This is a genomic window from Brachybacterium massiliense (genome assembly GCF_900184245.1).
Lineage (GTDB): Bacteria > Actinomycetota > Actinomycetes > Actinomycetales > Dermabacteraceae > Brachybacterium > Brachybacterium massiliense.
In genome coordinates, this window is sequence record NZ_FXXB01000008.1 from 230686 (window position 1) to 342836 (window position 112151).

At 71.2% G+C, this 112151-nt stretch carries 106 protein-coding genes, 2 tRNA genes, 2 pseudogenes and 1 riboswitch (2 of these 111 only partly in view); of the genes and pseudogenes, 34 read left to right on the forward strand and 76 right to left on the reverse strand.

Annotated elements, in window-relative coordinates:
• Positions 1 to 1331 carry the 5' portion of a multicopper oxidase family protein gene (locus BN4251_RS11005; RefSeq protein ID WP_087485155.1) on the reverse strand. It extends 184 nt beyond the left edge of the window, so only the first 1331 of its 1515 coding nucleotides appear in the window; the start codon lies at positions 1329 to 1331; its stop codon lies beyond the left edge, outside the window.
• Between the two features lie 31 nt (positions 1332 to 1362).
• Entirely contained in the window at positions 1363 to 1599 is a 237-nt protein-coding gene (locus BN4251_RS11010; RefSeq protein WP_087485156.1) for an SHOCT domain-containing protein, read from the reverse strand.
• 165 nt (positions 1600 to 1764) lie between these two features.
• Between BN4251_RS11010 and BN4251_RS11015 the strand changes: the two genes are divergently transcribed.
• The gene (locus BN4251_RS11015; protein WP_245810303.1) at positions 1765 to 2478 is read left to right on the forward strand and encodes a response regulator transcription factor; all 714 of its coding nucleotides are present in this window, start codon (positions 1765 to 1767) and stop codon (positions 2476 to 2478) included.
• Positions 2479 to 2544: 66 nt separating this feature from the next.
• Entirely contained in the window at positions 2545 to 3615 is a 1071-nt protein-coding gene (locus BN4251_RS11020) for a sensor histidine kinase (protein ID WP_087485158.1), read from the forward strand.
• A 34-nt stretch (positions 3616 to 3649) separates the two neighbouring features.
• Here the strand turns inward: BN4251_RS11020 and BN4251_RS11025 are convergent, their stop codons facing one another.
• From BN4251_RS11025 to BN4251_RS11040, 4 genes are all read right to left on the reverse strand, one after another.
• Complete coding sequence (locus tag BN4251_RS11025) at positions 3650 to 4417, reverse strand: cytochrome c biogenesis CcdA family protein (RefSeq protein WP_087485159.1); 768 nt, start codon at positions 4415 to 4417, stop codon at positions 3650 to 3652.
• Positions 4417 to 5013 (reverse strand): TlpA family protein disulfide reductase, encoded by a 597-nt coding sequence (locus BN4251_RS11030; RefSeq protein WP_245810304.1) that lies wholly within the window; start codon positions 5011 to 5013, stop codon positions 4417 to 4419. Before BN4251_RS11030 ends, BN4251_RS11025 begins: the two co-directional genes overlap by 1 nt.
• 59 nt (positions 5014 to 5072) lie before the next feature.
• A complete protein-coding gene (locus BN4251_RS11035; RefSeq protein WP_245810305.1) occupies positions 5073 to 5549 on the reverse strand; it encodes a CueP family metal-binding protein in 477 nt (158 codons plus the stop codon).
• A 176-nt stretch (positions 5550 to 5725) separates the two neighbouring features.
• Entirely contained in the window at positions 5726 to 6310 is a 585-nt protein-coding gene (locus BN4251_RS11040; RefSeq protein WP_087485162.1) for a YdhK family protein, read from the reverse strand.
• A gap of 220 nt (positions 6311 to 6530) precedes the next feature.
• On the opposite strand from BN4251_RS11040, the gene BN4251_RS11045 reads away from it, so the two are divergent.
• Positions 6531 to 6941: a four-helix bundle copper-binding protein gene (locus BN4251_RS11045; protein WP_087485163.1), complete on the forward strand. Its 411-nt coding sequence runs from the start codon at positions 6531 to 6533 to the stop codon at positions 6939 to 6941.
• 76 nt (positions 6942 to 7017) lie between these two features.
• Here the strand turns inward: BN4251_RS11045 and BN4251_RS11050 are convergent, their stop codons facing one another.
• From BN4251_RS11050 to BN4251_RS11065, 4 genes are all read right to left on the reverse strand, one after another.
• On the reverse strand, positions 7018 to 7848 hold the full coding sequence (locus BN4251_RS11050) for a C40 family peptidase (RefSeq protein WP_087485164.1): 831 nt from the start codon (positions 7846 to 7848) through the stop codon (positions 7018 to 7020).
• Positions 7849 to 8240: 392 nt separating this feature from the next.
• Positions 8241 to 8495, reverse strand: a complete 255-nt coding sequence (locus BN4251_RS11055; protein WP_245810306.1) for a histone-like nucleoid-structuring protein Lsr2 — start codon at positions 8493 to 8495, stop codon at positions 8241 to 8243.
• 203 nt (positions 8496 to 8698) lie between these two features.
• On the reverse strand, positions 8699 to 9106 hold the full coding sequence (locus tag BN4251_RS11060) for a hypothetical protein (protein ID WP_087485165.1): 408 nt from the start codon (positions 9104 to 9106) through the stop codon (positions 8699 to 8701).
• Between the two features lie 790 nt (positions 9107 to 9896).
• Positions 9897 to 9970 (reverse strand) — tRNA-Pro (locus BN4251_RS11065).
• Positions 9971 to 10167: 197 nt separating this feature from the next.
• Here BN4251_RS11065 and BN4251_RS11070 point away from each other — a divergent pair.
• The 6 genes from BN4251_RS11070 to BN4251_RS11095 all read left to right on the forward strand — a co-directional run bounded on the left by BN4251_RS11070 (position 10168) and on the right by BN4251_RS11095 (position 14171).
• On the forward strand, positions 10168 to 11112 hold the full coding sequence (locus BN4251_RS11070; RefSeq protein ID WP_087485166.1) for a DUF881 domain-containing protein: 945 nt from the start codon (positions 10168 to 10170) through the stop codon (positions 11110 to 11112).
• Positions 11109 to 11441 (forward strand): small basic family protein, encoded by a 333-nt coding sequence (locus BN4251_RS11075; protein WP_087485167.1) that lies wholly within the window; start codon positions 11109 to 11111, stop codon positions 11439 to 11441. Before BN4251_RS11070 ends, BN4251_RS11075 begins: the two co-directional genes overlap by 4 nt.
• Entirely contained in the window at positions 11438 to 12190 is a 753-nt protein-coding gene (locus tag BN4251_RS11080) for a DUF881 domain-containing protein (RefSeq protein ID WP_087485168.1), read from the forward strand. Before BN4251_RS11075 ends, BN4251_RS11080 begins: the two co-directional genes overlap by 4 nt.
• A gap of 126 nt (positions 12191 to 12316) precedes the next feature.
• Positions 12317 to 12760 carry an FHA domain-containing protein gene (locus tag BN4251_RS11085; RefSeq protein ID WP_087485169.1) on the forward strand — a complete coding sequence of 148 codons (444 nt, stop codon included), beginning with the start codon at positions 12317 to 12319 and terminating at the stop codon, positions 12758 to 12760.
• 4 nt (positions 12761 to 12764) lie between these two features.
• A complete protein-coding gene (gene ftsR, locus BN4251_RS11090) occupies positions 12765 to 13457 on the forward strand; it encodes a transcriptional regulator FtsR (RefSeq protein ID WP_087485170.1) in 693 nt (230 codons plus the stop codon).
• A gap of 129 nt (positions 13458 to 13586) precedes the next feature.
• A complete protein-coding gene (locus tag BN4251_RS11095) occupies positions 13587 to 14171 on the forward strand; it encodes a MerR family transcriptional regulator (RefSeq protein ID WP_087485171.1) in 585 nt (194 codons plus the stop codon).
• A gap of 106 nt (positions 14172 to 14277) precedes the next feature.
• Here BN4251_RS11095 and BN4251_RS11100 read toward each other — a convergent pair whose 3' ends face one another.
• On the reverse strand, positions 14278 to 15069 hold the full coding sequence (locus BN4251_RS11100; RefSeq protein ID WP_087485172.1) for a ParA family protein: 792 nt from the start codon (positions 15067 to 15069) through the stop codon (positions 14278 to 14280).
• Between the two features lie 91 nt (positions 15070 to 15160).
• Between BN4251_RS11100 and BN4251_RS11105 the strand changes: the two genes are divergently transcribed.
• A complete protein-coding gene (locus tag BN4251_RS11105; RefSeq protein ID WP_245810308.1) occupies positions 15161 to 16183 on the forward strand; it encodes a methyltransferase in 1023 nt (340 codons plus the stop codon).
• Positions 16184 to 16214: 31 nt separating this feature from the next.
• Here the strand turns inward: BN4251_RS11105 and BN4251_RS11110 are convergent, their stop codons facing one another.
• Genes BN4251_RS11110 through BN4251_RS11120 form a run of 3 tightly spaced genes read right to left on the reverse strand, consistent with a single transcriptional unit; the run spans position 16215 to position 19019 of the window.
• Entirely contained in the window at positions 16215 to 16853 is a 639-nt protein-coding gene (locus tag BN4251_RS11110) for a TIGR03085 family metal-binding protein (RefSeq protein WP_087485174.1), read from the reverse strand.
• Between the two features lies 1 nt (position 16854).
• Positions 16855 to 17856 carry a sugar phosphate isomerase/epimerase family protein gene (locus BN4251_RS11115; protein ID WP_087485175.1) on the reverse strand — a complete coding sequence of 334 codons (1002 nt, stop codon included), beginning with the start codon at positions 17854 to 17856 and terminating at the stop codon, positions 16855 to 16857.
• A 17-nt stretch (positions 17857 to 17873) separates the two neighbouring features.
• The gene (locus BN4251_RS11120) at positions 17874 to 19019 is read right to left on the reverse strand and encodes a Gfo/Idh/MocA family protein (protein ID WP_087485176.1); all 1146 of its coding nucleotides are present in this window, start codon (positions 19017 to 19019) and stop codon (positions 17874 to 17876) included.
• A 138-nt stretch (positions 19020 to 19157) separates the two neighbouring features.
• On the opposite strand from BN4251_RS11120, the gene BN4251_RS11125 reads away from it, so the two are divergent.
• Positions 19158 to 19955 carry a transglutaminase-like domain-containing protein gene (locus BN4251_RS11125; protein ID WP_245810309.1) on the forward strand — a complete coding sequence of 266 codons (798 nt, stop codon included), beginning with the start codon at positions 19158 to 19160 and terminating at the stop codon, positions 19953 to 19955.
• A 9-nt stretch (positions 19956 to 19964) separates the two neighbouring features.
• Here the strand turns inward: BN4251_RS11125 and BN4251_RS11130 are convergent, their stop codons facing one another.
• Both BN4251_RS11130 and BN4251_RS11135 read right to left on the reverse strand, forming a co-directional pair.
• Positions 19965 to 20936 (reverse strand): PAC2 family protein, encoded by a 972-nt coding sequence (locus tag BN4251_RS11130; RefSeq protein WP_087485177.1) that lies wholly within the window; start codon positions 20934 to 20936, stop codon positions 19965 to 19967.
• Positions 20937 to 21032: 96 nt separating this feature from the next.
• The gene (locus BN4251_RS11135; protein ID WP_087485178.1) at positions 21033 to 21836 is read right to left on the reverse strand and encodes a TSUP family transporter; all 804 of its coding nucleotides are present in this window, start codon (positions 21834 to 21836) and stop codon (positions 21033 to 21035) included.
• 66 nt (positions 21837 to 21902) lie between these two features.
• On the opposite strand from BN4251_RS11135, the gene BN4251_RS11140 reads away from it, so the two are divergent.
• The 4 genes and pseudogenes from BN4251_RS11140 (at position 21903) to BN4251_RS11155 (ending at position 25050) form a co-directional block, all read left to right on the forward strand.
• Positions 21903 to 22532: an HAD-IA family hydrolase gene (locus tag BN4251_RS11140; protein ID WP_087486344.1), complete on the forward strand. Its 630-nt coding sequence runs from the start codon at positions 21903 to 21905 to the stop codon at positions 22530 to 22532.
• A gap of 37 nt (positions 22533 to 22569) precedes the next feature.
• A complete protein-coding gene (locus tag BN4251_RS11145; protein ID WP_087485179.1) occupies positions 22570 to 23139 on the forward strand; it encodes a maltokinase N-terminal cap-like domain-containing protein in 570 nt (189 codons plus the stop codon).
• 97 nt (positions 23140 to 23236) lie between these two features.
• Positions 23237 to 24001, forward strand: coding sequence for a MerR family transcriptional regulator (locus BN4251_RS11150; RefSeq protein WP_170931942.1), 765 nt, complete (start codon positions 23237 to 23239; stop codon positions 23999 to 24001).
• Positions 24002 to 24064: 63 nt separating this feature from the next.
• Positions 24065 to 25050: pseudogene (locus BN4251_RS11155) on the forward strand (IS481 family transposase).
• A 39-nt stretch (positions 25051 to 25089) separates the two neighbouring features.
• Here the strand turns inward: BN4251_RS11155 and BN4251_RS11160 are convergent.
• The 6 genes from BN4251_RS11160 to BN4251_RS11185 all read right to left on the reverse strand — a co-directional run bounded on the left by BN4251_RS11160 (position 25090) and on the right by BN4251_RS11185 (position 32233).
• A complete protein-coding gene (locus BN4251_RS11160) occupies positions 25090 to 26313 on the reverse strand; it encodes an IS110 family RNA-guided transposase (protein ID WP_087485181.1) in 1224 nt (407 codons plus the stop codon).
• 871 nt (positions 26314 to 27184) lie between these two features.
• The gene (locus BN4251_RS11165; protein ID WP_245810310.1) at positions 27185 to 28582 is read right to left on the reverse strand and encodes a multidrug effflux MFS transporter; all 1398 of its coding nucleotides are present in this window, start codon (positions 28580 to 28582) and stop codon (positions 27185 to 27187) included.
• 174 nt (positions 28583 to 28756) lie between these two features.
• Complete coding sequence (locus BN4251_RS11170) at positions 28757 to 29674, reverse strand: CPBP family intramembrane glutamic endopeptidase (protein WP_245810311.1); 918 nt, start codon at positions 29672 to 29674, stop codon at positions 28757 to 28759.
• A gap of 94 nt (positions 29675 to 29768) precedes the next feature.
• Positions 29769 to 30536: a queuosine precursor transporter gene (locus tag BN4251_RS11175; protein ID WP_087486347.1), complete on the reverse strand. Its 768-nt coding sequence runs from the start codon at positions 30534 to 30536 to the stop codon at positions 29769 to 29771.
• 82 nt (positions 30537 to 30618) lie between these two features.
• On the reverse strand, positions 30619 to 31419 hold the full coding sequence (locus tag BN4251_RS11180) for a GH25 family lysozyme (RefSeq protein WP_087485182.1): 801 nt from the start codon (positions 31417 to 31419) through the stop codon (positions 30619 to 30621).
• A gap of 142 nt (positions 31420 to 31561) precedes the next feature.
• Positions 31562 to 32233 (reverse strand): TetR/AcrR family transcriptional regulator, encoded by a 672-nt coding sequence (locus tag BN4251_RS11185; RefSeq protein ID WP_087485183.1) that lies wholly within the window; start codon positions 32231 to 32233, stop codon positions 31562 to 31564.
• Positions 32234 to 32444: 211 nt separating this feature from the next.
• Here BN4251_RS11185 and BN4251_RS11190 point away from each other — a divergent pair, with 211 nt between their 5' ends.
• Entirely contained in the window at positions 32445 to 35177 is a 2733-nt protein-coding gene (locus BN4251_RS11190) for an MMPL family transporter (protein WP_245810312.1), read from the forward strand.
• The gene (locus BN4251_RS11195; protein ID WP_087485185.1) at positions 35174 to 37840 is read left to right on the forward strand and encodes a YhgE/Pip domain-containing protein; all 2667 of its coding nucleotides are present in this window, start codon (positions 35174 to 35176) and stop codon (positions 37838 to 37840) included. Before BN4251_RS11190 ends, BN4251_RS11195 begins: the two co-directional genes overlap by 4 nt.
• A gap of 1 nt (position 37841) precedes the next feature.
• On the opposite strand, the gene BN4251_RS11200 is transcribed toward BN4251_RS11195, so the two are convergent.
• From BN4251_RS11200 to BN4251_RS11215, 4 genes are all read right to left on the reverse strand, one after another.
• Positions 37842 to 41267 (reverse strand): error-prone DNA polymerase, encoded by a 3426-nt coding sequence (locus tag BN4251_RS11200; RefSeq protein WP_087485186.1) that lies wholly within the window; start codon positions 41265 to 41267, stop codon positions 37842 to 37844.
• 24 nt (positions 41268 to 41291) lie between these two features.
• Positions 41292 to 43046: a DNA polymerase Y family protein gene (locus BN4251_RS11205; protein WP_087485187.1), complete on the reverse strand. Its 1755-nt coding sequence runs from the start codon at positions 43044 to 43046 to the stop codon at positions 41292 to 41294.
• Positions 43046 to 43846, reverse strand: a complete 801-nt coding sequence (locus BN4251_RS11210; protein WP_087485188.1) for a hypothetical protein — start codon at positions 43844 to 43846, stop codon at positions 43046 to 43048. Before BN4251_RS11210 ends, BN4251_RS11205 begins: the two co-directional genes overlap by 1 nt.
• 172 nt (positions 43847 to 44018) lie before the next feature.
• Positions 44019 to 45464 (reverse strand): HNH endonuclease signature motif containing protein, encoded by a 1446-nt coding sequence (locus BN4251_RS11215; protein ID WP_087485189.1) that lies wholly within the window; start codon positions 45462 to 45464, stop codon positions 44019 to 44021.
• Between the two features lie 469 nt (positions 45465 to 45933).
• Between BN4251_RS11215 and BN4251_RS11220 the strand changes: the two genes are divergently transcribed.
• The 3 genes from BN4251_RS11220 (at position 45934) to BN4251_RS11225 (ending at position 48473) form a co-directional block, all read left to right on the forward strand.
• The gene (locus BN4251_RS11220) at positions 45934 to 46965 is read left to right on the forward strand and encodes an NAD(P)-dependent alcohol dehydrogenase (RefSeq protein ID WP_087485190.1); all 1032 of its coding nucleotides are present in this window, start codon (positions 45934 to 45936) and stop codon (positions 46963 to 46965) included.
• Positions 46966 to 47054: 89 nt separating this feature from the next.
• Positions 47055 to 47192, forward strand: a complete 138-nt coding sequence (locus BN4251_RS18325) for a hypothetical protein (RefSeq protein ID WP_170931943.1) — start codon at positions 47055 to 47057, stop codon at positions 47190 to 47192.
• Positions 47193 to 47276: 84 nt separating this feature from the next.
• Positions 47277 to 48473, forward strand: coding sequence for an MFS transporter (locus BN4251_RS11225; RefSeq protein WP_087485191.1), 1197 nt, complete (start codon positions 47277 to 47279; stop codon positions 48471 to 48473).
• A gap of 22 nt (positions 48474 to 48495) precedes the next feature.
• Here BN4251_RS11225 and BN4251_RS11230 read toward each other — a convergent pair whose 3' ends face one another.
• From BN4251_RS11230 to BN4251_RS11245, 4 genes are all read right to left on the reverse strand, one after another.
• Complete coding sequence (locus tag BN4251_RS11230; protein WP_087486348.1) at positions 48496 to 49380, reverse strand: helix-turn-helix domain-containing protein; 885 nt, start codon at positions 49378 to 49380, stop codon at positions 48496 to 48498.
• A 32-nt stretch (positions 49381 to 49412) separates the two neighbouring features.
• Entirely contained in the window at positions 49413 to 50315 is a 903-nt protein-coding gene (locus BN4251_RS11235; RefSeq protein WP_087485192.1) for an aldo/keto reductase, read from the reverse strand.
• Positions 50316 to 50453: 138 nt separating this feature from the next.
• Positions 50454 to 51224 (reverse strand): TrmH family RNA methyltransferase, encoded by a 771-nt coding sequence (locus BN4251_RS11240; protein ID WP_087486349.1) that lies wholly within the window; start codon positions 51222 to 51224, stop codon positions 50454 to 50456.
• Between the two features lie 90 nt (positions 51225 to 51314).
• Positions 51315 to 52109, reverse strand: coding sequence for an ABC transporter ATP-binding protein (locus BN4251_RS11245; protein WP_087485193.1), 795 nt, complete (start codon positions 52107 to 52109; stop codon positions 51315 to 51317).
• A 101-nt stretch (positions 52110 to 52210) separates the two neighbouring features.
• Between BN4251_RS11245 and BN4251_RS11250 the strand changes: the two genes are divergently transcribed.
• Together BN4251_RS11250 and BN4251_RS11255 are read left to right on the forward strand one after the other, a co-directional pair.
• The gene (locus BN4251_RS11250; RefSeq protein WP_087485194.1) at positions 52211 to 53710 is read left to right on the forward strand and encodes an RNB domain-containing ribonuclease; all 1500 of its coding nucleotides are present in this window, start codon (positions 52211 to 52213) and stop codon (positions 53708 to 53710) included.
• Positions 53707 to 54492, forward strand: coding sequence for a hypothetical protein (locus tag BN4251_RS11255; RefSeq protein WP_087485195.1), 786 nt, complete (start codon positions 53707 to 53709; stop codon positions 54490 to 54492). The genes BN4251_RS11250 and BN4251_RS11255 overlap by 4 nt, the downstream gene beginning before the upstream one ends.
• Before the next feature lie 27 nt (positions 54493 to 54519).
• Here BN4251_RS11255 and glgA read toward each other — a convergent pair whose 3' ends face one another.
• Positions 54520 to 55713 carry a glycogen synthase gene (glgA, locus tag BN4251_RS11260; protein WP_087485196.1) on the reverse strand — a complete coding sequence of 398 codons (1194 nt, stop codon included), beginning with the start codon at positions 55711 to 55713 and terminating at the stop codon, positions 54520 to 54522.
• A 109-nt stretch (positions 55714 to 55822) separates the two neighbouring features.
• On the opposite strand from glgA, the gene glgC reads away from it, so the two are divergent.
• Together glgC and serB are read left to right on the forward strand one after the other, a co-directional pair.
• Complete coding sequence (glgC, locus tag BN4251_RS11265) at positions 55823 to 57064, forward strand: glucose-1-phosphate adenylyltransferase (RefSeq protein WP_087485197.1); 1242 nt, start codon at positions 55823 to 55825, stop codon at positions 57062 to 57064.
• The gene (serB, locus tag BN4251_RS11270) at positions 57061 to 57717 is read left to right on the forward strand and encodes a phosphoserine phosphatase SerB (protein ID WP_087485198.1); all 657 of its coding nucleotides are present in this window, start codon (positions 57061 to 57063) and stop codon (positions 57715 to 57717) included. The genes glgC and serB overlap by 4 nt, the downstream gene beginning before the upstream one ends.
• Before the next feature lie 20 nt (positions 57718 to 57737).
• On the opposite strand, the gene BN4251_RS11275 is transcribed toward serB, so the two are convergent.
• Positions 57738 to 58265, reverse strand: coding sequence for a SixA phosphatase family protein (locus BN4251_RS11275; protein WP_087485199.1), 528 nt, complete (start codon positions 58263 to 58265; stop codon positions 57738 to 57740).
• Positions 58266 to 58309: 44 nt separating this feature from the next.
• Positions 58310 to 59035, reverse strand: a complete 726-nt coding sequence (locus tag BN4251_RS11280; RefSeq protein ID WP_087485200.1) for a beta-ketoacyl-ACP reductase — start codon at positions 59033 to 59035, stop codon at positions 58310 to 58312.
• A 172-nt stretch (positions 59036 to 59207) separates the two neighbouring features.
• Here BN4251_RS11280 and BN4251_RS18330 point away from each other — a divergent pair, with 172 nt between their 5' ends.
• The 5 genes from BN4251_RS18330 to BN4251_RS11305 all read left to right on the forward strand — a co-directional run bounded on the left by BN4251_RS18330 (position 59208) and on the right by BN4251_RS11305 (position 63811).
• A complete protein-coding gene (locus tag BN4251_RS18330; RefSeq protein ID WP_087485201.1) occupies positions 59208 to 61016 on the forward strand; it encodes a hypothetical protein in 1809 nt (602 codons plus the stop codon).
• A complete protein-coding gene (locus BN4251_RS11290) occupies positions 61013 to 61531 on the forward strand; it encodes a hypothetical protein (protein ID WP_087485202.1) in 519 nt (172 codons plus the stop codon). The genes BN4251_RS18330 and BN4251_RS11290 overlap by 4 nt, the downstream gene beginning before the upstream one ends.
• Positions 61528 to 62286: an SURF1 family protein gene (locus BN4251_RS11295; protein ID WP_245810313.1), complete on the forward strand. Its 759-nt coding sequence runs from the start codon at positions 61528 to 61530 to the stop codon at positions 62284 to 62286. Before BN4251_RS11290 ends, BN4251_RS11295 begins: the two co-directional genes overlap by 4 nt.
• 204 nt (positions 62287 to 62490) lie before the next feature.
• Positions 62491 to 63318: a glycerophosphodiester phosphodiesterase family protein gene (locus tag BN4251_RS11300; RefSeq protein WP_245810314.1), complete on the forward strand. Its 828-nt coding sequence runs from the start codon at positions 62491 to 62493 to the stop codon at positions 63316 to 63318.
• Positions 63319 to 63460: 142 nt separating this feature from the next.
• Complete coding sequence (locus BN4251_RS11305) at positions 63461 to 63811, forward strand: RNA polymerase-binding protein RbpA (protein WP_087485203.1); 351 nt, start codon at positions 63461 to 63463, stop codon at positions 63809 to 63811.
• Positions 63812 to 63925: 114 nt separating this feature from the next.
• On the opposite strand, the gene BN4251_RS11310 is transcribed toward BN4251_RS11305, so the two are convergent.
• The 9 genes from BN4251_RS11310 to BN4251_RS11350 all read right to left on the reverse strand — a co-directional run bounded on the left by BN4251_RS11310 (position 63926) and on the right by BN4251_RS11350 (position 75100).
• Complete coding sequence (locus tag BN4251_RS11310) at positions 63926 to 64504, reverse strand: FxsA family protein (RefSeq protein WP_087485204.1); 579 nt, start codon at positions 64502 to 64504, stop codon at positions 63926 to 63928.
• Between the two features lie 37 nt (positions 64505 to 64541).
• Positions 64542 to 65297 (reverse strand): polyprenol monophosphomannose synthase, encoded by a 756-nt coding sequence (locus BN4251_RS11315; protein ID WP_087485205.1) that lies wholly within the window; start codon positions 65295 to 65297, stop codon positions 64542 to 64544.
• A 2-nt stretch (positions 65298 to 65299) separates the two neighbouring features.
• Positions 65300 to 66940 carry an apolipoprotein N-acyltransferase gene (gene lnt / locus BN4251_RS11320; RefSeq protein WP_087485206.1) on the reverse strand — a complete coding sequence of 547 codons (1641 nt, stop codon included), beginning with the start codon at positions 66938 to 66940 and terminating at the stop codon, positions 65300 to 65302.
• Positions 66937 to 67707 carry a hypothetical protein gene (locus BN4251_RS11325; RefSeq protein WP_087485207.1) on the reverse strand — a complete coding sequence of 257 codons (771 nt, stop codon included), beginning with the start codon at positions 67705 to 67707 and terminating at the stop codon, positions 66937 to 66939. The genes lnt and BN4251_RS11325 overlap by 4 nt, the downstream gene beginning before the upstream one ends.
• Positions 67708 to 67747: 40 nt before the next feature.
• Entirely contained in the window at positions 67748 to 70681 is a 2934-nt protein-coding gene (locus BN4251_RS11330; protein ID WP_087485208.1) for a DEAD/DEAH box helicase, read from the reverse strand.
• Complete coding sequence (locus BN4251_RS11335) at positions 70678 to 71643, reverse strand: diacylglycerol/lipid kinase family protein (protein WP_087485209.1); 966 nt, start codon at positions 71641 to 71643, stop codon at positions 70678 to 70680. Before BN4251_RS11335 ends, BN4251_RS11330 begins: the two co-directional genes overlap by 4 nt.
• Positions 71640 to 72548, reverse strand: a complete 909-nt coding sequence (tatC, locus tag BN4251_RS11340) for a twin-arginine translocase subunit TatC (RefSeq protein ID WP_245810315.1) — start codon at positions 72546 to 72548, stop codon at positions 71640 to 71642. The genes BN4251_RS11335 and tatC overlap by 4 nt, the downstream gene beginning before the upstream one ends.
• Before the next feature lie 83 nt (positions 72549 to 72631).
• A complete protein-coding gene (tatA, locus tag BN4251_RS11345; RefSeq protein WP_087485210.1) occupies positions 72632 to 72964 on the reverse strand; it encodes a Sec-independent protein translocase subunit TatA in 333 nt (110 codons plus the stop codon).
• 132 nt (positions 72965 to 73096) lie between these two features.
• Positions 73097 to 75100, reverse strand: a complete 2004-nt coding sequence (locus tag BN4251_RS11350) for a WYL domain-containing transcriptional regulator (protein WP_245810316.1) — start codon at positions 75098 to 75100, stop codon at positions 73097 to 73099.
• Positions 75101 to 75167: 67 nt separating this feature from the next.
• On the opposite strand from BN4251_RS11350, the gene BN4251_RS11355 reads away from it, so the two are divergent.
• The gene (locus BN4251_RS11355) at positions 75168 to 76283 is read left to right on the forward strand and encodes a DUF3866 family protein (RefSeq protein ID WP_087485212.1); all 1116 of its coding nucleotides are present in this window, start codon (positions 75168 to 75170) and stop codon (positions 76281 to 76283) included.
• A gap of 102 nt (positions 76284 to 76385) precedes the next feature.
• Here the strand turns inward: BN4251_RS11355 and BN4251_RS11360 are convergent, their stop codons facing one another.
• The 8 genes from BN4251_RS11360 to BN4251_RS11395 form a co-directional block, all read right to left on the reverse strand.
• A complete protein-coding gene (locus BN4251_RS11360; RefSeq protein WP_087485213.1) occupies positions 76386 to 76853 on the reverse strand; it encodes a PH domain-containing protein in 468 nt (155 codons plus the stop codon).
• An 8-nt stretch (positions 76854 to 76861) separates the two neighbouring features.
• A complete protein-coding gene (gene hisG / locus BN4251_RS11365) occupies positions 76862 to 77719 on the reverse strand; it encodes an ATP phosphoribosyltransferase (protein WP_087485214.1) in 858 nt (285 codons plus the stop codon).
• Positions 77720 to 77809: 90 nt separating this feature from the next.
• The gene (locus tag BN4251_RS11370) at positions 77810 to 78073 is read right to left on the reverse strand and encodes a phosphoribosyl-ATP diphosphatase (RefSeq protein ID WP_087485215.1); all 264 of its coding nucleotides are present in this window, start codon (positions 78071 to 78073) and stop codon (positions 77810 to 77812) included.
• Between the two features lie 61 nt (positions 78074 to 78134).
• Complete coding sequence (gene pnuC, locus BN4251_RS11375) at positions 78135 to 78842, reverse strand: nicotinamide riboside transporter PnuC (protein ID WP_087485216.1); 708 nt, start codon at positions 78840 to 78842, stop codon at positions 78135 to 78137.
• A gap of 92 nt (positions 78843 to 78934) precedes the next feature.
• Positions 78935 to 79052, reverse strand: a riboswitch (FMN riboswitch).
• A gap of 108 nt (positions 79053 to 79160) precedes the next feature.
• Positions 79161 to 79847: a ribulose-phosphate 3-epimerase gene (rpe, locus tag BN4251_RS11380; RefSeq protein WP_087485217.1), complete on the reverse strand. Its 687-nt coding sequence runs from the start codon at positions 79845 to 79847 to the stop codon at positions 79161 to 79163.
• Positions 79844 to 81499, reverse strand: coding sequence for an RsmB/NOP family class I SAM-dependent RNA methyltransferase (locus BN4251_RS11385; protein WP_087485218.1), 1656 nt, complete (start codon positions 81497 to 81499; stop codon positions 79844 to 79846). Before BN4251_RS11385 ends, rpe begins: the two co-directional genes overlap by 4 nt.
• Positions 81496 to 82431 (reverse strand): methionyl-tRNA formyltransferase, encoded by a 936-nt coding sequence (fmt, locus tag BN4251_RS11390; RefSeq protein ID WP_087485219.1) that lies wholly within the window; start codon positions 82429 to 82431, stop codon positions 81496 to 81498. Before fmt ends, BN4251_RS11385 begins: the two co-directional genes overlap by 4 nt.
• Positions 82432 to 82470: 39 nt before the next feature.
• Positions 82471 to 84603 (reverse strand): primosomal protein N' family DNA-binding protein, encoded by a 2133-nt coding sequence (locus BN4251_RS11395; protein ID WP_245810317.1) that lies wholly within the window; start codon positions 84601 to 84603, stop codon positions 82471 to 82473.
• Between BN4251_RS11395 and BN4251_RS11400 the strand changes: the two are divergent.
• Positions 84583 to 84861: pseudogene (locus BN4251_RS11400) on the forward strand (FKBP-type peptidyl-prolyl cis-trans isomerase); the annotation flags it as partial. The gene BN4251_RS11395 and the pseudogene BN4251_RS11400 sit on opposite strands and share 21 nt — an antisense overlap.
• A gap of 109 nt (positions 84862 to 84970) precedes the next feature.
• On the opposite strand, the gene BN4251_RS11405 reads toward BN4251_RS11400, so the two are convergent.
• The 8 genes from BN4251_RS11405 to BN4251_RS11440 form a co-directional block, all read right to left on the reverse strand.
• Positions 84971 to 85354 carry an FKBP-type peptidyl-prolyl cis-trans isomerase gene (locus tag BN4251_RS11405; RefSeq protein ID WP_087485221.1) on the reverse strand — a complete coding sequence of 128 codons (384 nt, stop codon included), beginning with the start codon at positions 85352 to 85354 and terminating at the stop codon, positions 84971 to 84973.
• Between the two features lie 42 nt (positions 85355 to 85396).
• Positions 85397 to 86332: an FKBP-type peptidyl-prolyl cis-trans isomerase gene (locus BN4251_RS11410; RefSeq protein ID WP_170931945.1), complete on the reverse strand. Its 936-nt coding sequence runs from the start codon at positions 86330 to 86332 to the stop codon at positions 85397 to 85399.
• 88 nt (positions 86333 to 86420) lie between these two features.
• A complete protein-coding gene (gene pafA / locus BN4251_RS11415) occupies positions 86421 to 87833 on the reverse strand; it encodes a Pup--protein ligase (protein ID WP_087485222.1) in 1413 nt (470 codons plus the stop codon).
• 4 nt (positions 87834 to 87837) lie between these two features.
• Complete coding sequence (locus BN4251_RS11420) at positions 87838 to 88029, reverse strand: ubiquitin-like protein Pup (protein WP_087485223.1); 192 nt, start codon at positions 88027 to 88029, stop codon at positions 87838 to 87840.
• Between the two features lie 12 nt (positions 88030 to 88041).
• Positions 88042 to 89742 carry a depupylase/deamidase Dop gene (dop, locus tag BN4251_RS11425; RefSeq protein WP_087485224.1) on the reverse strand — a complete coding sequence of 567 codons (1701 nt, stop codon included), beginning with the start codon at positions 89740 to 89742 and terminating at the stop codon, positions 88042 to 88044.
• Positions 89739 to 91346 carry a proteasome ATPase gene (gene arc / locus BN4251_RS11430; RefSeq protein WP_087485225.1) on the reverse strand — a complete coding sequence of 536 codons (1608 nt, stop codon included), beginning with the start codon at positions 91344 to 91346 and terminating at the stop codon, positions 89739 to 89741. The genes dop and arc overlap by 4 nt, the downstream gene beginning before the upstream one ends.
• Positions 91347 to 91373: 27 nt before the next feature.
• Positions 91374 to 92441: a tRNA (adenine-N1)-methyltransferase gene (locus tag BN4251_RS11435; protein ID WP_245810318.1), complete on the reverse strand. Its 1068-nt coding sequence runs from the start codon at positions 92439 to 92441 to the stop codon at positions 91374 to 91376.
• Between the two features lie 95 nt (positions 92442 to 92536).
• Positions 92537 to 93652 (reverse strand): M50 family metallopeptidase, encoded by a 1116-nt coding sequence (locus BN4251_RS11440; RefSeq protein WP_245810319.1) that lies wholly within the window; start codon positions 93650 to 93652, stop codon positions 92537 to 92539.
• 129 nt (positions 93653 to 93781) lie between these two features.
• On the opposite strand from BN4251_RS11440, the gene BN4251_RS11445 reads away from it, so the two are divergent.
• Positions 93782 to 94588 carry a PAC2 family protein gene (locus BN4251_RS11445; protein WP_087485228.1) on the forward strand — a complete coding sequence of 269 codons (807 nt, stop codon included), beginning with the start codon at positions 93782 to 93784 and terminating at the stop codon, positions 94586 to 94588.
• A 34-nt stretch (positions 94589 to 94622) separates the two neighbouring features.
• Here the strand turns inward: BN4251_RS11445 and mshC are convergent, their stop codons facing one another.
• The 3 genes from mshC to BN4251_RS11460 all read right to left on the reverse strand — a co-directional run bounded on the left by mshC (position 94623) and on the right by BN4251_RS11460 (position 97262).
• Entirely contained in the window at positions 94623 to 95867 is a 1245-nt protein-coding gene (mshC, locus tag BN4251_RS11450) for a cysteine--1-D-myo-inosityl 2-amino-2-deoxy-alpha-D-glucopyranoside ligase (RefSeq protein WP_087485229.1), read from the reverse strand.
• A 34-nt stretch (positions 95868 to 95901) separates the two neighbouring features.
• Positions 95902 to 96774 carry an undecaprenyl-diphosphate phosphatase gene (locus BN4251_RS11455; protein WP_087485230.1) on the reverse strand — a complete coding sequence of 291 codons (873 nt, stop codon included), beginning with the start codon at positions 96772 to 96774 and terminating at the stop codon, positions 95902 to 95904.
• A gap of 164 nt (positions 96775 to 96938) precedes the next feature.
• Complete coding sequence (locus BN4251_RS11460; protein ID WP_087485231.1) at positions 96939 to 97262, reverse strand: DNA primase; 324 nt, start codon at positions 97260 to 97262, stop codon at positions 96939 to 96941.
• Between the two features lie 132 nt (positions 97263 to 97394).
• Between BN4251_RS11460 and BN4251_RS11465 the strand changes: the two genes are divergently transcribed.
• On the forward strand, positions 97395 to 97673 hold the full coding sequence (locus BN4251_RS11465; RefSeq protein WP_087485232.1) for a DUF5703 family protein: 279 nt from the start codon (positions 97395 to 97397) through the stop codon (positions 97671 to 97673).
• Between the two features lie 82 nt (positions 97674 to 97755).
• Positions 97756 to 98259, forward strand: coding sequence for a hypothetical protein (locus BN4251_RS11470; protein WP_087485233.1), 504 nt, complete (start codon positions 97756 to 97758; stop codon positions 98257 to 98259).
• 28 nt (positions 98260 to 98287) lie between these two features.
• Here BN4251_RS11470 and BN4251_RS11475 read toward each other — a convergent pair whose 3' ends face one another.
• The 15 genes from BN4251_RS11475 to BN4251_RS11540 all read right to left on the reverse strand — a co-directional run.
• On the reverse strand, positions 98288 to 99166 hold the full coding sequence (locus tag BN4251_RS11475; protein ID WP_087485234.1) for an RNA methyltransferase: 879 nt from the start codon (positions 99164 to 99166) through the stop codon (positions 98288 to 98290).
• On the reverse strand, positions 99163 to 99630 hold the full coding sequence (locus tag BN4251_RS11480) for a tRNA (cytidine(34)-2'-O)-methyltransferase (protein WP_087485235.1): 468 nt from the start codon (positions 99628 to 99630) through the stop codon (positions 99163 to 99165). The genes BN4251_RS11475 and BN4251_RS11480 overlap by 4 nt, the downstream gene beginning before the upstream one ends.
• Positions 99631 to 99655: 25 nt before the next feature.
• Positions 99656 to 100453, reverse strand: a complete 798-nt coding sequence (locus BN4251_RS11485) for a CehA/McbA family metallohydrolase (protein WP_212647635.1) — start codon at positions 100451 to 100453, stop codon at positions 99656 to 99658.
• Positions 100386 to 100820 (reverse strand): hypothetical protein, encoded by a 435-nt coding sequence (locus BN4251_RS18485; protein WP_212647613.1) that lies wholly within the window; start codon positions 100818 to 100820, stop codon positions 100386 to 100388. The genes BN4251_RS11485 and BN4251_RS18485 overlap by 68 nt, the downstream gene beginning before the upstream one ends.
• Complete coding sequence (locus BN4251_RS11490) at positions 100817 to 101635, reverse strand: ChbG/HpnK family deacetylase (protein ID WP_087485236.1); 819 nt, start codon at positions 101633 to 101635, stop codon at positions 100817 to 100819. The genes BN4251_RS18485 and BN4251_RS11490 overlap by 4 nt, the downstream gene beginning before the upstream one ends.
• Complete coding sequence (locus BN4251_RS11495) at positions 101632 to 103005, reverse strand: MFS transporter (protein ID WP_245810320.1); 1374 nt, start codon at positions 103003 to 103005, stop codon at positions 101632 to 101634. The genes BN4251_RS11490 and BN4251_RS11495 overlap by 4 nt, the downstream gene beginning before the upstream one ends.
• Positions 103006 to 103123: 118 nt before the next feature.
• Positions 103124 to 103209: transfer RNA gene (locus tag BN4251_RS11500), tRNA-Leu, on the reverse strand.
• A 93-nt stretch (positions 103210 to 103302) separates the two neighbouring features.
• Positions 103303 to 103728 (reverse strand): hypothetical protein, encoded by a 426-nt coding sequence (locus tag BN4251_RS11505; protein WP_087485238.1) that lies wholly within the window; start codon positions 103726 to 103728, stop codon positions 103303 to 103305.
• Positions 103729 to 103831: 103 nt separating this feature from the next.
• A complete protein-coding gene (locus tag BN4251_RS11510; RefSeq protein ID WP_087485239.1) occupies positions 103832 to 104683 on the reverse strand; it encodes a shikimate dehydrogenase in 852 nt (283 codons plus the stop codon).
• Positions 104680 to 105855, reverse strand: coding sequence for an endolytic transglycosylase MltG (gene mltG, locus BN4251_RS11515; protein WP_087485240.1), 1176 nt, complete (start codon positions 105853 to 105855; stop codon positions 104680 to 104682). Before mltG ends, BN4251_RS11510 begins: the two co-directional genes overlap by 4 nt.
• The gene (gene ruvX / locus BN4251_RS11520) at positions 105855 to 106388 is read right to left on the reverse strand and encodes a Holliday junction resolvase RuvX (protein WP_087485241.1); all 534 of its coding nucleotides are present in this window, start codon (positions 106386 to 106388) and stop codon (positions 105855 to 105857) included. Before ruvX ends, mltG begins: the two co-directional genes overlap by 1 nt.
• Positions 106385 to 109093: an alanine--tRNA ligase gene (gene alaS, locus BN4251_RS11525; protein ID WP_087485242.1), complete on the reverse strand. Its 2709-nt coding sequence runs from the start codon at positions 109091 to 109093 to the stop codon at positions 106385 to 106387. The genes ruvX and alaS overlap by 4 nt, the downstream gene beginning before the upstream one ends.
• Before the next feature lie 134 nt (positions 109094 to 109227).
• On the reverse strand, positions 109228 to 109854 hold the full coding sequence (gene rpsD, locus BN4251_RS11530; protein WP_087485243.1) for a 30S ribosomal protein S4: 627 nt from the start codon (positions 109852 to 109854) through the stop codon (positions 109228 to 109230).
• Between the two features lie 132 nt (positions 109855 to 109986).
• Positions 109987 to 111357, reverse strand: a complete 1371-nt coding sequence (locus BN4251_RS11535; RefSeq protein WP_087485244.1) for a replication-associated recombination protein A — start codon at positions 111355 to 111357, stop codon at positions 109987 to 109989.
• Positions 111358 to 111400: 43 nt separating this feature from the next.
• On the reverse strand, positions 111401 to 112151 hold the 3' portion of the coding sequence (locus tag BN4251_RS11540; RefSeq protein WP_087485245.1) for a quinone-dependent dihydroorotate dehydrogenase. Its footprint extends 356 nt past the window's final position; only the last 751 of its 1107 coding nucleotides appear in the window; the start codon falls outside the window, past its right edge; it ends in the stop codon at positions 111401 to 111403.

Genomic DNA, 112151 nt, shown 5'->3' on the forward strand with positions numbered 1-112151 from the left:
AGGGGGTGACTCATCATCGTCTGGTTGGTCGCGATGATGCGCACCCGCTGCCCCTCATGGATGCTCAGTGGAGTGTTCTGCCCGTAGGGGGCGCCGTTGATGGCCCACTGGTACGGCTGCATCGAGCCTTGGAACGAGAGCCCGAGCTCGGTGTCAACTGCGCGGTCCTCGAGTCGCGCCGCCTCGGCCGGCTCCAGAGTAGATCCGATGAGGGCCTCCCCGTCGAGTTCTCGGACCCGGACGTCCGCAGCGGGCACTTCCCCGGCACCGGTCCTCAACACGGCGAGCCCCTGGCCGCCGCTGGTCTTCCCGACAGGACGCGCCACCAGAGGGAACATGCCGTCCTTCACGGTGACCACCACGTCGTACCGCTCGCCCATGCCGAGATAGAGCGCCTTGGCGGTGACCGGCTCGACGGCGAATCCGTCAGAGTGGGTGACAGAGAGATCGTGATCTCCGAGCGCGAGAGCGAAGATGGTGTCGGCGGAGGCGTTGATCAGGCGCAGGCGCACGCGCTGGCCGGGCTTCGCCTCGAAGATCTCCGGCGCTTCGGGGATCCGGCCGTTGAGGAGGAAGTGGGGGTAGGTCACGTCGCCGGCATCGCCCCAGGGCTCCTCGCCCATGGGCATGTCGCCGTGGTCCATGCCTCCGGACCTACCGCCGGCGGCGTCGTCGCCCATTGGCATGTTGCCGTGGTCCATGCCGCCGGAATCCGAGGGGCTGGCACCGGTCAGCGCGGCCAGGACCTCATCGGGGGTCTGCCCGGTCCCATCGATCCAGTCATCGAGGGTCACGATCCATTCCGCATCGTAGTCACCGGGTTCGTCGGGATCGTCGATGATCAGCGGCGCGTAGAGCCCGCGGTCCAGCTGCAGGCCGACGTGGGAGTGGAGGAAGTAAGTGCCGGGATCGGGGGCGACGAACTCGTAGATGAAAGAGGTGTCCGGCTTGACCGGGTCCTGCGTCATCCCCGGAACCCCGTCGGCCGCATTGTGCAGTCGGATGCCGTGCCAGTGGATCGTGGAGGCCTCGGGCAGGCGGTTCTCGAGCGTGATGCGCAGCAGATCCCCGGCCGTGGCGCGGATCAGCGGCCCGGGGAGGGACTCGCCGTATGCCCAGGTCGAGACCGTCTTCCCTCCGAGGTCCACCGTCGTCGGCGCCGCGGCGAGGGTCTGGGTGACGACGTTCTGACCGGCTTTCGGCGTCAGGGCAGGAGGCGGTGCGAAGCCTCCAACTTCGGTCGGAGCGGCTCGGTCGCCACATGCCGCGAGCGTCAGTGCTGCCGCGCCGAGGCCTCCGGAGAACACGGTGCGGCGGGAAAACGTCTTCACAGGTGCAGTCCTTCTAGAGCGAGGGGTGGTGTCATGGCCGAAAGGCGTCCAAGACCAGCCGTCGTCGTTGCTCGAACTCATCGGCCGTGATCTCTCCTCGAGCCAGGCGCAGCGAGAGTTCCCCGATCGCCTCGTTCTCGTCCCGCGCGCGTCGGGGGCGCCCGGGCGGCACGGTGCATGCCAGCAGCAGTGCCGAGGCCCAGAGGAGAGCGAGCAGACCGGCGACTATCACCCACATCAGCCACGACATCGCATCGGTAGGCATCATCGAGCAGCTCCCTTAGTGGGTCGAGTTCGTACGCGGCACGGTCCACATCAGCTTCCCCCGGGGCGGGCGAAGTTCTCGTCGAGAGTTCCTCAAGATCTGGTCCAGATAGTCCGTCTGCGCCTCCGTAGACACGCGATCTCCAGGGACGGGGACCAGACTGGAGCCATGAGGAGTGAAACGGATCGAGCAGCGGCGATGGTTCTCGTCGTCGAGGACGAAGCCGCGCTGTCGGATGTGGTCCAGGCGTATCTCGTGAAGGCCGGCTACGCGACTGCTAGCGCGCGGAGCGGTCCGGAGGCGGTGGAGGCAGCCCGCACTCTGTCACCGGACGTGATCGTCCTCGATCTCGGCCTGCCCGGGCTCGACGGTCTGGAGGTGATGCGCAGGATCCGCGCCTTCTCCGACTGCTACGTGCTGATCACGACGGCACGGTCAGAGGAGGTGGATCGCCTGGTGGGGCTGTCGGTGGGGGCGGATGACTACCTCACCAAGCCGTTCAGCGTGCGTGAGCTCGTCGCTCGGGTCCAGGCCGTATTGCGCAGGCCCCGCGCCGATTCCGGGACGGCGTCTTCGGACACAGTGCGCACTTTTGGAGAGCTCGAGATCGACACAGCTGCCCAGGAGGTGCGGCTCGCCAGCCGGCCACTTCCGCTGACCCCCACCGAGAGGGGACTCTTGATGACCCTGGCGCTCAGTCCTGGCCAGGCCTTCAGTCGCAGACAGCTGATGGAGGCCGTCTGGGGAGACAGCTGGATCGGAGATGACCATCTCGTCGATGTGCACATCGCCAACCTCCGACGAAAACTCGACGAGACGGCTGAGTCTGCACGGTTCGTCACCACGGTGCGCGGTATCGGGTACCGGATGGGGAAGGGGTGAGCTGTGGCCGCACCGAATACATCTGTGCGAACGGTTCGCCCTAGCACCAGCTTGGCCTCGCGCCTGATGATCGGCCAGCTCATCGTGCTGCTCGCCGGCGCGCTCACCATCACGGTGCTGACGGTGATCATCGGGCCCGCCGTCTTCCACTACCACCTGCTCCAGACCGATCTCCCGGTGGGCAGCGACGAGCTCGTCCACATCGAACGCGCCTACCGTGACGCGCTCGCACTTGCCCTCGGGGTCGGACTGGTGGTCTCCCTCCTGGCCGCCGGCCTGGTCACCTGGAACCTGGCACGACGACTCCGCCAGACGCTTCACGGCCTCACCTCGGCTGTCGATGAACTGTCCCGCGGCCACTACTCCACGCGCGTGCCCTCCGTCGGAGCCGGGACCGAACTCGACTCTCTGGCCGCCACGCTCAACGACATGGCAGCGCGCCTGGACGCCGTCGAGGAGACCCGACGCCAACTGCTCTCCGACCTCGCCCATGAGCTGCGCACCCCCATCGCCACCCTCTCGGCACATCACGAGGCGATGGCCGATGGCGTCATCGAGCCGGAGGCAGCCATGCCCATCCTCGCCGGCCAGACCGTGCGACTGTCGCGGCTGGCTGACGACATCAGTGAGGTGTCCCGGGCCGAGGAGGGCCAGCTCCCGGTACAGCTGCACCCCCTCGCCGTCGATGACTTGCTGGCATCAGCACTCCAGGAATGGGAGGAACGGTTTGAGACAGCGGGTGTGGCATTACGACGAGAAATGGCCCTGCCCCACGCCGTGACGATCCACGCGGACCCGGACCGCCTCGCCCAAGTACTTGGGAACTTGCTGAGCAATGCTCTGCGGCACACTTCCCCCGGAGGCACCGTCACGGTCTCGGCAGCCACCCACGGCAGCACGGTGGAGATCGCGGTAGCGGATGACGGCGAAGGGTTCACCGCTGAGGACCGGTCTCGCCTGTTCGAACGGTTCTTCCGCGCCGACAGCTCCCGCACCCGTGAGAACTCCGGCTCAGGCATCGGCCTGACGATCAGTCGAGCCCTGGTCGATGCGCACGGCGGGACCATGGCCGCGGCCAGTGAGGGCTCAGGGCGGGGAGCCACCTTCACCATCCGGTTGCCCCGAGCAATCGTCTGACCGCTGAGCCGGCCGCGTACGGCGGGCTCAGCGATCAGACGATCGTGGTGAAGTTGCCGATCCGCACTTGCAGGAGAGCCATCCACTGCTCCCACACGCCGGTGACCAGCAGGAGTCCGATGGCGATGAGCACGGAGCCACCGACGATCTGGAGCGTGCGGCGATGCCGGGACAGCATTTTGGAGATGCCGAGGGCGCGCCGGAACACGAGGGCGAAGAGGATGAACGGGATCCCGAGCCCGATCGCGTAGCCGAACGCGAGGAGTGCGCCGCGGCTCGCGGAGGCCTCCCCGAGGCTGAGCGCGGCGACCGCGGCGAACGTTGGGCCGATGCACGGAGTCCAGGAGAAGCCGAACGTGATCCCGAGCAGGGGTGCGCCGGCGAGTCCGGCATCGGGGCGCTTCCGGATCCGTTTCTCACCGGAGAGACGGGGGAAGATTCCCACGAACACCAGTCCCATGAGGATCACCAGCACCCCGGAGATCCGATTGATCGCGCTGGTGTACTGGACCATCAATGACCCGAGTGCACCGACGAAACCGCCGATGACCAGGAACACCGCCGTGAAGCCCGCGACGAACAGCACAGCTCCGGTGACCAGGCGCCATGGCCGTTCCCCGGGATCGCCGGTGCGGGGCGGCCCGACGCTTCCTCCGGTGAGCCCGGTGATGTATCCGAGGTAGCCGGGGACCACCGGAAGCACGCACGGCGAGAGGAACGCGACCAGACCGGCCACCATCGACAGCAGCAGGGCTGCGGCCAGGGGTCCGCTCAGCACGGTGGTGGCGAACAGTTCACCCATCAGGCGGCCTCCGCCAGCACGGTATCCAGGAGGCTCTCGAGGGTGCTCTGGTTGGCCGCGCCCGTGATCCGGGCGGCTACTCGTCCTTCAGCATCCAGGATCAAAGTCGTGGGGACGGCGTTGGGCGAGACGCTGCCGTCCATGGAAGAGATGACGACTCCGTCGGGATCGGGGATCGAGGGATAGGTGATGCCGAAGGTCTCCTCGAACGCGGCGGCCGGCCCGGCCTTGTCGCGCGTGTTCACGCCCACGAACTCCACTCCCAGGGCGCTGTACTCGGAGTGCACAGCCTTCAGCGCCGGTGCTTCGACCCGGCACGGCGGACACGACGCATACCAGACGTTGATCAGCAAGGGTGCACCGCGCAGCGCCGTGGAGTCGAAGTCGTCTCCGCTGTACGTCGTTCCCCGGATCTCCAAAGGCTCGGCGCGACCCTCCGGGGGGATCTCGACGACAACCCCATCACCGGAGACGTACCCGGCGTTCGCCTCACTCGCCGCATCCGAAGAACCGCTGCACGCCGCAAGAAGGGGCGCTAGTACGAGCAGGCTCCCGCCCAGCCGCAGCGTGGTCCGCCGACTCAGGCGTGGTGTCACGCTCCGCCCAGTTGGGCCGACCACCGAATGCCAGAAGGCGGACCGGGTGCTTCGCCTGCTCACGTCAGCTGGAGACTGGTCAGACAGGTCAGATCATCCTCCGCCTGGGTCGAGATGGACGCGGTCCCCGTGTAGTCCTCGAGGGTGCACGTGAGCTCCGCGGTGATCCCGCGCGGCAGCCAGAAACCGATGAACCCGTTGTCATGCGTGGTGCGAGGGCCCTCCTCAAGGACCTCGCCCGAGCTGCTGTCGACCACGCTCACGGTGAGCTCGCGGCTGCGCAGTTCTCCGCGGCACGTGGTCAGGCTGTGGAACGCGCACTCGTGGGTGGTCTCGACGAACGGGGCCACCGACAAGTAGAACTGGTCCTCGGGAAGGGGCAGCTCGGCCTCGCGCCCTGCATCGTCTCGGAGCTGCAGAGACGTCGCGGTGACGCTGGCGATCAGATCCTGCGGTCGCTCAGCCACCGGGAGCGCCTCGAGACGGTCGATGATCTCGTGCGCGTCCGCGTCGGCGAAGCCATGTTCCTGAAGCAACTCCTGATCACCCGTGATGGATGCGGGCTCGGACCCACCGGCCCCGCAGCCGGCGACCACGAGCGGGAACAGGACGGCACCGATCACGAGCGATCGCCGGGGCAGCCGCACGGTACGACGACGGGGCCCACCCCCGGAGGAGGCGCGCGGGCCTCGAAGGTACGACGGGGAGGTCATCACGCAGGCTCGATCTCGCTCTCGACGACCCACTTGTGGTTCGTCATCATCATCCCGTCGGCCTCGTAATCGACCATGTACACGGTCTCCTCGGTGGCACTGTCGATGGTGGCCTCAGCACCCTCCATCCCGGTCATGTGATCGGCGGTGATGACCACCTCGGTGCCCTCTGCCAGCGGTGCCTCGCCCGGGTTCTCGAGCTCCTCGTGAACGACCCACTTGTGGTCAGTGACCGGCTCACCGCCATCGGTCGGCGTGAAGCTGACCGAGTAGGTCGTGGTGTCGAAGGCGCCCGAGATCGTCGCCGTCGCCCCCTCCATGCCCTCCATGTGGTCCGCCGTGAGCGTCACCTCCGTGCCGACCGGGAACTCGGGATCCTCCGCGGGCACCATCCCCTCAGGCGCTGGGCCGCCATCCATCGGGTGCTCCATGCCCCCGTTGCCACCACCATCGGACGCCTCCGACGCTTCTGACTCGCCCGGCGTCTGACCCTCCTCAGACCCGCTGTCGGTGCAGCCGGCAAACACAATCGCACCGGTGAAGACGACGGCCGCGAGACGGCCGAGAGAGCGACGAGAACGCATGATTTCTCCTAGTCAGAGGATACTTTGCACCAGCGTATGTCCTCTAGATCAAGGTCTCCTCAAGGTCAGATCTTGACTTCTTGAGCACCGCGCTGACCAGTCGGCCCGCACTGCCTCCGAACGTACGGTCTATCCGCTTCCGTCCTTCGGGGGCGATGGCTAGCGTCGTCAGGACGGGCCGGCATCCGCCGGTCCGTCCGGAACGAGAAGGAGCAGGATCATGACCCATCACGTCGCATCAATGCTTCAGACCTACCCGAAGGACCTCGGCACCATCGACCAGCAGAAGCTCGCCGCATGCATCGAGGCCTGCTTCGAGTGCGCCCAGACCTGCACAGCCTGCGCGGACGCCTGCCTGGCCGAAGACATGGTGGCGGAGCTGACCCAATGCATTCGCCTGAACCAGGACTGCGCCGACGTCTGCGAAGCCACCGGCCGGGTCCTATCCCGCCAGACCGGGAAGAACGTCGCCCTCAACCGTGCCCTGCTCGAGGCGTGTCAGGCGGCGTGCCGATCCTGCGCCGAGGAGTGCGAGAAGCACGCTGAAATGCATAAGCACTGCAAGGTCTGCGCGGACGCCTGTCGCCGCTGCGAGCAGGCCTGTGCAGAGCTGTTGGCCTCGATCAGCTGATACCGCTGCCTCTGCACGCAAAGGGAGCCCCGACCGTTGGTCGGGGCTCCCTCTGCGCGGGCGTTGCGACCTGCGGTCAGCGGAAGGTGACGAAGGTCGGCGAACCCCAGATGGTCCGCTCCGTGACGGCACCCGGGGTGCGCCCCGCGTCGATGACCGTGTCGCCACCGGCGTAGATCCCGAGGTGGCCGGGCCACACCACGAGGTCACCGGGCTGGGCCTCGGACTTCGAGATCGTGGTTCCAGCCGCAACCTGCTGCGACGAGGTACGGGGCAGGTCGATACCGGCCTGCTTGTACGCGTACGAGCTCAGACCCGAGCAGTCGAAGCTGACGCCCGGCTTGGAGGTCCCCCACGAGTAGGAGGCACCGATCTGGCTGCGCGCGGCATCGACGATCGCCTGCTGCGAGTTCGTCGCGGAGTTCGAGGGGGCGGGAGCAGAGGTTCCACCGCCCGAGGTCGATGCGCCGCCGTTCAGTGCGCCGCGCGTCTCGGGGCCCACGATGCCGTCGATCTTCAGGCCATGCGAGCGCTGGAAGTCCTTCACGGCCCCATGGGTGAGCTTGCCGAACTTTCCGTCGACGGACAGCGAATCACCATGGTCGTTCAGAGCTGACTGCAGCTGCTCCACGGCAGAGCCCTGCGAACCCCACCGCAGCTTCTCCGCCGTGGAGACGGACGTCGCGTGTGCCGGGGCCGGCGCCGCCGGCGCAGCAGCCTGTGCAGAAATGGCAGGTGCGGCGGGCGACGCGGCGGGGGCGGCTTGAGCCGGGCCCGCGGCGAAAGCGGATCCGAGGAGGACCGTGCCGAGGACAGCGGCACCGCCGGTGCCCCGCAACGCGCGTCCAGCGGTCCCGACAGGCGTGACTGCTCGGCCGAAGGCGCGGTGGGTGTTGTTATGGGCCATGTTTCTACTCCGTAGGTTTCCCTCCTCGAGACGGGAGGGAGTCGATGACTTCGTCAGTGCCGCAGCGACGGCAGAGCGACCAGTGAAGCGCCAGCTCATTTCGTGGGCAGTGAAACCAACGTACGGGCTGGTTCGGCGGTTCTACGGAGGCATGGGGTGCCCTGCTTGAAGATTTAACCGCGGCTTTGCGCACGCTCTCCTGATACCCCCGGAGGGTAGGCCGGGCCTTTACCTGTACGGTCGAAAGGATGACGCGAGAGATCGAACGCATTCTCAAGATTGTCTTAAGGCAGCGCTGCACTCATCAGCGGACCCGTGCTGCGAGACGTGCGCGGACGCACCACGGCCCGGCACCATCCAGGTGTGCTGGGCCGAGTGAGGACAGTGCGGAGTCAGTTCGCCTTGGCGTAGGCCTCACGGACATCGGCGCGAATGCGACCCCGCTCCGAGACCTCGTAACCGTTCGCGACCGCCCACTGGCGGATCTTCGCGGCGTCGCCGCCGGTGCTGGCACCGGTGCCGCGCTGCGCACGACCACCAGTGCGCCGCGCCATAACGGTCCACTTCTCCATCTCGGAGCGCAGCTGACGAGTGTTGTTCTCGTTCAGGTCGATCTCGTACGAGACGCCGTCCAGCCCAAACGTCACCGTGTTGTGACGACAGTCGGTCTCGGCATGGCTGCAGGCCCTGAGCGTTAGGACTGTAGGGGAAGCGCCGCGCCACCGGTGCCGACACGAGCCCGGCGGCCCAGCCACCGGGCATCCTCGATCGGCTTAGAGGGGCGGGAGCTGAGGTTGTTCAGACGGTGGTCGATGCTGACCGAGATGCTTCGTCCAGTGATCTCGCGACCTCATCGATCGGTGCGCAGCGGGATCGGATTGCCGAGGCTTTCGAGGTGCCCGGTGGCGATGACGAACGACCGCACGCACAACAGCACGGCGCGACCTGCCGAGGATTCGGGGAGTCGGTGGGGACCCTCCATGCTGCCGAATAGCTCGTCGTTGCTCATGTCTACGATCCGCTGCACGGCGGGGTCAACATCCATGCGGATCACGAGATGGCCGGGGGAGTCGGTGGTCTTGGCGGCCACCTCGCCACTGGCGGCTAGCGCCCGGACGGCGTCGAGGTCGAGACGGGGTATCAGGCCGTGATCGATCAGATGCGCGAGGGCGGAGCGATCGATACCGACGATGCGCGCGGCGAGGGCCGCGGGGATCAGCTCGTCGGGATTCGGCTTGGTGCTGCGGACGGTCGGCATCAACAAAGCATTCCATACCCGAATCGTCATTTCGAGTGGCACGCAGATTGTGCACGGCGGACGGAAAGTGAGCGCGACTCGGAATGTGGCCGCGGTAGCATTGATGGTGGATGCTAGGAACTGTGAACTGCACAGCTGCTGGTACCCCGGAAAGGCTCAATGTCCAGGAAGAGCCGTTATCGGACATTGAGTTGACGTGTCACACGAAATTCATCAACAGAGGGCCGGACACCCCTTCAGTAATCAGCTGGAGGAGCCTGACGCAGAGAACTTGAGCACTCCGCAGATGGTGCCCGCACGGCCAAGTATGCGTTGCGGTGCAGCGGGATCGCTTCCCACCGCGACGTGGGTCCAGCTCGCCCTGACGGGTAGCCGCGGTGCAGGGGCACTTTGAGGTGTACGTGGGAGGTGGCCCAGTGGATGACCCGTGAGGGCGAAGCGCTATCGATGCCCCGGCAGCCGAGAGTGACCGTGCCGACACTGCCGCAGTTCTTCCCCACGTGGGAGCTCCGACGGGAAGGGCAGCCTTGCGACGGGCGAGACGGCCTGCCTGGTCTTGAGTCGCGGCGACGAGAGAACATGGGGGAGACTCTGGCCCTGGCCACCAGCCGGCCCCGTTCTGTGCTCGCCCCGCGTGCCCCTGGTCCAGGAGCGGCACTCGAAGGTTGACCGCCGTCGTGATGGTGACCTCGAGGCTCGTGCGGTCTCCAGCCGGCGCGACTCTAGCGGTCAGATCGCCGCTAAGAAAGACAACGCCCTGGCGAGAAACTTGTTCTCACCAGGGCATTCGTCGGGCTGACAGGATTTGAACCTGCGACCCCTTGACCCCCAGTCAAGTGCGCTACCAAGCTGCGCCACAGCCCGAAACCCTCCGTCACCGGAGGACCGAGGAACACAGTACCCCGCCGACGCCCTCGAGGCGAATCCACGGCGGCGTGACCTGCGGCACCTGCGTCGCCGTCACGATCCGCGACGCTGATGAGCTAGGGGCCCGCCAGTCCGTCTCCGGGCCTCGGGCGGGTCTGACGCCCCATCCCCATCGCCGCTCCTAGACTGCGAGCATGCGCGAGGCGGATCATTCGACACCTCACGGCGAGACCCCCTACTCGCCGACGTCGCTGCTGCGCGCCCTCACCGCGGACCCCTACAGCGTGGACACCCTGCGCGAGGATGCGCATCCCGCCGCAGAGGCCGCACCTCCCGATGTCGGCGTGACCCGCGTGATCACCCTGCTGCTCGCGCTGCTGCTCGGCTTCGCCGCCGCGGTCTCGGTGCTCGAGCTGCGACGCGGCGCCGCCGCCGAGGACAGCCCTCGCGCCCTGCTCGAGCAGGAGGTGCGCGACACGCGCGCCGAGGCCGATCTGCTCGAGCAGCGACAGGAGGAGCTCGAGCGCCAGATCGCCGAGGCGCAGGGCGTCGTGCTCGACGGCGCCGAGACCGGCTCCTCCGAGGAGCTGACCACCTACGAGCAGGCCAGCGGCAGCCTCCCCCTGACCGGTCCGGGCGTGGTGCTGGTGCTCGAGGATTCCTCCCCGCTGCCCTCGAGCCCCGGAGCCGGCGCCGGGACCGTGAACCGCGTGATGGACTCCGACGTGCAGATCGCGGTGAACGGGCTCTGGAGCGCCGGGGCGGAGGCGATCTCCGTGAACGGCCAGCGCATCACCAGCACCACCGCGATCCGCACCGCGGGCTCCGCGATCCTGGTCGACTTCCGTCCCCTGTCCCCGCCCTACCGGATCACCGCGCTCGGTGACCCTGCGCAGCTGCGCTCGGCCGTCACCGAGAGCGAGGCGGGGGAGTACCTCGCGGAGATCTCGAGCCGCTACGGCATCGGCAGCTCCTGGGAGAGCGAGGACGAGCTCGAGGTGCCCGCACGCTCCGTCGGCACCCTCCGCGAGGCCGCGCCGCTGGACGACGGCAGCGGGAACCTGCCCGAGGAGCCGCGCCCCATCCACCCCACCGAACCGTCGACCGCCGGACGCGGCGCCGAGGAGGAGACCCCATGATCGCCATCATCGGACTGGTGCTGGGCATCGTGCTCGGCGTCCTCGTTCAGCCCGACGTCCCCGCGGTGCTGCAGCCCTATCTGCCGATCGCCGTGGTGGCCTCCCTCGACACCCTGGCCGGCGGCCTGCGGGCGAGCCTGAACGGCGCCTTCGACTCGCACGTGTTCATCACCTCGTTCATGTTCAACGTGCTGATCGCCTCCTTCCTGGTGTTCCTGGGCGACCAGCTCGGCGTCGGCTCCCAGCTGTCCACCGCGGTGATCGTGGTGCTCGGGATCCGCATCTTCTCCAACGCCGCCGCGATCCGACGCCTGCTGTTCAGGTCATGAGCGACGGCACCCGCACCCCCGACTCCCCGGAGCAGCAGAAGCTGGTCTGGCGGCGCTTCCGCGACACACTGCGCCCGCAGGCGAACCTCTCGCAGGTGATCGTGGGTCTGCTGTGCCTGCTGCTGGGCCTGTCGATCGTCGCCCAGGTGCAGCAGGGGGACGACTCGCTCGAGGGCGCCACCCAGCAGGAGCTGGTGCGCCTGCTGGACGAGTCCGGCCGCCACTCCGCCGATCTCGAGGTGGAGAACGCCGAGCTCGACCGCACCCTGGAGACCCTGCGCTCGGGGCGGGAGGGGGACGTCGCCGCCCAGAATGCCGCGCAGGAGCGGCTCGAGGACCTAGAGATCCTCGCCGGCACGGCGCCCGCGCAGGGGCGCGGCGTGCTGCTGTCGATCGACGATCCGCAGGGCACCCTCCGCGCGCCGACGCTGCTCGGTGTGATCCAGGAGCTGCGCAACGCCGGCGCCGAGGTGATCCAGATCGGGGAGGTGCGCGTGGTCGCGTCGACCTCGATCACCACCGATGCCGCCGGGGGTCTGCTGGTGGACGGCACACCGCTCAGCGCGCCCTACGTCGTGCGCGCCATCGGCGACCCCTCCGTGATGGAGCCCGCGCTGAGGATCCCCGGCGGTGCCGCGGACTCCGTCGCGGGGGACGGCGGATCGCTCGTGGCGACCGCCGACGACACGATCCGCATCGAGGCCACGGTCGAGCTCACCGCCCCGGAGCACACCCGAGTGGTCAAGTGATCGTCAATTCTTGACTCAGCATGCCTTCTCGGGCCCCGCGGAGGCCTGATCGCATGCGAAGATGGGCGGGCCGAATCCTGTGCGGTCATCGCCCAGGGTCCGTCGCAGGCCAGGAAGGGGTGCGCGGTGTCCGGGAACACCGAGTGGAACGACGAGAATCTCGACCACACGTCGAAGCTGAGCGCGATCTCGCCCAGCGATCCCCTGGAGGAGGCCGAGTCCGGTCTCTCCTCCCAGGATCGGCGGGCGATCGAGAACCTGCCGCCGAGCAGTGCGCTGCTCATCGTCCGGAAGGGACCGAACCTCGGGGCGCGCTTCCTGCTCGACTCCGAGACCACGGTCGCGGGCCGTCATCCCAAGAGCGAGATCTTCCTCGACGACGTGACCGTCTCCCGCAAGCACGCCGCCTTCGTGCGTGACGGCGATGGGTTCCTGGTGCGTGATCTCGGCTCCCTCAACGGCACCTACGTGGGCAAGGACCGTGTGGACGAGGCCCGCCTCCAGGCCGGCCAGGACGTGCAGATCGGGAAGTACCGACTGACCTACCACCCCTTCCACGGGCAGGCCTGAGCCGATGCCGGCCTCCGCCGCGCGCAGGCCGAGCTCCTCCGGTGCCAGCAGGCTGAGCATCGGGCAGGTGCTCGAGGTGCTGCGTGACGAGTTCCCCGATCTGGCGCACTCGAAGCTGCACTACCTCGAGTCCGAGGGGCTGATCGCTCCCGAGCGCAGCCCGGCGGGGTACCGCAAGTACAGCCGCGAGGACGTGGAGCGACTGCGGTTCGTGCTGCGTGCGCAGCGGGACCGCTTCTGGCCGCTCAAGGTCATCAAGGAGCACCTGCTCGAGCACGGCGTCGATTCCGAGGTCACCTCGATCGCCTCCCGTCCGGGGCCCAGCTCGACCCTGCAGGCCGTGCGCCTGGACCGGCGCGGTCTGTGCCGCGAGGCATCGGTCGAGGAGGAGTTCCTGCTCGAGCTCGAGCAGTACGGGCTGCTGGCGGAGGGTGCGCTCTTCTACGGCACCGCCGAGCTGGAGCTGGTGCGCGCCGCCCGCGATCTCGCCGAGGAGGGCCTGCACCCCCGCCACCTGGTGATGCTCCGCACCGCAGCCGAGCGCCAGGCGCACATGATCCGCTCGGTCGCGCGCCCGCGCGCCCGCTCAGGGGATGCCGCCGCCCGTGGAGAGGCCGAGGACTTCGCGCGCGACCTGGGCGAATCGATGATCACGCTGCACGGTGCGGTGCTCCGCAGCGCACTCCGGGAGCGCTGAGGGGACCGGCTCCGTCATCTCACCGTGACCTTCGGGCGGCGCGTTGCTGTCGACCGGGGGTCCGTTCAGGCTACTCTGGGCGTGTGCTCTCACCCTTCCCCCTCGGAGAGCCGGAACCCGGAGGTAGTTGTGAACGCCATGAGCGGCGATGATCGCACCGAGCAGTCCACCGTCCCCGCAGAGCCTGCCCAGGGCGTGCTCTTCGACGACGTGGTGGACACGCCCGGCGAGCTCGGATACCGCGGCCCCGCCGCGTGCAAGGCCGCCGGCATCACCTACCGCCAGCTCGACTACTGGGCCCGCACTGGGCTGGTCGAGCCCAGCGTGCGCGCCGCCCACGGCTCCGGCAGCCAGCGCCTCTACGGCTTCCGCGACATCCTCGTGCTCAAGGTCGTCAAGCGACTGCTCGACACCGGCGTCTCGCTCCAGCAGATCCGCGTCGCCGTCGGCGCGCTGCGCGAGCGCGGGATCGACGATCTCGCCGGCATCACCCTCATGAGCGACGGCGCCTCGGTCTACGAGTGCACCTCCGCCGAGGACATGTTCGATCTGGTCCAGGGCGGCCAGGGCGTGTTCGGCATCGCGGTGGGCCGGGTCTGGCGCGAGGTCGAGAACGACCTGTCGGTGCTGCCGGGCGTGAACCCCGCAGACGATGCCGCCCTCGCCCTGCAGGACGAGCTGGCCGCACGCCGCCGCTCTCGCCAGGCCGGCTGAGAGCCCCACAGACACAGCAGAACGGCGAGCCCTGGGAAGGGGCTCGCCGTTCTCGTATCTCGTGCGCGGTGCGGGAGGGGCCAGGAAGGCCCAGAGCAGTGGCCGCTCAGGAGTTCTGGCGCGAATCCATCACGGTCTTCAGCAGCGCGTCGAAGTCCTCGGTGAGGCGCTTGCCGGAGGCGCCCTCGTACCGGTGCAGCGGCACCGCGCCGCCCTGCGCCTGCTGCAGGCCCACACGCTCCTCGATCACGGGGTCGAGCACGGAGTCTCCGAACAGCTCGCGCAGCTCGGCCAGACGGTACTGGTGCTCGACCGAGCGGGGTCGGTAGCGGTTGACCACGAGCCCCAGCGGCTGGAGGCGCGGCGCGATGCCGTCCTCGTGCATCTCCGTGGCGAGCTTGAGCGCACGATCCGCGGCGGTGACCGCGAAGAAGCCGGGCTCGGAGACCACCAGGGCGCGATCGGACGCCGCGAGCGCCATCTGGGTGAGCCCGTTCAGCGACGGCGGGCAGTCGATGATCACGATGTCGTACTGATGGGTGCGCTTGTCCAGCGCCTGCAGCAGCCGCCGCACCTCCTTGGGGGCGGGCGCGGGGGAGTCCAGCACCGCTGAGCGGCTCGAGCCGGGGATGATGTCCAGATGCGAGGCGGCATCGACCGCCCACGGCGTCTCGATGATGGCCCGGTCGATCGTCTCGGTGCGCGGGGAGGAGAGCACCTCGGCGATGTCCAGGGTGCTCGCGGGCTCCCCGAGCAGGCCCAGGGTCGAATCACCCTGCGGGTCCAGATCGACCACCAAGGTGTTCACCCCCTGATGGAGGGCGGCAGAAGCCAGGCCCAGGGTCACGGACGTCTTGCCGACGCCGCCCTTCAGGGAACACACACTCACGATGAACACACAGGCAGTCTACCGACCCGACCCTGCACTCCGAGTGCACGACGGGCGGTAACCTGCGTGAGTCGTACAGCGCACAGAACACAGGGGGACCATGATGGGCCAGGTCACGCACGAGCTCGTGCTCGAGGTGCTCGACGGCTGCGGCGGCAGCGCGCTTGAGGAGGCGCGCACGCTCGGCCTCGCACGGCCCGTCGGCCCCACAGAGCTGTCCCTGACCACCTCGGACCTGGACGCCGTGCGCTCCCTGCGCCGGGCCGTGGCCGCCTCGACCAGCCTCACCGTCCCGGCACGGCGGCCGCGCGAGCTGCTGGAGACTTCGGTGCAACAGCGACTGGGCGAACTGCTCGACCAGATCCGTCGGCAGCGGCCGCGCCCCCGCTTCCACGGCCTGCGCCTCGAGGCCGCGGGCGCCCACACCCCGGAGATGCGCCGGCTCGCCGCCGCCCTCGCAGAGCTCGCCGGCCTCCCCGTCGATGACGAGGGCGATCTGGTGGTCAGGGTGCGACGGGGCGCACCGCCCGGCACCTGGCAGGTGCTGCTGCGCACCACGCCCCGCCCGCTGTCCACGCGGGCCTGGCGCACCGTGGACTATCCCGGCGCGGTCAACGCCACCATCGCCGCGACGGCGCTGGATCTGCTCGAGGTGCGGGCCGAGGACTCCATGCTGGACATGACCTGCGGCTCGGGCACCTTCCTGATCGAGCAGCTGCACGTGGCCGCCCCGGCACGCGCGGTGGGCGTGGACCTGGACCCCTCAGCGATCGACGCCGCCGCAGCGCATCAGCGCGCCGCCCGCCGCAAGGGCCGCGTGGACTGGATCGTCGGCGACGTGCTCACCGAGCAGCTCGAGCCCGGCTTCACACGCTTCCTCACCAATCCGCCGTGGGGCACCCTCCACGGCGAGCATGAGGCGAACCAGCAGCTGCTGGCGGATCTGCTGCGCCGCGCCGCAGAGCTCGCCGCCCCGTCGGCGCGCCTGGGCGTGCTCACCCACGAGATCACCCGGATGCACCGGGTGCTCGAGGAGGACGCCTCAGGCTGGCGCCCCGTCCTCGAGCATCGCTTCTTCCAGAAGGGCCACCATCCGCGGCTCTTCCTGCTCGAGCGGGACTGAGCACAGGACAGCACCCTCGGCCCGCGCCGGCTCAGAGCCCCCGTCGGCCGTCCTGGAGGGCGCGCAGCGCGGCGGGCTCACCATGGACCTGGACCCGGGAGGCCTCGTCCCGGCCGGTCACCCACAGCAGCAGCTCGAGCGGGTCGCCGTGCACGCGCAGGCTCCCGGCGGCGCCGCGGCTGCGCAGCCGTCGCCCGCCCAGCGGGGACACGAGCGTGACGTCGGCCTGCACCGACATCGCCAGCGGCGCCATCAGGCCGACGGCCCGCCAGGCATCGGCGGCGGTGGCGGGGGAGAGCCGGCGCGGCTCCCAGCCCTCCTGCGCGCGGCGCAGATCCTCGTGGTGGATCAGCAGCTCCGCCTGGCCGCTGAGCGCATCGAGCCGTCCCACGGGGGAGAGGGGCCCGGGACCTGCGCGGAAGAGCGCGACGCGCTCCGTCCAGGAGCGCTCCCGGTAGCTCGACAGCGCGGCCTGGGCACGGCGCCGCAGCGGTCCCGGCAGGCGGGAGGCGAGCATCAGATGCGGAGCCCGCTCGCGCAGATGCAGGTGCTCGAGCAGATCCGAGGCGGCCCAGCCGGGCAGGATCGTGGGTGCCTGCTCGCCGAGCGCGAGGAAGGTCGCGGCGAACTCCTCGCGCTCGGTGCGGTGCGTGCTGTCCTCTTCGCTCATCTCAGCCCTGCTGGGAGAAGGCGGCGTCGAAGGAGACCTCGGAGATCGGGTAGTCGAGGGTCTTGAGGTGGGCGAGCGCCTCCTTCGCCCCGTGGAGGCGGTCCATCCCGGCGTCCTCCCACTCGATGGAGATGGGGCCCTCGTAGCCGATCGAGCGCAGCGCCCGGAAGGCCGCATCCCATGGCACGTCCCCGCGGCCGAAGGAGACGAAGTCCCAGCCGCGCCGGGGATCGCCCCACGGCAGGTGGGAGCCCAGACGGGTGTTGCGCCCGGTCACCCGCACGCGGATGTCCTTGCAGTCCACGTGGTAGATGCGGTCGGCGAAGTCGGTGATGAAGGAGACCGGATCGATCTCCTGCCACATGAAGTGCGAGGGATCCCAGTTCAGGCCGAAGGCCTCCCGGTGGTCGATCGCCTCCAGGGTGCGGCGGGTGGTCCAGTAGTCGTAGGCGATCTCGGAGGGATGGACCTCGTGGGCGAAGCGCACGCCGCACTCGTCGAAGACGTCGAGGATCGGGTTCCAGCGGTCGGCGAAGTCCTGGTAGCCCTCGTCGATCACGGATTCGGGGACCGGCGGGAACATCGCCACGTACTTCCAGATCTTCGAGCCGGTGAAGCCGATGACCGTCTTCACGCCGAGCTTCTGGGCCAGGCGCGCGGTGTTCTTCATGTCCTCCGCGGCGCGCTGGCGCACGCCCTCGGGGTCGCCGTCGCCCCAGACCGCGGAGCCGACGATCGCCTCGTGGCGGAAGTCGATCGGGTCATCGCAGATCGCCTGGCCCTTGAGGTGGTTGGAGATGGCCCAGCACTTCAGGCCGTGCTTCTCGAGGATGCCCAGGCGCTCGGCGATGTAGTCGTCATCGTCCCAGCGGGAGGCGTCCAGGTGCTCGCCGGAGACGGCGATCTCGAGGCCGTCGTAGCCCCATCCGGCGGCCAGCTCGGCGACCTCGTCGAGGGTGAGGTCGGCCCACTGGCCGGTGAACAGGGTGTGCGGGTGAGACATATCGGTGCTGCTCCTTCTCAGAGGGTGATGGTCGTGCCGTCGGCGGCGTCGGAGTCGATGATCGCGTCGAGGACGCGCTGCAGCGCGAGGCCCTCGTCGAAGTCGGGGGAGAAGCGATGGGTCTCGCCGTCGCTGATCGCGAGCAGGAGGTCCCGGGCCTGGTTCGTGAAGGCGTTCTCCCAGCCGAGCACGTGGCCCTGCGGCCACCAGGCCTCGAGGTAGGGGTGCTCGGGCTCGGTGACCAGCACGCGGGTGTAGCCCTGCTCGGCCACGGGGGCGGTGGCGTCGAGGAACCAGAGCTCGTTGGGGCTCTCGAGATCGAAGCGCAGCGCCCCGTCGGTGCCGAACAGCTCGATCCGCAGGCTGTTCTTGGCGCCGGTGGCCATGCGGGAGACCTCCACGGAGGCGGTGGCTCCGCCGTCCAGCTCGAGGGTCGCCCAGGCCGCGTCGTCCACGGTGACCTGCTCGGGGCCGTCCTCGCCCGGGCGCTCGGGCACCATCGTGGCGAGCCGTCCGCGCACCGCTGTGACGCGCTGCCCGCTGAGGTGCTGGATCTGGTCGATCGCGTGGGAGCCGATGTCGCCGAGCGCCCCGGAGCCCGCCGTCTCCTTCCGCAGCCGCCAGCTCATCGGTGCCTCGGCGTCCACCAGCCAGTCCTGGAGATAGGCGGCCTTCGCCTGGCGCAGGGTGCCCAGGCGGCCCGCCTGCACGAACTGCTTCGCCAGGGCCAGCGCGGGAACGCGGCGGTAGGTGAAGCCGAGTGCCGCGACCTGTCCGCGGGCGGTCGCGGCACGGGCGGCCTCGACCATCGCCTCGGCCTCTGCGGTGTCGTTGGCCAGCGGCTTCTCGCACAGCACGTGCTTGCCGGCCTCGAGGGCGGCGATCGCGATCTCGGCGTGCAGGAACCCGGGCGTGCAGATGTCGACGATGTCGACGTCCTCGCGAGAGATCACCTCGCGCCAGTCCGTGGCGTGCTCCTCCCAGTCGAGGCGCTGCGCGGCCTCGGCGACGGCCTGCTCATCGCGGCCCACGATCACCTTCCGGGCGATCGCGGGCACGTCGAAGGCGGCCTCGACGGTGCGCCAGGCCTGCGAGTGGGCGCGGCCCATGAAGGCGTAGCCGATCAGGGCGACGCCGAGAGGGCGAGGGGAGGGGTCCGGCACGAGAGCTCCTTCGAGGACGAGCGGCGGCGGTCGGCGGCCGACGCATGCGTGATGTCAGCTGGCTCACAAGCCTATGTCCGTGCTCCCGTCGCGGCAAAGGGACGGGCTGGAGGGATGCGCATGGCGCACACTGGCGGTATGGAACGACATGTGCATGCCTGGATGAGGGCTGAGGTGGCCGAGGCGACGGACATCGCCCTGCTGGTCGCGGTCTCCGACGCACCGGCGGCCGCGGAGCGTCTGCGCGTGCTCGCTGGGGGCGCCCGGCACCCGGTCTCCGAGACCAGGGACCGCTTCGGCAGCCGGATGCACCTGCTGCACGGACTGCCGGAGGGGACGGTCGAGATCACGTACGAGGCCGCCGGGGTGCGACCTGCCCCGCCGCCGAGCAGCCAGGACTCCGATGCGGTGATGCACCTGTGGCCCTCGCGCTACTGCGAGGTCGACGAGTTCGAGAGGATCGCCGCGGAGATCGTCGGTGATCTCGAGGGTGACCAGGCGGTCCGCGCCGTGGTCGGCTGGGTGCATGAGCACCTGGACTACGTGCCCGGCTCCTCCACGATCACCGATTCCGCCCGCTCCACCTATGTGGCGCGGCGGGGGGTATGCCGTGATTACGCGCATCTGACCGCGACGCTGCTGCGTGCGAGCGGGATACCGGCGCGCTGCGCGTCGGTCTATGCCCCCGGCCTCAGCCCGATGGACTTCCACCTGGTGGTCGAGGCGCTGCTCGGCGGCACCTGGCAGGTGGTCGATGCGACGCATCTGGCGCCGCGCGCCTCGATGGTGAGGATCGCGACGGGTCAGGATGCGGCCGACACGGCGTTCATGACCACCCTGGCCGGGAACGTCACCCTCACCGGCATCCAGGTCACCGCCGTGGTCGATCCGCAGCTGCCCGACGAGCGGGTCGGCGAGGCGGTGGTGCTGCGCTGAGAGTCCCGCTCAGAGGGTCGGTGAGGCCGGGCCCTCGGGCTCCTCGGGCGACTCCGGCCCGTCGGTCCCGTCGGCGTCGCTGATCCCCTCGGAACCGCCGGTCTCGCCCTCGAAGCTCGCGAGGTACTCCTCGACCTCGGCGGCGATCGCCTCGGCTGTGGGGACCTCGGCGCCCGCGCCGGAGGTGATCATCCGGTCGAAGCGGTTCTCGAGCCCGCCCACCATCTCCTGCAGCTGGGGCTGGGCGGAGATCTGCGCCGCCACCGCTTCGCGCACGGGCCCGGCCTGCGCCTCGAGCGCGGCAAGCGGCAGCTGCGGGCCCTCCTCCTCGGTGATCGCGCCGAGCAGGGCGAGCGCCGCATCGGGGTAGGACATCTCGTGCAGGTACTGGGGGACGTGCACGGTCAGCCCCACGACCTCGTGCCCGCCCTCAGCCAGACGCATCGTCAGCAGAGCGGTGAAGGGGGCGCGCAGCCGGAATGTGCCCGGCATCGTACGGCGCACTGCGATCGACTCCGGATCCCCCGCGAATCGGGTCACCGGCAGCTCCCGGGTGTGGGGGACCGGTGCGGGGAATCCCTGCAGCAGCAGGGTGCGCTCGATTCCCAGCTGCTCGACCACGATCCGCAGGGCGCTGGCGACACGCTCCCACTGGAAGGACGGCTCGGGGCCGGTGAGCAGGAAGAAGGTCTCGCCGTCGAGCGCGGTGACCTCGTGCAGCAGGATCTCGGGCTTCTCGTACTCGGTGAAGTGATCCAGCTGGAGGGTCACCTCCGGCCGACGGCCCGCGTAGTCGAACACCTGATCCATGTCCAGGCGCCCCACCACGCGGCTCTCGAGGGTGTTGAGCAGGTGATCGTCCACCAGGCGCTGGGCCTCGCCGGCATCGCTGTAGGCACCGAGGGTGACGAGCAACGTGCGGCCGCGCAGCGCGCGCGAGTCGACGTGACGCTCGTAGCTGAACAGGGTCGTCGGATCCATGGTGACCTCCGGGGCTGCGGGCCGCTGGTGAGCGGCGAGGGTGACGTCATCGACAACGAGATGACCTCCGCGCCTATTCCTGGCCGGGGGCCGATCTCATGTGAGCAGCGCCACCGTGTCCACTGCGAGTCGCAGGGCCAGCAGACCGGTCACCGCCAGGAACACGATGCGCACGAAGCCGGAGCCGTGCTTCATCGCCAGACGGGCGCCGAGGTAGCCGCCGAGCACGTTCGCGAACGCCATCACCGCGCCGAGCAGCCACCACACCTCGCCCTGCATCCCGAACACCAGCAGCGCGCCGACATTGGTGGTGAGATTCGCGAGCTTGGCGTGCACGCTCGCCTCGAGGAAGCCGTAGCCCAGCACCGCCACCAGCGCGATGAGGAAGAAGCTCCCGGTGCCGGGGCCGAGGATCCCGTCATAGACGCCGATCGCCGCACCGATCCCTCCTGCGCGCAGGACGTGCCCTCGCCCGTGATGCCGGGGCGCGTGCTCGAGCCCCATCGTGGGCCGAAGCAGCGTGTATGCGCCGACGGCCAGCAGCGCGAGCAGCACGACGGGCGAGAGCCATGGCTTGGGGATCAGCGAGGCGAGCGCCGCCCCGGCCGCGCTCCCGCCCAGCGCGCACACCACCAGTGGCACCACGGTCGCGGCCACCGGCATGATGCGGCGCACGTAGGTCCAGGAGGACACCGCCGTCCCGGCCGCGGAGGCCACCTTGTTGGTGCCGAGCACCGCGCCGGTGGACGTCTCCGCCGGCAGCGCGGTGAGCAGCGCAGGAAGCTGGATCAGCCCGCCGCCGCCCACCACCGCATCCACCCAGCCGGCCACGAAGGCGGCGGCGAACAGCAGCACGAGCGTGAACACGGAGAGCTCGAGGAGCTGGTCGATCAGCGGCACACCGCTCAGTGAACACCCCTTCGCCGGGGACCACGAATCCGCGGTGCGGCTGTCAGAATGGCGGACATGCGCGCACTGATCTGGGACCTCGGCGGCACCCTCGCGGACACCTATCCCGATGTGGACCGGGCACTGGCCATGGTGCTCGACCCTCGGCCCGGCCGCGAGCTGCTCCACGAGGTGGCGCTGCTGACCCGCCGCTCGAGCTCGCACGCGATCAGCACCCTCGCCGCCCGTCACGAGCTGCCCGAGCAGGAGCTGCGCCGCGCCTACGAGCAGACCAAACGGGACTGGCAGCAGGCCCCTCCGCCGGTGATGCCCGGCGCCCGCGAGCTGCTCGCCGCGGTCAGGGCGCAGGGCGGGCTGAACCTGGTCGCCACCCATCGCGACCGTGACAGCGCCACGGACCTGGTCGAGAGGCTCGGGCTCGGGATCGACGACATGGTCTGCGCCCCGGACGGCTTCGCCCGCAAGCCCGATCCCGCGATGATCCGTGCCCTGCTCGAGCGGCACTCACTCGCCCCGCAGGACTGCCTCGCGGTGGGGGACCGCCCGGCCGACGTCGAGGCCGCCGCGGCCGCCGGAGTGCGCGGCGTGCTGCTGGAGACGGCAGGCATACCGCTCGAGGCCGGGGACGCCGAGCGCGTGACCTCCCTGCGCGCGATGCAGAGCCTGCTGGAGCTCGACGGCGAGTGAGCGCCTCCGACAGGGGAGAGGCGCACTACGGTGGGGCATGGCGATCATCTACGACGCACACCTCAGCCCGTCCAAGACAGAGATCCTCCGCAGCTTCCTGGCCGGGCGCTCCTGGGGCGACAGCGGCGAGCTCGAGCTGCTGGGCGCCTACCGCTTCGATGATCCGGAGGGCGAGGTGGGCGTGGAGTGCCACCTGGTGAACATGGGCGAGACCACCTATCACCTGCCGCTCGCCTACCGGCCCGCTCGCGTCGAGGGCGCCGAGGAGCACCTGCTGGCCACGATGCAGCACTCGGTGCTGGGGGAGCGGTTCGTCTACGACGGCCTCGCGGACGAGACCGCCCTGGACTGCTTCCGCCGCGCGCTCTGCGGCGAGCAGCAGCAGGCCGAGCTCGAGATCCACGAGGAGGACGGCACGCTGCGCGAGGTCCAGCCCCAGAGCATCACGCTGAGCCTCGAGGTGGACGAGGGCGAGCAGCCGCCCACCGGCGAGGAGCTGCTGGAGGGTGCGCCGTTCACCATCGCGCGCACGCTCGGCGGCCTCGACGGCACCGTGCGGCTGCACGCCGCCTGGGCCGACGGGCAGGGCGTCGTCGCGGCGTACTGAGACCCGCCTAGTTGTACTGACCGGAGACGTTAGTAGAGTGACTTTCTCTGGGAGCCTTGACCTTGACACTGTGTGATGCGGTCTGGTGGGAGTCGACATGTTGAGCATCGGAGAGATCGCGCATAGCACCGGTGTTTCGCGGCGCATGCTACGGCACTGGGAAGACGAGGGGTTGCTGACCCCAGCTGTAACCGACCCCGTGACCGGCTATCGGCGCTACCAAGACAGCCAGCTAGGGCGCGTGCGAGCCATCACGGAGCTGCGCGCGCTCGGGTTCGGTTTGGCCGAGATAGGGCAGCTGCTCGATCCGCAGATCGGGCAGTCCACGCTGGAATCGCTTCTGATTCACCAGGCAGATGCCTTGCAGCGGGAGATCACCGAGGCTTCAACACGTCTGGTCCACGTTCAGCACCGGCTGGGCATCATCCAGAACAAGTCCATGGAGATCATCATGAATCTCTCCCTCACCGCACTGCCCAGCCTCAATTTCTGGGGGCTGAGCACCGCCGTCCTTGATGAGACCGAGATCGGTCACGCCGTGAGCGAGTTGTACCGGCGTCTCCCGCAATCCGATGAAGAGATCGTGCTTCTGTACGACGGCACGCGCAACGACCAGATCACCGTCTCGGCCGGGACTATGACGCAATCCGAATCTGAGGCGGTCAGCAGGATCGTCGTACCGGACGTCCCGGAAGGCGTATCGGTCACGTTCGATGTGCCCCCAGAGAGCATCGCGGATGCCTGGATCCTCATCGAGACCGAGCTGGAGAAGCGACACCTGACCAGCTTTGGAGTCTATCGGCAGGTCAACAGCGCGACGGGGCACGTCACCCTGCAGGCCCCTGTTCGCGAGCGGCACTGATTTGTCGGCCACGGCAAACGGGGCGAGCGGCGTTGTCGAGCCGTCGACTGGATGTGAGCCTCAATGAGCCATGCAAATGCGGCCCTTACCCGCGCCACAGGCTGAAAGTTGCCCACCTGGTCGTCGACCAGGGGTGGCGGATCAGTGAAGTAGCGGCCCGCTTCCAAGTGCCCTGGCCGACGGTCAAGCGCCGGGTCGACCGCTACCTCGCCGGCGAACCGATGCAGGACCGCTCCTCGCGGCCGCGGAGATCTCCGGGCAAGACACCCAAGACTGTGACGAAGAGGTGCGTCAGCCTGCGGATGCGTCTGCGGGAAGGGCCGGTCCAGCTCGCTGCGAGACTCAACATCGCGCCGTCGACGGTCCATCGAATCCTGCGATCGGCCCGATTGAACCGACTCGCCTAGGTCGACCGCGAAACCGGTGAGCCCATCCGCCGGTATGAGCATGACCATCCGGGATCGATGGTGCATGTGGACGTGAAGAAGCTCGGCAACATCCCCGACGGTGGCGGCTGGCGTTACGTCGGCCGCCGCCAAGGCGAGAAGAACCGCGCCGCGACACAGGACAAGTCGCGCAACGCCTACGGCAACCCAAAGCTCGGATACGCATTCGTACATACCGTCATCGACGACCACTCCCGCGTCGCCTACACCGAGGTTCACGACGACGAAACAGCCGTCACTGCCGTCGGTGTCCTACGTCGGGCCGCCAGCTGGTTCACCGACCGTGGCGTCACGATTGAGCGAGTGTTGTCAGACAACGGCGGTGCGTACCGCTCGTACCTTTGGCGCGACACGTGCGAGGTCCTGTCGATCATCCCGAAGCGCACCCGCCCGTACCGTCCACAGACAAACGGAAAGGTCGAGCGTTTCCACCGCACCATGGCTGACGGGTGGGCCTATGCCCGTTGCTACCGCAGCGAGCATGAGCGCCGCGACGCGCTCAATGGCTGGCTGCACCACTACAACCAGCACCGCCCCCACACGGCCTGCGGTAACCAGCCGCCCTTCTCGCGATTAATCAACGTCCCCGATCAGTACACCTAGTGAGGGTCGTCGCCGGGGGGGGTGTCCCTATGTTCCGAGTCAAGCCGCGAGAGCGGCCGGCCCGGGGGAAGGGGCGGTGGTCGGGGGCTGGTAGCAAGTGCCGTCGCGGAGCATCGCGAAGATGACGTTGCAGTGGCGGCGGGCCAGGCAGATCACGGCGGCGTTGTGGCGCTTGCCCTCGGCTCGTTTGCGATCGTAATAGGCCCTCGAGACGGGGTCGTGATTCGAGGCGACCCAGGCGGAGTAGAACAGCGCGTTCTTGAGCCGCTTGTTGCCTGAACGTGCGGGGAACTCTCCGCGGATCGAGGTGCCGGATCTTCGTGTGACCGGCGCGATTCCGGCATAGGCCGCGAGGTGGCCTGGGGTCTCGAACGCGGAACCATCGCCGATGGCCAGGAGGATCTGAGCGGCGGTCTTGATGCCGATCCCCGGCATGCTCATCAAGACCGAGGCGAGAGGGAAGTCCTCCAGCATGGCCTCGACCTCCCGCGCCACGGTCGCCCGCTGCTCCTTCAGCTCCTTCACTTGACCAGCAACTCTGGGGATCACGAGCTCCACTGCCGCAGTCGCTGGCACGAGGACGGTCTGCTCGCCCAGCGCGGTGAAGATCTGATCGATCAGCGCCTCGGGGTCACGGCGGGAGTGGGAGCGAGCGAACCGTAGAACCCTGGCCCGGCCTGCCGTCTTGAGCCCGGTGGGGCCACCGAACCTCTCCAGCAGGTCCAGCACGAGCCCGGTGGCCAGGCTCCCGCCGACGAAGACGCGCTCGAGCGCGGGATGAATCTGCGTCAACAGCGATCGGATCCGGTTCAACGCCCGGGTGGTCTCGTGGGCGAGGTCCTCGTCAAAGCCGGCGAGGACCTTGAGCGCGGAAAGGACTTCGCTGTCACGGTCGACCTGGCGAAGCGTGTGGGGCATCGTCCGGGCCGTGTCGGCGATGATGAACGCGTCCCGCGCATCGGTCTTTGACCTGCCCGGATACAGATCCGCAGCCTTCCGCATCGCTAGACCTGGCAGGTAGGCGACGGAACAGCCGGAATCTCTGGCGACCGCGATCGGCAACGCTCCGATCGTGTTGGGCTGATCGACCACCATCAGCACTTCGCCGTGGTTCTGCAGCTGAGTGAACAGCTCGCGGAGCTTGGTCTCGTCCTGCGGGAGGGGCTTGTCGAACAGCTTGTTCCCGTCCGGGTCGAGCGCGCACGCGTGGTGGGCGGTCTTCCCGACGTCCAAACCGATGACGACCGCGAATCCTGTGTTCATGATGCTGTCCTTCCCTGGAGCATCATTGCTGGTCGCAGTCTCGACACCCGATGCCGGCACCCACGTTACAAAGAGACCTCAGAGAAGCTGGGCCGTGTCCCTATCAGCGGTCAACGCGTGTCTCTCGACCGGGCGGCAACACCCCCCCGGACCATTGATGGCAGGGCAACAAAGCCATACCCGGCCGAGCGACCAGACCCCGTCCATCGGGGTGCTCACAAGGTAACGGGGCGTCGCCCTGTGCGAGCAGAGCGAGATCGCGCCGGATGTACCGCAGATGCGCCCATTCCTCCTCGAGGATCCCGCCACGCAGCCACGCGTCGGTGGCCAGGACCAGATGCCGCCATCATCGTGTCCTCACGCTGTCAGCGGCATCCATGGCACTGCGCGGTCAAGGATCCTCGTGGCGAGGGAGAGGGTCAAGATGCGCGGGGAGCGCTCCTCTCACGCTGACTTTACATAACGGATATTATCGGCGTTGCGTCGGAAGTGCTCTCCAGGCGGCGGCGAGGTCGCCTGTGCGGCACGCACGCACGTATCGCCGAGTCTCGCTCCCGCGCGCGCCGAACGCCGCGTCGACCCCTCCGAGTGCTGATCGACGAACTGCCATCACCGCCGAATGCTGCGCCCTGCCGCACTGTGCACCCCGACGAAGCTGATCGCCGGATCGGCTCGTTCGCCACGAACGCCGAGACCTACAGCGTCCACTGTGCGAGTGTACGGATACGCACTCTTGACACTGTGCACAGCCCAGCCACGGCTGGCCCCGACGATCCTCGCCACCTCTCCCCTGCGACCCTCCGCAAAACACCTCTGAACTGCACAAACACAACGTTTCTGCAGGTCATGGGGCTGCCCTGTGCACGCGGGATCAGGGTATGGCGGTGTGCGGGTTCTCGGTGCTGCTCCCCCGGCCCGCGATCACGAAGAACGTCGCGGAGATCAGGCAGCCCACCACCATCGCGATCGCCATCGGCAGCGAGGAGTGGGTGCCCGCGATGCCCACCAGTGGCGCCGCGATCGAGGCCGAGAACGAGAAGCCGAGTCCCAGCATCGCCGAGCCGGTGCCGGCGAACTCCCGGGCCTGGTCCGAGGCGAGCGCCCCGCCGTTGCCGAAGATCATGCCCTGCGGGGCGACGGTGAAGAAGAAGGCCGGCAGCACGATCCAGGCCGGGGTGTCCAGGAACAGGCTCCCGATCAGCAGGGCGAAGCTCGCCAGGGACACCACGATCAGTCCCACGCGGATCAGCGCGCGGGGATGGATCGTGCGCGTCAGCCGCGCGGACAGCAGCGACAGCGCCATCATGCCCATCGAGTTGATCGCGAAGCTCACCGAGTACTCGGTGGAGCTGAAGCCGAGCATCTCCTGCACCACGAAGGAGGAGGCGGAGACGTACGCCATCAGCGCGAAGGCGGAGAAGGCGTTGACCAGCATGTAGGCGACGAAGATGCGGCGGCGCAGCAGGCTGCGGCAGTTGCGCAGGAAGGTCCTGAAGCCGCCGGAATGTCGGCGTGAGAGCGGCAGCGACTCGGGGATCAGGAAGATCACGCCGATCAGGGAGAGCAGCGACATCGCGGCGATGACCAGGAAGATCTCGCGCCACTGGCCGACGATGAGGATCAGTCCACCCAGCAGTGGAGCCACGATCGGAGCGATGCCGCCCACGCCCTGCATGACGTTCATGATGCGGAACAGCTCGGGGCCGTCGGTCATGTCGATCAGCACCGCGCGGCCCAGCACCATGCCGAACCCTCCCCCGATGCCCTGCAGGACGCGCATCACCAGCAGCATCTCGACGTTGAAGGCGTAGGCGCAGCCGATCGAGGCCAGCAGACACACGACGATCCCGATCAGCAGCGGTCCCCGCCGCCCCATCCGATCCGAGAGCGGGCCGGCCACGATCTGGCCGCTCGCGGTGCCGAGGAAGAAGGCGGTGATGGTCAGCTGCATCCGCGAGGCGGTGGTCTCGAGCTCGGAGGCGACCTCCGGGAAGGCCGGGATGTACATGTCCGTCGCGAGCGGCCCGATCGCGCTGAGCGTGGTCAGCACCACGATCACCATCGCCGTGACCTTGCCGCGGGTGCGTCGCAGCTCGTCCTCGGTGGGCAGCTGGGCGAGATCGTGGTCCGCGGGGTCCTCGAGCACCGGGATCGCGCCGGTGATCGTCGGGATGCCTCCGGTGACGGTCGGGATGCCTCCGGTCACGGTGGGAAGAGAGCCGGTGGTGGGAGTCGGTTCGACGTGCGGGGTGTCGTCGGCGCGGGACACTGCGAGCCTTTCTGAAGGCGCGGAAAAGGGGAAGGGAGAAGCGTCGAGCCGCGCGGACCCCTTCAGGGTTCTCGCCCGGCTCGAAGCTCTCATCCTATGCCCGGGGGTGTCGACGGTGAAGGGGCTGGCCGGGGTGTTCTGCTCACGTTGCAAAGCTTCCCGGCGCCCTGCGCATCAGGGACGCTGACGGCGCTCGTACAACCACACGATGGCCACGGCGGTCAGGTCCACCGCGATGGCCAGGAGCATGAACGGCCCGCCCATGCCCACGGAGCGGTCGATGACGATGCCCTGGCCGTCGGCGAACAGCGCGCCGGCCACCATCATGATCACGTTGTTGGTGACATGGAAGGCGATCGCGGCTTCGAGGCCTCGGCTGATCACGGCCATCGCCGCCATGCAGGCGCCGAAGACGGTGTAGTAGGTCAGCAGCCAGGGGTCCGCCGACAGGTGCACCAGACCGAAGATGACGCTCGAGACGATCATGCCGATGATCAGCGCGGGCTTGGCGGCACGGATCCAGCTGGCCACGGCGGGCATCAGCGCGCCGCGGAACATCATCTCCTCGCCCGCGGCCTGCAGCGGCGTGGTCAGCAGCGCCACCAGCACCAGACCGATGGTGGTGCCGGTGATGGCGAAACCCTTCAGGCCGGCCATCTCGGGCGCGAACAGCGCCGAGATCCCCAGCATCGCCAGGACCAGCACCGCGAAGGCGCCGGTGAAGACGCCCCAGCGGCGCAGGCTCATCCGGCGCGGGGAGGCCAGCAGGGAGCGCCACGGCACGCGGGCGATCAGCGCGGTGAGCAGGACGGCCAGCGGTCCCATGGCGGCGAGGCTGAGGTTGACCGCCACCATCATCAGCGGCGAGATGGTCAGGTCCATCGGATCGCGGCCGAAGGCCGCCGTCTCCACCAGGATCGCCACGAGGGTGAAGCCGAGCTGCAGCACGAACATCGCGATCAGCAGCGCGGGGACGATCACCAGCGGCTTCCACCAGCTCATCCGCAGGTGCGCGCCGAAGGGCCGGGTGTCGTCGACCGCGGGAGCCGGCGTGTGCCCAGGTGCGGTCACGGGGTTGTCGAGCGTATCCATGGCTCCACGCTCCCCCTCCCTCGCCCCTGCGCACATGCACGGATCGGTGATCGAGGGTGCGACCTTCGTCGGGTCGGTCGGCGGCGCCTGCGCGTCATCCGTCGGTGCGCTGCACCTCGGCGAGCCGACGCTGGTAGGTGGGATCGGTGCGCTTGAGCCAGCGGATCACGGCCGACGTCACCGGGATCATCGCGTACTGCACCAGCACCTTGTAGAGCACGCCGAGGATCGTGTACTCGGCCCACTGCTCGATGGTGGTGATGCCGATCGCGACCGAAGCGATCGAGCAGAAGATGATGGTGTCCACCAGCTCTCCGAGTCCCGAAGAGGTGAACAGCCGCGCGATCAGGCCCTTCTCCCCCATGCGGCGCTTCATCCGCGTGACCACGAAGGAGTTCAGGCTCTGGCCGGCGAGGAAGCCGGCGAGCCCCGCGAGCACTACGATCCAGACAGGCCCGAGCGCGAGCTCGAGGGCCTCCTGCTTCGCCAGGCCGTACTCGTCCGGGAACGGGGGCAGGGCGATGATCACCTGGTAACTGATCGAGGCGAGGATGCTGACGGCGAAGGAGGTGAGGATGGCGCGGCGGGCGCTGCGGGCGCCGTACAGCTCGGTGATGATGTCGCCGAGCACGTAGGCGAGGGGGAAGAGGAAGAAGCCGCCGTCGGTGATGATCTCGAAGCCGGTGCCGGGGATCGTGCCGAAGCTGACGCCTTTGGCGGCGCCGATCCCTGAGAGCACCACCACGGTCACCATGGCGGCCAGGAGGATGTCGAAGTGAGAGCTGCCCCGGTCGGCGTAGACGGCGCCGGCCGGGCGTCCAGACTGCTCAGCGGTGGATGAGGTGCGGTGTTCTGTGGTCACCGGTGCAGGGTACACAGCGGACCGGGATGCGACCGCTCTGTCGCTCCCCGGCCCGCCGGCGGAGCTCAGCGTCCGGTGATGCTCAGATGCCGGCCGCGCCGTAGTCGTACTCGCTGACGAACCGCTCGAACTCCTCCTCGTAGCCGTACCAGAGGTTCGAGTCCCCGGCGAAGGGCCCGGCGTCGGAGTACTGCCACAGCTCCCAGCCCCACCAGCGCCCGGGCAGGGTGGTGGGGGCATCGCTGCGGTAGGAGGCGAGGAACAGCGGGGAATTCACCGGCGTCCAGTCCCCCACGACGTCGTTCCACCAGTGCAGATTCGTGTAGAGCACGGGGCGGCGACCGGTCTGCTCGCGGTAGTGGTTCGAGAAGCCCATGATCCAGTCACGCATCTCCTGCTGGCTCAGGCCGTAGTCGCGCGGGAGGCCGCTGTAGCCCTCGAGGTCGAGCATGCCCGGCAGGGTGATGCCGTCATCGCTCCACCCGCCCCCGTTGTCGAGGAAGAAGTCGGCCTGCTCCACGGGGTCGCCGGAGTCGGGCCGGGCGAAGTGGTAGCCGCCGCGCACCATGCCCACGGCGCCGGCGCCGAGGTACTGGTGGTTGAAGGCGGGGCTGCGGTAGGTGCGTCCCTCGGTGGCCTTGACGTAGGCGAAGCGGGAGCCGAGCGCGACCTGCGCGGCCCAGTCCACCTCTCCCTGCCAGCCGGAGACGTCCTGGCCGTGGATCCCTGCGGCCTGTGCGGCGGGGGCGGTGAGAGCTGTGGTGCCGGTGCCGAGCGCGGCGGCGCCGAGGAGGCCGCCCCTCAGCACGGCGCGACGGGACGCGCCGGTGGGCTCTGCCGGAGCGGGAGGGGGCGCGAGATGGCGGGGACGGTATGACGACATGTCGTCTCCTGGGGAAGGTGGGGAAGGGAGGTGCGACGGACGCCACACCGCCGCCACCGTACGCGCACGCGCGACCCTCACGCGACGACGCGGTCGCCAAAGCGGAGTGTCCTGGCGAAACGGGCAGACCGGGTCGAAGAGGTCAGTTCTCGTCGTCCTTCGGGGCGATGAAGGCGCGCAGCGTGCCCAGGATCGTGGTCGCCGCGAGCTCGGTGACGTCGCGCTGCTCCATCTGCTCGCGCAGCAGCAGGTCGATGAAGATGCCCATCAGCAGCTGGGCGAGATCCTCGGCGGGCAGCAGTGCCCGCTCCCCCGTCGCCTCGAGCCGCGCCGCCAGCAGAGCGCCGATCCGATCTCGCATCCGCTCACGCTGCACGGCCAGATCGGCCCGCAGATCCTCATTGCGCAGCGAGCGCGCGATTGCGTCGGAATAGAGCAGGTACCACTGCCTGCCGAAGGGTCGGATGCCCTCGAAGACCGCGATCATGACGCCGGCGTCATTCGAGGAGAGGATCGCGGCCTCGTCGGCGCCGTCCACATCGGCCACCGCGGCGGCGACGGAGCTGTCCGCGATCGCGAGCAGCTCATCGGTCACCTCGTCGAACAGGGCGCTGAAGACCTCCTCCTTGCTCGAGAAGCTCGAGTAGAAGGCACCGCGGGTGAAGCCGGCCGCCTTGACCAGGTCGTCGACGGTAGCGCCGTCGATCCCCTTCTCGACGAAGACGTCCAGCGAGGCGCGCACGAGCTTCGCGCGGGTGTTCTCCCTGCGCCGGGTGCCTGCGGACTCGGGCAGCGGCTCGAACAGATCGGTCATGGCTCCTCCCAGAGACGGCGCGGGAGGGAAGGCTCTCACTGCGCGATGTTCAGCGGGCGTTGAGGTCACGGCCCGTCGGCCGATAATATCTCACCGATACATCTTTGTATCGAATGCGTGGGCGTCTCGAGCGGGACGGTCCGCCGTCTCCCCTGCCGGTGCTCGCCCTGGAGGTCGTGTGTCCTCGTCCCTATACCGTCTCGGCCGCGTGATGGCCAGACTGCGCTGGAAGATCGTCGGCGCCTGGCTCGCCCTGTTCGTGCTCGTCGGCGGCCTCGCCCTCGGTCTCGGCGGCACCTTCTCCACCGACATCGAGATCCCCGGCACCCAGGGCCAGGAGGGCATCGACGCCCTGGCCAACCGGTTCCCGGAGATGGGCGGCACCTCCGGCCAGGTGGTGTTCGTGGCTGAGGACGGCACCCCCATCGAGGAGCACCAGGACGAGATCGACGCGCTGATGGGCGACATCGGCGATGTCGAGCACGTCTCCGTCGCCCCCTCCCCCTTCGACGAGCTCTCCCCCGGCACCCGCTCCGAGGACGACTCCGCCGTCATCGCCCAGTTCCAGATGGACTTCCCCACCGGCACCTACCCCGCCGAGTCGGTCGAGGAGATCACCGCGCTGGTCGAGGCCTCGAACTCGGCAGAGCTCGAGGCGCACCTGGGCGGGCAGGTGCTCCAGAGCGCTGAGATCCCCTTCGGCGCCGGCGAGATCATCGGCGTCATCGTCGCCCTGATCATCCTCACCATCGTCTTCCGCTCGCTGCTGCCCGCGCTGATCCCCATCGTCACCGCGATCGTCGGCGTGGGCGTGTCGATGCTCGCGCTGGTGGCCCTCTCCGCCGGGATCGACATCCCCTCGGTGACCACGGCGCTCGGCGCGATGCTGGGTCTGGCCGTGGGCATCGACTACGCCCTGTTCATCCTCTCCAGGCACCGCGACCAGCTCGCCCACGGCGATGACGTGCACGAATCGATCGGCAAGTCCCTGGCCACCTCCGGCAGCGCCGTGATCTTCGCCGGCATGACGGTGATCGTGGCGCTGGTGGGCCTGTTCATCACCGGCATCCCGTTCCTCACCGTGATGGGCGTCGCCGCGGCCGCCACGGTCGCGCTCTCGGTGGTGGTCGCGCTGACGATGCTCCCGGCGATCATGGGGATCCTCGGCGAGCGTCTGCGACCGCGCCGGACCCGCCGCCTGATGGTCGAGCACGACGGCATCCTGCCCGAGCCCGATCCGCAGCTGGCGCCGCGCCGCAGCCTCGGCCGCACCTGGGTGCGCCTGGTCACCAAGGTGCCGGCGCTGACGATCCTCGTCGTCATCGTCGGCGTCGGCGCCCTCGCGATCCCGATCAAGGATCTCGAGCTCGCCCTGCCGGATCTGGGCACCGAGCCGCAGGGCACCGCCGCCCGCGACACCTACGACCTGGTCGCCGAGGAGTTCGGCCCCGGATACAACGGCCCCCTGCTGGTCACCGCCGACATCATCAACACCACCGACCCGCTCGGGGTGGTCGAGGAGCTCGAGAGCGACGTCGCCGCGCTCGACCACGTCAAGGAGATCCAGATGGCGACCCCCAACCGGGGCGCCGACATGGCCGTGGTGGTGGTGATCCCCGAGGGCGGCCCCACCGACCAGTCCACCAAGGACCTGGTGGGCGCGCTGCGTGACAGCGCCGACGGCTGGGAGCGCGATCTGGCGATCTCCGACGTCACCGTCACCGGCGCGACCGCCGTGGGCATCGACGTCACCGACAAGCTCTCCGACGCTCTGCTGCCCTTCGCGCTGTTCGTGGTGGGCCTGTCCCTGCTGCTGCTGGCGATGGTGTTCCGCTCGGTGTGGGTGCCGCTGAAGGCCTCGGTGGGCTATCTCTTCTCCGTCGCCGCGGCCTTCGGCGTGACCGCGATGGTGTTCGAGTACGGCTGGTTCAACGAGCCGCTGTTCGTCGACGTCAACGGCCCGGTGGTCTCCTTCATGCCGATCATGGTGATGGGCGTGCTGTTCGGCCTCGCGATGGACTACGAGGTCTTCCTGGTCTCCCGCATGCGTGAGGAGTTCGTCCACACCCGTGACGCCCGCGGTGCGATCGAGCGGGGCTTCACCGCGAACGCCCCGGTGGTCACCGCCGCCGCGCTGATCATGGTCTCGGTGTTCGCCGGCTTCGTCACCTCGGGCTGGTTCATGCTGCAGCCGATCGCCGTGGCGCTCGCCGTGGGCGTGCTGGTGGACGCCTTCGTGGTGCGGATGACCTTCGTACCCGCGGTGCTCGCCCTGCTGGGGCGGCACGCCTGGTGGCTGCCGGGCTGGCTCTCGCGCGCCCTGCCCACCGTCGACGTCGAGGGGGAGGGCCTGGCCGGCGTGCTCGAGCACCGTCGCTGGACCGAGGAGCAGGGCGTCCACGCGCTGCGCCTCGAGGAGACGGTCGCACCCCTGGTCGGCGCCGACGGCACGATCGGCCCCCTCACCGGCGCCATCCGTCCGGGCACCCTGCTGGTGGTCCGCGCCCCCGACGACGCCGCCCGCGAGACGTTCCTCGCGCTCTCGGCCGGACGGATCACCCCCAGCTCCGGCATCCTCGCCGTCCACGACCGCCTGGCCCCGGACGACCTCGCCGCGATCCAGGGCCGCACCCACTGGATCGGCGCCGGCGCCCAGGTCGCCGACCGCCTGGCCGAGATCGACGGGCACGCCCTGTCCCGCACCGTGGTCGTGATCGAGCGGATCGAGGATCTCGCCCACGCCGCCGTCCACGCCGACGACACCCTCGTCGAAAGGCTCGATGCGCTTCTCGAGAAGGGGGCGACGCTGATCGTCGGCTCCCGCGCCGCGACACCCGTCGACGCCGAACGCCACCTGCATGGCAGGCTGCGCGACCCGCGCCGCCTGCTGGCCCTGTCCGTCCAGCGCTCCACCGCCCCGACCCTCGAAGGAGCCTTCGCATGAGCCGCCTCTCGCATCCCCGCACCCTGATCGTGATCCTGGTGCTGCCGCTGCTGGTGGCATCGCTGGGCATGTGGGCGCTCAGCGGCCGGGTGGATCGGCTCGACTCCGTCCCCGCCGCCGTTGTCAACCTCGATGAGGGCGCCGAGATCGAGGACGCCGACGGCGAGGTCCAGACCGTGCCCTTCGGCCGGCTGCTCTCCGGGGCGCTCACCCAGCCCTCGACAGTCGAGGGGCAGGACACCCCGGACACCACCGGCTTCGACTGGCAGCTGACCAGTCAGGACGATGCCGAAGAGGGACTGAAGGACGGCACCTACTCCGCTGTCGTGGTGATCCCGGAGGACTTCTCCAAGGACCTGGCCACCATCGGCACCCCCGAGGCCACCCAGGCGATCCTCGAGGTCACCACCAACGACGCCTCCGGGCAGATCAACGCCCTGGTGGGCACGGCGGTCGCGGAGGCCTCCGCCTCCACGATGGGCGGCACCATGGCCCAGCAGTACCTCGACGGCCTCTACCTGGGCTTCAATGATCTCGGCGATGGCTTCCGCGATGCCGCCGACGGCGCAGAGGAGCTCTCGGAGGGCACCACCGAGCTCGACGACGGCACGCAGCAGCTCGCCGAGGGCAGCCGCGACCTGGCCGACGGCTCGGAGGAGGCCGCCGAGGGCGCCGAGCAGTTCTCCGGCGGCGTGTGGACCCTCGCCGACGGCACCTGGCAGAGCGCCGACGGCTCCCGCACCCTCGCCGACGGTCTGGACCAGCTCGCCACCGGCAGCGAGGAGCTCGCCGACGGCGTGCTGCAGCTCCAGGACGGCATGAACGGCGCGGAGGGACAGCCCGGGCTGCTCGACGGCGCCTCCCTGCTGGCCGAGGGTGTCGAGGGCGACGGCACGCCCGAGAACCCGGGCCTGGAGGCGGGCGCTGAGCAGCTCGCCTCCGGCGTGGAGGAGTTCTCCGGCGGCGTCTCCCAGGCGGGCGACGCGGTCACCGGCGACGGCACTGAGCAGAACCCCGGCCTGGTCTCGACGGCCCGCGGCGTCGCCGAGGGCGCCGAGGAGCTGGGCCAGGGCGCCCAGCAGGCGGCCGACGGCCTCGCTGGCACCGCCGACCAGCCGGGCCTCGTCCAGGGCGCCGAGGGCGTGGTCGCCTACAGCGGGAGCCTCTCGACGATCATGGACGGCGACGGCACCGCCGAGAACCCCGGCATGCGGGAGCTCGCGCGGCAGATGGACGCGACCGCCGATGCGATGCTCGCCGAGGACCCCGAGGATCCGAACGCGCTGGCGATGAAGCAGCAGGCCCAGGGCATGCTCGGCTATGTCGACGGGGTCTCGACCGTGGTCGACGGCGACGGCACCGCCCAGAACCCGGGCCTGACCGCGACGGCGGAAGGCCTCGGAGAGGGAGCCTCCGCGGCGGCCGGCGGCGTCCAGCAGATCGCTGACGGCCTCAACGGCACCGAGCAGCAGCCCGGCCTGGTCCAGGGCACCCAGGGCATGGTCACCTATGCCGAGGGTCTCGAGACCGCGTTCGAGGGCGATGGCACCGCCCAGAACCCGGGCCTGACCGCCGCGGTGGAGCAGCTCGCCACCGGTGCTCGCGCGAACGCCGACGGCGCGGCCGAGCTCGTGGACGGTGTCGCCGGCCTCCAGGAGGGGCTCGCCGAGTACGGCCAGGGCGTGGACGCGCTGGCCGAGGGAGCCGAGCAGCTCGCGTCCGGCACCCGCACCAGCGCCGACGGCGCAGTTGAGCTCGCGGACGGCTCCCGTCAGCTGGCCGAGGGCGCGGACGAGCTGGGCAGCGGCGCGGACCAGCTCGCCCAGGGCAACCGCCAGCTGGCCGACGGCACCGGGGAGCTCGCCGACGGCACCGAGGACCTCGCCGAGGGCACCACGGAGCTGTCCGAGGGCACCGAGGAGCTCGCGAGCGGGATGCGCGAGGGCGCCGACGCGGTGCCCCACTACTCCGAGCAGGAGCGCGACCGGATGAGCGAGATGGCCTCCTCCCCCGTGGGCATCGAGGCGCAGCGACAGAACGAGGCCGACGGCGCGGACACCGCGACCTTCCCCTTCGTCACCGCTCTCGCGCTGTGGCTGGGCGCCTTCGGCACCTTCCTGCTGCTGCCGGCGCTGCGCCGCCGCCTGCTGGACCGGGCGCTGCCGATGACCCAGGTGGTGCTGCGGTCCCTGGCTCCCGCACTGCTGATCGCGGTGGTGCAGACCGTCGCGGTGCTCGCGGTGCTGACCGCGATCGGGATCTCCCCGGTGTCCCCGCTGTCGGTGGGGGTGATCGCGCTCGCCGGGGCGGTGATGTTCGCAGCCCTGCACCAGATGCTGCTGACGGTCCTCGGCGACCGGCTCGGCCGGATCGCCTCGATCCTGCTGATGGTGCTGCAGGTGGTGACGCTGGTGGGGATCGTGCCGGTTCAGACCGCGCCCGAGCTGCTGCAGTCGATCGGCTCCCTGATGCCGCTGTCGATCGTCACGCAGGGCCTGGTCCACGCCGCGCTCGGCGGGTCGCTCGTGAGCACCTCGAGCACGCTGCTGTCGATCGCGGCCTGGGCGGCGATCTCGCTGGTGCTGACGCTGGTGGCCTCCCGTCGGGCACGGTTCGCCGGACGCTCCGAGCGGGTGGGCGGCGCGGTCCCGGCCGCGGCCTGACTCAGCGGAAGTCCCTGGACCTGCCCGCCGCGGCCAGGTCCAGGGACTCGACGGCGTCGGCGACCAGGTTCACCGCACCGGTGCGGTTCTCGACGATGCCGCGCAGCACGATCGCGCGGGCGGTGCGCAGCAGCGCCCGGTGACGCACCCAGAACCCCTGGGAGCAGACCACGTTGAGGATCCCGGACTCGTCCTCGAGGCTGAGGAAGGTCACGTTCCCTGCCGTGGCCGGGCGCTGGCGGTGCGTGATCACCCCGGCCACCCGGATCCGGGAGGAGTCCTCCGCCTCGCGGGTCGCGGCGATCGACAGCACCCCGTCGGCCGTGAGCTGCTCGCGCAGCAGCGCCATCGGGTGCTCGTCCAGGGTGATGCCGGTGGCCCAGGCGTCGGCGGTCGCGAGCTCGGCATCGCTCATGCCCGGCAGCATCGGCGCCTGCGCCCCGACCGCGAGGTGCGGCAGGGTGTCCGGGGACTCCTGCGCGGCGGCGCCCGCCGCCCACAGCGCCTGACGGCGTGAGACGGCCAGCGCATCCAGCGCCCCGGCGGTGGCCAGCGCCTCGAGCTGGCGGGCGGTCAGCCGCACCCGCCGTGCGAGATCGGGGACGGAGGCGAAGGGCCCGCCCCGCTCCCGCTCGGCCACGATCGCCTCGGCGGTCCCGGTGCTGATCCCCCGCACCTGGTCCAGTCCCAGCCGGATCGCCGGACCCTGCGCGGCCCGCTCCCCCTGCACCTGCTCGCGCGGTGGGTCGATACGGTAGCCGCGGTGGTCCTCGTCGGTCTCCAGATCCGTGCGGGCGCGGCTGTCCAGCACGTCCGGGCCGCGGGTGAGCACGCCGTGCCGACGGGCATCGGCGACCAGCGACTGCGGGGAGTAGAAGCCCATCGGCTGGGAGCGCAGCAGCGCTGCGGTGAACGCGGCCGGGTAGTGGCACTTCAGGTACGAGCTCGCGTAGACGAGGTACGCGAAGGAGTAGGCGTGCGACTCGGGGAACCCGTAGTTGGCGAAGGCGAGCAGCTTGCGGTGGACCGCCTCGGCGTCCTCCCCCACGATGCCGTGCCGCGCCATCCCCTCGAACAGGGCGTCGGAGAGCTCGAGCATCTTCTGGGTGGAGCGCTTGGAGCCCATCGCGCGGCGCAGCTGATCGGCCTGGGCGGGGGTGAAGTCCGCGACGTCGACCACCATCTGCATCAGCTGCTCCTGGAACAGCGGGATCCCGAGCGTGCGGCCCAGCGACTTCTCCAGTCGCGGATGGAGGAAGGTGACCGGTTCCTCCTTGCTGCGGCGCCGGATGTAGGGGTGCACGGAGCCGCCCTGGATGGGGCCGGGACGGATCAGCGCCACCTCCACCACCAGGTCGTAGAACTCGCGCGGCCGCAGGCGCGGCAGGGTGGAGATCTGGGCGCGGGACTCCACCTGGAACACGCCCACGCTGTCCCCCTCGCAGAGCATGTCGTAGACGGCCTCGTCCTCCTGCGGGAGGGTGCGCAGCTCGAAGTGCTGGCCGTGGTGCTCGGCGATGATCCGCAGCGCGTGGTCGAGCGCCGTGAGCATCCCCAGCCCCAGCAGGTCGAATTTGACCAGACCCGCATCGGCGCAGTCGTCCTTGTCCCATTGCAGCACCGAGCGGTCCTCCATCGCGGCCCACTGCACCGGGCACACCTCGATCACGGGACGGTCGCACAGCACCATGCCGCCGGAGTGGATGCCCAGGTGGCGCGGGGCGTCGCGCAGCTGGTGGGCGAGGGCCACGACGTCCTCGGGCACGTCGGCGTCGGCCAGGGAGGAGAAGGAGCGCTCGATCCGCTTGGCGAAGGCGTCCTGCGCGCCGGTGTCGTAGCCGAGCGCGCGGGCGGCATCGCGCACCGCGAGCCTGGCACGGTAGGTGATCACGTTGGCGACCTGGGCGGCGTTCTCCCGCCCGTAGCGCTCGTAGACGTGCTGGATCACCTCCTCACGGCGATCCGAGGCGATGTCGATGTCGATGTCCGGCGGGCCGTCCCGCTCCGGGGCGAGGAAGCGCTCGAACAGCAGATGGTGACCGACCGGCTCGACCGCGGTGATGCCCAGCGCGTAGCAGACGGCGCTGTTCGCGGCCGAGCCCCGGCCCTGCGCGAGGATCCCCTCCCCGGCGCAGAAGTCGACGATCTCGTGGATGATCAGGAAGTAGCCGGGGAAGCGGAGATCGGTGATGACCTTCAGCTCATGGTCGATCTGCGCCCACGCCCCCGGCACCTGCTCGGGCCGCTCCGGTGTGGGCCGGGGCCCGTAGCGCTCCCGGCCCTCGATCTCCACCAGCTCCACCAGCCAGCTGGCCTCGTCGTGCCCGGCCGGGACCGGGAAGGGCGGCAGATCCGGGGCGAGCAGGCGCAGGTCCAGGGCGCAGTCGCGGCCGAGCCTCGCGGCCTGCGCGATCGCCCCCGGGTAACGGGGCAGCAGCTGCGCCATCTCCTCCCCGCTGCGCAGGTGCGCGGGGCGGGAGGAGAGGTACGGATCGGCCTCGGCCAGCGGCACCCCGGCACGCAGCGCGGCATGGGTGTCGGCGAGGCGCCGGTCCGACGGGCGGGCGTAGTGGGCGTTGGTGCTGGCCACCAGCGGCAGGGAGATCTCGTCCAGGCCGTGGCTCTCGCGCACCAGGCGGGCACCCTGGGCGAGGGCGTCGTGCAGCTCGTCCGCCTCTCCCCCGCCGCCGGCGATCAGCTCGACGGCGACGTTGCCCGGGCCGAACAGCTCCACCAGGCGCGTGATCGCCTCGGCCGCGGCGTGGGCGGCGCCCTCGAGATCACCGGCCAACAGATGCGGAGCGGCGGCGCGGGTCACGGCCCCCTTGCGGCAGCCGGTGAGGATCAGCCAGTGCCCCTCGCGGGCCAGGCGGGAGAGCTCGGCGAGCCGGTAGCGGGGCGCGGCCTTCTGCCCGCTGTCGAGGTGGGCGCGCGCGATCGCGGCCGAGAGCTGCCGGTACCCGGCGGTGTCCCGCACCAGCACCAGCAGATGCTCCCCGGCGGGATCGGGGATGCCGGTGCGGGGCGCGGAGATGATGGGGGTGCTGCTCGCGGCCGCGGCACCGGGCTCGAGGCCCAGGGTCAGCTCCGCACCGAACACGGTGGGGATCCCCGCCTCGCCGGCGGCCTTGGCGAAGCGCACCGCCCCGGGCAGACCGTCGTGGTCGACCAGGCTGATCGCGCCCAGCCCCAGCCGGGCGGCCTGCTCGACCATGTCCTCGGGGCTCGAGGCGCCGTCGAGGAAGCTGAAGTGGGAGTGGGCGTGCAGCTCCGCATAGTCGACCGTGCGGGCGGGACGGTAGCCGTCCTCGACGGTGCGCCCGGTGTGCTCGATGACCACCGGCGGGGAGACCACCTGCGCGGGACGATCCGAGAGGACCGCCTCGAGGTCCTTCCACGCGGGAGGGCCCAGGAACCAGCGGGCCATCAGACGCTCCGCCCTCTCGATCGCTCAGTCATAGATCCCCTCCAGCGTCCACTCCCCTGTTCTGGACAGGGCCAGCACTGCGGTCTCCTCCGCGCTCGCGCCGCGCACCACCAGCTGCATCCGGGCGGCGCGGTGACCGTTCTTCACCCACCAGCGCTCGTCGATCACGGTGGGGGCGCCGTGCCCGAGCACCGGATAGCCGGAGCCCGCGCGCAGCCCTGCCCGCTGCAGTGAAGGCAGGCCCGGTGCGCTGATCAGCAGCTGGGCCGGCGCGGCGCTCAGCAGCCCGCGGGCGGTGACCACGACGGGTCGGCCCTCGGCGTCCTCGAGCCGCACCGGCGGCGGGCTGCGGAACACGGTCGCGGGAGCGGGCTTCGGCAGAGCACCGGGCCAGGGTCCCTCGCGCCGGGCGGGCTTCTCGCTGCGCCAGGGCACGAGAACCGCTTCTTCGGCGAGCAGTCGCCCGCCGGTGAGCACGGGGACCTGCACCGCCTCCTCTCCGGCGAGGCCCTGGGCGCGCGCGAGGGCGCGGGAGGCGCGCTGGGCCGCCTCCCCGGCGCTGCCCCACAGCGCGGGCGCGTTCTCCCCCGCCGGTGCGAGCTGCAGCGGATGCAGGCCGATCCGGGTGATCGCGCCGGTCGCGGGCCCGCCGAGCCGTGCCCGGGTGATCCAGCCGTCGCACTGCCAGCGGATGCGGTCCACGACGTCGGCGACGGTGAGCGCGCCGTCGTGCCGCCAGGTGCGCTCCATCTCCTCGCCGCCCTCGGTGCGGGCCACGATCCGCAACCGGGTGCACACCAGGCCCCGCTCGACCAGCATGGCGTGCAGCTGCTCGGCCAGCGGACGGGCGATGAACGCCGCCTGGTCGGTGCGCACCAGCGGGGTCTCCAGCGTGGTCTCGGCGAGGATCGGCTGGGTGGGATGGTGCGCCGCGGGCGGGGCGGGCTCCTTCCCGCGCGCCAGCAGGTGCAGGGTCGCCACGTCGGGCCCGAAGCGATCGGCGACGGCGGCCGACGGGAGCGCGGCGAGATCCCCGAGCGTGGTGATGCCGAGCCGCTGCAGCAGGTCGACGGTCTCGACGAGGTCCAGCCGTCGTGCGGGACGGGTGGCCGAGGGCTGGCCGCGATGGCCCCAGCCGGGGCCGACGGGGGCGCTGCGCAGCGCCGCGATCGGATGCGGGGCGAGGTAGTCGGCGCTGCGACCGGGGCGCACGATCCGGCCGTGCGGGGAGGCGAGCAGCGCGGCGAAGGGCCCGTCGGCGATGCCGACCGCGCAGTCCCAGCCGGTGAGCTCGGCGACCGCATCGAGGATCTGCTCGGCAAGCCTCTCCTCGCCGCCCTGGTGGCGGGCCGGACCGCGGGCCGACATCAGCAGCACCCCGGGACGCAGCACGTCCACCCCGGCGGCGATCGTGTCCACCGCAGCGGCGACCAGCTCGAACAGGGCGGACTCATGCTCCCTGTCCGCCTCCAGCACGAGCGCCTCGGGGCAGGCGGCGCGGGCGGCGCGACGCTTCATCCCGGGCAGCACCCCCGCTTCCCGCGCGGCGGCCCCGGCATGGGTGACGCGGTGCTGGTCGAGCAGGATCACCGGGGCGCTCATGGGGTCGATCAGGCACGAACCCTCAACCTGAACCTTAGCCTGAGGTTTAGAGTTCTTCTCCTCCTGCCGCTGGTGCCGATCCAGCGCTGCGAGCAGCGGCCAGTCCGGGACGGTGACGGCGACGGTGCGCGTCGCGGCGTGGGCCCCAGCGCCCCTCAGCCGACCCTCCGCGTCCATCAGCCGGCCCTCCGCACCGGGCGCAGCAGACGCACGGGACGCGCGTTCTCGTGGCTCTCCCGCGACTGCGGCGCCTCCGCGATCATCCCGCTGACCTGTGGCAGCAGCACCTCGGCGGTGCGGTACCCGGCGATCCCCCGCCCCTCGGAGGTGATCTCGAGGCGCCGCCTGTGCAGCCTCCCCGAGCCCTGCCCGAGCCCCGCCCATCCCTGGGTGGCGGCGCGCAGGGTGAGATCCGCCCGGCCGGGTGGGGCGGCCGCGAGCACCAGGGTGTCCGCGGTGCGGGCGCGGCCCAGGAGACTGCGCCAGAGAGCAGGGGCGAGGTCCAGATCGGGGCCGAGCACGAGCACGCCCACCCCGTCGGCCAGAGCGGAGAGCACCTGGGGTCGCTGCTCCCCGTCGGCCGGGGCGAGGGCGAGGCGGCAGGGGTCCAGCCCGGCGTCCAGGGCGGAGCGCAGGCCCAGATCCGGCATGCCGGCGATCGCGCACCAGGAGTCCTCCCCCGCTGCGGCGGCGGCGAGGGACAGCAGCAGCGAGGTGGAGGCGGAGCCCTCGATCGCCACAGAGCTGCCGGCGCGCAGACTGCCGCGAGGGAACAGCCCTTGCAGCGGCCCGGGCACCGGCAGACGAGTGCCGAGACCGTCATCGGCGGACTCCCCGGAGGGGCTCCCCGACGGCTGCAGCGCGGTGCGGTCGATCCGCCCGCCCCAGCGGGCGGCGGAGCGTTCGGCGGCGCCCAGCGCGGCCCGGGCGCGCAACAGCCGCTGCTCCCGGTCCTCCACCTGGAGGGCTGTGCTCATCGTGCGTCCTCCTCCCGATCCAGCCACTGCGTTCGCACACATGTTCGAACAGGGGTTCGAACTGTACGCCTCGCCGGGGCCTCGCTCAAGGCGTCCAGGCTGTGGCTTCGAACATGCATACGAATATTCGCGGAGGGGTCTGACAGTCCATGCGAGGTGGAGGTCAGTGTGCTCAGAACGGCGGGGGCGGTGGGTTCTTCCGCCGCTCGAGCGCCCGTTGCCGGGCTTCGCGCTCTGCCTGGTAGCGGGTCCAGGAGTCCATGAGCGCCGTGGTCATCGCCGGGGTGGCGAGGTCGGTGTTGTCGCGCACGATCACGTTCGCCCGGTCGCGGAGCGACCAGGAGGTCTGTCCGGGAAGCCCGGGGGTGGTCGGCAGGCGGGTCGGATCGATCAGACCGGCCGTCTTCGCGCGGTGGTGCTGCCAGCACAGCAGGTGCAGATTCTCGATCTCGGTGAGGCCGCCGCGCTCCGGATCGCCGTGGTCGTACTCCTCGATGTGATCGGCCTCGGAGGCCCAGGAGGTGCCGCGGGTGCAGCCCGGCACTGCGCAGGTGGCATTGCGCAGGCGCAGATGCTCGAGCATGGCGCGGGTGGGCGGATACGCCGTGGCGGCCAGCGACAGGAAGGCGCCGCTGCACGGATCGGTGAGGATCCGGTACCAGGTGTCGCTCGCTCCGGCCAGCTCGCGGGCCATCGCTGCGGGGAGAGGGATGGTGCCCTCGAGCATGCCGGGCTCCTGGGAGCCGCCGAGCAGCGTCATCACGGGCACGGTCACGTTGAGGCGGAAGCGGGGCTGCGGGACCGGGACCCCGTCGGTGTCCAGAGAGGCGCTGCTGAGCAGGTCGTACTGGATGAGGGCGAGCGAGGCGGGCATCGCCGTCTCGCCCACCGTGCCCCGCGGGTCCAGCGGCGGCTCCTCCCCCGCCTCGAGGGCGCGGCGCTGCGCGGCCTGGACGGCGCGGGCTGCGGCGTCCAGACGCGTGGCCAGCGCGAGGATCTCAGGAACGGGGCCGGTCACCCGCAGGCAGCCGATGCCGTCCTCCTGGGTCGGCAGCAGCTCCACCCGTCGGCGACCTTCGGGAGTCAGGTGCGCGGGGGTCTCCTGCTGGGACTCCACCCGTGCGAGCAGGCGGGAGAGACGGTCGTGGAACCGCTCGGTGGTGATGGTCGTGGGCCACAGCGAGGCCGCGGCGTCCACGAAGAGTATCTGCCGGGCCGTCAGGTGGCGGGTGCGGCGCAGGATCCGCTCGAACCACGCTGCGGGATACTCCCCGCTGTGCAGGCGCACGAGCGTGCGCGGCAGCTGCGTGACGGCGATATGGGCATCGCGCAGGACGCGCTCTGCGACAGTACGGGTGCAGCGCAGGGCGAGAGCCACGGTCAGCAGCTCCGCCTCGGCGGCGTCCTCGTCGTGCTCCTCGCTCTCCGGGTCGTGGAACGACGGGGCGAGGGCCGTGAAGCGGGTGGCCAGGCGCCGGCTCTCCTCGACCGCGGCGGCATGGACCGGCCGCAGATGCGGTGGGAGCTCAGGGGCGGCAGGAGTGGGCCCCGGAGAGGGCGCATCCTGGCGTGAACCCTCCGGATCGAGGCCCGGCCCGCGACCGTGAAGCTCCCCCATCGCGCACCTCCTCGAACCCTCCTGCGGACCCTTCCTCGACTCGGCGGTCCGCGCTGAAAACGTCACTCTGGACGCTTCTCATAATTCATCGGAACCTCGCCCCCTACAACCCTTCTGGGCGAATCTGTGGATAGCTCGCAGTGGGGAGGAAAGGTCGACCGTCGCGGTGTGGACGAGTGGACACTGTGAAGGAATAGCCGCAGTTCCCGACGGCATCAAGGCACTCCTGGGCGGCGGCCAACGCGCTCTTGCCAAAGAGAGGCGAGGTGAAATCATGAATCTCTCCAGCGCGCCACCCGAGCAATGCCCCGAAACGCCCCGAGTAGGGCATTCATGCGGCACGCACTTCCTTGAGGTCGCACCGCCCGCAGAGATCGACTGGTGGCCCCGCGCTCGTCCGCTCACGGCGGTGTGGCAGAGTTTCCTGCGTGGCCCTGACCCGTCGGCCCCACCGCTTCGAAGGAGACCCATGCGCGCGCTGATGCTGCACGAGAAGAACCGGATGTCCATCGAGGAGGTCGAGCCCGTCGGCGCTCCCGGTCCCGGACAGGTTCGCATCAAGATGCACACCGTCGGCATCTGCGCCTCCGACGTGCACTACTGGACCGACGGCAAGATCGGCCCCTTCGTGGTCGAGGCGCCGATGATCCTGGGCCACGAGGGCGCAGGCACCGTCGTCGAGGTAGGCGAGGGCGTCACGCATCTCTCCCCCGGCGACCGCGTCGCCATGGAGCCGGGCGTGCCGGACCCCACCTCCCGCGCGGTGCGCGAGGGCAACTACAACGTGGACCCCGGGGTGCAGTTCTGGGCCACCCCGCCGGTGCACGGCTGCCTGGTCGACGAAGTCATCCACCCCGCCGCCTTCACCTTCAAGCTGCCCGACAGCCTCAGCTTCGCCGAGGGCGCGCTCATCGAGCCGTTCTCCGTGGGCATGTACGCGGCGACGAAGGCCGACATCAAGCCCGGTGACGTGGCCGCCGTGGTCGGCGCCGGCACCATCGGCATCATGACCGCGATCGCCGCCCGTGCCGGCGGGGCGAGCACCGTCTACATCTCCGACGTGCTGCCGCAGAAGCTGGCGCTGCTCGACGGGCTCGAGGGCATCGTCACGGTCGATGCCACGAAGGAGGACCTGGGCGAGCGGGTCCGCGCCGAGACCGGTGGCTGGGGGCCCCAGGTGGTGTTCGAGGCCACCGGCGCCGCCCCCGCGTACAAGAAGCTGTGGGAGCTGCCCGCCCCCGGCGGCCGGATCGTGCTGGTGGGCATGCCCGTGGATCCCGTGCCCTTCGACATCGCCACCGCGCAGAGCCGCGGCATCTCGCTCGAGACGGTGTTCCGTTACGCGAACGTCTACCAGAAGGCGATCGACCTCGCGGCGACCGACGCCGTGGATCTCTCCCGCTTCGTCTCGGAGACCTTCGCCTTCGACGACTCGGTGAAGGCCTTCGAGCGGTTCCTCGAGGGCAGGCCGACGGATGTGAAGATCCAGATCACCCTGTAACGCCCCCTGGGTGGGTCCGCTCCGCCGGTGACGACACCTCGCAGAAGCATCTGAGTGAGCACGCCGAGCACCTCGAGCAGGGCCGCCACGTGCGTCATCTGCCGATCGCGCAGGAGGTGCTCGGCCCGCTGCTGCCCAGCGCGGCCGCCGTGTGGGAGGGGCGGCTGCCGAACACGCTCAGCCTGCTCGCCCGCATGTCCTGGCTGGAGGGTCCCAGCCAGTCCTAGGGGTGCCCTGGCAGTCCCTCCCGCAGAACGCCGCGGCGGCATAGCGTGCCGGGTGCTCGATCCTCCGACGGACGAAGGACCTCCATGCCCGCTGACGCCTCGCGGCGCACCCTCGCACCCCGCCTGCTCGTGCCCTCGGCCGCGCTGCTGTGGGGGCTGCACTCCTCCCTGCTCAGCCCCGCGCTCGCGCTGATCCTTGCGACGCTCTACGACGCCTCCACGGCTGATATCGGCTGGGCCGTCGCGATCTACAACGCCGGCGGATTCATCGCCTCGATCGTGCTGCCCGCCTGGGCGGACCGTCACCGCACCTATCTGCGGATGCTGATGGCCGCCGGGGTGCTCACGATCGCGCCGGCCGCAGCCCTCGCGGCGGTGAGCACCCTGCCCTGGGCGACGGTCGCGCTGGTGGTGCTCGGCGGACCGGCGGGGCTCGGCACCACCATGCTCTTCGCACATCTGCGGGATGCAGGAGCGGCGACCTCCTCGATCCTGAACACTCGCGCCATCATCTCCGCGGCATGGATGGGCGGACCGCCGCTCGCGACCGCGATCATCGGCTGGGCCGGGGCGCGGGGCATCCTCCTCACCCTGGTCGTGATCGCGCTGGTGAACGTCGCGACGACCGCGGTGATGATGAAGGAGCGCCGCCCTGCGCCCGCGGAGCCGGCGGCGCCGGCCCGTTCCCCGCACGCCCTCCCGCCGGGCAGCCGCCTCGGGACGATACTGATCATCGGAGCGTTCGTACTGTTCCAGGCCACGAACGCGACGGCGATGACATTCATGGCGCTGTACGTGACCGAGACCGTCGGCCTGCCCGTGCTGTGGGCAGGCGTGGTGCTCGGCCTCGCCGCCGCGCTGGAGGTGCCGGCACTGGTGATCATCGGCCGGATCGGGGACCACATCTCGCATCTCACGCTCGTCGCCGCCGGGGCGCTGCTCTCGGCCGTCTACTACGCAGGGCTCGTCGTCGTGACGGAGCCGGTGCTGCTGCTGGTGCTGCAGATCCCCAACGCCCTCGGCTTCGCCGCGATCTCCGGGATCGGGCTGGCGCTGTTCCAGGACCTCATCCCGGGAGCGGGGATGTCCACGGGGCTGTTCATGAACGCCCGGCGCGTGGGCGCGATCCTGTCCGGACCGATCATCGCCGCCGGGGCGCTACCGCTGCTGGGCCAGCGCGGCATCTTCGCGATCTGCACGGCGGTGACCCTCTTGGGCCTTGCGCTGATCCCGCTCGCGAAGCGCCTCGCGGCCCCCCCCGCCGGTCCCGCGGACCGCTGATCCGCGGGGCGGGTGCGCTGCGTCAGCCGGTCGTGCTGGAGCGCAGCGTCCCGGAGGCGTCGGCGTCGGCCGCCCCCTCGGCGAGGCTGCCCAGCAGCCGCAGCCGCTCCTCGCTGGGCGAGCCGGGCGCGGCGGTGTAGCCGAACATGAACCAGTCGGGATGAGCGGGGAAGTCCATCGCCTCGTAAGCGAGCTCGAGATCCCCGACCTCGGGATGGTGGATCCGCTTGATCCCGGTGCGATGGTGGCGCACGTCGTGCGCGGCCCAGCGCACCCGGAAGTCGTCGCTGCGAGTGGCGAGCTCGCCGATCAGATCGCTGAGCCGCCGGTCGCGGGGGCTCTGCCCGGCATACGTGCGCAGAGTCGCGACGATCCCGGAGGCGTTGTCCTCCCAGTCCGGGAAGAAGATCCTCGCGGCGGGGCTGAAGAAGACGAAGCGAGCCGTGTTCCCTCGCGCGGCGGGATCGGTGAGCACCGGCTCGTACAGGGCGCGGGCGTCGGGGTTCGCGGCCACGACGTCCATGCGACGGTCCCGCACCCACACCGGAACGGAGACCGCATCCACGAAACGCTGCAGCGACTCCGGGAAGGCCTGCTGCGCCGGGCGCGGACGCCGACGGGTTGGCGGGCCCGCGGCCTCGGCGAGGTCGTGCAGATGATCGGACTCGGCCTCGTCGAGGTGCAGGGTGCGCGCGATGGCCTCGAGCACCTCGACGGACACGCCGCGCAGGTCCCCGCGCTCGATCCGGGCGTAGTACTCCACGCTGATCCCGGCGGACATCGCGACCTCCTCGCGGCGCAGCCCCGGCACACGGCGCCGGCCGCCGGCGAGGATCCCCGCCCGCGCAGGCGTGATCCGGTCCCTCCTCGTGCGCAGGAAGTCGCTCACCTCTGCTCGATGGTCCATGGCCATACCGTAGTCCTCCCTGATCAGCCGGGTCAGGCCTCGGGGATCTCCCGGCCGAAGGTCTCCAGCGTGATCGTGTCGGGATCGGGGCCGCCGCGCACGCCCGTGTCCAGGGCGTCGATCCGAGCGAGCTCCTCATCGCTCAGCGTGAAGCCGAACACGTCGGCGTTCTCCGCGATGCGCTCCGGCCGCACGGACTTCGGGATCACGGAGCGTCCCCGCTGAAGGTGCCAGCGCAGCATGACCTGCGCCGGGGTGCGCTCATGGGCCGCGGCGATCTGCCCGATCACCGGGTCGGTCAGGGTCGACCGCTCGATATCGCCGCGGTAGTGGGTGATGCCGCCGATCGGGGACCAGGCCTGGGTGAGGATGCCGTGCTCGGCGTCGGCCTCCTGCACATCGGGCTGGGAGAAATAGGGATGGACCTCGATCTGGTTGACGGCGGGGACCACCGTGGTCTCGTCGAGCAAACGCACGAGCACATCGGGCATGACGTTGGAGACGCCGATCGCGCGAACCTTCCCCTCAGCCAGGAGCGTCTCCAGCGCCTGGTACGCGCCGATCGTCCGCTCGAAGTCGCTCGTGAGCGGCTGGTGCAGCAGGAGCAGGTCGATCTGGTCGACGCCGAGCTTCCCGGCGGACTTCTCGAAGGCATGCAGCGCCTCGTCGTAGCCGTAGTCGGAGATCCACAGCTTCGTCTCGAGGAACACCTCGGAGCGGTCCAGACCCGATTCGCGCAGCGCCTGACCGACCTCGCGCTCGTTGCCGTAGGAGGCGGCGGTGTCGACGTGGCGGTAGCCGATGCGCAGCGCCTCGGAGACGGCGGCGACGGTCTCCTCTGGCGGGGTCTGGAAGACGCCGAGGCCCAGGGCTGGCATCCGGACGCCGTTGTTCAGGGTGAAGGACGGCAGGGGTTCGGTGAGATCGAGGGTCATACCGTTCACGCTAGGCGCGGTGCGCCCGGGGTGGGAGGCACTGTCAGTTCCCCCTTTCCGCGTCATGGTGAACCTCCGGGTACGAGGGTGAGCACGTCGCCGCTGACCGCGTGGAGCAGCTCCCGCGAGTCGCCGCGGTCACCGACCGAGGTGCGAGCTCATCGCCTTGCGCTGCCAGAACACGACCGCGCTCGCCGCGGCGACATTCAGGGAGTCCACTCCCCCAGCCATCGGGATGACGACATGCTCGTCGGCGGCACGGAGCGTCGCAGGCTTCAGCCCGTGCCCTTCAGCGCCGAGCACGAGGGCGACCTTCCGATCGGGTCCCAGGTCCACGACATCGAGCGCTGAGGCCCCCTCGCTCAGCGCGAGCGCGAGCACGTCGAAACCGGCTTCGTGCAGGAGACCCACGCCCGCGGCGGGCCAGGCCTCCAGGCGGGTCCACGGCACCTGGAAGACGGTGCCCATCGAGACCCGGATCGAACGGCGGTACAGCGGATCCGCGCAGTGCGGGGTCACGAGCACCGCATCCACCCCGAGCGCCGCGGCGGAGCGGAACATCGCACCCACGTTGGTATGGTCCACGATGTCCTCGAGGACCGCGACGGTGCGCGCCCCACGCAGCAGCTCCGTGACCTCCGGCAGCTGCGGGCGCTGCATCGCCGCGAGCGCGCCGCGGTGGAGGTGGAATCCGGTGAGCGTCTCGAGCAGCGACTCGGCGCCGACGTAGACCGGCACTTCCGGGAAGCGCTCGTACAGCGGCGCGAACTTCGCCAGCCACTTCTCGCTCATCAGGAAGGAGCGCGGAGCCATCCCGGCGTCCATCGCGCGGGAGATCACCTCGTAGCTCTCGGCCATGAACAGGCCGCGCTCCACCTCGACACGGGAGCGCAGGCGCACATCGGTCATGCGCAGATAGTCATCGAGCGCCGGATCCTCGAGATCGGCGGCGTCGTGCAGGCGGCGCAGCTGCCCCGCTGCGGAGTTCTCCTCCACCGATCAGTTCAGCGAGAGCGAGCGGGCGGTGAAGCGCTCCCCGCGCTGCTCGACCACCAGCGGAAGCCCGAAGGTGCGGGTGAGGTTCTGGGAGGTGAGGGTCTCACCGATCGGTCCCGCGGCGATCACGGCGCCCTCCCGCAGCAGCGCGACATGGGTGTAGCCCGGCGGGATCTCCTCGACGTGATGGGTGACCAGCACGGTCACCGGGGTCGCGGGATCCTTGGCGAGGCGGCCCAGGGTGCGCACGAGCGATTCGCGGCCACCGAGGTCAAGGCCCGCGGCGGGCTCGTCCAGCAGCAGCAGCTCGGGATCCGTCATCAGGGCGCGGGCGGCCAGCACGCGCTTGCGCTCACCGGTGGAGAGGGTGCCGAACATCCGCGGTGCGAGGTCACCGACGCCGAAGGCGGCCAGCAGGGTGCGGGCGCGCTCCAGGTCGACCTCGTCGTACTCCTCGCGCCAGCGGCCGACCACGCCGTATCCGGCGGTGACCACGACGTTCTCGGCGCTCTCCTCGACGGGGATGGTGTCGGCCAGCTCCTGGCTCGCCAGCCCGAGCAGCGGCCGCAGCTCGAAGATGTCGACCTTGCCGAGCAGCTCACCGAGGATGCCCACCTCGCCCGAGGTGGGGTGCAGGCGCGCGGCGAGCAGGCGCACCAGCGTGGACTTCCCGGCGCCGTTGGGGCCCAGCACGGCCCAGCGCTCGCCTTCTCCGATCTCGAGGGACACGCCATCGAGGATCGCGGTGCCGCTGCGGCGGACGGTGACATCGGTGAGTGAGGCTGCGAGATCGGGCATGTGCCGAGCCTATCGGTTTCCCGGCCTCGTTCCGGCCCGACGAGCCGTGGCGCCGCCCATAGACTGACCGGGATCTGCACCGCCGCTCCCAGGAGGTCCACGTGGCGCATCGGCCCGTCTCCCTGCACGCCCCGCGCGGCTCGGTCGCGGCCGACGCGATCCGGGAGGGCATCGATGCGCTCCTGGCCGATCACGACGGCGGAACACCGCTGAGCTTCCCGTCCGAGGTGCTCGCCGCCGCCGAGCGCGCCGCGGCCCGCGATCTCTCCGAGACCGAGCACATCGACCGCATCGAGGTCCCCTTCGTGACCCTCGATCCCGCGAGCTCGACCGACCTCGACCAGGCGATGCATCTCGAGCGCACCGACAGCGGCTACCGGGTGCTGTACGCGATCGCGGACGTGCCCTGGTTCGTGGCGCTGGACGGGCCGATCGATCGCGAGGCGAGGCGCCGCGGCGAGACGCTCTACCTGCCGGATCGGCGGATCCCGCTGCATCCGGAGGTGCTCTCCGAGGGCGCGGCCTCCCTGCTGCCCGAGCAGACCACCCCCGCTTTCGTGTGGGTGCTGGATCTGGACGAGGCCGGGGAGGTGCGCGGCATCGGCCTCGAGCGCTCGCTGATCCGCTCCGTCGAGAAGCTCGCCTACGACCAGGTGCAGGAGGACCTCGACCGTGGCGAGGGCCATCCCATGATGCGGCTGCTCCAGCAGATCGGGGCGCTGCGCACCGAGCTCGAGGCGCAGCGCGGCGGGGCGAGCCTGAACGTGCCCGAGCAGGAGGTCGAGGTCGAGGGCGACCTGGTGCGCCTGCGCTGGCGGCGCCCCAACCCCATCGAGGACGCGAACGCGCAGATCTCCCTGATGACGGGTATGGCCGCGGCCTCGCTGATGCTCGAGCACGGCGCCGGGATCCTCCGCACGATGCCCGCCGCGGAGCCGTCGGCCGTGGAGCGGTTCCGCCACCAGAGCCGGGCGCTCGGCGTGCCCTGGGAGGAGGGCCAGAGCTACGGGGCGTTCCTGCGCTCGCTGGACTGGCGCGAGCCCGCGCATCTGGCGCTGCTGAACCTCGCCACCTCCCTGTTCCGCGGAGCGTCCTATGCGGCGTTCTCCTCGCCGCAGGAGGTGCCGGAGGATCCGGCCCAGGCCGCGATCGCCGCGCCCTACGCCCACACCACCGCCCCGCTGCGCCGCCTGGTGGATCGCTTCGTGCTGATGGTCTGCCACGACCACGTGCGCGGCAGGCGCCCCGCTCCGGAGCTGTTGGCGGCGATGGCTCTGATCCCCGAGGCGATGCAGGAGACCGGTGCCCGGGCCGGGAACCTCGAACGGGCGGCGATCGAGCTGGTCGAGACCGCTGCTCTGGTTGCCTGGGAGGGCGAGACCTTCGAGGCCGTGGTGATCGAGCGGCGTGAGGCGAGCACGTCCAAGGACGGCAACGGCGGTGCGCCCACCCGGGTCGAGGTGCAGCTGACCGATCCGCCGGTGACGGCCTGGGTGCCGATGGACGCCGCTGCGGGCGAGCTGGTGCGGGTGCGGCTGGAGAGCGTGGATGCCGGTGCCCGGCGGGCGGCGTTCGTCCCGGCCGACGGCGGTGCCTCGTGAGCGAGGCCGCAGCGGGCAGGGAGCTGGTCGCGCTCCCCCGCGCCGCGGTGCTGATGCTGTGGACCGCCGCCTACCTGCGCGGTGATCTCGGCCCCGATGATGCCGCGCAGATGAGCTACGGCGTGGGCCGCTCCGGCGCCAGCGGCGAAGGCGAGGACCTGTTCACCTGGATGACCCAGCTGCGTCGGCTGCCGCTCGCGCAGCTGCGCCTTGTGCTCCCGGCACCGGGCCGGGTCGCGGGCCTGGTCGGTCCCCCGGCGGCGATCGGACCGGCGATCGACGCGGAGCAGGCGGTCGTGGTGACCGGCGCGGGGATCGCCGATCACACGCTGATCCCCGTCACCTCGCAGCTCGCCGACGGGAATCGCCCCGCCCACGCGGTCAGCTGGCTGAAGGTGCCTGCGCCCGTCGGCGCGCAGGTCCCGCCGCCCACCGGGGCCGGAGGTGCCCGCGAGGAGCTGCTGCATGCGCTGCGCCGAGCGGCGGAGGGCTCGGTCGAGCTGGACCTGGTGCCCGAGGAGCCGGTCGAGCCCGCACGGATCCCGCCCACCTGGATCTCCACCGCGCTGCCGCGGCATCTCGAGGCCTCCTCCGCGCACCTGCTGGTGCTCGCTTCACGCACCCTGCTGCTGACCCGCGGCGAGATCGAGGAGGGACACGGGCACACGGTGCACCTGGCCGAGGCGCTCGCGCGCCGCGGCCTGCTGGACGAGCTGCACGACGCGGCGCGCGGCGCGCTGGTCGAGGTGGTCGACGCGATCGTCACCGCCGAGACGGGCTGAGCGCGGCCGGGCCGAGCCCGAGTGGCCTCAGGAGGACTGGGAGAGCACCGTCCGGTAGACGTCCAGGGTGCGCTCGGCGATCGAGGTCCAGGCGAAGTGCTCGGCCGCCCGTCGGCGCGAGGCCTCGCCCATCTGCGCGGCCCGCTGCGGATCCGAGACCATCCGCACCAGCGCATCGCGCGTGTCCGCGATGAACTTCTCCGGATCCACCGGCGTGCCGGTGCCGTCGCTGACCTGCTCCAGCGGCACCAGGTAGCCGGTCTCCCCGTCGGCCACGACCTCGGGGATGCCGCCGGTGGCGGAGGCGACCACGGGGGTGCCGCAGGCCATCGCCTCGAGGTTCACGATCCCCAGCGGCTCATAGATGCTCGGGCACGCGAAGGTGGTGGCGTGGGTGAGGATCTGGGTGAGCTCATGGCGCGGCAGCATCTCGGTGATCAGGTGCACGGTGCCGCGCGTCGTCGACAGCTCTTGGACCAGCGAGTTCACCTCCTGCGCGATCTCGGGGGTGTCCGGTGCGCCGGCGCACAGCACCACCTGGTACTCAGGCGGCAGCTCGCGCACCGCGCGCAGGAAGTAGGGCAGGCCCTTCTGCCGGGTGATGCGGCCGACGAACACGATCGTGGGCGCTTCGGGGTCGATGCCGCGGGAGGTGAGGGCGGAGGTCTCCGGGTTCGGGGCCCACTCGTCGATGTCGATGCCGTTGTGGACCACGTGGACCTTGGCCGGATCGACCGAGGGGTAGGCCCGCAGGATGTCCTCGCGCATCCCAGCCGAGACGGCGATGACGCCAGCCGCTCCCTCGTAGGCGGTGCGCTCGGCGAAGGAGCTGACCGCGTAGCCGCCGCCGAGCTGCTCGGCCTTCCAGGGCCGCAGCGGCTCGAGGGAGTGGGCCGAGAGTACGTGCGGGGCGCCGTGCAGGAGCGAGCCGATGTGGCCGGCGAAGTTCGCGTACCAGGTGTGGGAGTGCAGCAGGTCCGCGCCCTCGCAGTCCGCGGCCATCAGCAGGTCGGTGCCCAGGGTGCTGAGCGCCGCGTTGACGCCCGAGAGCTCCGACGGGGTCGAGTACGCGAAGGTGCCGGGCTCCTCGCGCTCTGCGCCGAAGGCCCGCACCCGCACGTCGATGTGGGGGCGCAGCACCTTGGTCAGCTCGGCCACGTGCACGCCCGCGCCGCCGTAGACCTCCGGCGGGTACTCCCTCGTCAGCAGATCGACACGCATGTGGGGTTCCTTCTCCTTCGGGGCGGGTGCGTCCGGGGCCGTCGCGGACGCCGGGTCCGAATGGCCGCACGCCGCGTGATGGGTGCCACGTCTGGACTATCCTCGCATCATGTCGTCCAAAAAGGTGCTCGCCATCGTTCTCGCCGGCGGTGAGGGGAAGCGGCTGATGCCTCTGACCCTCGACCGGGCTAAGCCCGCGGTCCCGTTCGGCGGTATCTACCGCCTGATCGACTTCGCACTGTCGAACATCGTCAACTCCGGCTACCTGCGCGTGGTGGTGCTGACCCAGTACAAGTCGCACTCCTTGGACAAGCACATCGCCCAGACGTGGCGGATGAGCTCGCTGCTGGGCAACTACGTCGCGCCGGTGCCCGCGCAGCAGCGCATGGGCAAGCACTGGTTCCGCGGCTCGGCCGATGCGATCGCGCAGTCGCTGAACCTGATCCACGACGAGAAGCCCGAGTACGTGGTGGTCGTCGGCGCCGACAACATCTACCGCATGGACTTCTCCCAGATGCTCGATGCGCACATCGCCTCCGGCAAGTCCTGCACGGTCGCCGCGATCCGCCAGCCGATCGAGCTCTCGGACCAGTTCGGCGTGATCGAGACGGATCCTGCCGACCCCACCACCATCAAGGCCTTTGTCGAGAAGCCGACGCAGACCGAGGGCCTGGCCGACGACCCGGACTCGATCCTCGCCTCGATGGGCAACTACATCTTCACCGCCGACGCGCTGGTCGAGGCGGTCACCCGCGATGCGGAGGACGACTCCTCCAAGCACGACATGGGCGGCGACATCGTGCCCTCCTTCGTCGCCGAGGGCGATGCGGCGGTCTACGACTTCATCCACAACGACGTGCCCGGCTCGACCGATCGCGACCGCGACTACTGGCGGGACGTCGGCACGCTCGACGCCTTCTACGAGGCGCACATGGATCTGATCTCGATCCACCCCGTGTTCAACCTGTACAACGACGAATGGCCCACCTTCACCGGGCACCGCAACACCCCGCCGGCGAAGTTCGTCCACGCCGGGCCGGGCCGTGTGGGCTCGGCGGTGGACTCGGTGATCTCCCCCGGCGTGGTGATCTCCGGCGCGCAGGTCTCGAGCTCCGTCCTCTCCCCCGGGGTGCGGGTGAACTCCTGGTCGAACGTCTCGGACTCGGTGCTGATGGACGACGTGACCGTGGGGCGCCACTGCCAGATCCATCGCGCGATCATCGACAAGGGCGTGCTGGTGCCGCCGCGCACCCAGATCGGCCTGGATCCCGAGAAGGACCGCGCACGCGGCTGGGTGGTGACCGAATCCGGCATCACCGTGCTGGGCAAGGGCACGGTGATCGCTCCGTGATCGGCCTGCTGGTCTCAGATGTCGACTCCACGTTCCTGACCCAGGAGGTCATCGAGCTCGTCGCCGAGCACGCGGGCGTGCGCGAGCGGGTCGAGGAGATCACCACCGCCGCGATGCGCGGCGAGCTGGACTTCTCGCAGTCGTTGCGGGCTCGCGTGGCGCTGCTGGAGGGGCTGGACGAGTCGGTGCTCGGAAGCGTCCGGGAGATCCTGGAGCCGACGCCCGGCGCGCTCGAGCTGGTGCGGCGTGCGAAGCAGGAGGGCTGGGTGACGGCGCTGGTCTCCGGTGGCTTCCACGAGGTGATCGACGAGCTCGCCGCTGAGGCGGGCATCGACCATGTGCGTGCCAACCGCTTCGAGATCATCGACGGCCGTTTCACCGGAAAGGTCCTCGGACCGATCGTCGACGGCGTCGCCAAGCGCGAGGCCCTCGAGGAGTTCGCGGAGCTGCACGGCGTGCCGCGCGAGCGGATCGTCGCGATGGGCGATGGGGCCAACGACCGCGAGATGCTGATCGCTGCGGGCACGGGCATCGCCTTCCGGGCGAAGCCCGCGCTGCGCGAGGTGGCCGACGTGGTGCTGGACGGCGAGTCCCTGTGGGACGCCTGGCCCCATCTCGAGGCGGCCGCCGGGAAGGTCGCGCCAACGCGCTGAGAGCGTCGGCGCGACCGCGCTCAGGGGCGGACGATGGTGTGGAGGGTCAGCGACTCCTCCCGCAGGTCCTCCCAGCTGCCGAGGCTGCCCGAGAGCACCGCCACGCCACCGGTGGGCATGCCGATCCGTGCCTGGGCGACGGAGCCGGCGTCGGAGTCGTCGTCCGCGAGCGCTGAGGTGAGGGACGAGATGGTCGGCTCGTGGCCCACCACCAGCACCACCGGGAGCCGGCCCTCGACGCCGTGCACCAGCGACAGCACCTCGGCCGTGCCGCCGGTGTAGATCTCCTCGTGGAAGGAGACCTCGCCGTCGAAGGACGGCATGCTCGAGGCCACCGCCTCCCAGGTCTGCGTGGTCCGCTGGGAATCCGAGACCAGCACTCGGGCGACCTGCACGTTCTGCGCTGCGAGGTACTCCCCCACCAGCTTCGCCTGGGTCAGGCCCTTCTCGGCCAGGGTGCGGTCGTGATCCGGCTGGCCGGATCCGCTCTCCGCCTTGCCGTGGCGCATGAGCAGCAGCAGGCGACTGTCAGGGTCGGAGGATGACATGGGGGTGCGTTCACGCCTTACGAGATCGATGGTGAGGGCTGGGTTCAGTGTCCCATGCCGAGGCCGCCGTCGACCGGGATCACGGCACCGGAGATGTAGGCCGCGTCGTCGCTCGCGAGGAAGGCGACGGCCTTGGCGACCTCGGCAGGATCCGCGAAGCGACCGGCCGGGATGGCCTTGCGGTACGAGGCCTGGAGATCCTCGGAGAGGGCCTGGGTCATCTCGGTGTCGATGTAGCCGGGGGCCACCACGTTCGCGGTGATGCCGCGGGAGCCGAGCTCACGGGTGAGGGCGCGCGCGATCCCGATCAGCCCGGACTTCGAGGCGGCGTAGTTGACCTGACCGGGCGAGCCGTACAGCCCCACCACGGAGCTGATCAGCACGATGCGGCCCTTCTTCTTGCGCATCATCGACTTGATCACGCGCTTGACGGTGCGGAAGGAGCCGGTGAGGTTGGTGTCGAGCACCTTCTCGAAGGAGTCGTCCCCCATCCGCAGCAGCAGCTGGTCATCGGTGATGCCGGCGTTGGCGACGAGCACCTCGATCGGGCCGTGGGCGTCCTCGACCGCCTTGATCGCGGCGTCCAGGCTCTCCCCGTCGGTGACATCCGCGGCGACGGTCAGCGCACCCTCGGGGCCGCCCTCGCCGGAGCGGCTCGTCACGGCCACCTTGTCACCGCGGCGGAGGAACTCCTCGGCGATCGAGCGGCCGATGCCTCGGTTCCCTCCGGTGATCAGGACACTGCGCGGCTCGGTGATGGCGTCGGACATACGGACTCCTGGATGACGGTTCGGGGTGGGCGGATGATGCCACGGAGGACGGTGTCGCACGGCGCGGGCGCATGCCCGGGCGTGTGCGCGTGCTCTACGATACGGGGCGAGAGAGTGTCGGGGTCCATGGGGGGAGCCCGTCCACGCACATCGCCCCGGAAGGTGCTACCCGATGGCTTATCGCTTCAATCCTCCGCCGAACTGGCCGATCGACGATGCCAACTGGAGCCCCCCGCCCGGGTGGCAGCCGGATCCGTCGTGGGGCCCGGCCCCTGAGGGCTGGAACTTCTGGATCGCGACCGACGAGGTGCCGGCAGCGCAGCCGGCTGAGCCCGCGCAGGATGACGCCACCCACCTCGCCGCGACCGGTGAGCAGCACCACGAGCAGGATGACGCCACGCATGTCGCCGCGACCGGTGAGGAGCCGCTCGCCGCTGAGGAGCCGCTCGCCGCCGAGCAGCCCGGCGCGGATGCTGGTGCACAGTCCGTTGCAGAGCCTGTCACCGAGGACGCGGCCCCCGCCGCAGAGCAGGCCGAGCCGCAGATCTCCGGTCAGTACGGTGCGATGAACCCCTACGGGGCGGCCCCCGAGCAGGACGCGGAGCAGCAGCCGTCGGAGGCGCCGTCGGCCCCCGGTGTCGAGGACGACGCCACCCATGTCGCAGACTCCCAGGAGCGCGAGGGCGCCGCGGAGACGGCCGAGTACGCGGGCCCGGACCTCGAGGCCGGACTGGCGCAGCAGACGCCCTACGAGACAGGTGAGCCGGACGCTCCCGCGCAGGAGGCTCCGGAGCAGTCCGACGCGTCGCAGGACGCCGGATTCGGCGCCGCCGGTGTCGCCGCAGCAGGTGGCGTGGCAGCAGGTGGCGTGGCAGCAGGTGGCGCTGCAGGCGCTGCCGCCGCGGCAGGAGGACAGCAGGAGGCTGCCGCACCGGACTACGGCCAGGCCGCTCAGGCCCCGGGCTACGGCGAGGCGCCCTCGGCGCCCGAATACGGTCAGCAGTCCCCGGCACAGGGGTATGGCCAGCAGTCGCCCGCGCAGGGTTACGGCCAGCAGTCGCCCGCGCAGGGATACGGCCAGCAGTCCCCGGCGCAGGGTTACGGCCAGGCCTCCCCCACGCAGGCTTATGGGCAGCAGTCCCCGGCACAGGGCTATGGCCAGCAGTCTCCGGCGCAGGGTTACGGTCAGCAGTCGCCCGCGCAGGGTTACGGCCAGGGCTCGGCCTCCGACTATCCCGCCCCCGGCTACGGCCAGCAGAGCCCGGGCATGGACACCGGCTCCGAATGGACCGCATCGACCGGCGCCGGCGAGCCCCCGAAGAAGGGCATCATCGCGCGCTTCTGGTGGGTGGGCTGCCTGCTCGTGCTGCTGCTGGTGCTCGCGCTGATCGCCGTCGGCGGCATCGTGCTGCTGAACAGCGGCGGCGACGACGAGGCCGGCGGGGAGCAGAGCACCTCCCAGGAGGAGACCACCTCGGAAGAGGAGGTCACCGACGAGGAGACCACCGAGGAGGAGGCGACCGAGGAGGAGCCCGAGGCGGATATGCCCACGGACGTCTCCACCATCGATCCGGAGGCGGAGAAGGACGCGCTCAGCATCGTGGGCATGGACGGCTCCGGCACCATCGCGCTGACGATGGAATGGGTGCCCGCGAGCGAGCTCGAGTCGAGCTCCGGCGGCACCGTGGACGAGCCCGAGAACGGGGAGGAGTACCTCGTGGTGACCGCCAAGCAGGTCGTCGTCGAGGGCGAGATGAGCTTCAACCCGGCGCAGTTCGACGTCGTCACCCCCTACGGCGGCGAGGTCGGTCCGGCGACCGCGACCTACGGCCTGAAGGGCTCCGGCACCGGCGGCCCGCTCGATTACTCCGAGGGCGAGGAGCACACCTACAAGATCCTCTTCGACGTGCGCCGTGCGGGGGACCTGACCCTCAACTACACCACCTACACCGACGACTACACCTGGGACATCCCTGCGTGACCCAGGGCCAGCGCTTCAACCCTCCGCCGAACTGGCCGGAGCCGCCCCATGAGGGGTGGCTCCCGCCGGCGGACTTCCGACCCCCGGCGACCTGGGGGCGGATCCCGTCCGGGTGGAGGCTGTGGCTGACGGGACGTCCCGGAAGCCGCGGTGAGGCGCCGCTGCAGGACTCCGAGGACGTCCCGGCCAGCGGCGCCCGCCCGCGCGAGCGGGTGGAGCAGTACCCCGTCGAGGTGCTGAACCCCGGGATGTGGGCCGAGAACCATCTCCAGGCCGAGGACTACGGCTTCCCGCCCGCCACGCAGCGCACGTCCCGGCCGCGCCTGCGGCTCGCGGTGACGATCACCGTGACCGTGCTCGGCTTCGTGCTCGCGGCGCTGACCGCGATCATGTTCGTGCTGCTGGTCGACTTCGCGGTCGAGGATCTGCCCGGGATGGTCGAGGGCGCCGCCGGGCACCTCTCCGCCGCCGTCTCCCCCTCCGAGGCGGCGACCGCCGCGCCGGTCACGGAATGACGGGACGATCCGCACGCCGGGAGATCCTGCTCAGCCGAGAGACCCTGCTGGGTCTGGTCGCGGTGCTGGTGCTGGCCGGGGTCTGCGTGCTGCTGGGGCTGTGGCAGTACGGGCGCTACGAGGACCGACGGGACGAGGCCGCCGTGGTCAGCACCAACTACGAGGCCGAGCCCGTCGCGCTCGAGGAGATCCTGCCCGAGGAGGGACAGCCGCTCCCCGCCGAGCACGCCTGGGCCCCGGTGAGCCTGCACGGCAGCTACTGCGCCGAGGACGACTGCGTGCTCTATGTGCGCAACCGTCAGCTCTCCGGCGAGGTCGGCTTCTGGCAGCTGGTGCCCTTCCGCACCGAGGACGGCACCACCCTGCTGGTGGTGCGCGGATGGGTGCCGCAGGCTGCCGGGGAGTCGGCACCGGCCGATCCCGCCGCGGTGCCGACCGGGGAGCTGTCATTGACCGTGCGGATGCGTCCCGCCGAGCCGGTGCTGGACCGCGAACCGCCCCCGGGGCAGACCCATTCGGTCAACCCCGGCCAGTCCGCCGGGCTGATGGGGATCGAGCAGACGGGGCTGGTCGCCCAGGCCTACGGTGAGCTGGTCGCCGAGGAGCCCGCCGCCGAGCGGCCCCAGGCGCTCCCCTCCCCCGACACCTCCCTGAGCGGCCCCAGGCGCTCCCCTCCCCCGACACCTCCCTGGGCCCCCACCTCTCCTACGCCTTCCAGTGGTGGATCTTCGCGCTGTTCTTCCCCGCCGCCCTGATCTACCGCACCCGGCAGCTATTCAAGGAGGCCGCCGAGGACGAGGAGCCCGTCGGGCGCCCCGCCGCAGAAGACCAGGCGGCAGACCGCACCGACACCGCAGCGGGGCCCGTCCCGTCCCGCCGCACCCGAGACCACCGTCCCCGCCGTGCGGTCCGCGCCCGGCGCCGAGGACAGGACGAGGAGGAAGAGGATGCCCTCATCGATGAACGCTCCCGGTGACCGCTCCGCCGCGCCGGGATCACGGTTCCTGCCCGGCCCCCGGCCGCGCCGGATCGCTCACCGGGGCCTCGCGCTCGACGGCGCGGAGAACACCATGCGCGCCTTCGAGGACGCTCTCGCCGCCGGCGCGGACATGCTCGAGACCGACACCCGGGCCACCAGGGACGGCCTGGCCCTCGCCTTCCACGACGAGGACCTGCTGCGCGTGGCCGACGATCCGCGGCGCCTCGACGAGCTCAGCGCCCAGCAGGCCGGCGCGATCCGCCTGGCCTGCGACGAGCCCCTCGCGATGCTCGAGGACGTGCTGGGCACCTTCACCGATGTCCCCATCAACGTGGACGTCAAGGACGCCTCCGCGATCGGACCCGCGGTCGCGGCGATCGCCCGCACCCGCAGCGCGGACCGGATCTGCATCGCCGGCTTCGACGGCGAGGTGGTCCGCAAGACCCTCGCCACGCTGCACGCCGCGACGGGCGTGATCGCGGTGCGCAGCCCTTCCCGGGGCGCCATCGGGCGATTCCTCGCCGCGCGCGCGGTCGAGGCGCCCACGCCCGTGATCCGTCGGATCCTCGCCCCCTACGGCGCGCTCCAGGTCCCGCCCACCTACCGGGGCGTCCCGGTGGTGACCGAGGCGAACATCGCCGCCGCCCACCGCGTGGGCTGCGAGGTGCACGTGTGGACCGTCGACGACGTCCCGACCATGCAGGATCTGCTGGTCAAGGGCGTGGATGGTATCATCACCAATCGGGTCGATCTGCTCTCCGAGATGCTCGACGGCGCCACGGCCGCACCGGGCGGCGCGGGCGCCTGAGCAGCCCGGGAGCGGCCGGCTCTCCCGGACCGGGAACAGAACCGGGCCCGATCGCGTTGGCACCTGCAGGTGCCACCACCCCACAGACCTCACCGGATGTCACCCCGTCCGGCCCCTATCCCCGGCAGGAAGCGAGAACCGCATGAACAGCCGCAGCCTCCGAGGCACCCGACTGGGCTCCCTCTCCATGGAGACCGACGAGGGCGTCCTCGCCGCACCGCGTCAGGAGGCGGTCTACGACTGCCCCAACAACCACACCATCGTGCTGCCCTTCTCGGTCGAGGCCGATGTGCCGGCCGTCTGGGAGTGCCGCTGCGGCGCCTCCGCCCTGCTGCGCGACCATGAGCGCCCCGAGGAGAAGCCCGGCAAGCCCGTGCGCACCCACTGGGACATGCTGCTGGAGCGCCGCAGCGAGGAGGACCTCCAGGTGCTCCTGGATCAGCGTCTCGAGCTGCTCCGCGCCGGCAAGCTGCACCAGCGCCGCAACCTCTGAGCAGCGCCCGCGAGACGCCACGCGACAGCGCCCCCGTCCCGCCTTCTCGGCGGTGCGGGGGCGCTGTCGCGTCGAGCGTCGTGTGATGCAGGGCCGTCGCTCAGCCCGGCGTGCTCAGTCCTGGGTCAGCGTGGGTGGCGTGCCGCCGCTGCTCTTCGAAGGATCGGCGGGGCTGCTGTCGAGGATGATCTCTCCGTCGATCACACCGGTGCCCGAGCGGCGGTAGAGCACGCGCCGCGCGCCCTCGGATCCGCTGCCGAGGCCCATCGCCTTCACCGAGCGGCGCTGGACGGGGGTGAGCAGCAGGACCAGCCCGATCAGATCGGTGAGCACGCCCGGGAAGAAGAAGAACAGCGCCGACAGCAGCGTGAACGCCGGGCGCGAGAGATGCTTCTCGACGTCGCCGCTGCCGCGCACGGCGCGCACCAGCGACCGCAGCCGCACGAAGGACTGCTGGCCGGCGGCGACCAGGAGGGCGATGCCCACCACCCAGCCGATCGCGATGATCAGCACCGGCCACCACAGGCTGGTGTTGATCCCGATCAGCACCAGGATCGTCAGCTCGACGAGGCCCAGCAGGATGATCGCAACGGGGATCAGCGCACCGCGCCGGGAGGCGGGGCGAGCATCCGCCGGAGCGCCGGCGGAAGGACGCGCGGAGGCACCGGAGCTGCTGCTCTGCTGTGCGGCCATGGACGGCTCCCTTCCTGCGGCGACGAACCCGTTCAGCCTAACGCAGGGCCTTGCGAAGCAGCTGGGCGCGACGTGACACTCCCCAGAGAGTCACCTTCACCAGCGCCTCCCGCACGATCCGGGACGACATCTTGCTCGCGCCCTCGGTGCGCTCGTCGAAGTCGATCGGTACCTCCGTGATCACCGCTCCCAGATCCCTGGCGCGGCGGGTCATGTCCACCTGGAAGCAGTAGCCCTGGGAGGCGATGTCCTCGGCGACCAGGCGCTCGAGCAGCTCGGCACGGAACACCCGGAAGCCGGCGGTCGCGTCGGAGACACCGAGCCCCATCAGCAGCCGCACGTACAGGTTCGCGCCGCGCGAGAGCAGCAGCCGATGCACGGGCCAGTCGTGGACGGCGCCGCCGGGGATCCAGCGGGAACCGATGGCGAGGTCCGCACCGCGTCGCACCGCCTCGAGCAGGCCGGGCAGCTGCTCGGGCCGGTGGGAGGCGTCCGCGTCCATCTCCCCCAGCAGCCGGTAGCCGCGCTCGAGGCCCCAGGCGAAGCCCGCCAGGTAGGCCGGGCCCAGGCCCTGCTTCCCGGCCCGGTGCAGCACGTGAACGGCCGGATCCTGCGCGGCGATCGACTCGGCCCACTTTCCGGTGCCGTCCGGCGAGGAGTCATCGACCACCAGCACGTGGGCCTCGGGCACCGCGGCGCGCAGGCGGGACAGGGTGCCCGGCAGTGCGTCGCGCTCGTCATAGGTGGGGATGACGATGAGGGTGGACGGGAGCGGCTGGTTCGAGGGCTGCATGGTCACCTCTTCCGGGGGCGTCGGGCGGGGCGGGCGGAGAGGGCCCGACGCGGTCCGGTCAGTGCCAGCACCAGCCCCACCAGGCCGAGGGCGGAGATCGCCACGGAGATCCACGGCCCGGCCGCGACCGCGGGGGTGATCGCGGTGCGCAGCGGCACGTCCGCCACCAGCGCGCCCTCCTCCCAGTGGCCGACGAAGTCGATCTGGCGCCCCTCGGGGCTGAAGATCGCCGAATGCCCGACGGTGGAGATGTGCACGACGCTGCGGCCGGAGAGCACCGCCATCACCTTGGCCTGGGCGAGCTGCTGGATCGCCTCGTGGGAGTCGCCGAACAGCGCGTTGTTGGACTGGACCACGATCACCTCGGCGCCCTCGTCCACCACGTCCTGGACCAGGTTCTCGTAGGCGATCTCGAAGCAGATCAGGATCCCCACCCGGCCCTGTCCCTGCTCGAGCCCGGCCAGGTCCATCACCCCGATCTCCTCACCGGGGATCATGTCCAGCGAGACCAGGTCCACCTTGTCGGTGACCAGCCGGAACACGTCCCTCATCGGGATGAACTCCCCGAAGGGCACGGGGTGGCGCTTGGAGTACTGGTACGGCGTCGTCTCCTCGGGGGTGAACAGCACCGACTGGTTCAGCCGCTCGCTCTCCCCCACCCGGGTCTGGGTGCCGATGAGGATGGGTGCGTCGGCGTCCTGGGCCGCGGAGGTCAGCTGCGAGGCCAATCGCGGGTCCGTGCGCGGGTCCCAGCCGGTGGAGTCCTCCGGCCACACGATCAGGTCCAGCTCGGTGCCCTTCTCGGTCGCCGTGTCGACCGTGCTGCGGGTGACGGCCAGGTGGTTGTCGAAGACGTCCTCGGGCATGGTGAAGGAGATCGGGTCGATCTCGTCCATCGAGCCCTGGATCGCGGCGATGGCCATGGTGGGGCGATCGCTCGGTGCCCGGTTCTGCGGGTACGGGACCACGACGGTGGCCAGCACCGCCGCGACGGCGATCGCGCAGGGCCAGACCCCGGAGAACCCGATCAGACCGCGTCGACGCCGGCCCAGCAGGGACAGCGCCCCGAACAGCAGCAGCTGGCCCAGCAGCGCGACCACGAGCGAGAGCCCGGCCATCCCGATCCAGGGGGCGAGGTTCAGCAGCGGCGCATCCGCCAGGGCAAAGGCGCTCGCGCCCCAGGACAGGCCTCCCCAGGGGGCGGAGCTGCGCAGGGTCTCCACGCCCACCCAGAGCGCGGCGACGAAGACGGCGGTGCTGATGCACAGCCCGCGGCGCACCATCACGGTGCGCGCCAGCAGGCCGAACAGCACGATGTAGAGCGCCTCGAAGATCCCCAGCGCGAGCCAGGGCATCGCGCCGGCATAGGTGTTCGCCCACTCGGTCAGCGGCACGAAGAACGCCACCCCCCACAGCAGGGAGACCAGCGCGGCGAGCCGACCCGAGCGCACCAGCAGCCCTGCCCCCAGCAGGGCGATGGACACCGGCAGCAGCATCCACAGGTCGTAGGGCGGGAACGCCAGCAGCGCGCAGAACCCGCCGGAGGCTCCGCACAGCAGCGCGATCGGCCAGGGTGTGGTGTCGAACTCGTCGCGGTGACGGCGGCCGCGCGCGGTCGAGGCGGCGCGAGCGGTCGCGGTCATGCGCCGTCCTGTGCCAGGCGGTCGTGGACGATCCGGCCCTCGACGACGGTGCGCAGCGCACGCGGGGTGCCCTGGTCCAGGTCGGGCAGCAGCGGTGTGCGCGAGCGCGGGTCCGTGGACCACAGCTCGACGCCCTCGGTGCGGGAGCGGACGGTGAGGTCCCAGGGCTCCCAGAGCACGAACGTGGCGGGGATCCCGGTCTGGAGCGTTCCCGGATGGCGGTGCCCGGCCACGCGCTGACCGCCGCGCGAGGCGGCGAGGAAGGCGGCGCGGTCGCTGATCCGCTGCGGTGCGGGGCTGGTGCGGGCCGCGGCCCGCACCCAGTCCCAGGGGTCGGCCGCGGAGGGCGCTCCGGCGGAGCCGAAGGCGAGCGGTGTGCCCTCGGCGAGGAGGTCGAGGTAGGCGGCGCTCTCCGTGACGGGCGCGATGATCCGCACCCCGTCCCGGGTGCCGGTGGGGCCGGGCAGGCGCAGCACGATCCCCCGCGACGCCGCCTCGACGTCGGCCGAGGGGTTGGGATCGGTGCCGTCGGCAGTCGCCGCGGCGTCCACGAACCCGGGCGTGGCCAGGCAGCCGGTGGCGTCGACCTGGACGGCATCGCCGTGGAGCAGGCGCCCGGTGTCCTCGGGCCCGGTCCAGGCGATCAGCCCGTCGGCCACCAGCATCGCCGAGGCCTCGGGGTCCTTGGCGCTGTACAGCACGATGCCCGTGTAGAGGGTGGGCGGGGCGACCTGCCCCGGGGCATCGGACGGAGGGAGAGCATTCATCGACACGGCACCAGCCTCTCGCGTCCTCCTGGGAGAAAGCTCATCGATCGATCTCCTGGGCCACCAGTCCCCGTCGCACGGCCCGGATCGCCTCGCGGGCGACGGCGCCGAGCTGCTCGTCGGCGGTGAGCTGATCGAGCAGGTCGATCACCTGTCGGCAGTGGCGCACGAAGTCTCCGGGCGGCAGATCGTTGCCCTCGAGCGCGGCCGCGAGATGCATCCCCTGCGCCCAGCGGTGCACGATCGCTGCGATCGCCGGGTCCGGTGCGCTGGTGGGCGTGATCCGGTGACGCGTCTCGGCCGCCTGGAGCCGTGCGGCGACACGGCTGGAGGCCTCGAGCGCGGTGATCACGGCGGGCTCGGGGATCAGCTCGGGCGCGCGGTCGTCCCGTCGGGTCTCGTGGACGCAGGCGGAGACCACCGCGGCGAGACCGGCCGGGGTGAGGTCGCTCCAGGCGCCGTGCTCGAGGCATTCGGCGATCAGCAGGTCGCGATCGCTGAACAGGCGCCGCAGGCGCAGACCGCTCGCGGTGGGGCGCAGCTCCTCCGTCTCGGGGTCCTCGCCCGGGGCCGGGTCGATGCGCTCGAGGTAGCCGAGCTCGAGCAGCAGGTCGGTGAGGTGCTCGAACTGGCGGGCGAGCGAGCTGGTGCGTCCGCGGATGCGTCGGTGGACGCCCTCGAGCTCCGACTGGGCCTTGCGCCAGCGTCCCACCCAGCGCAGATGAGACTCGAGGTCCGGGCAGTCGGCGCAGGGGTGCGCCCTCAGCTGCTCGCGCAGCGCGATCAGCTGCTCATCGGTCGCGGCGGTGGAGGGGGTGCGTCCGGCGCGGCGGCGCACCTCGCGGCGGGCGTCGTCGTCCTGCCCGGACAGCCGCTCGCGCAGGGCCGCGGCGGTGTCCTTGCGCACCTTGCCGCTGCCGAGGGCGTCCTGCCGAGGCAGCCGCATCGTGTCGATCACGGCAGGCGGTGAGGGGACGTCCCCGGGGCGGAGGCTGCGTCGCCTGCCCTCGGTGTCCAGCAGATCGATCTGGGGCCCGCCGAGCACGGCCCGGTCCACCTCCAGCACCACCGCGTAGCCGCGGCGCTTGCCGCCGGGCAGGGCGATCACCTCTCCGCGGCGAAGATCGCCGAGCACGCTGCGGGTGCGGTCACGATCCGCGGAGGCCCGGGCTCGGGCGAGGGTCTTCTCCCGCTCGGTGATCTGCTGCTGGATCTGCGCGTACTCGAGCAGGTCGCCCTGCTCGCAGGTGACCGCGTCGCGGTAGGAGGCGGCGGTGTCCTCGACCTCGCGGGCGCGGCGGGCGAGGCCCACCACCGAACGGTCCGCCTGGAACTGCGCGAAACTGGTCTCGAGGGTCTCGCGGGCGCGGGCCAGGTCGAAGCGGTCCAGCAGGTTCACGGCCATGTTCGGGGTGGGGCGGAAGGCCGAGCGCAGCGGATAGGTGCGCTTGGAGGCGAGGGCGGCCACGGCCGGTGCGTCGAAACGGGGACCGCCCACCACGACCGCATGCCCCTCGGTGTCGATGCCGCGGCGCCCTGCACGGCCGGTGAGCTGGGTGAACTCCCCCGGCGTGAGATCCGCGTGCTCGACCCCGTTGAACTTCACCAGCTTCTCGAGCACCACGGTGCGGGCAGGCATGTTGATGCCCAGCGCGAGGGTCTCGGTCGCGAAGACCACCTTCAGCAGTCCGCGTGCGAAGAGCCGCTCGACCACGGACTTCAGCAGCGGCAGCATCCCGGCGTGGTGCGCGCAGTAGCCGTCCAGCACGGCCCGCCGGAACGCGGGCAGGCCCAGCACTTCCTCGTCCTCGACCCCGATGCCGGCCAGCTCCTCGTCGAGCACGGCGCGGATCTCGCGCCGCGCGGCGTCATCGGTCAGGCGCAGCCGGGCGCGGGCGCACTGCTGGACCGCGCCCTCGCAACCCGCCCGGGAGAAGATGAACATGATCGCGGGCAGCAGAGCGGCGTCGTCGAGCAGCTCCACCACCTCGGGCCGACGTACGGGCCGCAGCGCACCGCCAGCGCCCCGGCCGCCGTGGTGGCGGGCGAGACCGGGCTCGTCATGCCCTCCCCCGCGTCCCTTGCGCTTGTGCGGGGGCCTGTGCTGGCCGGAGCCGCGGGGGCGGTGGCGGCCGCTGGTGCCCCGTCGGCCGCGGTAGCCCTTGCCGCGCGGCCCGCCCGAGCGCTCGTCCACCGGGAGCGAGAAGGAGGTGATCCGCTCGATCGCGGGGTTCACGAGCCGGTCGCCGCGGGCGCCAGGACCGTGGGAGACCACCGCCTCGCCCTCGGCGTCGACGAACAGGTCCAGCAGCTCGTCCCCGACGATCACGTGCTGCCACAGCGGCACCGGACGAGTCTCGGAGACGATGATCTCCGTGCTCCCGCGCACCTCCTGCAGCCAGGCGCCGAACTCCTCCGCGTTGGAGACGGTCGCGGACAGCGAGACCAGCTGCACCGAGCGGTCCAGGTGGATGATCACCTCTTCCCACACCGGCCCGCGCAGTCGATCCGCGAGGTAGTGGACCTCGTCCATCACCACGAAGCCGAGCCCCTGGAGGAGGTCGGAGTCCGCATACAGCATGTTGCGCAGCACCTCGGTGGTCATCACGACCACCTCGGCGTCGGGCCGGATCGAGGTGTCCCCGGTCAGCAGGCCCACCTTCTCGGGGCCCAGCCAGTCCACCAGCTCACCGAACTTCTGATTAGACAGCGCCTTGATCGGGGCGGTGTAGAAGACCTTGTGGCCGCGCGAGAGCGCGAGGTGGACGGCGAACTCCCCCACCACGGTCTTGCCGGCCCCGGTGGGGGCGGCGACCAGCACGGAGCTGCCGCGTTCGAGGGCGCGGCCTCCCTCGAGCTGGAAGTCGTCGAGCTCGAAGGGGTAGCGGTCGGTGAAGGCGGTCAGCTCTGCAGAGGACTGCTCCTGCCGCTGCTCGGTGCGGAAGCGGGCATAGCGATCGGCGGGTGAGGTCACTGCGCTCCTCGGTCGGGGTGCCCGCCGCCGGTCCCGGAAGGAAGGTCCGCCAGCAGGCGGACAGCGCCGGGGAGCACCCGGGCGGTCAGGGGCAGCTCGGTGCGGGGCTCCCCATCAGCGTAGGCGCGCACCGAGCGTCCGTGCCGCAGGCCCACCCTGATCTCGCGCACGGGACGGATGTCCACGGCGTCGAGCGAGGTGTGGGTGCCCTTGTAGACACGGGGGAAGACGCGCAGAAGCTGGGCGCGGCCGATGCCGGAGACGGTGACCAGCTCGAGCATCCCGTCGTCGATGCGGGCCTCGGGCGCGATCCTCATCCCGCCGCCGAAGATGCCTGAGCTGCACAGGGTCAGGATCGTGGCGTCCACCTCGATCCGCTCACCGCCGTCGATCTCGAGCCAGAACGGCAACGGGGCGAAGGAGCGCAGCTCGCGCATCGTCGCGGCGGTATACCGGATCGTGTGCCCGGCGCTGGAGCCGTTGGCGCGGGCGTTGACCAGCGCGTCGAAACCGAGGTTGACGTTGCCGAGCGCGAGCGAGCGGTGCGGCAGCGCATGCTCCCCCGTCGCGAGGATCTCGATCGCATCGATCGTGACCACGGGCCGCGAGAGCGCGTGCAACAGGGCACGGGTGGACTGCTCGGGGTCGTTGACGGTCAGCCCCAGGGCGCGGGCGAAGTCATTGCCGCTGCCGGCGGGGACGATGCCGAGCCGCACCGGGGAGCCGGCCACGATCTCCGCGCCGAGCGAGACGGTGCCGTCTCCGCCCACCACCACGAGCGCGGTGAGCGAGTCGCGGATCTCCTGGGCCCGGGCGCGGGCGACATGGGCGGAGGGCCCGGAGAGGTCCACCACCGAGATGCCCGCCAGGCGCAGCAGGTGGCCCACCTGCCGCCCCACCCGATGCGCGGTGCCCTGGGCCGCGGTCGGGTTCGAGAGCAGGCCCACGCGGAGCCTGCTCACCGCCGGTCCTCGTCGGCGTCGTCCAGGCTGGACGGGCCGTCGATCTTCTCCACCTCGTCGTCGATGCTGCTGGCCTCGTCATCGGCGAGGTCGTCGTCGCCGCTGCGGGCCTGGCGCCTGTCATGGATCAGAGCGATGACGATCGCGCCGAAGAAGAGGCTCGCGATCGCGGCCGACATCGCGATCAGGGTGACCGGCTCCGGGGTGGGCACCATCACCGCGGTGAAGGCGAAGCTGAGGAACACGATCCAGCGCCATGCCTTGAGCATCGCCCTGCCACTGACCAGTCCCATGAAGTTCAGCAGCACCATCACCACCGGGATCACGAAGGCGATGCCGAAGGCGAGCATCGTTTTGATCAGCAGTGCGAGGTACTGGTCGTAGGGGATGATCTGGGAGGTGGACCCCTCCGTCGGGGTGAAGCTCATCAGCACCGGGACCAGCTGGTTCACGGCCCAGTAGCCGGCGATGCAGCCGAGGAAGAACAGCGGGATCGCGCTGCCGAAGAAGCCGATCGCGTACTTGCGCTCGTTCTTGTGCAGCCCCGGCATCACGAACAGCCAGATCTGCGCGATGATCATCGGCGAGGACAGGATCAGCCCGATGTACGCGGCCATCTGGAGCTTGACGTTCAGCCCCTGACCCACACCCTGGAAGTTGATCAGCGCCTGGAGGTCGCTGTCCTCGCCCGCGGCCTCGATCGGCGCCTTCACCGCGTCGAAGACCCACGGGAACAGGAACCAGCCGAGAATCGAGAGCAGCAGCACGGAGATCGCACAGATCATCAGCCGGTTGCGCAGCTCGACGAGATGCTCCCCGAGCGCCATCCGGCCCTCGGGGTCCTTCTTCGGCTTCTTCACGGGCCGGGTCCGAGCCTCGTCCCGCCCCTGTGTATCACTCGCCACGGATCTGCTTCCTCCCAGCGCTCCGGGTCCGGACAGTCGCCTGCCCGGACCCGCTGTCGACGACGCGTTCTGCGTCGAGATGCTCAGTCGCGACGGTAGGAGTCGTCGTCCTCGCGGGCGCGGACCGGCTCGCGGTCGCGGTCGGCGTCATCGCGGGGGTCGTACTCGCGGTCGTCGCGGGCACGGCGGTCGTCGGCGCGGTCATCGCGCTGACGCGAGGAGCGTGCGGGACGGTCATCGTCCTCGTCCTCGTCGGAGCCCTTCTCGTCGCCGCGGAGCTCCTCGACCTCGCTCTTGAAGATGCGCATCGACTTGCCCATGTTGCGGGCCAGGCCCGGGAGCTTGTTGGCCCCGAACAGGAGGATCACGAGCACGATCAGCAGCACGATCGCCCAGGGGTTGCGGAAGAAGTTCATGGAAGTCCCTTTCAACAGCGCCACGAGACAGCGCGGGCGCACCTATCATCCCACAGCGGACTGGGCGCCGGACGGGTCACCACGATGGTGACTCGGCCCACCGCACGGCGGGTCGTCCCAGGGTAGCGGCTCTCAGCGGGTGTGACGTGCCACCGCGTCGCGCGCCACGGTCACGATCGTGTCTCTGAGAGCATGCGGGGCGAGCACCTGGGCGGCGCCCGCGGATTCGAGCACCGCGTCCACCAGTGGTGCCAGCAGCGGAGAGTCCAGGCGCGCGTAGGTGGTGTCGTCCTCGCCGTCACGCAGCGAGGCCGCCCCGAAGGACTCGGCGATCCAGTGTCCGGCCGGGCCCAGCCGCAGCCAGACCTCGCCGTCGACCCTCCCGGCGAGGACGGCTCCTGCGTCGCCGTCGGCGCGGCTCATCTCCGTGCCCTCCGCCGGCAGCTCGACGATGCGGTCCAGGCGGAACACGCGCTGGGCACCGGCCAGCTCGCAGTCCGCCACCAGGTAGGAGCGCGCCCCGTCGGTCTCGATCCGCAGCGGGCGGATCCGGCGCACGCTCGTGCCGGGCCGGTCGGCGGAGGAGTACCGGATGGTCAGTCGGGAGGCGTCGGTGCCATCCCCGGTATGGAGGGGTGCGTGGAGGGCGGAGTGGACGGCGGCGAGCACCGCCTCGGCACGATCCGCCGTGCGGGCAGCCATCTCGTCGGTGGAGATCGCCTCGGCGATCTCGGCGCGGGTGGGCACCGGCGCCTGGCCCTCGGCCGTCCCGTGCATACCGGCCAGGAGCTTCTCGCGCGACGAGGCGACGATCTTCTCGGTCTCGCCCGCGACGGGCTCGAGCGCGGCCAGTCCCGCCAGCAGGGCGGTGATCTCCACGGCGCTGAGGGTGAGGGCGCGGCGCAGCGGTTCGGCGTTGCGCACCCGCACCGTGCCGTGCTCCCACTCCGCCTCGATCAGGTCCTCCCAGCCCGCGCCCATGTCGCCGCAGACGAAGAGCACCTCGAGATCGGTGACCAGCTGCTTCTCGCTGATGTCCAGGGCCTCGGCGAGCTCGGCCAGATCGGCCTCGCCGCGGCTCATCACGTAGGAGGCGGCGGAGATCATCCGGGAGAGGTGATCGCCGCTCTGCGGGGTCAGCCGGATACGGGGCACGGGACGGTCCGCGGCGCGCTCGAGCTCCGTGAGGTCCGCCTCCCCCTCATGCAGGCCGGCGATGGTCTCGAGGACCTGCTCGAGCTCCTCGCGCCAGGCGGCCGGCTCGAGCAGCTCGACCCAGCGCACATCCGCGAGCAGCAGGCGGCGCGCGGCAGGTCGCGGCAGGCTCGGCAGGGTGAGCTGCTCGGCCTCGAGCGAGGCGCCGGCGCGATCGCGCAGGGACAGCGCCTTGAAGGGGGCCGCTCGCAGTGTCGCCGCGGCCCGGTCGTCGCTGTCGAGCATGCGCCCGAGCACGTCGGAGAGCTCGGTGTCCTCGGGGCGTGCCTGCTGGGCGGCGGACCCTTCGGCGGGGAAGGACTCGATGCGGGAGGCGCGGAAGAGGCGGGGCGCGGAGCGGTCGCGGTCCCAGCCGTAGACGTACCAGTGCCCGTCATGGACGCCCACCACCCAGGGCTCGACCCGGCGCTCGGCGGGTGCGCCGTGGGTGCCGCGATAGGTGAAGCGCACCGAGCGGCCCGCCACCACGGCGTCCAGCAGCGGGGAGAGCACCGGCAGCGACTCGATCGCGCCGCGCGGGGTGCGGCGCAGCAGGTCCGGATCCGCGTCGTGGCCGAGACTCAGCAGCTTCGAACGCACCCGTCGGGCCGCTCCCCCGGCGGCCGCGGCATCCCAGGCGCGGCTCGCCGCGAGCAGCACCGTGTACTCCTCCGTCGAGAGGTCCAGCACCGCGCCGCTGGTCGCCGTGTCGATCCGGTAGTAGACGGTGTTCTCGTCGATCACGTCCCGCTCGGTCGACAGCGGCAGCCCGAGCTCGAGGATCGCCGCCTTGTCGCGCTCGAACATGCGCTCCGCGGCCTGCTCGGACACGGCGCTCGCATAGTCGGGGATGACGGAGAAGAGCTTGGCGCGGTCGATCCGGCGCCGGGAGCCGATCGTCATGATGACGTTGAGGAGTCTCTCCACATTCTTCGAAGCCACATGGCCAGAGTAACGGGCAGGGCTGCCCGAATGGGCCCTTCCGCGCCCGCGGCCCTAGGCTGGACCCATGCTGCGATGGGAACGGGGAACCGTGCGGGAGGCGCTGAGCTCCTGGCGCGGGGTGGATCGGCTGGAGATCGAGCTCGAGGACGGCGCGGGCACGGTCTCCGCGCTCTCCTACCGGGAGCTGACCGGCCGCCCGGAGCCCGGGGAGCGGGTGCTGCTGAACACCAACGCTCTGCGCCGTGAGCTGGGCACCGGCGGGGACGCGATGGTGGTCGCACGCCTGGATGCGCTGCCTGAGGCGCAGGAGATCGCCGGGCACATGGTCAAGGCGCGCTACACGCCGATGCAGACCATGGTCGATGCGATCGATGACCCGGCCGGGGAGCACTACGAGACGATCCGCGAGGCCAAGGGGATCGACGGGATGCCGGTGGTGGTCGCCGATCTGCATTCCGCGCTGCCGGCGATCATCGCGGGCATCCGCCGGCAGCGCCGCGGAGCGCGGATCGCCTATGTGCACACCGACGCCGCCTCGCTCCCGGCCGCCTACTCGCGCAGCGCCGCACGCCTGCGGGAGGCGGACCTGCTCGCCGCCGTGATCAGCTCCGGGCAGTCCTTCGGCGGGGACCTCGAGGCGGTGACCGTGCACTCCGCACTGCTCGGCGCCAAGCACGTGGTGGGCGCCGACGTCGCGATCGTGATCCAGGGGCCGGGCAATCTCGGCACCGGCACCGGCTGGGGCTTCTCCGGGGTGCAGGCGGCGGAGGCGATCCATGCCGCCTCCGTGCTGGGCGGCCGTCCCGTCGCGACCCTGCGGGTCTCGGGGGCCGACGAGCGCTCGCGCCATCGCGGGCTCTCGCACCACTCCTCGACCACCTACGGGCGGGCGCTGCTGTCACCGGTGCATCTGCCCGTCCTCCCCCGCAACGACAGTCGTTACAACGCTTTTCATGAGTCAGTGAGGAAACAGGTCAAGTCGACGATCCTCAAGCCGGCGAAGAAGCGCGGCGTGCTGCACCATCTCATCGAGGTGGACGCGAAGGGCCTGCGGGACGCGCTCGAGGAGATGCCGGTGCGGATGACCACGATGGGACGCACTCTCGCCGAGGATCCCGCAGCGTTCCAGTACGCGGCGCTCGCGGGGCGCTGCGCCGCGACGCTCACGCAGCAGTCCTGAGCTCGGCCCCGCCGCAGCGGACCCGGCCACAGCAGTCCCAGCCACAGCAGTTCTGGGTACAGCAGTCCTGGCCGCAAGCAGTTCCGGGCGCAGCGGTCCCGCTCAGGGCCCGTCGGCCGCCTCGCCGCGCTCGCGCACGAGATCCCGCAGCAGATGGGCCGCGGCGATCGCGCGGTCCCCGTCATAGCGCTGCAGGGCCTGGAGCGGCAGGGTGGAGCCGTCGGCCAGATCCAGGTGCGCCCACGGGTCACCCATCGGGAAGCTGATCCCGATCACCTCGGCCCACTCCAGGGTGCGGCTGCGCATCAGGTTGCGCACCACGAGCTCGTGCGGGCGGGCCATCACGGAGACCGAGGCCTGCAGGTGGCAGAAGACCACCACGAGCACCCCGACGCCGAGCAGCGCGATCCGACCGCCCAGCTGGAAGCTGGTGATCATCACGGCGCCGGCGATCATGCCGGCCATCACCACCGCGCCGCTGAAGTACGCCGCGGCCCGGACCGCGCGGGGGCGCAGCACGATCGTGGCGGGCTCCTCCCCGGGCCGGTGCTGCGCCGCGGGGGTGCTCATCGCCATCCTCAGATGCGGCAGGCCTGGATCGCGGTCACCAGGATCGCGCGGGCTCCGGCGTCGTAGAGCTCGTCCATCATGCGGTGGGCGCTGCGGGTGTCAACCATCGCGCGCACCGCCGACCACTCCCCGCCGTGCAGCGGGGAGACCGTCGGCGACTGCAGACCGGGGGTGATCTCCACGGCGCGCTCGAGCAGCGCGGTGGGGATGTCGTAGTCGAGCATCACGTACTCGCGGGCCACCAGCACGCCACGGATGCGGCGCGCGAGCACCTCGAGGCTGTGGGCGTCCTCGTCGTCGAGCTCGAGCCCGGGACGGGAGAACAGCACGGCCTGGCTGGTCATGATCGCCTCGCCGAAGGGCTCGAGGCCCGCCTGGCGCAGGGTCGTGCCGGTCTCGACGACGTCCGCGATCACGTCGGCGACGCCGAGCCGGATCGAGGACTCCACCGCGCCGTCCAGGTGCACCACCTCGGCGGAGATGCCGCGCTGTCCGAGGTAGTCCTCGACCAGGTTCTCGTAGCTGGTGGCGATGCGGGAGCCCTGCAGCTCGGAGACCTCCGAGCGGGTGCCGGCAGGGGCGGCGAAGCGGAAGGTGGAGCGGGCGAAACCGAGCGGGAGGATCTCATCGGCCGGGGTGCGGGAGTCCAGCAGCATGTCCTGGCCGGTGATGCCCACGTCCACGGTGCCGGAACCGACGTACACCGCGATGTCGCGCGGGCGCAGATGGAACAGCTCCACCCCGTTGTCCTCGTCGACCACGACGAGCTCCTTGGCGGTGCCGCGGCGGCGGTACCCGGCCTCCTGGAGCAGGTCGGCGGCGGGATCGGACAGGGCGCCCTTGTTGGGCACGGCGATGCGGAGCACGGATCCTCCTCGGCCGACGGCACGGCCACGAGATAGGTGGACAGGGGTGGACAGCGAGTGAGCCGGTGGGGCGGCGCGGGACCGCCGGGGTCAGAGCTGGCGGTAGACGTCCTCGAGCGAGATGCCCTTGGCGATCATCATGACCTGCAGGTGGTAGAGCAGCTGGCTGATCTCCATCGCCGCCTCGTCATTCGTCTCGTACTCGCAGGCCATCCACACCTCGGCGGCCTCCTCGACGATCTTCTTGCCGATCTGATGCACCCCGGCATCGAGTTCGCGGACGGTGCCCGACCCCTCGGGTCGGGTGCGGGCCTTCTCGCTGAGCTCGGCGTACAGCGCCTCGAAATCCTTCACCCTCCCAGGGTACGCGTCCCGGCAGGTGGTCCGTCGCCGCGACCACCTGCCGGGAGGAGTCTCACTCGCGGCGCACCGTGGGGTCGAGGTGGGCCGTCTCCACCGTGACCCTCGAGTCCTCGGCATCGCGGCGTCTGCGCACGCCCCACCACACGAAGAAGCCCACCAGGGTGAACACGCCGTAGAACAGGTACATGAAGGCGCTCGCGTAATAGCCGGCGCTCAGCAGCAGCGGCACGCCGACGATGTCGACGGCCACCCAGATCAGCCAGAACTCGACCCATCCCTTGGCCATCCCGAAGGTGGCCAGCAGGCTGCCCATGAAGATCCAGGCATCCGCCCAGACGGGCTCGTAGGAGCCCAGCGCACGGAACAGCGGGGTCAGAGCCGCGGTGCCGCCGACGAGGACGACCACCAGCAGGGCGCGGGTGCCCCATGAGGCCCACTGCGGCTCCACCGCCGTGCCCGCGTCGTTCTTGGCCTGCCGCCAGCGCACCCAGCCGTAGATGCTGGTGGCGATGAACATGACCTGCCGGCCCGCCTGGCCCAGCAGGTCCACGTTGCCGGCGCCGCCGAACACCGAGCCCATGAAGACCGTGAACAGCAGCAGGTTGCCGGCGATGCCCACCGGCCAGGCCCATACCTTGCGGCGCATGCCGCCCAGGGCGCTGAGCAGTCCGAAGACATTGCCCAGCACCTCTCGGAGAAGAAGGAACTGTCCGCCCGCGAAATCGATTCGCGCGTCGAAGAGCCACTGCAGGAGATCCATCTCGGTCCTTTCACCCTCGGATGCAGTGGCTCCGGGGAAAAAGGGATCCGGCAGGGCGACGGGGTGCGCAGGAGGCGCCCCGGGACCTGCAGGACGTGCGCCTCTCATCCAGGCTGTACTGTCGGTGCCGGAATCTCACCGGCTCCACCGCCGAAGCGGGTCGCGGACTATCACCGCCGGCTCGGACTTTCACCGACCCCGGAGCACGTCACTGGTCGTGACCAGCCCATCTTAGACCGACGGCCCCGCCGACGGGTGTGGGGGTGAACACCTGTGACGGGGCCGTGACGGTCGCAGCTGCGGGCTGCGGGGCGAGGGTCAGTGCGCGGCGTGGCGTGCGGCGAGCTCACGCAGCGCGGCGATCTCCTCGGCCGCGTCCTGGGCGCGGTAGATCGCCGAGCCGGCCACGAACACGTTCGCCCCGGCCTCGGCGCAGCGTTCGATGGTCTCGCGGCTGACCCCGCCGTCGACCTGGATCGAGACCTCGAGGTTGGATTCGCTGATCGCCTTCCGGGCGCGGCGGATCTTCGGGAGCATCGTCTCGAGGAAGCTCTGGCCGCCGAATCCGGGCTCGACCGTCATCAGCAGCAGCATGTCGAACTCGCCGATGATGTCCAGCAGCGGCTCGACCGCGGTGGCCGGGCGCAGCGCGACGCCGGCCTGGACGTTCTTGCGGCGCAGATCGCGGGCGAGCTTCACCGGGGCGCGGGCGGCCTCGAGGTGGAAGGTGACCGAGGAAGCGCCGGCCTCGGCGTAGGCGGGAGCCTGCGTGTCGGCGTCGTCGATCATCAGGTGGGCGTCGATCGGGATGCTGCTGCGCCGGGCGATCTGCTCGACCATGGACGCGCCGAAGGTCAGGTTCGGCACGAAGTGGTTGTCCATCACGTCGACGTGGACGCTGTCGGCGGTGGAGATCTTGTCCAGCTCGGTCCCGATCGCCATGAAGTCGGCGTTGAGGATGCTGGGATGGATGTACTGGCCGTCGGTCGAGTACGGGGTGTTCATGCCGTCCGGGGTCCTTCCTGGGTGGGGGCGCTCTGCGTCCGCTTGCGCAGCAGGCTGATGTACATGGCGTCGGTGCCGTGGAGGTGGGGCCACAGCTGGACCGCGGGGCCCTCCCCCAGCTCGATGTCCTTCTGGCGAGAGGGCAGCACTCCGGCGCGCACTGCGTCACGGGCGTCGAGCTGTTCGATGTCCTCGCGCTTCTTCAGCACGTCGGCGACGATCAGGCGGGTCTCGGCCAGATGCGGGGAGCAGGTCACATAGGCGACCACGCCCCCGGGCGCGGCGGCGTCGAGGGCGGAAGCGAGCAGATCGCGCTGGATGCCGCCGAGCTGGCCGACGTCCGCGGGCGTGCGCCGCCAGCGGGCCTCGGGGCGGCGGCGCAGCGCGCCCAGGCCGGAGCAGGGCACATCGGCGAGCACGCGGGAGAAGCGTCCGGGCATCTCGGCGCCGATCGTGGTGCCGTCGGCGGTGCGGGTGGTGATCTCGCAGCCGGCGTCCTGCAGCGTGGCCACGGCCCGGTCCACGAGCTCGGTGCGGTGCTCCTGGAGCTCGACGGCGAGCAGCTCGGCATCGTGGGTGATGCTCAGCCCGCCCAGCAGGGCCGTCTTGCCGCCCGGGCCCGCGCACAGGTCCAGCCAGTGCGCGTCATCGGCCTGGACCAGATCGTCCGCGCCGAGGGCGAGGGCGAGGGCGGCGAGCTGGCTGCCCTCGTCCTGCACGGCGACCCGGCCCTCCTTGACGGGGTCCATGCCGCCGGGATCACCCGAGGGCCAGGAGGCGGCGAAGATGCTCAGCCGGCCCTGGCTCGCGCCGTGGTCGATCAGCTCGTCGACGTCCGTGAGACCGGGGCGCATCACGAGCGAGACGGCCGGGGCCTCATTCTGGGCGGCCAGCAGCGCGTCGATCTCCTCGCGGGAACGGCCGTTGCCGGCGAGAGCGTCGGACAGGGCGCGCACCACCCAGCGGGGATGGGAGTGGACCACGGCGAGGTGGCCCACGAGATCCTTCTCGCGGTCGGGGGCGACCTGCGCGATCCACTGCTGGAGGTCCTGCTGGCCCACCTTGCGCAGCACGGCGTTGACGAAGCTGGCCGCTCCCGCGCCCACCTCGGCGCGGGCCAGCGCCACGGTCTCCGAGGTCGCGGCGTGCGGGGCCACGGTCATGTCCAGCAGCTGGTAGGCGCCGAGCCGCAGCACGTCCAGCAGTGCGGGCTCGACCTCCTCGAGGGGGCGGTCCACGCACGCGGCGAGGATCGCATCGAGCCGGCCCTGGGCGCGCAGCGAGCCGTAGAACAACTCGGTGGTGAAGGCGGCGTCGCGGCCGGAGACGCGGTGGCTGCGCAGCAGGCGGGGCAGTACGAGGTTCGCGTAGGAGTCCTCCTCGCGCACCAGGCGCAGGCCCTCGAAGGCGACCTGCCGTGAGGGGGTCGAGCGCCGGGAGCGCTCCGAGGGGCGGGCGGCGGAGTAGCCGCGACGGGGGCCGCCCTGGCCGCGGGAGCCGGAGCGCTCATGGCCGCGGGAGTCCCGTCGGCGGTCGCCGCCGCGGCTGTGCTCGCGATCTCCGCTGCGGCTGCGGTCCCGGTTCCCGCCGCGGGAATCGTCCCGTCGGCCGTGGTCCTGGCCGCCTCGTCCTCCGCGTCGCTGCTCGTTCATGCGCGCTCTCCGTCCTGCAGGTCGCTGGTGAATCGGGTGTCCGCTGCAAGCCCGGCGCCCCGGGCCCAGTCCGCCGCGCGCATCGGCCGCTTCCCGGCCGGAGCGAGGGTCGACAGGGCGATCACGTCGGTGCCGGTGCCCACGAGCACCTGGCGCTTGGTGGCCTCGATCAGGCCGGGCGCGAGCGGGGCGTGCTCGGGAGCCCGCTCGACGCCGAGGAGCTTGGTGCGTGCGCCGTCCAGCAGCGTCCATGCACCGGGCTGAGGGCTCATGCCGCGGATGTGGGCGCTGACCTCCTCCGCGCTGCGGGTCCAGTCGATGCGCGCCTCGGCGGTGGTCAGCTTCGCGGCATGGGTCGCGGCGGCGTGGTCCTGCGCGGTGAGCTGTGCGGTGCCGGCCTCGAGGGCGTCGAGCGCCTGCAGCAGCACGGCGGCGCCCTCCGCGGCCATGCGCTCGAGCAGCTCGCCGGAGGTCTCGAACTCGCCGATCCGCACCGGAGCGGTCGTGATCACCTCACCGGTGTCCAGCCCCTTCTCGAGGCGGAACACGCTCATCCCGGTCTCGCTCGCGCCGGAGAGGACCGCGCGCTGGGCGGGAGCGGCGCCGCGCCACCGGGGAAGGAGCGAGAAGTGGAGGTTCACCCAGCCGTGGCGGGGGATCTCGAGGGCCGCCGGGGGCACCATGTTCCCGTAGGCGACCACGGGGGCGGCGTCAGGGGCCAGCTCCCGGAGCTGTGCGAGCACGTCCTCGTCGCGCAGGGTGGGCGCCGCCTCGAGGGCGAGCGCCTTGACGGGGGACGGCGTGAGCTTCCGGCCGCGCCCTGCGGGGGCGTCGGGCCGGGTCAGCACGCCGACCACCTCATGGGAGGACTCGAGCAGCGTGCGCAGGGACGGGAGGGCGGCCTCGGGGGTGCCGGCGAAGAGGAGACGCATGATGCCCCCGAGTCTACGGTGAGCGCGAAGGTCGCCTGCTCAGAACACGTCCGGCGGGTCCAGGCGCACCCGTAGCGCGCCGCGCGCCTTGCGGGCGCTGCGGGCGGCGACCCCGGCCCGCAGCGCGGCCGCGAGCTCGCGGGAGCGGGAGGGCTCGAGTCGCACCACGGCGCGGGCGCGACCGGCGGCGTCGGGGCCCTCGAGATCGACGGGGCCGAAGACGTCGGTCCCGTCCGGCAGCTCGACGGTCTCGAGGAAGGTGCGGCACGCCTCACGGTCGCCGGTGATCTCGGCGACCCGGGAGAAGGGCGGCAGGTCGAGCTCGTGGCGGTCCTCGAGCACCCGGTCGAGGAAGAAGGAGGAGCGGTGCGCGACGAGGTCCCGGATCGCGGGCAGCGTGGAGGTGCCCACCACGAGCACCTCTCCCCCGTCGTCGGCGCTGCGCACCAGGGAGATCGCGCCGCGCCAGCGGCGCACCGCCTCGACGTCGGCGTCGAAGGCCGCGCGGCCCAGCAGCGCATCGGCATCCAGCAGCAGGCACGCGGCGTACCGTCCGGCCGGGGCGGGCTCCGCGCCCGGGGTCGCGACGATGATCGCGCGGTCCGGGACGGCGTCGTCCTCGAGCGCGCCGTGGGCGCCGCCGGCGACCTTGAGCGCGGTGTCCGGGAAGGCGCGGTGGAGCTCCTCGGCGGTGCGGGTGGAGCCGATCACCATCGCCCGCACCTGGGTGCGATCGCATTCGGGGCAGCGGTAGGCGTCCTCCCGGCGACCGCAGACCCGGCAGTGCAGCGGGCCGTTGCGCCCCGCGAGCGACAGCGGAGCGGCGCAGTGCGGGCACTGGGCGCGGGTGCGGCAGAAGGTGCAGGCGATCGCGGGCACGTACCCGGAGCGGGGCACCTGCACCAGCACCGGTCCCCTCTCGAGGCCGCGGCGGATCACCCGCATCGCCTCCTGCGGGATCCGGGAGCGGCCCGAGGCGCCCTCGCGCTCGCGCAGGTACTCGTCCATCGCGACGATGTGAGGGCGCACTGAGGTCACCGGGGCGGGCACGGGCTCGAGGCGGGCGAGGTAGCCCAGATCCGACAGTGCCCGCAGCGTCACCGAGTCGCTCGCGGAAAGGAACAGCAGCGCGCAGCGCTCCTCGGCGGAGCGGCACTGCAGCACGGTGCGGGTGTGCGGGTAGGGGGCGCGGGGCTCCTCGAGCAGGTCATCCGCCTCGTCCCAGCAGATCGCGAGCGCGAGGTTCCGCACCGGGGCGAAGGCGGCGGAGCGGTTGCCGAGCACCACGCGGGTGGCGCCGCGCAGGATCCGGCGGAAGGTGCGGTACCGCTTCTCGGGCCCTTCGGTGCCGGCGAGGATCTCGTGCGCGATGCCGCGCTCGGTCAGCACCCGGCTGAGCCGGGCGACGTCCCGCTGGTCGGGGGCGATGACGAGGGCGCCCTGCGCGGGCTCGAGGTCGCCGATCGCGTCGGCCGCGACGGTGGTCCAGGTGTCCGCGGCATCGAGGGTGAGGGTCGCGCGGGGCACGGGCCCTTCCGGGCTCCCGGCGCGGGAGAGGAGCGCGGCCAGACCCGGGTAGCGGTCGCCGGGGCGCGGCGTGGGCGCGGCCTCGGCGGGGTCCTGCTCGGTCTCGGACGGCTCGCTCAAGGCGTCCGGCTCGGCTGCGACCCGCTCCGTGGAGTCCTGCTCTGCGGGGCCCTGCTCTGCGGGGCCCTCCGCGAGGCGGGCCTCCTCGCGCTCCTTCTCCTCGGCGGCGCGGTCCGCCTTCTCGGCGCGGGCATGGCGCGGGGGCAGGGCCAGGCGCAGCACGTCGCCGACGGTGCCGGCACAGCGTTCGGCGACCTCCTCGCACACGCGCATCATCGCGGGCGGGACCACCACGTCCTCGGAGACCAGGCGGTGCAGCGGGGCCAGGGCCCGGTCGGTGGTGGGTGCGTCGTGGCGCCCGAGCACGATGCCCTCGGTGTCCTTGCCGGAGAAGCGCACCCGCACCCGCATGCCGGGACCGGCGGCGGCGGTCGCCGGGGTGACCGCGTACTCGAAGGGGCGGTCCAGGTGGGGCAGCACGCCCACCAGGCGCACGCTCGCGACCGGCAGCTCGTCGGCCACCTCGAAGCCCGCGGTGGTGCGCAGGCCTCGCTCCCGGGCCGCGGCGACGTGGTCGACGTGCACTACGTGGGCGTCTCCCACTCCACCGGCGAGCAGTTCGACGCCTCCTGGGACCGCGGCGAGCCGCTGCGCTTCCAGCTCGGCGTGGGCCAGGTCATCTCCGGCTGGGACCAGGGCGTCCAGGGCATGAAGGTGGGCGGCCGGCGCCGCCTCGACATCCCCGCGCACCTGGGCTACGGCGACCACGGCGCCCCGCCCGTCATCGCACCGGGCGAGTCCCTCATCTTCGTCTGCGACTTGGTGGCGGTGCACAAGCGCTGAGCAGCACCGCCGAGGGAGCGGCGGGGGAGCACGCAGGAGGGCAGGAGTCCCTCTTCGCGGCCCCCGCCCCCTCCTGCGTGCTCCCCCGCCGCTCCCTCGGCGGTGCTGCTCAGCGCTTGTGCACCGCCACCAAGTCGCAGACGAAGATGAGGGACTCGCCCGGTGCGATGACGGGCGGGGCGCCGTGGTCGCCGTAGCCCAGGTGCGCGGGGATGTCGAGGCGGCGCCGGCCGCCCACCTTCATGCCCTGGACGCCCTGGTCCCAGCCGGAGATGACCTGGCCCACGCCGAGCTGGAAGCGCAGCGGCTCGCCGCGGTCCCAGGAGGCGTCGAACTGCTCGCCGGTGGAGTGGGAGACGCCCACGTAGTGCACGTCGACCACGTCGCCGCGGCCTGCCTCCTCGCCGTCGCCGACGATCTCGTCGGTGCTGAGCAGCTCGGTGGGCGCAGGGCCCTCGGGGAAGTCGACCTCGGGCTTGGTGCGATCGGTCATGCGGTCCTCCTGTGGTGGTGGGTGGTCAGCGGACGGAGAGGGTCACTCGTGGGTGTGGGCGGCGTCGAGGATGTCGATCACGAAGATCAGGGTCTCCCCGGCGAGCTCGCCCTGGTCACGGTAGGCCTCCTCGGGCGGGATCACCAGCATCACCTGGGAGCCGACGGGGAGGTCCAGCAGGTTCTCGTCCCAGCCCTTGATGACGCCGCCGGAGCCCTGGGTGAAGGAGAAGGGGGCGCCGCGCTCCCAGGAGGAGTCGAACTGCTCGCCGTCGGACCACTTCCAGCCGGTGTAGTGCATCGTGAGGTAGTCGCCGGCGCGGGTGTCGTCGCCGGTGCCCACGATCAGCTCCTCGCGGGTGGTGCTCGTGGGCGGCTCGCCCTCGGGAGCGGCATCGAGCGCGGGCGCGCCGTTCTCGGCGAGGGTCACCGAGGGGAAGGTGCCCGAGGGGTCACCGGGCTCGCCCTCGGCGCGGGTCGCGGTGATCACCCGATCCACATCCGCGACCTGCAGCAACGAGCGGGCCTGGCCGGTGCTGTCCTGCTGCCAGCCGGCCATCACGAAGCGCGAGCCCACCGGTACGGTGGTGAGGAAGGAGAAGGCGACCTCCCCGACGCCCTCGGGCGTGACCTGGACGCCGCTCGCAGGCGCACCCTGCCACCAGGACTGCAGCACCTCGCCGGAGCTGGCGTCGACGTAGAGGCTGCGCCAGATGACGGTGTCGCCCTCGGCGACCAGGTCGCCGTCACCGGGGGTGACGATCTTCGCCTGGGCGGCGGAGATCTCGAGCGGGGCCTCGAACTCGACGGTGGGCTCCTCACCCAGGTCCTCGCTGACGGTGACGCCGGCGAGGACGTCGGCGCCGCTGTCGGACGCGCCGTTCCCCCCGGTCTCGCCGCCGCCGTCGGTGCAGGCGGCGAGGCCGATGGCGGCGGTCGCGGCGAGGGCGGTGGTGAGCATCGTTCGGCGGCGGATCACGTCAGGACCTTTCGGATCGGTGGCCCCGTGAGCCGGGGCAGGCACCAGGGTACGGGCAGAGGGTCGGCAGAAGTCTGAGGGCGGGCGCTCAGGCGAAGGGAGCGGGCTCTGCGCCCGGGCCGGTGCCCTGGGCGCGGATCTGGGAGAGAAGCTCCTCGACCTCGGGCAGCTCGGTGGCGAAGGGGTCCAGCACCTGCACCGGGCGGGAGCCGGGGCGGGTCAGGCGCAGCGTGGTCCAGTCCACGACGTGATCGACCCCATGCTCCTGCGCGGTGATGACCACCTGGCCGCGCAGGTGTGCGCGGGTGGTGCGCGGCGCGGTGGTGCGGGCCCGCTCGATCTGCTCCTCGGGCAGGGTCGCAGGGGCCAGGCCCCGGCGCTGCAGGGCGTAGAACACGCCGTGGTCGGGGTCGATGTCGTGATAGGCGAGGTCCAGGCGCTCGATCGCGGGATCCTCGAGGCCGATCCGTCGGCGCTCGGTGACCTGGGTGAAGAGGCGTTCCTTGATCGCCCAGTCCAGGTGCGTGGCGGCCCAGGAGCGGTCGCCTGTGCGGACCGCGTCGATGCCCTTCTGCCAGGTCTCCAGCACGTCCTGCTCCTCCTCGTCGGCGAGCGGGGTGACGTGGTCCAGCCAGCGCTGCTGCACCTCGAGGGCGGTGGTGGTGCCGCCGTTCGCGGTGGGGATCGGGGCCGCGCCGGTGAGGTCCCGGGCCACGGCGCGGATCGCCGCGATGTCGTCGTGGAGGGTGAGCTCGGGCAGGGCCCGCCCGCCCTCGATCGCGCGCAGCACCAGGTCGGTGGTCGCGAAGCGGAGGTGGGTGGAGACCTCGCTCATGGTGGAGTCGCCCACGATCACGTGCAGGCGGCGATAGCGGCTGGGATCGCCGTGCGGCTCGTCGCGGGTGTTGATGATCGGGCGGGTGCGGGTGGTGGCCGAGGAGAGCGCTTCCCACATGTGGTCGCTGCGGCGGGAGAAGACGAACTGGCCCGGCCCGTCGGCGGCGCCGTCCTCGCCCTGGGGGCGCACCACTCCCCCGGCGCCGGTGATGATCTGGCGGGTGACCAGGAAAGGCAGCAGGTAGCGCGGCAGGCGGGTGAACTCCCCGCGCCGGTCCACCAGGAAGTTCTCATGCGAGCCGAAGGCGTTGCCGGCGGAGTCGACGTTGTTCTTGAGCAGGTGGATGCGGGCGTCCTGCCCGTCCTCGGCCAGGCGCTGGTTCGCCTGGGCGGTGAGATCGGCGAAGATCCGCTCGCCCGCCCTGTCCTGGGCCACCAGCTCCCACCAGTCGTCGCACTCGGCGGTCGCGTACTCGGGGTGGGAGCCGACGTCGAGGTAGAGCCGTGCGGCGTTGCGCAGGAACACGTTCGAGGAGCGTCCCATCGCCACCACCGGGCGGAAAAGCTCCCGCGCGGCGGCCTCGGGCTCGAGCGCGCGCGAGCCGTCGGCCCGCACGCACACCAGGCCGAACTCGGTCTCCAGTCCTCCGACCCGTCGCTTCATCGGGTCACTGGCCGCCCTTCTGCACGAAGGAGCGCACGAAGGTCTCGGCGTTGGACTCGAGCACCGAGTCGATCTCGTCGAGCAGGTCGTCCGCGGCCTGCGCCGAGGCGAAGGTCTGGCCGCCGGTGAGCTGCTCGGCGTCGTCTCGGGACTCGTCGGGGCCGCCGCCGGGGGCGTTCAGGGACTGCTGGGACATGGGTCCTCCTTCTCAGTCGGTGACGGCTCGGCGCAGTGCGTCGAGGATCGTCGTGGGGTCGTCGCTCGGATCGATGCCGTGCAGGGCGCACCAGTCGGCCGAGCCCAGGCGCGGATCCGCCAGGCGCAGGCGATGCCCGCCCGCGGGGCCTGCGAGGGTGATCGCGTCCCATCCGGCGGAGGGCACCAGCTCGCGGTGCGCGGCGATGAGTCCCCCGCGCAGATGGGCGCGGGTGCTGGTGGGGGCGGTGCGCACCGCTGCGTCCACCTCGTCCTGGCCCACCAGGGTGGGGGCCGCCCCGGCGCGGCGCAGCTTCTCGAACAGGCCCCGGCCGGGGCGCAGGTCCGAGTACTGCAGGTCGATCATGTGCATGCGCGGATCGCTCCACTCGAGCTCGTGCCGGGCGCGATAGCGCTCGAGCAGCTGAAGCTTGGCGACCCATTCCACACGGGTCGCGGCGAGCATCGGATCCTGCTCGAGCAGGTCGAGGATCTCTCCCCAGGAGGCGAGCACCTGGGCGGTCTCCTCGTCCGCGCCGTCGGCGACGGCGGCGAGGGCCTCGAGGTGGGCGCGCTGGATCTGCACGGCGGTGAGCTCGCGGCCGTCGGCGAGCGGCACCGTGGTGCGCAGGCTCGGATCGTGGCTGATCGCGCGCACGGCCGCGACCGGATCGGCCAGGCGCAGATCGGGCAGGATCGCGGTGCCCGTACGGTGCTCGGCCTCGAGCGCTGCGAGCACCAGCGAGGTGGTGCCGAGCTTGAGGAAGGTGGACTCCTCGAGCAGGTTCGCGTCCCCGATGATCACGTGCAGGCGCCGGAAGCGGGTGGGATCGGAGTGGGGCTCGTCGCGGGTGTTGACGATGGGCCGGTTCAAGGTGGTCTCGAGCCCCACCTCGGCCTCCATGAAGTCGGCCCGCGAGGAGAGCTGGTAGCCCGGGGCCTCTGCGCGGGTGCCCAGGCCCACGCGGCCGGAGCCCACGAGCACCTGGCGGGTGGCCAGGAAGGGCAGCATCGCGCTCACCACGCGCTCGAAGGGCACGGCCCGGTCCACGAGGTAGTTCTCGTGGGTGCCGTAGGAGGCGCCCTTGCCGTCGGTGTTGTTCTTGTACAGCGCCACCTCGGGGATCCCGTCGGCCGCGGCGAGGATCTCCATCGCGCGGCGGGCGATCTCCTCGCCCGCCCGGTCGACCACCACGGCCTCGCGGGCGCGCAGCACCTCGGGGGCCGAGTACTCGGGGTGGGCGTGATCGACGTACCAGCGGGCGCCGTTGCGCAGCACCGCATTGCCGATCGAGCGCTGGGTGGCCCAGGCGAGGATCTCGGCGTCGTCCCCGTCGGGCGCGACCTCGGGCCCCGCCAGGGGGATGTCCCGTTCGACGCTCGGGACGTGGGCGTCGCGCACCTCATCGGTCAGCTGCGAGGGGTGCGCGGCGGCGCGCTGCAGCTCGAAGCCGCGGGCGTCGCGCAGCGGGGTCTCATCGCCGTAGTCCCAGCGCACCCGCACCCCGCGCTCGCCCTCGTGCGGATCGAGCAGGGCGTACGCCCCGACCACGAGGTGGGAGAGCAGGATCGAGCTGCCGGCACCCGAGCGGGCGCGATCCTCGAGATCGGCGTGCACCACCCCGAACTCGGTCTCGATGCCCATCACCCGCTCGGTGGTCAGCGCGGCCCCGGGATGCTGGGCGGGCGCCTGCTGCGCGGGGGTCTCGCTCATGAGCCGGCCTCCTGCTCCGCGGCCGCGGGAGCCTCGGGGATCTCCGCGCTCTCGGGGCGCTGCACGCGGCCCTGCAGCGGGACCACGGCGTCGACGCGGCGGCGGCCGCTGCCCGGCAGGCCCGAGGTGCGGGCCCAGTCCTCGGGGTGGGAGGCGGAGGGCATGTCCTCGTTCTCGACGAACTCCGCGGTGATCGCATCGCGCAGATGCTGGGAGCCGACGCCGACCACCCCTGTGGCCAGCTGGTCCTTCACGGCGAGCTTCTTGGCGCGGTCCACGATGTTGCGCAGTGTCGCGCCGGAGACGAAGTCGCGGAAGTGGAGGGTGTCGTGGCCTCCATCGGAATACTCCACGCGCACGAAGGCCGAGGCGGGGCTGTCGTCGTAGATCTCGGCGATCGCGAGGTCGAGCAGCTGCTCGCGGTCCTCGCGCACCGGCACCGTCTCGTCGAGGTAGAGCGCGAGGATCTCGCGGCCGGCGCGGGAGTTGGGGCGGCGCACCCGGATCTTCACGTCCAGGCGGCCGGGCCGCAGGATCGCCGGATCGATCATGTCCTCACGGTTGGAGGCGCCGATGACGATCACGTTGTCCAGCCCCTCGACGCCGTCGATCTCGGCCAGCAGCTGCGGCACGATCGTGGTCTCGACGTCGGAGGACAGGCCCGTGCCGCGGGTGCGGAACAGCGCCTCCATCTCGTCGAAGAAGATCACCACCGGGTGATCGGCGGCGGCCTTCTCGCGGGCGCGCTCGAACACCAGACGGATCGAGCGCTCGGTCTCGCCGACGTACTTGTTCAGCAGCTCCGGACCCTTGACGTTGAGGAAGGCGGAGTTCTCGAGCGCCTCGGAGACGCTGACCCCGCGCACCTCGGCGCTGCGCAGCACCAGCTCGTGGGCGACGGCCTTGGCGATCATGGTCTTGCCGCAGCCGGGCGGGCCGTAGAGCAGCACGCCCTGCGGGGGCCGCAGCCCGTAGGTGCGGTAGAGGTCCTGCTGCAGGAACGGCAGCTCGACGGCGTCGCGGATCGCCTCGATCTGCTCGCCCAGTCCGCCGATCTGGTCGAAGGAGACCTCGGGGACCTGCTCGAGCACCAGGTCGGTGATCTCGGCGCGGTCGATGCGCTCGAGCACCAGCTGCGACTTGAGATCGATCAGCACGTGGTCGCCGGGGTGGAGCTGCTCCTCGGTGAGCCGGCCGGCGCGGCGCAGGGCGCGGATGTCATCGGGCGCGACGGCGACCAGCACGCGCGAGTCGGCGAGGTCCTCGACCACGGGGACCACGTTGCCGGCGTCGCTCGGTGCGACCGCCTCGACGGCGGCGAGGGCCTCGTTCAGCCGCAGCTCGGTGCCCGGGCTCAGCGCCTCCAGGTCGAGGCTCGCCGAGGTCGACACGCGCAGGCGGCGGCCGTGGTGGAGCACGTCGATGGTGGTGCCCTCGCAGCGGCGCAGGAAGGTCGCGTACGAGTTCGGCGGATCGCCCACGCGCTCGAGATCGCTCTTGAGCGCGACGATCTGCTCACGTGCGGAGCGGAGCCCGCTGACCAGTCGTTCGTTGTGGGCCGCGAGCTGCTCGAGCTCGGCGGTCATCTCTGCGTATGTCTTCATCGTCGTCACGTCCCCTTCCGGGCTCGTTCAGCGATCCCGGCCCTGCCGGATGTCGCGCAGCGCCCGCTTGAGCTTGCGCGGCGCCACGCCGCGCTCCCCCAGATCCTTCGAGGTCCACTCGCCGTCGGAGCCCCCGAAGCCCTCGTTGTCGGGGTGGTTCAGCTCCTCCTCGTCGCGGGAGCCGGGCGCGGGGCGGGTGACCCGCTTCAGGGCCTCCTGCCCGTGGGCGGTGCGGCGCGCGGTGAGCAGGAAGCCGGTGTGGGCGTTCATGCGGTGCTCGGGGCGGACCGCGAGACCCTCCAGGTGCCAGGGCCGCACGAAGGACTCCCAGGCGTAGGGCTCGGTGAACTCGCCGTGGTCGCGCAGCGCCTCCGCGGTGCGGGAGAGCTGCGTGACGGTGGCGACGTAGGCGAGGAACACGCCGCCGGAGACCAGCACCTCGGCGGCCGCGTCCACGCACTCCCAGGGGGCGAGCATGTCCAGCACCACGCGGTCCACCGCGGGCTCGCCGGGCGAGAGGGTCGGGGCGACCTCCTGGAAGTCGCCGACGGTTAGCTGCCAGGCGGGGTGGGGCTCACCGAAGAAGGTCTCGACGTTCTCGCGGGCGACCTCGGCGAAGTCCTCGCGCCGCTCGATCGAGTGCACCCGTCCCTCGGGGCCGACGGCGCGCAGCAGCGCGGTGGTCAGCCCTCCCGAGCCGACGCCGGCCTCGAGCACGCGCGCACCGGGGAAGATGTCCCCCCACATGAGGATCTGGGCGGAGTCCTTGGGGTAGATGATCGCGGCGCCGCGGGGCATCGAGAGCATGTAGTCGGCATAGAGCGGACGCAGCGCCTGATAGCGGGTGCCGCGGCTGTCCTCGACCACGACGCCGTCCTCGGCGCCGATCAGCTGGTCGTGGCGGAGCACCCCGCGGTGGGTGTGGAACTCGCCGCCGGGCTTCAGGGTGATGGTGTGCAGCCGGTTCTTGGAATCGGCGAGCTGCACTTTGTCCCCGAGGGCGAAGGGGCCGGTGCGGTCCAGACCGCGCTTGGGCGCCCGGGGGGCGGGCTCCTGCGCCCCGGGGTGGGCGGCGGGCTGCGGCTGTTCAGTCATGGGTTCCAGCATATGGCGTGCGGTGGGCGGCGGGCTGCGGCTGTTCAGTCATGGGTTCCAGCATATGGCGTGCGCGCAGGTCCGGACCGTGATGTTCACCGCCGGCGCAGGAGCGCATTGACATCGGCGCTCATGATCACGCCGCGCACGGTGCCGTCCTCCTCGAGCACGAGATAGCCGGGCGCAGGGCTGGTGAGCATCGCCTCGATCAGCGCGTCCCCCTGCAGCGTCACGGGCAGCGCGCCGATCTCCCCCACCAAGCCGGCGACGGCCCGGACGGGGGTCGAGGCGCGGTGCTCGGGCGGGACGGTGCCCGCGGCCGACCGATCGACCCGGTAGCCGCGGCCCGGGCGATGCGGCGCGGAGGGATCGCGCTCGAGGATCAGCACCGTCTCAAGCGCGGCCTCGTCCCCGAGCGCGGACAGCGGTGTCGTGGGCGCGACGAGCCGCATCGGCACCGCGAGCGCGCCCGCGTCCAGGGTGCGGATGCGCTCCTGGAGAGCGGCGCCGCTGAGCGCCTGGGTGGCGCCCTGCCAGAGCATCCCCGCGATCAGCACCGCCCACACCAGGGTCAGCAGCGAGAGGGAGCCCGCGCCGCCGGAGCGCATGATCTGCAGCAGCGGATAGGCCACCACGGCGACGGCGATCGCCCGTCCCGCCCAGGCGGTGATGCGCGTGGCGAGCACGGGCCGGCGCAGCACGGCGGACAGCAGCGACTCGAGCGCCCGGCCGCCGTCCATCGGCAGCCCGGGCAGCATGTTGAACAGCGCCAGGGCCAGGTTCAGCCAGGCGCTGACCGAGCAGAAGACGGCGAGGGACGAGCCGGGCTCGAACAGCGGCTCGGCCGCGGCGGCGAGGGCGGCCAGCGCCGCGTTGGACAGCGGCCCGGACACCGAGACCAGCACCGAGGCGAGCGCGGGCATCTCCCGCGCCCGGTACTGGGTGTGCCCGCCCCACAGGGTCAGGGCGATGTGGTCCACGCGGGCTCCGAAGGCGTGCGCGGTCACCGCGTGCGCGATCTCGTGCACCAGCACCGAGACGATCATGAACACGCCGAGCCCGACGGCCAGAAGCACCACCGTGCCCTGCTCCGCACCGCCGCGGGAGAGCGCGGGATACATCAGCACCGCCAGCAGCAGCACGGTCAGGAGGGTGCCCGGGCTGACGCGGATCGGAGGCAGCGCGCCGAGGCGCAGGGTGGGGCCGCTCATCATCCGTCTCCTCCGTGACCGGGCGAGGGTGCCCAGGACAGGCCGAGGATATCGGCTGCTCCTGCGCACCGGCCGAGCGCCCGTCGGCCCCACGCGACCACGCATGTGCCGGAGTCCTATGATGGAGTGATGAGTCGAATCGCCATCACGGCTTTCAGCGGATGGAACGATGCCGGCGAGGCCGCCACCGGGGTGATCGCGCATCTGCTCGAGGTGTGGCCCTCGCGTCCGGTCGGCGCGGTGGACGCCGAGGAGTTCATCGACTTCCAGGTCAACCGTCCCGAGATCCGCACCGACGAGAGCGGGCAGCGGGTCATCGACTGGCCGGATACGCAGCTGCACCTGATCACCCCGCCCGAGGGCCCGGAGATCGTGGCCGTCATCGGCCCCGAGCCCTCGCTGCACTGGAAGCGCTTCTGCGACGAGGTGCTCGAGCAGCTCCAGCTGCTGGGGGTGACCTCCGTGATCTCTCTCGGGGCGCTGCTGGCGGACTCCCCGCACAGCCGCCCCCTGCCGGTCAGCGCGCAGCGGGAGTCCGTGCCGGTCAAGGAGCCCGGGCAGGAGCAGTACTCCGGCCCGATCGGGGTGCCCACCATCCTCGCGCGCCGCACCGAGAGCGCGGGCCTTCCCACCACGAGCCTCTGGGTGCAGGTGCCGCACTACGTCTCGCAGAACTCCTCCCCCAAGGCCGTGCTCGGCCTGATGCGGGAGGTGCAGGACTCGCTGCGTGCCCCCATCCCCCTCGACGAGCTGATCGAGGATGCGGAGGCGTGGGAGCGAGGTGTGGACGAGCTCGCCCGCACCGACGAGGACGTCGCAGAGTACGTGCGTCGGCTCGAGCAGGCGCAGGACGCGGCAGGGCTTCCCGAGGCCAGCGGCGACGCGATCGCCAAGGAGTTCGAGCAGTTCCTGCGTCGGCGCCGCGAACGGGACTGACCCGGCCCGCCGGGCGCTCAGTGTCCGTGCGCGCTCAGGCGAGCGTGATGCCGAACAGCGCGTCCACCGCCGCCGGCACGTCGCCGGGAGCGTCCTCGGGGGCGTCCTGCGGTGCGGGACGCTGCGCGGCCCAGGCATCGAGGGCCTCGAGCGCGGTGGCGGTGTCGAGGTCGTCGCGCAGCGCGGTGCGCAGAGCGTGAACGGTGCCCGGGTGGTGGCCGCCGCGCTGGGCGGCGCGGCGGTAGCTCTCGAGGCGCTCGAGGGCGAGCTCGAGCTCCTGCGCCGACCACTCCCAGTCCGAGCGGTAATGGTGGGCCATCAGCACCAGGCGGATCGCCATCGGGTCCACGCCGTCGCGCACCAGGCGGTGGACGAACACCAGGTTGCCCAGGGACTTGCTCATCTTCTCGCCCTCATGGGCGACCATGCCGCTGTGGACGTAGCTGGTGGCGAAAGGGCGCCCGAGGGCGACCGAGTGGGCGGCGCTGAGATCGTGGTGCGGGAAGACGAGATCGCTGCCCCCGGCCTGGATGTCGAAGGGCAGGCCGAGCGCGTCCTCGGCGATGCACACGCATTCGACGTGCCAGCCGGGCCGACCGCGGCCCAGCGCGCCGGCCTCCCAGGCGGGCTCCCCTGCGCGCTCGGCGCGCCACAGCAGCGGATCGAAGCGGCCGCGCTTGCCCTCGCGGTCCGGATCGCCTCCGCGCTCGGCGAACACCTCGAGCATCTGCTCCTCGCTCCATCCGGAGACGTCGCCGAGGACGCCGTCGACGGAGAGATCGAGGTACCAGTCCGGTCCCTCGGCATCGGGGGCCTCGACCGGATAGGCGCGGCCGCGCTCATGCAGGGTCTGCACCACCGCGATGATCGAGTCCATCGCCTCGCTCACGGAGCGGTAGGTCTCGGGGGCGAGGATCCGCAGCTGCTCCATGTCCGAGGTGAACAGCTCGACCTGCGAGGCGGCGAGCTCCCGCCAGTCCACGCCGTCCCGGTCGGCGCGCTCGAGCAGCGGGTCGTCCACATCGGTGATGTTCTGCGCCATCTCGACCTCGAGGCCGGTGTCCTGCAGCGCACGGCGCATCAGGTCCGCGGCGTGGTAGGTCGCGGCGTGGCCGAGGTGGGTGGAGTCGTAGGGGGTGATCCCGCAGACGTACAGCCGGGCCGTCCCGGGGGTCAGCGGGATGATCGGCGCGATGCGCCCCGTGCGGGTGTCGTGCAGCCGCAGCGGCACGTCGAGAGCGGGCAGGGGGCGGAGCGCGGGCGAGGTCCAGGAGAGCACCCGACGATCATACGATCCGCAGGCAGGACGCGGGTCAGGCCCCTCCCAGGGGATCGACCACTCCGAAGCCCAGCAGGGCCAGCAGCACCACGCCGGCGACGACCCGGTAGATGACGAACATCATGTACGAGCGGGTCTCGATCACGCGCATGAACCAGACGATCACCGCATAGCCGACCACGAAGGCGACGGCGGTGGCGACCACGATCGCCAGCAGCGAGGGCTCCCCGGCGGCGGCCGCGGCGGCGCGCCCGTCGGCGGTCAGCAGCGCCGGCACCTCCTGGGCCGCCTTGTAGAGGCCGGAGGCGAACACAGCGGGCACCGCGAGCAGGAAGGCGTAGCGGGCGGCGGCCTGGCGGGTGTAGCCCATCAGCAGGCCCGCGGTGATCGTGCCGCCGGAGCGGGAGACGCCCGGGATCAGTGCGAGCGCCTGGGCGAGGCCGAACAGGATGCCATCGCGGACGGTGAGCTCCTTGAGCTCCTTGCGCTGCGGGGCGATGCGATCCGCGACACCCAGGAGCAGGCCGAAGACGATCAGCATGATCGCGGTGATGTAGAGGTTGCGCAGCGTGTGATCGATCTGATCCTCGAACAGCAGGCCCAGCACGCCGATCGGGATCGAACCGATGATCACCAGCCAGCCCATCCGCACGTCCGGGTCGGAGTGCGGGATCTTCCCCGCGAGCGCCTTGAACCACCTGCCGATGATCCGGGTGATGTCCTTCCAGAAGTAGATCAGCACGGCGGCCTCGGTGCCGAGCTGGATGATCGCGGTGAACGCTGCGCCCGGCTCCTGGCCGGGGTTCAGGAGCTCGCCGGCCACGCGCACGTGCGCGCTCGAGGAGATCGGGAGGAACTCGGTGAGGGCCTGGACGAGTCCCAGGATCATCGCCTCGATGAACGACATCTGCACTCCTCAATGGGCTGGGGCGGGGGTGTCCGCGCCGGGCGGGCGGGCCGCGGACCCCGAACAGAGTACGCGGCGCCGGGCACCGGGCCCGGCGCCGCGCGGCGCAGATGTCGTGAAGACGACGTGGATGTTCCGCTGGTGAGCGGGGAAGGGCTCAGCGCTCAGCGCGCGGAGTGCTCCTCGTCGTCGTCATCCTCGTAGTCGTCGTCATCGTCGTCCTCGAAGTCGTCGAGGTCATCGAAGTCATCGAAGTCATCGTCATCGTCGTCATCCTCATCGTCGTCGTCGTCGAAGACGATCAGCGGCGTGGCGACGTCGTAGGCGTCGAAGAGGGCATCGTCGTAGGCATCGAACGCCGAGGCGAGCCGCTCGGTGGCGGACTCCAGGGCGGGATCGTCGTCACCCCGCGAGGCGGCGGCCGCCTCGTAGTGACGTTCGAAGGCGGCGATCAGCGCAGCGAGAGCGGAGCGAGGATCCGTGTTCATGGTTGGACCGTACCCCGTCCGACGGCAGAATGGACAGAGGAATCGTGCCCCTCCAGGTCACGAATCCGCCGCAGTCCCGGCAGCGGCCCGCACCGCCGCCGATGCAGGTCACCGAGCACAGGAGGAAATCCGTTGATCCGACCTCGCACCACCCTCGTCGCCGGGGTCCAGCACGTGAGCGATCCTCGTGGCTGGCAGGACCTTCCCGTCGAGCGGGGACGCCGGGCGGCGGACTACGAGTACCAGATCTTCACGGTGCCGCGCGGCACCTCGATCGGGCAGGTGCGCGCCGAGCTGGCCGAGCAGGCCGAGTACGGCAGGTGGGAGCACGCGCGCACCCGCCTCTACCTCGGCGGCGGGAAGAAGGTGTGGATGCGCCGACGGATCATCCGCGTGGAGTCCACCCTCTGAGCTCGCCCCGCGCCTGGCGGCGCGTGTCCACAATCGACGCCGCGCGGGCGCCCCTCACGCCCGGATCTGGTGCAATGGCCGCATGCCCGAGATCTCTCCGCTCCTGATCGCCGTGCTGCTGGTGGTGTACCTGCCGCCGGCGCTGGTGCTGGCGTGGGTCGACGGCCGCGAGCACCGGCTGCCGAACCGCTGGGTGGCGGCACTCACCGCTGCGGTGGGCGCCTCGCTGCTGCTGTGCGCCCTGCTGGTGCCCGCGCTGCGGGAGGATCTGCGCACGGCCGCGGTGCTGGCCCTGGTGGCGGGCGCCGCGGCGATCCTGGTGAGCCTGCTCGCGCCGCCGCTGCTGGGGATGGGCGATGCGAAGACCCTGCCGGTGGTGGTGCTGATCTCCGCGGCGCTCGGCGGGGAGGTGCTGATCGCCGGTCTGCTGGGCATCGCTCTGGTGGGCGGTGCGGTGGGCACAGCGGTGATCCTGGTGACCCGCCGCGCAGGGGTGCGCTTCGCGCTCGGCCCGGTGCTGCTGGCCTGCCCGTTCCTGGGGCTGCTGGGCGCGCCGGTGGTGAGCTCCGCGCTCGGCGCCGGGTGAGCGCGCGGCGCGGTTCCCTCGCAGCGGCTCAGCCTGAGACCGCTCCGGTGGAGCGCTGACGTCGGGCCTCGTAGAGAGCGATCGATCCGGCGACCGAGGCGTTCAGCGAGGAGGCGCTGCCGCTCATCGGGATCTCCGCGATCACGTCGCAGGCCTCCCGCCAGCCGGCGCTCATCCCGGTCGTCTCGTTCCCCACCACCAGCAGGGTGGGGCCGGTCAGATCGGTGTGGGCGAGCTGATGGCCGCCCGCCTCATCCAGCCCGACCACGGTCCACGGCTCGCCGAGCGCGCGACGCGAGGCGATCCAGTCCATCACCTCGCGGTGCGAGGGCAGGCGCAGCACCGTGGTGGCGAAGAGCGAGCCGGTGCTCGCGCGGATCGCTGCGGGATCCCAGGCATCGGCGGAGCGGCCGGTGATCAGCAGGCCCTCCGCGCCGAGGGCGTCGACCGTGCGGGCGAGGGAACCGATGTTGCCCGGGCCCGAGGGACGGTCGAAGGCGACCAGCACGCTCGAGGCCGACGGACGCAGGCGCGCCATGTCATCGGCGGGCACGGCCGCCAGCGCCAGCAGCTCGGGGGCGCCGTCCTCCCGCTCTCCCAGCTCCGCCATCAGCGCTTCGCTCACCTCGACCACCGGAGCCGGCGGCGCATCAAGCAGGTCCTGCGCCCAGCGGGAGGGCTGGGTCCGGCCGTCCCAGAGCAGCGCGCGGATCTCCACACCGTGGGCGATCGCCTGGGAGATCGGCCGCACCCCCTGGATCAGCATCTCGCCGGTGCGGGTGCGCTTGGTGCGATTGGTCAGCAGCGCCTGCCACTGCTGGAACAGGGCGTTGCGCCGCTCGAGCCGGGCGGGGAGCGCGGAGCCGGCACGGCGGCCGTGCCGCTGCGGAGAGCTCCCGCCGCTCATGCCCCGGCTCCGTCGTAGCCCCGCTGCCGCCAGGCTTCGTACACGGCGATCGAGACCGCGTTGGCGAGGTTCAGAGAGCGCCGCGCGGGCAGCATCGGGATCTTCACCCGTTCGGTGATGCGCGGATGGGCCATGACCTCCTCGGGCAGGCCGGTGGGCTCGGTGCCGAACAGCAGCACGTCCTCACGGTGGTACTCGATGCTCTCGAAGGAGACCTCCGTGTGGGAGGTGAAGGCGAACACGCGCGCCTCAGGCACCGCGGCGAGGGCCTGCTCGATCCCGGGATGGATGCTGACGTCGGCGAGGTCGTGGTAGTCGAGCCCGGCGCGGCGCAGCTTCGCGTCCTCGAGGTCGAAGCCGAGCGGCTCGATCAGGTGCAGGCGTGCGCCGGTGACGGCGGAGAGGCGGATCGCGTTGCCGGTGTTCCCGGCGATCGCGGGCTCGTGGAGGAAGACGTGGACCATGCCGGAGATTCTTCCACGGCGCTGCTCAGGCGGAGATCGCCAGCAGCTCCCCGGTGGCCGATTCCAGCCGGTACGGGCCCTCCCCCATGGCGGGGATCACGACCCGTCGGCCGTGCAGGAGCCGGGCGCGGCCCTCGAGGTCGCGCAGCACCGTGCCGTCGGCCTCGAGCGCTATCAGCTCATCCTCGCGCCGCACCAGCGCCGGTGCGTCCGGGGTGGGCAGGGTGGTCAGGGCGGTGCGACCGGCACGGGCGGCCGCGAGGATCGCCTCGGGGCTGCGATCCTCCGCGGCCACCCAGGTGGTGGGCGTGCCCGGGAGGTAGCCGTGCCGGGGATGGTGGTAGTCGCTGCCGCCCAGCAGCACGGTGCCGCGCGGCCAGCGGGCCAGCAGCGCCCAGGGCGCCGTGGCGGTACGCTCGAGGAACCAGCTCACACGCCACAGCTCGAGGGCGCGCGGCATCACGTCGAGGGGATGCTGCCAGGCGAGGTCCTGTGACAGCGGATGGTTGATGCTCAGCAGTCCGTGCTCGCGCTCGACCTGCTCGTGCCAGGAGTCAGGGCTGTCTCGGAAGTCGATCCAGGGCAGCTCGCCGAGGGCGTTGGCGTGGCCGCGGGCGGTGGTGACCTCCTGTCCTGGCAGCAGCGTGATCCCGTGGCGCGCGCCGACGGGGCGGAGATGGGGCAGATGGGAGACGGTGTTGTGCTCGGTCACGGCGAGGAAGTCCAGGCCGTGGCCGGCGGCGAGGCCCGCGAGCTCATCGAGGGACTGCTCGCCGTCGGAGTGGGTGGAGTGGCTGTGGAAGTCGCCTGCCAGCCAGGTCAGCCCCGGGGCGGCGGGGAGAGACGGCGGGCAGGTGAATCTCGACGCTCACCCCGAAGGGTGCGGCAGGGAGCCGGTGCAGGCCCAGCTGGACGTGCCAGATCCCGGGCTCGAGCTCCCCGGGCAGGTAGCCGGGGGCCGCGGCATCGTGGCGGACCACGAAGCGATCCCGCGCTCCCCCGGACCAGCCGCGCCATCCGGCTGGCCCCTCGAGACCGAGGTCGATGACGGCCGCCTCGCGGTCGTGCCGCAGGCGCACCTCGAGGCTCGGGGCGCCTGGCGGGACCTCCACGGCGACCGGCAGCAGGGGCTGCGCCAGCTGGTCCTCGAGCCCCAGCTCGAACCGGTGCACGATCGGCATCGCGCTCACCACTGCTCCACCAGGTCGAGATCCTCCTCGCGCAGCGCCTGTCGCCACTGCGGATCCTGCAGCAGACGAGCCTCCCAGGTCCTCACCTCGGGGATGCCCGGACCGGGGCCCGACGGGTGCAGGACGAGCTCGCTGGTGCCCTCGGGCAGCTCGCGCAGGCCGGCGATGAGCTCCTCGCGCAGCGCGTCATAGCCGCCGGGGAGAGAGGCTCCGCGCCGATGCGTGAGCACAGCCGCGGGCAGGCGCACCCCGAGCTGGTCGGCGAGCTCGACCGCGGCGCGGTGGCGGGCACGATCCCCCGCCGCGGAGTCGCTCCCCGGGACATCCTGCGACCGACGGGGCAGGCGGAAGGCCAGGCGGTGCTCGGCGCACCAGGCCAGCACCCTCGGCAGCAGCGCCTCGCCGCCGCGCAGCCCGTACAGCACCCCCGAATGGGAGTCCGCCGAGACGGGGCGCAGTCCGGCCTCGTGCATCCAGTGCAGCTGGGCGTCCATCTCCTCCCGGACCTCGTGGACCGCCGCGCGGGACTCGACGAGTGCGGGATCGGCCGGGAGGTGGCCTGCGGCGTCGCGCAGGGTGCTCCCGGTGCTGAGCGGCCGCCAGGGACCGGGGCCCGTATCGCTGCTGAGGGTGAGGTGGAGCTGTGGGGGCAGGCCGCCGCGCCGCAGCGTCTCGGCGGCGTCGCGGGAATGGGGCGTCACAGGGATCAGCGTGGTGCGGGTGATCGCCCCTGCGGCATGCAGCGAGAGGATCGTCGCGGTGCCGGCCGAGTCGCGTCCCAGGTCGTCGGCCGTGATCACCAGTGAGCGGCTCATGTGCGCTCCTGGGCGGTCACGGTCGTGCTCGGCTCCGCTGCCGGTGGGGGCACGCGGATGAACCGGGAGGCGATGGCTCCGATCGCGCACAGGGCCAGCGGGTACAGGCACAGGTAGACGCGGAAGGCCTCCCCCGGCGCCGAGCCGGGGTCATCGCCCGAGTTGTAGCCGAAGAAGATCCCGAGGGAGGCGAGCGCGATGCCGGTGACCGCGCCGTTGAGGCGGCCGAACACCCCGAAGGCGGAGAGGAACAGACCCTCGCGGTGGGCTCCGGTGCGGGCCGCGTCGAGGTCCAGCACCCGCGCGACGACGAGATCATTGCTGGCCATCATCCCGGCCCAGCCCAGCCCCAGGACCACCCCGGCGCCCAGGGCGGCGGGCAGGCACGTGGCGAAGTACAGCAGCGCGAAGGCCCCGCCGAGCACCAGGAAGCCGATCCGCCAGGTGCGCAGCGCACCGATCCTCGAGATCAGGCGCAGCCAGCCGAACAGTCCTGCGGCCGCGACCAGGATGACCACACCCTGCAGGGCGAAGGCGTACGCGACGGGCAGCTCGAGGGTGTAGCGGACGTACAGCTGCACCCCGGAGAGCACGATCGCCAGAGCGATGCCGTAGCAGGCGCTGGTCAGCCCCACCGCCCAGAACAGGGGGCTGCGCAGGATGTGCAGCACCTCGGGCAGCAGGCGGGAGCGGCGCGGCCGGGAGTGCTCGGGGTTCTCCCGCACCCCGAGCACCATCACGGTGATCACGGCGACCGCGAGCACCGCGTAGAGGATCGCGGTGAGGGTGAACCCCTCGGTGGTCTCCTCGGTGCCCAGCAGCGAGGTGGTCAGCACCGGGGTGAGGGCGAGGGAGATGATCATCGCGACCAGCTGGAACGCCTGCCGCAGCACGTTGGCCAGGCCGCGACGGCGCTCGGAGGGGAACAGCTCCGGCAGCAGGGCGCCGTAGTTCGCGTTCAGCATCGAGTCGAACAGCTCGGAGAGGATCGCGAAGAGCGCGAACCAGAGCACGAGGGACATCCCCTCGAGCCCGGAGGGCGGGCTGAACAGCGCGATCATCGACGCGGCGAGCAGCGGGGCGCCCAGCAGCAGCCAGGGGCGCCGACGCCCGAAGCGGGTGCGGGTGCGATCCGAGAGATAGCCCAGCAAAGGATTGTCGATCGCATCGATGACCGCGTAGACCACCATCACCACGGCATAGGCACGCACGTCCATCCCCAGGATGTCCACGTAGAAGAGCACGATCGAGCTCTTGATGAGGTTGATCGGGATGGAAGTGCCGAACATGCCCAGCGCGTACCGCAACGGCGGGGTGCGCTCGAGCGGGGCGGTGGCGGGTGGGGACGGTGCGTCCGGCGTTGCTGCCACGGCGGTTCCTTGCCTCGGAGGTCTCGCTGGCATCGTAGCTGCGCGAACGGCGGCGAGCAGGCCGGATCCAGAATGCGAAGAACCCCGATCCGCTCAGTGGATCGGGGTTCTCATCGCGTGTCCGAGGGGGGACTTGAACCCCCACGCCCTAAAGCGGGCACTAGCACCTCAAGCTAGCGCGTCTACCAATTCCGCCACCCGGACAGGTGATCGCTTGTAGCGACTCGAGAAGAGTAGCACGATGCGGGCGGCACTCTGCACCGGAAACCGGCCCTGCCAGCAGGAACGTGAACACAATCACGCGGGTGCGCCGATCCTGCCCTTTCCCATGACGGCGTGCAGCAGCTCCAGCGCGGTCTCCACTCGCGCGCCCAGCTCGCCGGCGGAGGGTCCCAGCCGTTCGGCCAGATCCTGGAGCGCCGCGGCGCACAGCACGGTCATCGTGGGATCGGGGCTCTCGAGCATGTCCGCGTCCCAGCGGCCCATGGCGGCCAGCAGCTGGGAGAGCTCCTCCGCCGCGGCGTGGCTGTGCACCGAGAGCAGCTCGACGCGGGCGCGGGCGGCGAGGGCGGTGCACTGGCGCAGCACCGGGGTCGAGTCCGCGGCGGGGATCCGCGGGAAGGGCGGTGCTTCCAGGTCGGGGCGGCCGATCAGGGACGGGGCGTCGCCGGCAGTCGTGGTCACCGCGCCGATCTGCTCGTCCATTGCCCGCTCCAGCTCCATGTGCCACGTCCTTGCGCTCGATCCCCGGCCACGGAAAGCCGTGCGACGTGGATCACTTTACCCATGCTTTACCGAAGGGGACAAGGCGTGGCGCGCTTCGGGGTCACATGGGCGGGCGGCGACGCTCGAGCTCCGCGCGTGCCGCGGCGAGCATCTGCGGCACCGGCGCGGCAGGGATGCCGAGCATGGAGCGCAGCTGCATGTCCGCCTGATGCGCGAGCATCTCGAGCCCGTCGGCGACCTCTCCCCCGGCCTGCTGGACCACGGCGGCGATCGGAGCGGGCCACGGATCGTAGAGCACGTCCAGCAGCACCTCGGGCAGAGCGAGCCGGCCCTGCTGCCGCCACTGCGCGGCCACAGCTCGGGCGCCGTCGATCGCGAGGGCGCTGATCACGGCCTCCGCTGCGAGCACCTCATGATGACGCTCCCACGGCACGTACTCGACGGCGGCGTGGTGGTCGCGGGCGAGCTGCTCGAGCGGGAGGAGCTTGTGGGGGCTGCGTGCCGAGAGCAGCAGCGTGCGCGCGCCGAGATGGAGCAGTGCGGCGGCGGCGCTGAGGGCGGTGGCCCCGGAGCCGAGCACTCCGCCGGAGCGGATCTCGGTGACGCGGTGGTCCTGCAGCGCGGCGACGATCCCGTGGACGTCGTGGTTCTCGGCGCGCCACCCGCTCCCGGTGCGCAGCAGCGTGTTGGAGATGCCCAGCCGCAGCGAGGTCTCGTCATGCTCCGTCGCGAGCGCGAACGCCTCCGGCTTGCCGGGCATGGTCACGCTCAGGCCCCGGAGCTCGCGCCCCTGGCCCGTCTCGAGGAAGTCGACGAGGCTCCCTGCGGGCACGTCATGGCGCTCGTAGACGGCGTCCTGGATGCCGAGATGCTCGTAGGCGGCGGTGTGCAGCACCGGGGAGAGCGAATGCTCCACCGGTGAGCCGACCACGGCGAAACGGCGTGCGCTCATCCCTTCGAGTTCGCCCATTCCTGCCACTCCGCGACGTTCTGCTCGTGCTCCGCCCAGGTCTCGGCGAACTTGGTCTCGCCGGTGTCCGTGTTGACGCTGACGAAGTACAGCCAGTCTCCCTCGGGCGGATCGGCCACCGCATCGAGCGCGTTCGCGCCGGGTGCGGCGATCGGCCCCGGCGGCAGGCCTGTGTAGAGGTAGGTGTTGTAGGGGCTGTCCGTGGCCCGCTCCTTGTCCGAGGTGCCCACGCTGGTGGACTTGCCCGTCACGTAGTGGACGGTGGAGTCGAACTGGAGCTTCATCGGGGAGCCGTCGGCCTCGCCGGCCCCCTCGAGGCGGTTGTGGATGGTGCGCACGACCATGCCGTAGTCCTCGGGGTTGCGCACCTCCATCTCGGCGAGGGAGGCGATGGTGAGCGCCTCGTGCCACTCCTCCTCGGGGATCTCGCGCGCGGTGAGGTCCTTCTCCGTGCGCTCCCACATCATCGCGATGACGTCCTCGGCGGTCGCGTCCTCGTAGATGTCGTAGCGTCCCGGCGCCAGATAGCCCTCGAGCGACTCGGCGGAGTTCTCGGGGATGCCGAAGCTGGTGTAGTCCTCGGCGGCGGCCTCGAAGTCCTCGGCGGGGATCTCTGTCTCCTCCTCGAGCTGCGCCCAGATCTGCGTCAGGCGCCTGCCCTCGGGGATGATCACCCGGTGGCCCGCGAGGTTCGCCGGGTCCATCAGCCCCTCGAGAGCATCGGCGGAGGTCATCTCGAGCTTCAGCTGGTAGATGCCGGGCTCGATGCGCGAGGCCTCCGGGGTGTTGGAGAAGATGTTCACGAAGGGTCCGGAGGACTTGATCACGCCCTGCTCGACGAGCGTGGCGGCGATATCCGTGCCCGTGTCCCCCTCGGCGACCTCGACCAGGGCCTCACCGCTGCCAGGGCCGGGATAGTCCGTCGCCTCGCTCTCGACGTTGATGTTGTCGGTGATCCAGCGATAGCCCTGGACCCCTCCGACCGCGACGCCGCCGAGCACCAGCACCACCAGCAGCAGCGGCAGCGCACGGCTCACGAAGCCGCCGCGCCTGCGCCCGCGGCGCCGGCCCCGCTTGGAGGACCTCACCCGGTGCGCGGTGCCCTGCTCCTGCGACTCGGCGAGCTCGTCGAACGAGAGGTCCTCGTCGTGCATCAGGTGTCCTCCTGAGTCGTGTCCGGGACAGCGGGCGCCTGGACCCTCTCTCCGCTGCGCGCCCCGGTGGATCGCTCCGTGTCCAGCGCCTGCTGGAGGATCATCACCGCGGCGACCTGATCGACGACCTGGCGATGCTTGCGTCCCTTGCGGCCGGAGCTGTGCAGCGCCTTGTGCGCGGACACCGTCGTCAGCCGTTCGTCGATCAGTCTGACCTCGATTTCCGGCTCCTGGCCGGACAGCAGGGTCACGAGTTCCGCGGCGAAGGCCCGCGCCTTCTGTGCCGCGGCGCCCTCGGCGCCGTTCAGCGACCGCGGGAGCCCCACCATGATGACATGGGCATCGAGCTCACGCGCCTCCTCGGCGACACGCCGCACCGACGTGTCCCGCTCGAGCGTCTCGACGGGGGTGGCGATCATCCCGTCGAGGTCGCTGCGGGCGAGCCCGACCCGGACATCGCCCACGTCGACGCCGAGCCGGACCCCTCGCGGAAGGCCTTCGGACAGGTTCTGCTCGTGACCTGCGGGCATCATGCGCTGCGCGCCGCCTCGATCGACGCGCGCACCGAGGCCAGCGCCGCGGGCACCTGCGACGGCTCGCCGCCGCCGCCCTGCGCCATGTCCGGCTTGCCGCCGCCCCGGCCGCCCATCGCCTCCGCAGCCGAGCGCAGCAGCGCACCGGCGGCGAGGCCGAGCTCGCGAGCGGCGGCGTTGGTGGCGATCACCAGCGCCGCACGGCCGTTCTCATGCCCGGCGACCGCGACCGTGACCGGCGCGTCCTCGCCGAGGCGGCTGCGCAGATCCAGCGCGAGCGTGCGCAGGTCACCGGCGGCGACGCCCTCGCCCGCGTCGTGGGCGAGCAGGCGCACCCCGGCGACATCGCTCGCCGACTCCACGAGCTTGCCTGCCTCGGCCTGCAGCTGCTGGCCCCGCAGGGCCGCGAGCTGCTTCTCCATGTCCTTCATCCGCTGGGTCAGCGAACGGACCCGCTCGGGCAGCTCCTCGGCCGCGCCCACCTTGAGCATCTCGGAGAGCTGGGAGACCAGGGCGTGCTCCTTGGCCTGGTGGCGGTAGGCGGAGAGGCCCACGAGCGCGTCGACCCGGCGCACTCCGCTGCCGATGGACGCCTCGCCCATCAGCTGGACAGTGCCGATCGCGCCGGTGCTGGCCACGTGGGTGCCGCCGCACAGCTCGCGCGACCAGTCCCCGCCGATCGAGACCACGCGCACCACGTCGCCGTACTTCTCGCCGAACAGCGCCTGCGCACCGAGCGCCTTCGCCTCGTCGAGGGACATCTGCTGATCGGTGACCGTCAGCTCGTCCTGGAGCAGCGTGTTCACGCGCCCCTCGATCTGCTCGAGCACCGACTTCGGCACCGCCTGCCCGTAGCGGAAGTCGAAGCGCATCCGGCCCGGGGAGTTCTCGGAGCCGGCCTGGGTGGCGCTGTCCCCGAGCTCCTCGCGCAGGGACTCGTGGACCATGTGGGTCGCGGTGTGGGCGCGGGCGATCGCTCCGCGGCGCTCGAGGTCGATCGTGGCGATCGCGGAGGCGCCCTGCTCGAGGGTGCCCTCGACCAGACGGCCCCGATGCACGATCAGGCCGCGCACGGGCTTCTGCACGTCATCGACCTCGATCAGTCCGCCGCCGGTCAGGGCGATGCGTCCCTGGTCCGCGAGCTGGCCGCCGGCCTCCGCGTAGAACGGGGTGGTGCCGAGCACCACCTCGACCTTGGCGGGCGCCTCGACGGAGTCGACCAGGCTCCCGTCCACCAGCACCGACTCGACGGTGGTGGCGACGGTGTCCTCGGTGTAGCCGACGAAGGGGACCTCGCCGCCGCGCTGGGTGAGCAGGCGGTTGTAGAGGGCGGTGTCGGTGTGTCCGGCCTTCTTCGAGGCGGCGTCGGCGCGGGCGCGCTCGCGCTGCTCCTGCATGGCGCCGCGGAACGCGTCGGCGTCGACCTGCAGGCCCACCTCCTGCGCCATCTCCATGGTGAGATCGATCGGGAAGCCGTAGGTGTCGTGCAGGCGGAAGGCGTCCTCGCCCGCGAGGATCCTGCCGCCGTCCTGCTTCACCGCGCCGGCGAGCTGGTCGAAGATCGAGGTGCCGGTCTCCAGGGTGCGGCGGAAGGCCTCCTCCTCGGCGTAGACGATCTCGCCGATGCGGGGGAAGTCCACCTCGAGCTCCGGGTAGGACTCGACCATGAGGGACTTCGACAGCGGCAGCAGCGCGGGCATGGACGGCTCCGAGTAGCCCAGCAGGCGCATCGAGCGCACTGCGCGGCGGATCAGGCGGCGCAGCACGTAGCCGCGGCCCTCGTTGCCGGGGCGCACGCCGTCGGCGACCAGCATCAGGGCGCTGCGCACGTGGTCGCCGATGATCCGCAGGTGGACGTCGTCCTCCTCGTCCGCCCCGTAGGTGCGGCCGGAGAGCTCCTGCGCCTTCTCGATGACCGGGAAGATCTGGTCGATCTCGTACATGTTCTGCTTGCCCTGGAGCAGGTAGGCCACGCGCTCGACGCCCAGGCCGGTGTCGATCGACTTCTGGTCGAGCTCGCCGAGCAGGGGGTAGTCCTTGCCCTTGCCCTCGCCGCGCAGGAACTGGTCGAAGACCAGGTTCCAGATCTCGATGTAGCGGTCCTCGCCCTTCTCGTCACCGGGCCATTCGGGGACGGTGCCGGTGACGGCGTCGGGCCCGTACTCGGGGCCGCGGTCGTAGTGCCATTCGCCGCACGGGCCGGCCGGGCCGGGCTGGCCGGTGTCCCAGAAGATCTCCTCGCGCGGCAGGCGCACCACACGCTGCGGGTCCAGGCCGATCACCTCGGTGACGTGCCGGTAGGACTCCTCGTCCTCCTCCCAGACGGTGAACCAGAGGCGCTCGGGGTCGAAGCCGAGGCCGCCGTCCTCCTGGGAGGTCGTCAGGAACTCCCACGAGTAGTCGATCGCGCCCTGCTTGAAGTAGTCGCCGAAGGAGAAGTTCCCGGCCATCTGGAAGAAGGTGCCGTGGCGCGTGGTGCGGCCGACGTTCTCGATGTCATTGGTGCGGATGCACTTCTGGACGCTCGCCGCGCGCGGGTAGGGCGCCTTCTCCGTGCCGATGATGTACGGGATGAAGGGCACCATCCCGGCGATCGTGAACAGGATCGACGGATCGGCGGACACCAGCGAGGTGCTCGGCACGATCTCATGATCCTTCTTGGCGAAGAAGTCGAGCCAGCGGCGATGGATCTCGGAGGTGCGCATGGTCGAGAGGTGTCCTTCCTGGAACAGCCGGGGTGGGCCCGCGGCGCGGGCGGCGGGCATCTGCAGACACGAAGGCCCCGGTCAGGGTACCGGAGTACACCCGCCGGGGCCTGTCGCGCCGCGGTGAGAAGAGGTCAGCGCGCGTAGTACTCGACGACCATCTGGACGTCGCAGGTCACGGGGACCTCGGCGCGCTTGGGGCGCGAGACGAGCTGGGCCTTCAGCTCGGGCAGCTCGACCGAGAGGTACGAGGGGGTCGCGGCGAGGACGTCGGAGTTGCCGCCCTCGGCTGCGATCTGGAACGGCTCCATGGCCTGCGACTTGGGCTTGACCTGGATGGTCTGGCCCGGGGAGACGCGGTAGGAGGGGCGGTCCACGAGCTTGCCGTCGACCAGGATGTGGCGGTGCACGACGGCCTGGCGGGCCTGCAGGGTGGTGCGGGCGAAGCCGGCGCGCAGCACGAGGGCGTCCAGACGCATCTCGAGCAGCTCGACCATGCTCTCACCGGTCAGGCCCGGCTCCTTCTTGGCATCCAGGTACGCCTGGTGCATCTGCTTCTCACGGATGCCGTACTGGGCGCGGAGACGCTGCTTCTCCTTGAGTCGCACGGCGTAGTCCGACTCGGTGCGGCGACGGGCGCGGCCGTGCTCGCCCGGGGGGTACGGACGCTTCTCGAAGTACTTGACGGACTTCGGGGTCAGCGGGAGCCCGAGGGCTCGGGAGAGGCGCGCCTGCCGGCGCGCACGGGTGACGTTGGTCACGAGGTCTACCTCTTGTTCGCGTGTGGTGAATCCAGTCTTGCAGCCGCGGATTCAGCGACCCACATTACAGCAGCGATGGCCGCGGGTCCACGGCCGACGGGCCTGGTCACACGTCAACTGATGTGGAGTGGCTCACGTGCGCCGCGAGCGGAGGATGCGGCGCAGCGCCTCGAGGCGTCGGCCGGTGCGCTCCTCGTTGCCGTGCCCGGTGGGGTGGTAGTAGTCCACGCCCACCAGGTCATCCGGTGCGTACTGCTGGGCGACCACTCCGTGCGGCGCGTCATGCGCGTAGAGGTACTCGACCCCGTGGCCGATCTTCTTCGCCCCCGAGTAGTGCGCATCGCGCAGGTGCGCGGGCACACCCTGGCCCTTCCCGGCGCGCACGTCCGCGATCGCGGCGTCGAGCGCCTTGTAGGAGGCGTTGGATTTCGGGGCGGTGGCGATGTGGACCACGGCCTGGGCCAGGGGGATCCTGCCCTCGGGCATGCCGAGCAGCTGCACCGCCTGCATCGCGGAGACCGCGACCTGGAGGGCGGTGGGATCGGCCATCCCCACCTCCTCGCCCGCGGCGATCACCACGCGCCGGGCGATGAAGCGGGGGTCCTCCCCCGCCTCGATCATCCGGGCGAGGTAGTGCAGGGAGGCATCGACATCGCTGCCGCGCATGGACTTGATGAACGCGCTGGTGACGTCGTAGTGCTGGTCTCCGGCGCGGTCGTAGCGCACCGATGCCCGGTTGACGGCCTGGGCGAGGGTCGCCGCGTCGATCTCCTTCGACTCCTTCATCAGCGCCGCGGCGGCCGCCGCCTCGAGGGAGGTGAGGATCTTGCGGGCGTCGCCCCCGCCCAGGCGCAGCAGAGCCTCGCGGGCGTCCTCGGTGAGGGTCACGGCGCCGTCCAGGCCCCGCTCGTCCTCGAGGGCGCGGTCCACGAGCGCGTCGAGGTCCTCTCGCGCCAGGGAGTCCAGGGTGAGCACGATCGAGCGCGACAGCAGCGGGGAGATCACCGAGAAGTAGGGGTTCTCGGTGGTCGCCGCGACCAGCGTGACCCAGCGGTTCTCGACGCTCGGCAGCAGGGCGTCCTGCTGGGATTTCGAGAAGCGGTGCACCTCGTCGACGAACAGGACGGTCTCCCGGCCGACGGTCCGCAGCCGCGAGCGGGCCTGATCGACCACCTCGCGGATGTCCTTGACCCCGGCGAGCACGGCGGAGATCTCCACGAACTCCCGGTCCCCGGACTGCGCGACCACGTAGGCGAGGGTGGTCTTGCCGGTGCCCGGAGGGCCCCACAGGATCACCGAGCTGGGGGCGGTGCGGGAGTCGTCGGCGCCGACCAGGCGGCGCAGCGGGCTGCCGGGCTCGAGCGCGGAATGCTGCCCGACCACCTCGTCGAGCGTGCGCGGGCGCATCCGCACCGCGAGCGGGGCGCGATGGTCCCGGTTGCGGTCGGACAGCGTGCGGGGCGCGGGGGCGTCGCCGGCCAGCGAGAAGAGATCCTCGTCCATCCCACCAGCCTAGGACGGCGGGGCGACGACGGAGCACGATGGCTCAGCCGAGAGGACCGACCTCACGCGCCAGGCGGCCCGGCCAGGCCGGGCCCTCGTAGATCATCGCGGTGTAGCCCTGGACGAGATCCGCGCCCGCCGCGAGCCGGTCGCGGACGTCCTGCGCGGTGGCCACTCCCCCGCAGCTGATGATGACGGCGTCGGCCGGGAGCGTGGCGCGCAGCAGGTGCAGCACCTGCAGCGAGCGCTCGGCGAGCATCGGCCCGGACAGGCCGCCCGCTCCGATCCGTGCGATCGTCTCGGGCCGGGTGCGCAGCGAGGAGGGACGCGCGATGGTGGTGTTGGCCGCGATCACGCCGGCCAGCCCCACCTCGACCGCGAGCTCGGCGACGGCGCGGACATCCTCGTCATGGAGGTCAGGGGCGATCTTGACCAGCACGGGCACCTCGCGGCGCAGGCGCACGCGCGCATCCTGCGCCTCCTCGACGACGGCCTCGAGGACGGGGCGGAGCATCTCGACGCTCTGCAGGTCCCGCAGGCCCGGCGTATTGGGGCTGGAGACGTTGATCGCCAGGTAGCTTGCGTAGGGCGCGAGCAGGCGAGCCGAGAAGCGGTAGTCCTCGGCGGCGTCCTCGAGGGCGGTGATCTTGGACTTGCCGATGTTCACGCCGATGGTGGCGCGCTGGCCGCGCTCGGTGCGACGGGCCTTCGCGAGGCGGCGGGCGAGGGCCTGCGCGCCGTGGTTGTTGAAGCCCATGCGGTTGATCAGGGCCCGATCCTCGACCAGTCGGAAA

Bases quoted from the DNA above. Each gene is read 5' to 3' on its own strand.
- BN4251_RS11060 (WP_087485165.1), bottom strand. From the start codon at position 9,106: ATGCCGACCGTCCGCAGCACCAAGCCGAATCCCGACGAGCTGATCCCC.
- BN4251_RS11125 (WP_245810309.1), top strand. From the start codon at position 19,158: ATGGAACGACATGTGCATGCCTGGATGAGGGCTGAGGTGGCCGAGGCG.
- BN4251_RS18330 (WP_087485201.1), top strand. From the start codon at position 59,208: ATGGCTTATCGCTTCAATCCTCCGCCGAACTGGCCGATCGACGATGCC.
- BN4251_RS11240 (WP_087486349.1), bottom strand. From the start codon at position 51,224: ATGACCGATGTGCGCCTGCGCTCCCGTGTCGAGGTGGAGCGCGGCCTG.
- dop (WP_087485224.1), bottom strand. From the start codon at position 89,742: ATGAGCGAGACCCCCGCGCAGCAGGCGCCCGCCCAGCATCCCGGGGCC.
- BN4251_RS11420 (WP_087485223.1), bottom strand. From the start codon at position 88,029: ATGTCCCAGCAGTCCCTGAACGCCCCCGGCGGCGGCCCCGACGAGTCC.
- BN4251_RS11455 (WP_087485230.1), bottom strand. From the start codon at position 96,774: ATGTCGTTCATCGAGGCGATGATCCTGGGACTCGTCCAGGCCCTCACC.
- BN4251_RS11230 (WP_087486348.1), bottom strand. From the start codon at position 49,380: ATGGACCATCGAGCAGAGGTGAGCGACTTCCTGCGCACGAGGAGGGAC.
- BN4251_RS11275 (WP_087485199.1), bottom strand. From the start codon at position 58,265: ATGTCATCCTCCGACCCTGACAGTCGCCTGCTGCTGCTCATGCGCCAC.
- pnuC (WP_087485216.1), bottom strand. From the start codon at position 78,842: ATGGATCTCCTGCAGTGGCTCTTCGACGCGCGAATCGATTTCGCGGGC.
- BN4251_RS11050 (WP_087485164.1), bottom strand. From the start codon at position 7,848: ATGGCCCATAACAACACCCACCGCGCCTTCGGCCGAGCAGTCACGCCT.
- BN4251_RS11045 (WP_087485163.1), top strand. From the start codon at position 6,531: ATGACCCATCACGTCGCATCAATGCTTCAGACCTACCCGAAGGACCTC.
- ftsR (WP_087485170.1), top strand. From the start codon at position 12,765: ATGCCGGCCTCCGCCGCGCGCAGGCCGAGCTCCTCCGGTGCCAGCAGG.
- BN4251_RS11145 (WP_087485179.1), top strand. From the start codon at position 22,570: ATGGCGATCATCTACGACGCACACCTCAGCCCGTCCAAGACAGAGATC.
- BN4251_RS11360 (WP_087485213.1), bottom strand. From the start codon at position 76,853: ATGAGCACCCCCGCGGCGCAGCACCGGCCCGGGGAGGAGCCCGCCACG.
- BN4251_RS11070 (WP_087485166.1), top strand. From the start codon at position 10,168: ATGCGCGAGGCGGATCATTCGACACCTCACGGCGAGACCCCCTACTCG.
- ruvX (WP_087485241.1), bottom strand. From the start codon at position 106,388: ATGATGCCCGCAGGTCACGAGCAGAACCTGTCCGAAGGCCTTCCGCGA.
- BN4251_RS11440 (WP_245810319.1), bottom strand. From the start codon at position 93,652: ATGAGCGGCCCCACCCTGCGCCTCGGCGCGCTGCCTCCGATCCGCGTC.
- BN4251_RS11405 (WP_087485221.1), bottom strand. From the start codon at position 85,354: ATGACCGATCGCACCAAGCCCGAGGTCGACTTCCCCGAGGGCCCTGCG.
- BN4251_RS11385 (WP_087485218.1), bottom strand. From the start codon at position 81,499: ATGAACGAGCAGCGACGCGGAGGACGAGGCGGCCAGGACCACGGCCGA.
- BN4251_RS11010 (WP_087485156.1), bottom strand. From the start codon at position 1,599: ATGATGCCTACCGATGCGATGTCGTGGCTGATGTGGGTGATAGTCGCC.
- BN4251_RS11205 (WP_087485187.1), bottom strand. From the start codon at position 43,046: ATGGACGCGGAGGGTCGGCTGAGGGGCGCTGGGGCCCACGCCGCGACG.
- glgC (WP_087485197.1), top strand. From the start codon at position 55,823: ATGTCGTCCAAAAAGGTGCTCGCCATCGTTCTCGCCGGCGGTGAGGGG.
- BN4251_RS11170 (WP_245810311.1), bottom strand. From the start codon at position 29,674: ATGGATACGCTCGACAACCCCGTGACCGCACCTGGGCACACGCCGGCT.
- BN4251_RS11220 (WP_087485190.1), top strand. From the start codon at position 45,934: ATGCGCGCGCTGATGCTGCACGAGAAGAACCGGATGTCCATCGAGGAG.
- BN4251_RS11305 (WP_087485203.1), top strand. From the start codon at position 63,461: ATGAACAGCCGCAGCCTCCGAGGCACCCGACTGGGCTCCCTCTCCATG.
- mltG (WP_087485240.1), bottom strand. From the start codon at position 105,855: ATGCACGACGAGGACCTCTCGTTCGACGAGCTCGCCGAGTCGCAGGAG.
- BN4251_RS11460 (WP_087485231.1), bottom strand. From the start codon at position 97,262: ATGAACACGGATCCTCGCTCCGCTCTCGCTGCGCTGATCGCCGCCTTC.
- BN4251_RS11300 (WP_245810314.1), top strand. From the start codon at position 62,491: ATGAACGCTCCCGGTGACCGCTCCGCCGCGCCGGGATCACGGTTCCTG.
- BN4251_RS11025 (WP_087485159.1), bottom strand. From the start codon at position 4,417: ATGGGTGAACTGTTCGCCACCACCGTGCTGAGCGGACCCCTGGCCGCA.
- BN4251_RS11295 (WP_245810313.1), top strand. From the start codon at position 61,528: ATGACGGGACGATCCGCACGCCGGGAGATCCTGCTCAGCCGAGAGACC.
- BN4251_RS11355 (WP_087485212.1), top strand. From the start codon at position 75,168: ATGCTGCGATGGGAACGGGGAACCGTGCGGGAGGCGCTGAGCTCCTGG.
- BN4251_RS11315 (WP_087485205.1), bottom strand. From the start codon at position 65,297: ATGCAGCCCTCGAACCAGCCGCTCCCGTCCACCCTCATCGTCATCCCC.
- tatA (WP_087485210.1), bottom strand. From the start codon at position 72,964: ATGAACTTCTTCCGCAACCCCTGGGCGATCGTGCTGCTGATCGTGCTC.
- BN4251_RS11105 (WP_245810308.1), top strand. From the start codon at position 15,161: ATGATGGGCCAGGTCACGCACGAGCTCGTGCTCGAGGTGCTCGACGGC.
- BN4251_RS11235 (WP_087485192.1), bottom strand. From the start codon at position 50,315: ATGACCCTCGATCTCACCGAACCCCTGCCGTCCTTCACCCTGAACAAC.
- BN4251_RS11185 (WP_087485183.1), bottom strand. From the start codon at position 32,233: ATGACCGATCTGTTCGAGCCGCTGCCCGAGTCCGCAGGCACCCGGCGC.
- BN4251_RS11080 (WP_087485168.1), top strand. From the start codon at position 11,438: ATGAGCGACGGCACCCGCACCCCCGACTCCCCGGAGCAGCAGAAGCTG.
- BN4251_RS11140 (WP_087486344.1), top strand. From the start codon at position 21,903: ATGCGCGCACTGATCTGGGACCTCGGCGGCACCCTCGCGGACACCTAT.
- BN4251_RS11150 (WP_170931942.1), top strand. From the start codon at position 23,237: ATGTTGAGCATCGGAGAGATCGCGCATAGCACCGGTGTTTCGCGGCGC.
- BN4251_RS11510 (WP_087485239.1), bottom strand. From the start codon at position 104,683: ATGAGCGCACGCCGTTTCGCCGTGGTCGGCTCACCGGTGGAGCATTCG.
- alaS (WP_087485242.1), bottom strand. From the start codon at position 109,093: ATGCGCACCTCCGAGATCCATCGCCGCTGGCTCGACTTCTTCGCCAAG.
- fmt (WP_087485219.1), bottom strand. From the start codon at position 82,431: ATGCGTCTCCTCTTCGCCGGCACCCCCGAGGCCGCCCTCCCGTCCCTG.
- pafA (WP_087485222.1), bottom strand. From the start codon at position 87,833: ATGAAGCGACGGGTCGGAGGACTGGAGACCGAGTTCGGCCTGGTGTGC.
- BN4251_RS11535 (WP_087485244.1), bottom strand. From the start codon at position 111,357: ATGGACGAGGATCTCTTCTCGCTGGCCGGCGACGCCCCCGCGCCCCGC.
- lnt (WP_087485206.1), bottom strand. From the start codon at position 66,940: ATGACCGCGACCGCTCGCGCCGCCTCGACCGCGCGCGGCCGCCGTCAC.
- BN4251_RS11075 (WP_087485167.1), top strand. From the start codon at position 11,109: ATGATCGCCATCATCGGACTGGTGCTGGGCATCGTGCTCGGCGTCCTC.
- BN4251_RS11015 (WP_245810303.1), top strand. From the start codon at position 1,765: ATGAGGAGTGAAACGGATCGAGCAGCGGCGATGGTTCTCGTCGTCGAG.
- BN4251_RS11325 (WP_087485207.1), bottom strand. From the start codon at position 67,707: ATGAATGCTCTCCCTCCGTCCGATGCCCCGGGGCAGGTCGCCCCGCCC.
- glgA (WP_087485196.1), bottom strand. From the start codon at position 55,713: ATGCGTGTCGATCTGCTGACGAGGGAGTACCCGCCGGAGGTCTACGGC.
- rpe (WP_087485217.1), bottom strand. From the start codon at position 79,847: ATGAACACCCCGTACTCGACCGACGGCCAGTACATCCATCCCAGCATC.
- BN4251_RS11245 (WP_087485193.1), bottom strand. From the start codon at position 52,109: ATGCCCGATCTCGCAGCCTCACTCACCGATGTCACCGTCCGCCGCAGC.
- BN4251_RS11210 (WP_087485188.1), bottom strand. From the start codon at position 43,846: ATGAGCACAGCCCTCCAGGTGGAGGACCGGGAGCAGCGGCTGTTGCGC.
- BN4251_RS11505 (WP_087485238.1), bottom strand. From the start codon at position 103,728: ATGGAGCTGGAGCGGGCAATGGACGAGCAGATCGGCGCGGTGACCACG.
- BN4251_RS11310 (WP_087485204.1), bottom strand. From the start codon at position 64,504: ATGGCCGCACAGCAGAGCAGCAGCTCCGGTGCCTCCGCGCGTCCTTCC.
- BN4251_RS11475 (WP_087485234.1), bottom strand. From the start codon at position 99,166: ATGAGCGGCGGGAGCTCTCCGCAGCGGCACGGCCGCCGTGCCGGCTCC.
- BN4251_RS11490 (WP_087485236.1), bottom strand. From the start codon at position 101,635: ATGAGCCGCTCACTGGTGATCACGGCCGACGACCTGGGACGCGACTCG.
- BN4251_RS11470 (WP_087485233.1), top strand. From the start codon at position 97,756: ATGCCCGAGATCTCTCCGCTCCTGATCGCCGTGCTGCTGGTGGTGTAC.
- BN4251_RS11110 (WP_087485174.1), bottom strand. From the start codon at position 16,853: ATGAGCGAAGAGGACAGCACGCACCGCACCGAGCGCGAGGAGTTCGCC.
- BN4251_RS11130 (WP_087485177.1), bottom strand. From the start codon at position 20,936: ATGGATCCGACGACCCTGTTCAGCTACGAGCGTCACGTCGACTCGCGC.
- BN4251_RS11020 (WP_087485158.1), top strand. From the start codon at position 2,545: ATGATCGGCCAGCTCATCGTGCTGCTCGCCGGCGCGCTCACCATCACG.
- BN4251_RS11215 (WP_087485189.1), bottom strand. From the start codon at position 45,464: ATGGGGGAGCTTCACGGTCGCGGGCCGGGCCTCGATCCGGAGGGTTCA.
- BN4251_RS11200 (WP_087485186.1), bottom strand. From the start codon at position 41,267: ATGGCCCGCTGGTTCCTGGGCCCTCCCGCGTGGAAGGACCTCGAGGCG.
- BN4251_RS11195 (WP_087485185.1), top strand. From the start codon at position 35,174: ATGAGCCGCCTCTCGCATCCCCGCACCCTGATCGTGATCCTGGTGCTG.
- BN4251_RS11225 (WP_087485191.1), top strand. From the start codon at position 47,277: ATGCCCGCTGACGCCTCGCGGCGCACCCTCGCACCCCGCCTGCTCGTG.
- BN4251_RS11480 (WP_087485235.1), bottom strand. From the start codon at position 99,630: ATGGTCCACGTCTTCCTCCACGAGCCCGCGATCGCCGGGAACACCGGC.
- BN4251_RS11115 (WP_087485175.1), bottom strand. From the start codon at position 17,856: ATGTCTCACCCGCACACCCTGTTCACCGGCCAGTGGGCCGACCTCACC.
- BN4251_RS11180 (WP_087485182.1), bottom strand. From the start codon at position 31,419: ATGTCGTCATACCGTCCCCGCCATCTCGCGCCCCCTCCCGCTCCGGCA.
- BN4251_RS11435 (WP_245810318.1), bottom strand. From the start codon at position 92,441: ATGACTGAACAGCCGCAGCCCGCCGCCCACCCCGGGGCGCAGGAGCCC.
- BN4251_RS11040 (WP_087485162.1), bottom strand. From the start codon at position 6,310: ATGCGTTCTCGTCGCTCTCTCGGCCGTCTCGCGGCCGTCGTCTTCACC.
- BN4251_RS11445 (WP_087485228.1), top strand. From the start codon at position 93,782: ATGAGTCGAATCGCCATCACGGCTTTCAGCGGATGGAACGATGCCGGC.
- BN4251_RS11160 (WP_087485181.1), bottom strand. From the start codon at position 26,313: ATGAACACAGGATTCGCGGTCGTCATCGGTTTGGACGTCGGGAAGACC.
- arc (WP_087485225.1), bottom strand. From the start codon at position 91,346: ATGAAGACATACGCAGAGATGACCGCCGAGCTCGAGCAGCTCGCGGCC.
- BN4251_RS11190 (WP_245810312.1), top strand. From the start codon at position 32,445: ATGGCCAGACTGCGCTGGAAGATCGTCGGCGCCTGGCTCGCCCTGTTC.
- BN4251_RS11280 (WP_087485200.1), bottom strand. From the start codon at position 59,035: ATGTCCGACGCCATCACCGAGCCGCGCAGTGTCCTGATCACCGGAGGG.